At 35.2% G+C, this 115,343-nt stretch carries 109 protein-coding genes, 1 pseudogene and 2 riboswitches; of the genes and pseudogenes, 88 read left to right on the top strand and 22 right to left on the bottom strand.

The window, feature by feature from the left end:
• Nucleotides 1-31: 31 nt before the first annotated feature.
• Nucleotides 32-838, top strand: a complete 807-nt coding sequence (gene speD, locus HUW50_RS24710; RefSeq protein ID WP_066327189.1) for an adenosylmethionine decarboxylase — start codon at nt 32-34, stop codon at nt 836-838.
• Nucleotides 839-893: 55 nt separating this feature from the next.
• Here the strand turns inward: speD and HUW50_RS24705 are convergent, their stop codons facing one another.
• Entirely contained in the window at nt 894-1,427 is a 534-nt protein-coding gene (locus tag HUW50_RS24705) for a YceI family protein (RefSeq protein ID WP_066327187.1), read from the bottom strand.
• Nucleotides 1,428-1,799: 372 nt separating this feature from the next.
• Between HUW50_RS24705 and HUW50_RS24700 the strand changes: the two genes are divergently transcribed.
• Nucleotides 1,800-2,318, top strand: coding sequence for a DoxX family protein (locus HUW50_RS24700; protein ID WP_066327186.1), 519 nt, complete (start codon nt 1,800-1,802; stop codon nt 2,316-2,318).
• A 178-nt stretch (nt 2,319-2,496) separates the two neighbouring features.
• Here HUW50_RS24700 and HUW50_RS24695 read toward each other — a convergent pair whose 3' ends face one another.
• From HUW50_RS24695 to fdhD, 3 genes are all read right to left on the bottom strand, one after another.
• The gene (locus tag HUW50_RS24695) at nt 2,497-2,730 is read right to left on the bottom strand and encodes a 50S ribosomal protein L7ae (protein ID WP_185653449.1); all 234 of its coding nucleotides are present in this window, start codon (nt 2,728-2,730) and stop codon (nt 2,497-2,499) included.
• A gap of 9 nt (nt 2,731-2,739) precedes the next feature.
• Nucleotides 2,740-3,789 carry a GTP 3',8-cyclase MoaA gene (gene moaA / locus HUW50_RS24690; protein WP_083964461.1) on the bottom strand — a complete coding sequence of 350 codons (1,050 nt, stop codon included), beginning with the start codon at nt 3,787-3,789 and terminating at the stop codon, nt 2,740-2,742.
• Nucleotides 3,790-3,969: 180 nt separating this feature from the next.
• Nucleotides 3,970-4,761 carry a formate dehydrogenase accessory sulfurtransferase FdhD gene (fdhD, locus tag HUW50_RS24685; RefSeq protein WP_066327164.1) on the bottom strand — a complete coding sequence of 264 codons (792 nt, stop codon included), beginning with the start codon at nt 4,759-4,761 and terminating at the stop codon, nt 3,970-3,972.
• 648 nt (nt 4,762-5,409) lie between these two features.
• On the opposite strand from fdhD, the gene HUW50_RS24680 reads away from it, so the two are divergent.
• From HUW50_RS24680 to HUW50_RS24670, 3 genes are all read left to right on the top strand, one after another.
• Nucleotides 5,410-6,681 (top strand): L-lactate MFS transporter, encoded by a 1,272-nt coding sequence (locus tag HUW50_RS24680; RefSeq protein WP_066327157.1) that lies wholly within the window; start codon nt 5,410-5,412, stop codon nt 6,679-6,681.
• 80 nt (nt 6,682-6,761) lie between these two features.
• Nucleotides 6,762-7,121, top strand: coding sequence for a Na-translocating system protein MpsC family protein (locus HUW50_RS24675; protein WP_066327155.1), 360 nt, complete (start codon nt 6,762-6,764; stop codon nt 7,119-7,121).
• Nucleotides 7,122-7,383: 262 nt separating this feature from the next.
• Nucleotides 7,384-9,744: an FdhF/YdeP family oxidoreductase gene (locus HUW50_RS24670; protein WP_066327152.1), complete on the top strand. Its 2,361-nt coding sequence runs from the start codon at nt 7,384-7,386 to the stop codon at nt 9,742-9,744.
• 743 nt (nt 9,745-10,487) lie between these two features.
• Here HUW50_RS24670 and HUW50_RS24665 read toward each other — a convergent pair.
• Nucleotides 10,488-11,816 carry a YncE family protein gene (locus HUW50_RS24665; protein ID WP_185653448.1) on the bottom strand — a complete coding sequence of 443 codons (1,329 nt, stop codon included), beginning with the start codon at nt 11,814-11,816 and terminating at the stop codon, nt 10,488-10,490.
• 615 nt (nt 11,817-12,431) lie between these two features.
• On the opposite strand from HUW50_RS24665, the gene HUW50_RS24660 reads away from it, so the two are divergent.
• The 7 genes from HUW50_RS24660 (at nt 12,432) to fabF (ending at nt 19,592) form a co-directional block, all read left to right on the top strand.
• The gene (locus HUW50_RS24660) at nt 12,432-13,142 is read left to right on the top strand and encodes a response regulator transcription factor (protein ID WP_066327141.1); all 711 of its coding nucleotides are present in this window, start codon (nt 12,432-12,434) and stop codon (nt 13,140-13,142) included.
• Nucleotides 13,139-14,605 carry a HAMP domain-containing sensor histidine kinase gene (locus HUW50_RS24655; protein WP_066327138.1) on the top strand — a complete coding sequence of 489 codons (1,467 nt, stop codon included), beginning with the start codon at nt 13,139-13,141 and terminating at the stop codon, nt 14,603-14,605. The genes HUW50_RS24660 and HUW50_RS24655 overlap by 4 nt, the downstream gene beginning before the upstream one ends.
• Before the next feature lie 4 nt (nt 14,606-14,609).
• The gene (locus HUW50_RS24650) at nt 14,610-15,701 is read left to right on the top strand and encodes a LolA family protein (protein WP_066327129.1); all 1,092 of its coding nucleotides are present in this window, start codon (nt 14,610-14,612) and stop codon (nt 15,699-15,701) included.
• Nucleotides 15,702-15,722: 21 nt separating this feature from the next.
• Nucleotides 15,723-17,432: a M56 family metallopeptidase gene (locus tag HUW50_RS24645; protein WP_185653447.1), complete on the top strand. Its 1,710-nt coding sequence runs from the start codon at nt 15,723-15,725 to the stop codon at nt 17,430-17,432.
• Between the two features lie 24 nt (nt 17,433-17,456).
• On the top strand, nt 17,457-17,603 hold the full coding sequence (locus HUW50_RS24640; RefSeq protein ID WP_157094297.1) for a hypothetical protein: 147 nt from the start codon (nt 17,457-17,459) through the stop codon (nt 17,601-17,603).
• Nucleotides 17,604-17,719: 116 nt separating this feature from the next.
• Nucleotides 17,720-18,157 carry a DUF6376 family protein gene (locus HUW50_RS24635; RefSeq protein ID WP_157094296.1) on the top strand — a complete coding sequence of 146 codons (438 nt, stop codon included), beginning with the start codon at nt 17,720-17,722 and terminating at the stop codon, nt 18,155-18,157.
• Nucleotides 18,158-18,356: 199 nt separating this feature from the next.
• The gene (gene fabF / locus HUW50_RS24630) at nt 18,357-19,592 is read left to right on the top strand and encodes a beta-ketoacyl-ACP synthase II (protein ID WP_066327126.1); all 1,236 of its coding nucleotides are present in this window, start codon (nt 18,357-18,359) and stop codon (nt 19,590-19,592) included.
• Between the two features lie 99 nt (nt 19,593-19,691).
• Here the strand turns inward: fabF and HUW50_RS24625 are convergent, their stop codons facing one another.
• Both HUW50_RS24625 and HUW50_RS24620 read right to left on the bottom strand, forming a co-directional pair.
• Nucleotides 19,692-20,114 (bottom strand): VOC family protein, encoded by a 423-nt coding sequence (locus tag HUW50_RS24625; protein ID WP_066327125.1) that lies wholly within the window; start codon nt 20,112-20,114, stop codon nt 19,692-19,694.
• A gap of 14 nt (nt 20,115-20,128) precedes the next feature.
• Entirely contained in the window at nt 20,129-20,431 is a 303-nt protein-coding gene (locus tag HUW50_RS24620) for a hypothetical protein (RefSeq protein ID WP_185653446.1), read from the bottom strand.
• A 168-nt stretch (nt 20,432-20,599) separates the two neighbouring features.
• Here HUW50_RS24620 and HUW50_RS24615 point away from each other — a divergent pair, with 168 nt between their 5' ends.
• Nucleotides 20,600-21,700, top strand: a complete 1,101-nt coding sequence (locus HUW50_RS24615) for a PRK06851 family protein (RefSeq protein ID WP_066327621.1) — start codon at nt 20,600-20,602, stop codon at nt 21,698-21,700.
• A gap of 326 nt (nt 21,701-22,026) precedes the next feature.
• Entirely contained in the window at nt 22,027-23,001 is a 975-nt protein-coding gene (locus tag HUW50_RS24610) for an aldo/keto reductase family protein (protein ID WP_066327110.1), read from the top strand.
• Between the two features lie 48 nt (nt 23,002-23,049).
• On the opposite strand, the gene HUW50_RS24605 is transcribed toward HUW50_RS24610, so the two are convergent.
• A complete protein-coding gene (locus HUW50_RS24605; RefSeq protein ID WP_066327108.1) occupies nt 23,050-23,736 on the bottom strand; it encodes an SIMPL domain-containing protein in 687 nt (228 codons plus the stop codon).
• Nucleotides 23,737-24,160: 424 nt separating this feature from the next.
• Here HUW50_RS24605 and HUW50_RS24600 point away from each other — a divergent pair, with 424 nt between their 5' ends.
• The 5 genes from HUW50_RS24600 (at nt 24,161) to HUW50_RS24580 (ending at nt 28,947) form a co-directional block, all read left to right on the top strand.
• Entirely contained in the window at nt 24,161-24,739 is a 579-nt protein-coding gene (locus HUW50_RS24600; RefSeq protein WP_066327106.1) for a TetR/AcrR family transcriptional regulator, read from the top strand.
• Nucleotides 24,740-25,193: 454 nt separating this feature from the next.
• On the top strand, nt 25,194-25,892 hold the full coding sequence (locus HUW50_RS24595; protein ID WP_066327105.1) for an SDR family oxidoreductase: 699 nt from the start codon (nt 25,194-25,196) through the stop codon (nt 25,890-25,892).
• A 98-nt stretch (nt 25,893-25,990) separates the two neighbouring features.
• The gene (locus HUW50_RS24590; RefSeq protein ID WP_066327102.1) at nt 25,991-27,073 is read left to right on the top strand and encodes an alkene reductase; all 1,083 of its coding nucleotides are present in this window, start codon (nt 25,991-25,993) and stop codon (nt 27,071-27,073) included.
• Between the two features lie 83 nt (nt 27,074-27,156).
• The gene (locus tag HUW50_RS24585; RefSeq protein WP_066327098.1) at nt 27,157-28,155 is read left to right on the top strand and encodes an NADP-dependent oxidoreductase; all 999 of its coding nucleotides are present in this window, start codon (nt 27,157-27,159) and stop codon (nt 28,153-28,155) included.
• A gap of 522 nt (nt 28,156-28,677) precedes the next feature.
• A complete protein-coding gene (locus tag HUW50_RS24580) occupies nt 28,678-28,947 on the top strand; it encodes a DUF1292 domain-containing protein (RefSeq protein ID WP_066327095.1) in 270 nt (89 codons plus the stop codon).
• Nucleotides 28,948-28,996: 49 nt separating this feature from the next.
• Here the strand turns inward: HUW50_RS24580 and HUW50_RS24575 are convergent, their stop codons facing one another.
• A complete protein-coding gene (locus HUW50_RS24575) occupies nt 28,997-29,887 on the bottom strand; it encodes an MBL fold metallo-hydrolase (RefSeq protein WP_066327088.1) in 891 nt (296 codons plus the stop codon).
• A 319-nt stretch (nt 29,888-30,206) separates the two neighbouring features.
• Between HUW50_RS24575 and HUW50_RS24570 the strand changes: the two genes are divergently transcribed.
• From HUW50_RS24570 to HUW50_RS24540, 7 genes are all read left to right on the top strand, one after another.
• Nucleotides 30,207-31,241 carry a LacI family DNA-binding transcriptional regulator gene (locus HUW50_RS24570; RefSeq protein ID WP_066327085.1) on the top strand — a complete coding sequence of 345 codons (1,035 nt, stop codon included), beginning with the start codon at nt 30,207-30,209 and terminating at the stop codon, nt 31,239-31,241.
• Nucleotides 31,242-31,468: 227 nt separating this feature from the next.
• Nucleotides 31,469-32,482: a Gfo/Idh/MocA family protein gene (locus HUW50_RS24565; protein ID WP_066327077.1), complete on the top strand. Its 1,014-nt coding sequence runs from the start codon at nt 31,469-31,471 to the stop codon at nt 32,480-32,482.
• Between the two features lie 11 nt (nt 32,483-32,493).
• Entirely contained in the window at nt 32,494-33,762 is a 1,269-nt protein-coding gene (locus HUW50_RS24560) for an ABC transporter substrate-binding protein (protein WP_066327075.1), read from the top strand.
• Nucleotides 33,763-33,816: 54 nt separating this feature from the next.
• On the top strand, nt 33,817-34,758 hold the full coding sequence (locus tag HUW50_RS24555; protein WP_232328969.1) for a carbohydrate ABC transporter permease: 942 nt from the start codon (nt 33,817-33,819) through the stop codon (nt 34,756-34,758).
• Nucleotides 34,758-35,585, top strand: a complete 828-nt coding sequence (locus HUW50_RS24550; protein WP_185654116.1) for a carbohydrate ABC transporter permease — start codon at nt 34,758-34,760, stop codon at nt 35,583-35,585. Before HUW50_RS24555 ends, HUW50_RS24550 begins: the two co-directional genes overlap by 1 nt.
• A gap of 72 nt (nt 35,586-35,657) precedes the next feature.
• Nucleotides 35,658-36,626, top strand: a complete 969-nt coding sequence (locus HUW50_RS24545; protein ID WP_066327066.1) for a sugar phosphate isomerase/epimerase family protein — start codon at nt 35,658-35,660, stop codon at nt 36,624-36,626.
• 168 nt (nt 36,627-36,794) lie between these two features.
• Nucleotides 36,795-37,724 carry a DUF1835 domain-containing protein gene (locus HUW50_RS24540; RefSeq protein WP_066327064.1) on the top strand — a complete coding sequence of 310 codons (930 nt, stop codon included), beginning with the start codon at nt 36,795-36,797 and terminating at the stop codon, nt 37,722-37,724.
• A gap of 66 nt (nt 37,725-37,790) precedes the next feature.
• On the opposite strand, the gene HUW50_RS24535 is transcribed toward HUW50_RS24540, so the two are convergent.
• From HUW50_RS24535 to HUW50_RS24520, 4 genes are all read right to left on the bottom strand, one after another.
• Nucleotides 37,791-38,891: an ABC transporter permease gene (locus HUW50_RS24535; RefSeq protein ID WP_185653445.1), complete on the bottom strand. Its 1,101-nt coding sequence runs from the start codon at nt 38,889-38,891 to the stop codon at nt 37,791-37,793.
• Nucleotides 38,888-39,796, bottom strand: a complete 909-nt coding sequence (locus HUW50_RS24530) for an ABC transporter ATP-binding protein (RefSeq protein ID WP_066327059.1) — start codon at nt 39,794-39,796, stop codon at nt 38,888-38,890. The genes HUW50_RS24535 and HUW50_RS24530 overlap by 4 nt, the downstream gene beginning before the upstream one ends.
• Before the next feature lie 95 nt (nt 39,797-39,891).
• The gene (locus tag HUW50_RS24525) at nt 39,892-40,323 is read right to left on the bottom strand and encodes a DUF6526 family protein (protein WP_066327056.1); all 432 of its coding nucleotides are present in this window, start codon (nt 40,321-40,323) and stop codon (nt 39,892-39,894) included.
• A gap of 122 nt (nt 40,324-40,445) precedes the next feature.
• Nucleotides 40,446-41,135: an MgtC/SapB family protein gene (locus HUW50_RS24520; protein WP_066327048.1), complete on the bottom strand. Its 690-nt coding sequence runs from the start codon at nt 41,133-41,135 to the stop codon at nt 40,446-40,448.
• 259 nt (nt 41,136-41,394) lie between these two features.
• Here HUW50_RS24520 and HUW50_RS24515 point away from each other — a divergent pair, with 259 nt between their 5' ends.
• Nucleotides 41,395-42,150 carry an exodeoxyribonuclease III gene (locus HUW50_RS24515; RefSeq protein ID WP_066327040.1) on the top strand — a complete coding sequence of 252 codons (756 nt, stop codon included), beginning with the start codon at nt 41,395-41,397 and terminating at the stop codon, nt 42,148-42,150.
• A gap of 116 nt (nt 42,151-42,266) precedes the next feature.
• The gene (locus tag HUW50_RS24510; protein WP_066327034.1) at nt 42,267-42,908 is read left to right on the top strand and encodes a branched-chain amino acid aminotransferase; all 642 of its coding nucleotides are present in this window, start codon (nt 42,267-42,269) and stop codon (nt 42,906-42,908) included.
• A 104-nt stretch (nt 42,909-43,012) separates the two neighbouring features.
• Here the strand turns inward: HUW50_RS24510 and ppnP are convergent, their stop codons facing one another.
• Entirely contained in the window at nt 43,013-43,327 is a 315-nt protein-coding gene (gene ppnP / locus HUW50_RS24505; RefSeq protein ID WP_185653444.1) for a pyrimidine/purine nucleoside phosphorylase, read from the bottom strand.
• Between the two features lie 166 nt (nt 43,328-43,493).
• On the opposite strand from ppnP, the gene HUW50_RS24500 reads away from it, so the two are divergent.
• The 13 genes from HUW50_RS24500 to HUW50_RS24440 all read left to right on the top strand — a co-directional run bounded on the left by HUW50_RS24500 (nt 43,494) and on the right by HUW50_RS24440 (nt 57,526).
• On the top strand, nt 43,494-43,787 hold the full coding sequence (locus HUW50_RS24500) for a Dabb family protein (protein WP_066327026.1): 294 nt from the start codon (nt 43,494-43,496) through the stop codon (nt 43,785-43,787).
• A 222-nt stretch (nt 43,788-44,009) separates the two neighbouring features.
• Nucleotides 44,010-44,921: an AEC family transporter gene (locus tag HUW50_RS24495; RefSeq protein ID WP_185653443.1), complete on the top strand. Its 912-nt coding sequence runs from the start codon at nt 44,010-44,012 to the stop codon at nt 44,919-44,921.
• 166 nt (nt 44,922-45,087) lie between these two features.
• On the top strand, nt 45,088-46,224 hold the full coding sequence (locus HUW50_RS24490; RefSeq protein WP_185653442.1) for a M20 family metallopeptidase: 1,137 nt from the start codon (nt 45,088-45,090) through the stop codon (nt 46,222-46,224).
• A 230-nt stretch (nt 46,225-46,454) separates the two neighbouring features.
• Nucleotides 46,455-47,471 carry a Gfo/Idh/MocA family protein gene (locus tag HUW50_RS24485; RefSeq protein ID WP_066327003.1) on the top strand — a complete coding sequence of 339 codons (1,017 nt, stop codon included), beginning with the start codon at nt 46,455-46,457 and terminating at the stop codon, nt 47,469-47,471.
• 189 nt (nt 47,472-47,660) lie between these two features.
• Nucleotides 47,661-48,035 (top strand): nucleotide excision repair endonuclease, encoded by a 375-nt coding sequence (locus HUW50_RS24480; RefSeq protein WP_185653441.1) that lies wholly within the window; start codon nt 47,661-47,663, stop codon nt 48,033-48,035.
• Between the two features lie 208 nt (nt 48,036-48,243).
• On the top strand, nt 48,244-49,419 hold the full coding sequence (locus HUW50_RS24475) for a GntR family transcriptional regulator (RefSeq protein ID WP_066326987.1): 1,176 nt from the start codon (nt 48,244-48,246) through the stop codon (nt 49,417-49,419).
• 579 nt (nt 49,420-49,998) lie between these two features.
• Nucleotides 49,999-51,315 (top strand): ABC transporter substrate-binding protein, encoded by a 1,317-nt coding sequence (locus HUW50_RS24470; protein ID WP_232328968.1) that lies wholly within the window; start codon nt 49,999-50,001, stop codon nt 51,313-51,315.
• An 85-nt stretch (nt 51,316-51,400) separates the two neighbouring features.
• Entirely contained in the window at nt 51,401-52,342 is a 942-nt protein-coding gene (locus HUW50_RS24465; RefSeq protein WP_066326977.1) for a carbohydrate ABC transporter permease, read from the top strand.
• Nucleotides 52,343-52,358: 16 nt separating this feature from the next.
• Entirely contained in the window at nt 52,359-53,192 is an 834-nt protein-coding gene (locus HUW50_RS24460) for a carbohydrate ABC transporter permease (RefSeq protein WP_066326969.1), read from the top strand.
• A 36-nt stretch (nt 53,193-53,228) separates the two neighbouring features.
• The gene (locus tag HUW50_RS24455) at nt 53,229-54,107 is read left to right on the top strand and encodes a sugar phosphate isomerase/epimerase family protein (protein WP_066326963.1); all 879 of its coding nucleotides are present in this window, start codon (nt 53,229-53,231) and stop codon (nt 54,105-54,107) included.
• A gap of 105 nt (nt 54,108-54,212) precedes the next feature.
• Nucleotides 54,213-55,322 (top strand): Gfo/Idh/MocA family protein, encoded by a 1,110-nt coding sequence (locus HUW50_RS24450; RefSeq protein ID WP_066326957.1) that lies wholly within the window; start codon nt 54,213-54,215, stop codon nt 55,320-55,322.
• 62 nt (nt 55,323-55,384) lie between these two features.
• Nucleotides 55,385-56,359: a Gfo/Idh/MocA family protein gene (locus HUW50_RS24445; protein ID WP_066326950.1), complete on the top strand. Its 975-nt coding sequence runs from the start codon at nt 55,385-55,387 to the stop codon at nt 56,357-56,359.
• A gap of 69 nt (nt 56,360-56,428) precedes the next feature.
• Nucleotides 56,429-57,526, top strand: coding sequence for a Gfo/Idh/MocA family protein (locus HUW50_RS24440; protein ID WP_066326948.1), 1,098 nt, complete (start codon nt 56,429-56,431; stop codon nt 57,524-57,526).
• Between the two features lie 111 nt (nt 57,527-57,637).
• On the opposite strand, the gene HUW50_RS24435 is transcribed toward HUW50_RS24440, so the two are convergent.
• Nucleotides 57,638-58,800, bottom strand: a protein-coding gene (locus HUW50_RS24435) for an IS3 family transposase (RefSeq protein WP_396652560.1) whose coding sequence is annotated in 2 segments (ribosomal slippage) — nt 57,638-58,524 and nt 58,524-58,800 — 1,164 coding nt in all. Because the reading frame shifts where the segments join, the coding sequence is not laid out codon by codon here.
• 134 nt (nt 58,801-58,934) lie between these two features.
• Nucleotides 58,935-59,462 (bottom strand): CBO0543 family protein, encoded by a 528-nt coding sequence (locus HUW50_RS24430; RefSeq protein ID WP_066339617.1) that lies wholly within the window; start codon nt 59,460-59,462, stop codon nt 58,935-58,937.
• Between the two features lie 454 nt (nt 59,463-59,916).
• Here HUW50_RS24430 and HUW50_RS24425 point away from each other — a divergent pair, with 454 nt between their 5' ends.
• The gene (locus HUW50_RS24425; RefSeq protein WP_066339614.1) at nt 59,917-60,681 is read left to right on the top strand and encodes a carbon-nitrogen hydrolase family protein; all 765 of its coding nucleotides are present in this window, start codon (nt 59,917-59,919) and stop codon (nt 60,679-60,681) included.
• An 18-nt stretch (nt 60,682-60,699) separates the two neighbouring features.
• Nucleotides 60,700-61,494: an aminoglycoside phosphotransferase/kinase family protein gene (locus HUW50_RS24420; RefSeq protein ID WP_066339604.1), complete on the top strand. Its 795-nt coding sequence runs from the start codon at nt 60,700-60,702 to the stop codon at nt 61,492-61,494.
• Between the two features lie 345 nt (nt 61,495-61,839).
• Here the strand turns inward: HUW50_RS24420 and HUW50_RS24415 are convergent, their stop codons facing one another.
• Nucleotides 61,840-62,151, bottom strand: coding sequence for a Dabb family protein (locus HUW50_RS24415; protein ID WP_066339602.1), 312 nt, complete (start codon nt 62,149-62,151; stop codon nt 61,840-61,842).
• A gap of 336 nt (nt 62,152-62,487) precedes the next feature.
• On the opposite strand from HUW50_RS24415, the gene HUW50_RS24410 reads away from it, so the two are divergent.
• Nucleotides 62,488-63,843: an arsenic transporter gene (locus HUW50_RS24410; RefSeq protein ID WP_066339600.1), complete on the top strand. Its 1,356-nt coding sequence runs from the start codon at nt 62,488-62,490 to the stop codon at nt 63,841-63,843.
• 240 nt (nt 63,844-64,083) lie between these two features.
• Nucleotides 64,084-64,950, top strand: coding sequence for a gamma-glutamylcyclotransferase family protein (locus HUW50_RS24405; protein ID WP_066339598.1), 867 nt, complete (start codon nt 64,084-64,086; stop codon nt 64,948-64,950).
• A gap of 13 nt (nt 64,951-64,963) precedes the next feature.
• Here the strand turns inward: HUW50_RS24405 and HUW50_RS24400 are convergent, their stop codons facing one another.
• Entirely contained in the window at nt 64,964-66,151 is a 1,188-nt protein-coding gene (locus HUW50_RS24400) for a hypothetical protein (RefSeq protein ID WP_066339597.1), read from the bottom strand.
• Nucleotides 66,152-66,415: 264 nt separating this feature from the next.
• Between HUW50_RS24400 and HUW50_RS24395 the strand changes: the two genes are divergently transcribed.
• The 32 genes from HUW50_RS24395 to HUW50_RS27460 all read left to right on the top strand — a co-directional run bounded on the left by HUW50_RS24395 (nt 66,416) and on the right by HUW50_RS27460 (nt 99,517).
• A complete protein-coding gene (locus HUW50_RS24395) occupies nt 66,416-67,771 on the top strand; it encodes an MATE family efflux transporter (protein ID WP_066339595.1) in 1,356 nt (451 codons plus the stop codon).
• 245 nt (nt 67,772-68,016) lie between these two features.
• On the top strand, nt 68,017-68,670 hold the full coding sequence (locus HUW50_RS24390) for a C40 family peptidase (RefSeq protein ID WP_185653439.1): 654 nt from the start codon (nt 68,017-68,019) through the stop codon (nt 68,668-68,670).
• A gap of 224 nt (nt 68,671-68,894) precedes the next feature.
• Nucleotides 68,895-69,512, top strand: a complete 618-nt coding sequence (locus HUW50_RS24385) for a YitT family protein (protein WP_185653438.1) — start codon at nt 68,895-68,897, stop codon at nt 69,510-69,512.
• 56 nt (nt 69,513-69,568) lie between these two features.
• Nucleotides 69,569-70,009, top strand: a complete 441-nt coding sequence (locus HUW50_RS24380) for a YueI family protein (protein ID WP_066339588.1) — start codon at nt 69,569-69,571, stop codon at nt 70,007-70,009.
• A 477-nt stretch (nt 70,010-70,486) separates the two neighbouring features.
• Nucleotides 70,487-70,699 (top strand): acetyl-CoA carboxylase biotin carboxyl carrier protein subunit, encoded by a 213-nt coding sequence (locus HUW50_RS24375; protein WP_066339583.1) that lies wholly within the window; start codon nt 70,487-70,489, stop codon nt 70,697-70,699.
• A 29-nt stretch (nt 70,700-70,728) separates the two neighbouring features.
• Nucleotides 70,729-71,637 (top strand): hydroxymethylglutaryl-CoA lyase, encoded by a 909-nt coding sequence (locus tag HUW50_RS24370; RefSeq protein WP_185653437.1) that lies wholly within the window; start codon nt 70,729-70,731, stop codon nt 71,635-71,637.
• A 40-nt stretch (nt 71,638-71,677) separates the two neighbouring features.
• A complete protein-coding gene (locus HUW50_RS24365) occupies nt 71,678-73,207 on the top strand; it encodes an acyl-CoA carboxylase subunit beta (RefSeq protein ID WP_066339576.1) in 1,530 nt (509 codons plus the stop codon).
• A 35-nt stretch (nt 73,208-73,242) separates the two neighbouring features.
• Nucleotides 73,243-73,932 carry a CoA transferase subunit A gene (locus HUW50_RS24360; RefSeq protein ID WP_066339573.1) on the top strand — a complete coding sequence of 230 codons (690 nt, stop codon included), beginning with the start codon at nt 73,243-73,245 and terminating at the stop codon, nt 73,930-73,932.
• A gap of 32 nt (nt 73,933-73,964) precedes the next feature.
• Nucleotides 73,965-74,624: a CoA transferase subunit B gene (locus HUW50_RS24355; RefSeq protein ID WP_066339571.1), complete on the top strand. Its 660-nt coding sequence runs from the start codon at nt 73,965-73,967 to the stop codon at nt 74,622-74,624.
• 61 nt (nt 74,625-74,685) lie between these two features.
• Nucleotides 74,686-75,825, top strand: coding sequence for an acyl-CoA dehydrogenase (locus HUW50_RS24350; protein WP_066339568.1), 1,140 nt, complete (start codon nt 74,686-74,688; stop codon nt 75,823-75,825).
• Between the two features lie 18 nt (nt 75,826-75,843).
• Nucleotides 75,844-77,187, top strand: a complete 1,344-nt coding sequence (locus tag HUW50_RS24345; RefSeq protein ID WP_066339566.1) for an acetyl-CoA carboxylase biotin carboxylase subunit — start codon at nt 75,844-75,846, stop codon at nt 77,185-77,187.
• A gap of 16 nt (nt 77,188-77,203) precedes the next feature.
• On the top strand, nt 77,204-77,986 hold the full coding sequence (locus tag HUW50_RS24340; protein WP_066339563.1) for an enoyl-CoA hydratase: 783 nt from the start codon (nt 77,204-77,206) through the stop codon (nt 77,984-77,986).
• 161 nt (nt 77,987-78,147) lie between these two features.
• Nucleotides 78,148-79,962 carry a LysM peptidoglycan-binding domain-containing protein gene (locus tag HUW50_RS24335; RefSeq protein WP_066339560.1) on the top strand — a complete coding sequence of 605 codons (1,815 nt, stop codon included), beginning with the start codon at nt 78,148-78,150 and terminating at the stop codon, nt 79,960-79,962.
• A gap of 231 nt (nt 79,963-80,193) precedes the next feature.
• Nucleotides 80,194-81,351, top strand: a complete 1,158-nt coding sequence (purT, locus tag HUW50_RS24330) for a phosphoribosylglycinamide formyltransferase 2 (RefSeq protein ID WP_185653436.1) — start codon at nt 80,194-80,196, stop codon at nt 81,349-81,351.
• A gap of 285 nt (nt 81,352-81,636) precedes the next feature.
• The gene (locus HUW50_RS24325; RefSeq protein WP_157094517.1) at nt 81,637-81,813 is read left to right on the top strand and encodes a hypothetical protein; all 177 of its coding nucleotides are present in this window, start codon (nt 81,637-81,639) and stop codon (nt 81,811-81,813) included.
• Between the two features lie 362 nt (nt 81,814-82,175).
• Entirely contained in the window at nt 82,176-83,681 is a 1,506-nt protein-coding gene (gene zwf / locus HUW50_RS24320) for a glucose-6-phosphate dehydrogenase (RefSeq protein ID WP_185653435.1), read from the top strand.
• A gap of 76 nt (nt 83,682-83,757) precedes the next feature.
• Nucleotides 83,758-84,651: a phosphogluconate dehydrogenase (NAD(+)-dependent, decarboxylating) gene (gene gnd, locus HUW50_RS24315; protein WP_066339551.1), complete on the top strand. Its 894-nt coding sequence runs from the start codon at nt 83,758-83,760 to the stop codon at nt 84,649-84,651.
• Nucleotides 84,652-84,791: 140 nt separating this feature from the next.
• Complete coding sequence (locus tag HUW50_RS24310) at nt 84,792-85,250, top strand: DUF3052 domain-containing protein (protein WP_066339681.1); 459 nt, start codon at nt 84,792-84,794, stop codon at nt 85,248-85,250.
• Nucleotides 85,251-85,450: 200 nt separating this feature from the next.
• Nucleotides 85,451-85,662: riboswitch (cobalamin riboswitch) on the top strand.
• A gap of 145 nt (nt 85,663-85,807) precedes the next feature.
• On the top strand, nt 85,808-86,350 hold the full coding sequence (locus HUW50_RS24305) for a cob(I)yrinic acid a,c-diamide adenosyltransferase (RefSeq protein ID WP_066339547.1): 543 nt from the start codon (nt 85,808-85,810) through the stop codon (nt 86,348-86,350).
• Between the two features lie 22 nt (nt 86,351-86,372).
• Nucleotides 86,373-87,752 carry a cobyrinic acid a,c-diamide synthase CobB gene (locus tag HUW50_RS24300; RefSeq protein ID WP_066339544.1) on the top strand — a complete coding sequence of 460 codons (1,380 nt, stop codon included), beginning with the start codon at nt 86,373-86,375 and terminating at the stop codon, nt 87,750-87,752.
• Nucleotides 87,739-89,262, top strand: coding sequence for a cobyric acid synthase (locus HUW50_RS24295; protein WP_066339542.1), 1,524 nt, complete (start codon nt 87,739-87,741; stop codon nt 89,260-89,262). Before HUW50_RS24300 ends, HUW50_RS24295 begins: the two co-directional genes overlap by 14 nt.
• The gene (gene cobT, locus HUW50_RS24290) at nt 89,259-90,335 is read left to right on the top strand and encodes a nicotinate-nucleotide--dimethylbenzimidazole phosphoribosyltransferase (protein ID WP_066339540.1); all 1,077 of its coding nucleotides are present in this window, start codon (nt 89,259-89,261) and stop codon (nt 90,333-90,335) included. The genes HUW50_RS24295 and cobT overlap by 4 nt, the downstream gene beginning before the upstream one ends.
• A gap of 56 nt (nt 90,336-90,391) precedes the next feature.
• Nucleotides 90,392-90,588: riboswitch (cobalamin riboswitch) on the top strand.
• Between the two features lie 153 nt (nt 90,589-90,741).
• On the top strand, nt 90,742-91,725 hold the full coding sequence (locus tag HUW50_RS24285; RefSeq protein WP_396652658.1) for an ABC transporter substrate-binding protein: 984 nt from the start codon (nt 90,742-90,744) through the stop codon (nt 91,723-91,725).
• A complete protein-coding gene (locus HUW50_RS24280; protein WP_185653434.1) occupies nt 91,688-92,752 on the top strand; it encodes a FecCD family ABC transporter permease in 1,065 nt (354 codons plus the stop codon). The genes HUW50_RS24285 and HUW50_RS24280 overlap by 38 nt, the downstream gene beginning before the upstream one ends.
• A 2-nt stretch (nt 92,753-92,754) precedes the next feature.
• On the top strand, nt 92,755-94,221 hold the full coding sequence (locus tag HUW50_RS24275) for an adenosylcobinamide amidohydrolase (protein ID WP_066339535.1): 1,467 nt from the start codon (nt 92,755-92,757) through the stop codon (nt 94,219-94,221).
• Nucleotides 94,218-95,171 (top strand): adenosylcobinamide-phosphate synthase CbiB, encoded by a 954-nt coding sequence (cbiB, locus tag HUW50_RS24270; RefSeq protein ID WP_185653433.1) that lies wholly within the window; start codon nt 94,218-94,220, stop codon nt 95,169-95,171. The genes HUW50_RS24275 and cbiB overlap by 4 nt, the downstream gene beginning before the upstream one ends.
• Before the next feature lie 20 nt (nt 95,172-95,191).
• Nucleotides 95,192-96,280, top strand: coding sequence for a pyridoxal phosphate-dependent aminotransferase (locus tag HUW50_RS24265; protein WP_185653432.1), 1,089 nt, complete (start codon nt 95,192-95,194; stop codon nt 96,278-96,280).
• A complete protein-coding gene (locus HUW50_RS24260) occupies nt 96,274-96,807 on the top strand; it encodes a bifunctional adenosylcobinamide kinase/adenosylcobinamide-phosphate guanylyltransferase (protein ID WP_185653431.1) in 534 nt (177 codons plus the stop codon). The genes HUW50_RS24265 and HUW50_RS24260 overlap by 7 nt, the downstream gene beginning before the upstream one ends.
• Nucleotides 96,795-97,580: an adenosylcobinamide-GDP ribazoletransferase gene (gene cobS, locus HUW50_RS24255; protein WP_083964798.1), complete on the top strand. Its 786-nt coding sequence runs from the start codon at nt 96,795-96,797 to the stop codon at nt 97,578-97,580. The genes HUW50_RS24260 and cobS overlap by 13 nt, the downstream gene beginning before the upstream one ends.
• Nucleotides 97,532-98,155 carry a histidine phosphatase family protein gene (locus tag HUW50_RS24250; RefSeq protein WP_066339526.1) on the top strand — a complete coding sequence of 208 codons (624 nt, stop codon included), beginning with the start codon at nt 97,532-97,534 and terminating at the stop codon, nt 98,153-98,155. The genes cobS and HUW50_RS24250 overlap by 49 nt, the downstream gene beginning before the upstream one ends.
• A complete protein-coding gene (locus tag HUW50_RS24245) occupies nt 98,110-98,538 on the top strand; it encodes a bifunctional adenosylcobinamide kinase/adenosylcobinamide-phosphate guanylyltransferase (RefSeq protein ID WP_185653430.1) in 429 nt (142 codons plus the stop codon). Before HUW50_RS24250 ends, HUW50_RS24245 begins: the two co-directional genes overlap by 46 nt.
• 184 nt (nt 98,539-98,722) lie before the next feature.
• Nucleotides 98,723-99,517, top strand: a complete 795-nt coding sequence (locus HUW50_RS27460) for a peptidoglycan-binding protein (RefSeq protein ID WP_269749057.1) — start codon at nt 98,723-98,725, stop codon at nt 99,515-99,517.
• 219 nt (nt 99,518-99,736) lie between these two features.
• On the opposite strand, the gene HUW50_RS24235 is transcribed toward HUW50_RS27460, so the two are convergent.
• Nucleotides 99,737-100,441 (bottom strand): DUF421 domain-containing protein, encoded by a 705-nt coding sequence (locus tag HUW50_RS24235; RefSeq protein ID WP_185653429.1) that lies wholly within the window; start codon nt 100,439-100,441, stop codon nt 99,737-99,739.
• A gap of 158 nt (nt 100,442-100,599) precedes the next feature.
• Between HUW50_RS24235 and HUW50_RS24230 the strand changes: the two genes are divergently transcribed.
• Together HUW50_RS24230 and HUW50_RS24225 are read left to right on the top strand one after the other, a co-directional pair.
• Nucleotides 100,600-101,853, top strand: coding sequence for a SpoIID/LytB domain-containing protein (locus HUW50_RS24230; protein WP_185653428.1), 1,254 nt, complete (start codon nt 100,600-100,602; stop codon nt 101,851-101,853).
• Nucleotides 101,854-101,866: 13 nt separating this feature from the next.
• Nucleotides 101,867-102,004, top strand: coding sequence for a hypothetical protein (locus HUW50_RS24225; RefSeq protein ID WP_157094516.1), 138 nt, complete (start codon nt 101,867-101,869; stop codon nt 102,002-102,004).
• Nucleotides 102,005-102,075: 71 nt separating this feature from the next.
• Here the strand turns inward: HUW50_RS24225 and HUW50_RS24220 are convergent, their stop codons facing one another.
• On the bottom strand, nt 102,076-102,297 hold the full coding sequence (locus HUW50_RS24220) for a hypothetical protein (protein ID WP_066339515.1): 222 nt from the start codon (nt 102,295-102,297) through the stop codon (nt 102,076-102,078).
• Between the two features lie 222 nt (nt 102,298-102,519).
• Complete coding sequence (locus HUW50_RS24215; RefSeq protein WP_066339513.1) at nt 102,520-103,374, bottom strand: MurR/RpiR family transcriptional regulator; 855 nt, start codon at nt 103,372-103,374, stop codon at nt 102,520-102,522.
• A gap of 414 nt (nt 103,375-103,788) precedes the next feature.
• Here HUW50_RS24215 and HUW50_RS27680 point away from each other — a divergent pair.
• The 7 genes and pseudogenes from HUW50_RS27680 to HUW50_RS24185 all read left to right on the top strand — a co-directional run.
• Nucleotides 103,789-104,041, top strand: a pseudogene (locus HUW50_RS27680) (phosphogluconate dehydrogenase (NAD(+)-dependent, decarboxylating)); the annotation flags it as partial.
• Nucleotides 104,042-104,157: 116 nt separating this feature from the next.
• A complete protein-coding gene (locus tag HUW50_RS24210; RefSeq protein WP_185653427.1) occupies nt 104,158-105,501 on the top strand; it encodes a GntP family permease in 1,344 nt (447 codons plus the stop codon).
• 298 nt (nt 105,502-105,799) lie between these two features.
• Nucleotides 105,800-106,651 carry a sugar phosphate isomerase/epimerase family protein gene (locus HUW50_RS24205; RefSeq protein ID WP_185653426.1) on the top strand — a complete coding sequence of 284 codons (852 nt, stop codon included), beginning with the start codon at nt 105,800-105,802 and terminating at the stop codon, nt 106,649-106,651.
• A gap of 432 nt (nt 106,652-107,083) precedes the next feature.
• Entirely contained in the window at nt 107,084-107,329 is a 246-nt protein-coding gene (locus HUW50_RS24200) for an HPr family phosphocarrier protein (protein WP_066339493.1), read from the top strand.
• Nucleotides 107,330-107,472: 143 nt separating this feature from the next.
• The gene (locus tag HUW50_RS24195) at nt 107,473-107,874 is read left to right on the top strand and encodes a hypothetical protein (protein ID WP_066339489.1); all 402 of its coding nucleotides are present in this window, start codon (nt 107,473-107,475) and stop codon (nt 107,872-107,874) included.
• A gap of 200 nt (nt 107,875-108,074) precedes the next feature.
• Entirely contained in the window at nt 108,075-108,305 is a 231-nt protein-coding gene (locus HUW50_RS24190) for a hypothetical protein (RefSeq protein WP_066339488.1), read from the top strand.
• 61 nt (nt 108,306-108,366) lie between these two features.
• On the top strand, nt 108,367-110,496 hold the full coding sequence (locus tag HUW50_RS24185; RefSeq protein ID WP_066339487.1) for a transglycosylase domain-containing protein: 2,130 nt from the start codon (nt 108,367-108,369) through the stop codon (nt 110,494-110,496).
• Nucleotides 110,497-110,722: 226 nt separating this feature from the next.
• Here the strand turns inward: HUW50_RS24185 and HUW50_RS24180 are convergent, their stop codons facing one another.
• Nucleotides 110,723-112,084, bottom strand: a complete 1,362-nt coding sequence (locus tag HUW50_RS24180; RefSeq protein ID WP_066339479.1) for an MATE family efflux transporter — start codon at nt 112,082-112,084, stop codon at nt 110,723-110,725.
• A gap of 239 nt (nt 112,085-112,323) precedes the next feature.
• On the opposite strand from HUW50_RS24180, the gene HUW50_RS24175 reads away from it, so the two are divergent.
• Both HUW50_RS24175 and HUW50_RS24170 read left to right on the top strand, forming a co-directional pair.
• Nucleotides 112,324-113,442 carry a GNAT family N-acetyltransferase gene (locus HUW50_RS24175; RefSeq protein WP_066339474.1) on the top strand — a complete coding sequence of 373 codons (1,119 nt, stop codon included), beginning with the start codon at nt 112,324-112,326 and terminating at the stop codon, nt 113,440-113,442.
• A 382-nt stretch (nt 113,443-113,824) separates the two neighbouring features.
• Nucleotides 113,825-115,204: a sulfatase family protein gene (locus HUW50_RS24170; protein WP_066339471.1), complete on the top strand. Its 1,380-nt coding sequence runs from the start codon at nt 113,825-113,827 to the stop codon at nt 115,202-115,204.
• The last annotated feature ends 139 nt before the right edge of the window (nt 115,205-115,343 follow it).

Here is a 115,343-nt window from a genome sequence, read left to right as displayed (position 1 = left end):
TCGGTGATAAAATATAAAAGGGGGAAGATAGATGAAACTAACTCCAGAACAACGTATTCAGTTACATGGTTTTAATAATTTAACTAAATCATTAAGTTTCAACATGTATGATATTTGTTATACGAAAACAAGAGAGGAACGCGAAGCTTATATCGAATACATCGATGAACAATACAATGCTGATCGGTTAACAAATATTTTAAAATCTGTAACTGAAATTATTGGTGCACATGTATTAAATATTGCAAAACAAGATTATGTCCCGCAAGGAGCAAGTGTAACAATTCTAGTTTCAGAAGGACCAGTAGTAGAAGTACCAACTGAATCATATGATGAATCCCCAGGTCCACTACCCGAAGCAATTGTGATGGGACTAGACAAAAGCCATATTACCGTTCATACATACCCAGAATATCATCCAAACGAAGGAATAAGTACCTTTAGAGCCGATATCGATGTATCAACATGTGGAGAAATCTCACCATTAAAAGCATTGAATTATTTGATTCATTCATTCGATACTGATATTATGACAATGGATTACAGAGTGCGTGGCTTTACTAGAGATATTAATGGAGAAAAATTATTTATCGACCATGAAATTAGTTCCATACAAAATTATATCCCAGATGAAGTGAAAAATCAGTTTGATATGATTGATGTAAATATATATCAAGAAAATATTTTTCACACAAAGTGTAAGCTAAAAAAGTTCGATTTAAATAATTATTTATTTGGTTATTCAAAGGATAAGTTAAGTGAAAATGAACAAATAGAAATAACTGACCGTTTAACAAAAGAGATGGATGAAATTTTTTATGGGAAAAATATTAATTAATTATTTATGACTATAAAAAAGGGGTGAGATACTTAATCTCATCCCCTGTATATTATTAAGCTTCTTTAGCTGCTTGAATTTGAAGAGAAATCTTAATTTGATCGCCTACTAAAACGCCACCAGCTTCTAATGGAGCGTTCCATGTTAAGCCGTAATCACTACGTTTGATTTTTCCTTCTGCCCCAAAACCGGCTTTTTCATTTCCCCATGGATCAATTCCTGTACCTTCAAAAGTAACTGCAAATGTTTCTTGTTTCGTCACACCGTGAAGAGTTAAATCACCAGTAACGTTATATTCATTTTCGTCTGTTTTTTCAATGGTATTCGACTTGAATGTCATGGTTGGGTTATTTTCAACATCAAAAAAGTCTGCAGAGCGTAAATGATTATCACGATCCTCGTTACGAGTATCAACACTTGCTAAATCTACAGAAAATGCAATATCAGCAGTAGTTAAGTCTGTTGGATCAGCTTCGATTTCTGCATTAAAGCTTTGGAAACCGCCTTTTACTGTAGCAAACATCATATGTTTTACAGAAAAATCAACCCCACTATGTGTTACATCAAGATTCCATTTTGTTTTAGCCATTTTTTTCTCCTCCAATAATTAACTTTGTTTAAAATATCTCAGTTTAAAGATTTATTACTCTGAGATGAATTATATTACCTCATGAAGATATTGTCAATTAAAAAATTCAAAAGCGTATTATGTAGAAATTCCAGCCAACTAACAAGGAATATCTCCAAAATATCTGTGATAAAAATCATATTTTTTACAATTTATTTTAAATTTCAAACACTGTGTGAAGTGTATTGAATTCGCTGTAAAAAGAGAGTACAGTAAGGCTATAGAAAGTTAGTGAAAACAATCACAAACTTTCTACTAAATAAGCTAGCTAGCTTCCAATTTTTTTAGAATGAATTGTGAAAACATTCACAAAATATAAGGAGATGGTTTTCGATGAAATGGTTAAGAGGACCGAGAATGGCAATGATTTGGACTGTATTACGTATTTGGTTAGGTATTCAGTGGTTAGAAGCAGGGGTCCATAAAGTAACCGGAGGATTTGATGCAACTGGTTTTGTACACGGGGCTATTGGTAAAGCGGGAGGAGATCATCCTGTCGTACAAGGATGGTATGCAAACTTCCTTGAAGCATTTGCTCTTCCTAATATCGGCCTGTTTAACATATTAATTCCTTTCGGAGAAGTCCTAGTTGGTGTAGGATTAATCATAGGAGCTGCAACAATTCCAGCTTTAGTTGCAGGAGCATTTATGAATTTAAACTTCTTACTAGCAGGTACAACAAGCACGAACCCTGTGCTTTATACAGTAGCCATCTTATTAATGGTAGCAAATACTGCAGCATACTACTACGGGGCAGATAGAATTTTAGTTCCATATTTGAAACAAAGAATGATTAATCGTCGTCACAAGCATAAAAATACTAGAAAGCCAGAACACATTCCTGCTCATTAATTACAAATCGTTAATAAAATAAATTAAAAATCCCCTTACAGGAAGATCAAGTGAACATGACAAAATGTTCCTAACAATCATCTTGAAAGGGGATATTTTTAATCGTTAATTTTAAAAATGATCGTTATTCAAATAATAAAAAGGATAGTCCTCTATCCTTTTTATTATTTCCGAATATTTATTTTTGAAAAAAAACATTAAGTTTTTGATTGCGAATTTCTCTTTCTTCATCAGAAGCTAAATCATACTTTTTTAATAAATGGAACAATTCATTTAGGTTCTTTTGGCTTTGAGTAGCTGTAAGGTACTGTGAACATTTTTCCGCAGTAGTGGGTAATAAAAAAGGTCTTTGATCCGCAAGTTTTTTCTTTACATCATCTAGTGTATGATCTAAATTACATGAATTCACCATTATTCCTCCTTAGCCCCCAATATGAGACATTTCAATTTTGGTCCGTTTAGTAGTAGACTCACTTCGTTCAACAGAATAGCGATCTTTTCTACCATGCCAAATGGTTTGAAGATACTCTGCTAATTGTTCATCTGATAACTTGGACCTTAAAGGGTCACGTAAATCATGTCCCTTTGAAGCAAATAGACATGTATACAATGTTCCATTTGCAGAAAGGCGAGCACGGTTGCAAGTGGAACAAAAGGCATCTGACACAGATGATATAACACCAATTTCAGCATCAGATCCGATATAGCGATAGCGAGAAGCTACTTCGCCTGTATAGTTCGGATCGATTGCTTCAACAGGCATTATTTGATCGATATCTTCAATAATTTGTCTTTTGGGGTATACATCTTTTAGATTCCATTTATTTGTGTTGCCAACATCCATATATTCAATAAATCGTAGAATATGGCCTTTTTCACGAAAATATTTCGCCATTGGAATAATTTCATGATCATTCATTCCGCGCTTTACTACCATATTAATTTTCACTTTTAAACCGACTTCAGCTGCTGCTTCAATTCCATCCATGACAGCTTTTACAGTAACACCACGGCCATTTATTTTGCCAAATACTTCGTCATTCAACGAATCAAGGCTAATTGATACTCGACTTAGACCAGCTTCTTTTAAAGCTTGAGCATGTTTTGGTAGTAGAGAGCCATTTGTTGTCATGGCAATATCACAAACACCATTTATTTGTTTTATCTTATTAATGAGGTTAGGTAAGTCCTTCCTCATTAGTGGTTCGCCACCTGTAATTCTGATTTTCTGAACTCCTAGAGAATGAACGAAAATTTTTGTGAGGCGCTCTATTTCTTCATAGGATAATAGTTCGTTTCTTTTTAAAAAAGGATAATCAGGTCCAAATATCTCTGCTGGCATACAATAAGTACAGCGGAAATTACATTTATCTGTAACGGAAATTCGTAGGTCACGAAGGGGGCGGTTAAAGTAATCATTGATTGTGTTAGTTGTTTTCAATACAAAATCCCTCCCTCTATAGTTTATCATCTAGTATTACTTAAGTGTGTGAAGTTTCTCACATTTTTGCATTTGATTTGCTCTAAAGCTTTATAAACCGATTCTCCCAAGAGCAATAAAGAGTTCGTTATATGTAGATTTGGCAAACACTTTGCTGCAAGTGTTTGCCAAATCTAGTGTTACCGCTAAAGAAATTTATAGTTAAACGGCTTAAATATTTACAATTCTATCTTTATGAGAATAGACATTAAATGACTGATCACGAATAAATCCGACAGCTGTAATATTTAAGTCTTCAGCTAGTTTGATCGCCAGGTCTGTTGGCGCAGATTTAGACAACACAATTCCTACTCCAATTTTAGCTGCCTTAACCAAAACTTCTGACGAGATTCTCCCACTAAAAACAATGATCTTTTCTCTTGTTGGCATTTGATTTAATATACTATATCCAAATAATTTATCTAAGGCGTTATGACGACCAATGTCAGTTCGACTAACAATCAATTTATCGGATGTACAAAGGGCAGCGTTATGGACGCCACCAGTTTCTTGAAAAACAATACTACTTGTTTGCATTTCATTCATCAAGTTTATGCATTGGGAAGGAGAAATAGTTAGTTTAGAAGTTGAAGTTTTAGCAGTTCGAACATCATTATGAAAATAAAATTGTCTGCTTTTACCACAGCAAGAACCAATAAACCGTTTCGAATAATACTGTTGACTTGTTGTTACATCAACATGTAATTTAACATGTGCATATCCAGCATCCTCATCAATATTTAATGAGTCTATATCTTTATGAAACCGGATTACACCTTCAGAAGCTAAAAAACCGATCACCATTTCTTCAAAATGAGTAGGGGTACAGACTATCGTAGCAAATTCTTGATCATTCACAAAGATTGTTAAGGGGAATTCAGTTACAATATCATCCACAGTTTCTACTAATTGGCCATTTGTATACTTTATGATTCTTTGATTTACACTAATATTTTTTATCATAAACTTCACCCGTTTTGTAAGATTACTAAAGTATAAACATATAATAATTTATTAAACAAGTATAAAAGGTTACCTAATTTATACTAAAAATATTTCTTTTTTTAAAATAAGGATCTGTAAAACTGGTTGTTGATTTCCGCTGCAGGTGTTCGAATACAATCAACAAAGTAAAAAAAACTATAGTTAGCATTAACAGAGCCCAAAAGAATTGTAAAAACAATAAAATTAGCTTGCTTAACAAATGTTAACATGGTAGTATTTTTTTACAATGTTCAAGAATTTGTAACATTTTGTTTCGGGATAGCGATCCTGTCTGCGGCTCAAACTGTTACAAATATGTAAGCGATTAATTGTTGGTCCGATAGTAGCGAATCCTGCTTGAAACTAACCGTCAATCACCTTTATGATATGCATATTTAATTTGCATATTTTATCGGAGATTGACGGTTTTCTTTAGTGTTATGATACTATTAAATTCTGAATCTTTTGCTTATGTTTGGTAAACACTAATGAGCTCGTAGTAGAAGTGAGTTTTTGATGGTGACACAGTGAGAGGAACCTAATCAGTAATGTGGGGAACACGGGACTAAAGTTGATATTGTAAGCTTAGAAATTAGCAACACCATGTTTAATTAAGGGGATGTATATGTGAAAAAGACAAAAAATCGTTGGCTTATCGCTGCTTCTGCCGTTGGAATCCATATTTCAATTGGATCAGTGTATGCTTGGAGTAATTTTACAAATCCATTAATGAATGAATTTGGATGGACCGCACAACAAGTGCAATTAACATTTAGTTTAGCAATATTATTTCTTGGGTTGTCTGCAGCGTTTCTAGGTCACTTTGTAGAAAAATATGGCCCTAAGGCTGCTGGTTTACTTGCTGCTGGCTTCTTTGGAATTGGAGTAATTGGATCTGGCTTAGCTGTAAATTTAGGTTCACTACCATTACTTTATGTTACTTATGGTGTGCTTGGAGGAATTGGACTTGGAGTAGGATACATCGCACCTGTTTCTACATTAATCAAATGGTTTCCTGATCGACGTGGGCTTGCGACAGGACTTGCAATCATGGGCTTTGGTTTTGCAGCAGCCATTAGTAGTCCAATTATGGATTCATTAATCAAAACTGTTGGAACTGCTAATACATTTTATATTTTAGGAGCGGCCTATTTTGTCATTATGACTTTATCATCCTTATATTTAGAAAAACCACCAGTTGATTGGGTTCCCGAAGGCTTCAAAGAAAAGGTTCAATCAGGAAAATCAAGAATTAAAGAAGATCTTTCTCAATTAACAGCAAATGAAGCGATTAAAACAACAAGGTTCTATTATTTATGGATAATGTTGTTTATAAATGTTACATGTGGAATTGCAATTCTTTCAGCTGCAAAACCACTTGCTCAAGAAAGTATTGGACTTTCAACAGTAGAAGCTGCTGCCCTTGTTGGGGTAATGGGGATCTTTAATGGTCTAGGGCGAATCGGCTGGGCATCAATTTCTGATTACATTGGAAGGCCGAATACATATACAACCTTCTTTGTTCTGCAAATTGTTTTATTTGCTTTATTACCTCATACAAGTGAAGCAATTCTTTTTCAAGTAATGTTGGCCGTTGTTTATACTTGTTATGGCGGTGGATTCTCTGCAATTCCAGCTTATATTGGTGACTTATTTGGAACAAAGCAGCTTGGTGCAATTCATGGTTATATTTTAACTGCTTGGGCAGCGGCAGGTTTAGCAGGTCCAATGTTTGCAGCATGGATGAAGGATACAACAGGAAGCTATGCTACAAGCTTAACGTTTTTTTCAGGATTGTTTATCATAGCACTACTTGTTTCAATACTAATTCGTCTTGATATTCAAAAGCTTAGACAAAAAAATGCATCAAAAAGCTCAAGAAATACAATCGCTGGATAATTTATGTTCCATCTTAAGTAGAAATGTGGTAAAATACCTCATGCTATTACCCCTAGTAGGTAGGAGGGTATCATGGTATCATGAATAAGTACGAAGCAGAATTTAGTAATATTGTTCGTTCATTCAGAAAGAAGCATATGGGCAAGGGCCCTAGTAAGATTACAACGACTTTTTGTAAAAACTGGGCCATCTGTGAAATGGAAGGGAATTTATCTCCTGTTGAAAAATTTATTGCTAGTGCAGATGAAGGAAAACAAGCGCTGCGATCAGCTAGAACCGAAATGGTAAAACAAATGTACAGAAAGAATCCTCCAGTTGAGATGGAAGAATTCTTAGGTTGTAAGTTTGTAGACCTTTTTGTAGATATAGATATTGACAGAGATTTCGGAATGTCAATATTCGTTTTTGATGAAGATCTTCATCAAAAATATTCTAAATAAACAGGTATGGCACTTGGTAGCGACCCTGCAAAAGACTAACCACCGTGAATCCCAACATAAAAATGTTGGGATACGGTGGTTTTTTCATTGTTTAGGGATCATTTATTAAGAGTATTAGCAACAAGGAGTATTCCTAAATGAAAAAGAAGCCTATTAAGCAAGTTATTCTCATATTTATTAAAGATTAGTATAAATGATCTCTAGTTACGACTTGTAAAAAAGATTCTCTTTCCATCTTTTTAATAGATAAGGAGTGATTCAATTGGGAGAGACGAAGCATCAAGGACCAATAAACGCGACAAAAACACCACAACCTAAACACTGGGTTAGTCCAATACCGTTTGGTCTAGGAAAAGTTAAACCACAGCATTTTCGCGATACAATGAAAATTGCTTGGGATAATAAAGATAACATTGGTTATGCAACACGAATATTAACAAAAGGTGTTTGTGATGGTTGTGCTTTAGGAGTTTCTGGACTTTTTGACCAGACATTAAAAGGACCACATCTATGTACAACAAGAATGAACGTGCTCCGTTTAAATACAATGCCAGCACTAAAAGAAGAGATCATTCATGCTGACATTGATCAATTGCGCCAATATAGCAGTACCGATTTAAGAAAGTTGGGACGTATTCCATATCCACTTATACGTCGCAGAGGAGAAAGGAAATTCTCACGTATTTCTTGGGATGAAGCGATGGATGTCATTGCAACTAAGATGAAGCAATTAGACCCAAAACAATATGCGTTTTATCTAACATCAAGAGGGATTACCAACGAGTCTTATTATGTAGCTGGAAAGGTAGCTCGATTTTTAGGAACAAATAATATTGATAACGCCTCACGTATTTGTCATTCGCCAAGTAAAACCGCCTTAAAGCGTTCCATTGGTGTAGGTGCATCAACTGCAAATTATCAAGATTGGTTTGGAACAGATGTCCTCTTGTTCTGGGGAAGTGTTGCTTCAAACAGCTCACCTGTTTCAACGAAATATATGTTAGAAGCAAAGAAGAGAGGGACAAAAATAATTGTCGTTAATCCATATAGTGAACCTGCAATGGACAAATATTGGATCCCTTCAAATCTTGAGTCTGCATTGTTTGGAACGAAAATTGCAGATGACTTCTATCAAGTCAATATTGGGGGAGATATTGCTTTAATGCACGGAATTATGAAGCATTGGTTTGAGATGGAAAAGCAGAATCATGGTTCTGCGATAAACCATACATTTGTTCAAGAACATGTTAATGGTTATGAAGAGCTAAAGATTAAAGTTGAAGAGCAATCATGGGAAGATATCATAAAATCATCGGGTGTGACACAAGAAAGAATTATTGAATTATCTGAGCTGTTGGCAAAAAGTAAAAACGCCGTTTTTGCTTGGTCATTAGGATTAACAATGCATTCCTTTGCAACTGATAATATTTCACAAGTTGCTAATCTTGCGCTTTTGCGTGGGTTCTTAGGACGCAAAAATAACGGTTTAATGCCATTTCGTGGTCATTCTTCTGTCCAGGGCTCAGGGGAAATGGGGGCAGATCCATTTGTTTTACCTGGTAGTGGTTTTGATGCTCAAAACATTAACAGAATGGAGCAAATTTGGGGATTTGAAATACCTAAATGGCAAGGTGATATTGTTGGGGTTACACTTGAAAATATCGTCCTTCCAGACATTCACGAGCGAAAAATAAAGTTATATTATTTATCTGGAGGGAATTTCTTAGAAACAATGCCTGACCCTGATTTTGTCGAAAAGGCGTTATCTGAGCTAGATATACGCGTTCACCAGGACATTATACTAAATACTTCTACCTTAGTTGATGCAAAGGAAGCAGTCATTGTCCTTCCCGCCAAAACTCGCTATGAACAAGAAGGTGGAGGTACATCAACATCGACAGAACGTATGGTTTACTTCTCACCAGAGATTGAAGGGAACAAAAACCTGATTGCAGAGGCACGTGCTGAGTGGAAGATTTATATTGATTTAGCAAAACGAGTAAAACCCGATACTGCCCACCTTGTTGAGTTCAAATCAGGTCAAGAAATTCGCGATGAAATTGCAAAAGCGAATAAGGATTATGAAGGAATTCAGCATCTAAAGAAACAAGGTGATGTTTTCCAATGGGGTGGAGCGTGGCTATGTGAAGGCGGAATCTGTCCAACACCAGATGGAAGAGGAAAGTTAATCTCAATTGATATACCTGATTTAGGGAAAAAAGAAGGTCAATTTATTGTCACTTCACGTCGTGGAAAGCAATTTAATTCAATGGTTTATAAAGAAACAGACCCATTTAATGGTGCAAGTAGGTATGATGTTCTTATGAATGCAAAAGATGCTAGTCATTTGAGTATTGCTGAAGGTGAAGGTATTGTTGTTTATAATGGCTTTGGCGTTTTCCAAGGCAAAGCGAAATTTGTGAATATCGCAAGAGGTAACTTGGAAGTTCACTTTCCTGAAGGGAATTTCTTATTACCAAGAGGTAGGTATGAAAAGTATGCTGGTATCCCAGATTATAATATAACCGTAACCGTCGAAAAGGCGGATCGCTATAATGCCAGAAAGGACGTTCAATATATAGAGAAACGTATTGAAGATTTAGAAGTTGATATACCTCAATAAGAGATATAGGGCTGACTTAATGAGCGGTAAGTGTCAGCCCCTTTATCTACTTATTCTTCATCATTTATTTCTCCATCACCTATTTCATCTTCACCTGGTGCATCGTCACATGCAACGACAGATGTAGCAAGAAGTGCTGCCAATAATATAGCAAGAAGCTTCTTCATAATAAAGTCACCACCTTTTAGAAAGTCTATACTGTATTTAGGTTACCTATATTTTGACTTATATATGTGGTTAAAGTGACAATATTTTTCAAGCTTGTATATAAGGAAAAGGCCATGTTAAATTTAGTTGTTCATTTATGCTGGAGAAAAATAAAAACTAATATAAGTATCCCTGTTCAAATATTTTAAATTTTATGATTCCACATTTCTAAAAACATGGTAAAATTAAAATGCTTACAAAATCATTGGGGGTACATAATGGACGATAAGGCTAAACGGTATATTGAATTATATATTCATTTTTCAGAAGACTTGGGGAGATTCTTAACCAAATCTGAACAGGACTTTTTGAAATGGTTAGTAATAAAAGAGTAAAACAATTATACATATTGCAATCCTAAACAGAGTACTTCACTTTACGTGATGTGCTTTTTTATTTTATTTTTTCAAACGTTTGTCGTTTTTAAAGTTAGGTTTCTAGATTTTTATCGAACTATGTTACCAATTAATATAAAAATTTCTTTTAAGACGATTAAGCCAGAAATCTCCTCACTTAATTGCACAGTAGGAGGAAATTCATATGGTAATGCTTATAGGTGATGCACCAACTGGTATCACTGCAATTAATGTAAAATCTACAGCACTTAGGACAGTGACTGTATTTTGTTCTTGCTGTGAAATGTAGATAAAATCTCCGTCAGGTGTAAATGCTGCACTTCCTGGATTATCAATAGAAAAGCTTCCTATTACCTCATGCTGGCTTGTATCAATAATATAGATTTCATCGCTTTTTTGAGCTCCTAAAATAGCAATAGATTGATTAGGTGAAAAAGAAAGGAACGAATCGAGATGATTACTAAATAATGCCGCATCAATAAAGGTGATTGATGACAAATCAAAAATCTTGATCGTGGAGCCACCTAAAGGAACTTCTCCTAAAATATAAGCAAAACTACCAAACGGATCTATTTCAATTAAATAAGGATAATCGGAAGTGGATGGTTGAACCACTACAATTTCCGCTAAATTTAAATCAACAATTAGTATACTCCATGCTAAAGAATTTACGATATAAGCGAATTGTCCGTTTGGATCAATGGCAATACTCGAAAAACCTGATCCAGTGAGTGATATTGTATTTAAAATCACTTGAGTCTCCATGTCAATAACAGTAATTGTACCCGACACACCGCTAAGGATATAAACAGTTTGGCTGTTAGGGGAGAAGCCAATATCATTTGCTCTGTCTATAGAGAAAACAGTGATAACGGAGAGTGTATCATTACTAATCATTGTGACAGCATTGTCATTTGAATGTAATACAAAAGTGTATGCTTTATCTGGAGTAATTGCTATTTTATCTGGGGGATAAGAAAGGGATATTGGCTGTAGGAGTATCATTCTAGATGTATCGATGACTGATAATGTGTTGTCATTTTGATTTGCTGTAAATGCATAAACATCAAGATCCGAATGTTCCTGCATAAGTGAGAGGACACCGTTAATGATGAGTGTATTCTCATTTAGTGATTCGGTTACTGTCATACTTTCAACAGTAATCTGGTTGAAATCATAGTAGATTGTTTGGGTTGATGTGTAATAAATAATTTGATTAATTGGTATGGTATGAAATTTTGAAATAGCAGCAGTTCCTTGCCCATACTGATTGTGAACAGGAGAAAAACTAGCTAACATCGAAAGTTTTCCTTGCAATCGAACACCATAGACTGGATATGATTCATCCTGTTCCTGTAATTCACAAGGTTTGGCTACACATATTAACTGATCTGTATTTAATGTCACATCAGCATTTAACTCATATTCACTCAGTGCGTATCCATCCGGAATCTTAATTGAAAACTCAAAGTCTTTCGTATGTTCATTTGTACCTTGACAAGGTACCATGAATACCACCCCTTTACATCATGAAAGTTCTTGCATTTTAATCTTCCAAGAAATTGTTATTTTAATAGGCTGTTTTCGCAAACTTTGTTGCTTTTAAAATAGTTTTGGGTTGGTTGATTGCAGCGAGAGGATGCTCGCTTTCCGTGGGGCGGGCGTTGAGCCTCCTCAGCGCGAAGCGCCTGCGGGGTCTCATCTGTCCCGCTACTCCCACAGGAGTCTCGCATATCCGTTCCAATCAACCTAATCAGTTTTGTTCAAAAACAACAATCTTTTAGAAAAGAGCCTTTTAATAACACGAAACTCACCTTCTTTGTATATTCATTGCAAGCATCATACTTTATATTATGCTAGCGGTACGCCATTGCTTGTTCATATATATGAAGGGCATTGGTTGTTTTTTGATTGAATGAAAAATATAAAAACCTATTCTTCAATAAAGATTAACAATTGTTTTTTTACCTCAAAAGTCACCACCCAATGAACCAGAACCACTCGATTGTTATATTTATCCTTTACTCTTATCATTCCTTTCATGATAATTATTAAGTAATTATAAAGAATCTAAAGTAGGCATTTTATTTTGTATATAATGGGATTTGAAAGAGGGATACATTTATGAAAAATCTTGGTTCGATATTATTAGTCGAGGATGATAAAGAAATTGCCAGAATTGTTTGTGATCATTTAAGAAAAGTAGGGTATCACATTACTTGGGCTTCTACTGGTAAGGAAGGATGGGAGGATTTTAAACAGGATAGTTATGATCTTATTTTGGTAGATCTAATGTTGCCAGAAATGGATGGCTTTACGCTTTGCAAAACAATTCGCCTTGAAAGTGATATACCTTTATTAATTGTAAGTGCAAGACATGAAGATGAAAGCAAAATTCGCGGACTAGAGTTAGGTGCGGATGATTATTTAACAAAACCGTTTAGTCTGGAGGAGCTTAGTGCAAGAATTAGCTCTCATTTGAGAAGATATCACCGGTATTTAAATAGACCGGAGGAAGAAAAAAGTACGAAATATGAACATGGTCTTAGAATTGATTTTTCAAAACAAATTTGTTACTTAAATGATGAACCTCTTTTGCTCACATCAAAGGAATTGGATTTGCTATTATTGCTAGCGAAAAATCCTTTTCAAACCTTTTCAAAATCAGAGCTTTACGAGCATATTTGGCAACAAGAAGATGTTGATGGGAACAATACTGTGACAGTGCACATAAAAAGTGTAAGATCAAAATTAAATGATGGATCTCGCTCTGCAAAGTTTATTCAAACAGTATGGGGAGTTGGCTATCGATTTATAGGTGAAGTACTAATATGAAAATTAAATATTGGCTAATAATTAGCTTTTTACTTGTTATGCTTCTTCCTGTAATTGCTCTTTATTTTCTATACGTTAGTATTTCTAGCTATGATGAAAAACATGATTTACTCGAATATATAAATGTTTCAAATCGACTTATTGAAATGCAACCAATATTAGAAGATGGGCTTTTATATAAAATTCAGCCAAATGAAAACTACGATAAAATAGGTAAGTTTGCAAATGAAAACGTCAAAATTACACTATATCGACCAGACGGAATTATTCTTTACTCATCAATAGAGGATCCTTCAATAAATCGTCTTTATCAGAGAAGTAATGTTGAAACTCTTTATAAAAGTTTAAATGAAATCCAAAAGAAGCATCGATCGTATTCATTGAAAAAAGCAGTTTTTCAAGATGGGAAAATCATTGGTTTATACGAAGTAACAATTGCCAGGAAAGAATGGGTTAATGGAGTAAATGATCGTTCTATAACTCTCTTAGTTTTAATGAGCTGCTTTTTCATTATTTTATATACACTAGTAGTTTTTCTATTAAATCGAAAATTAAATAAACCATTAACAATCCTGCAAAAGGAAATGACGGCTTTTGCTAATGGGCAAACAGTTACCAATCCTAACAAAAAAACAAATGATGAAATAGGAGAGCTATTTTCTCATTTTCATAGGATGCGCAGACAAATTGAACAAACTCGAGAAGAACTTGCGATTCAACAAAAAGAAAAAGAATTTATCGTTGCAGCTTTATCCCATGATTTAAAAACGCCTTTAACAGTTATTCAAGCTTATACTGAAGCATTGCAAGATGAAACGCGATTAACGGAAAAAGAACAGTATGAATATAAAACGATTTTATTTGAAAAATTACATTATATGAAACAAATGCTGGACGATTTAACAATTTATACTGCTCTCCAGTCAGCACCAGAAAAAATCGATTTAGTTGAGGTGGATGGCCAAGAATTTTTTGACATGCTCCTATCTGGATATGAAGAACCATGCGCTAAGAAACATATTCACTTACACATCGAGCAAAATACCAACGGTCAATATGATGTAAATGTGAAGCAAATGATGCGCATTGTTGATAATTTAATGGGAAATGCGATTAGGCATACAGAATCAGATCATTTGATTTGGTTAGCTGCAATATCTTATCGTGCACCACTTCCCAATTGGGTCTTTTCCCCATTTATCAATGAGCTAAATGAGTGGCGCCAAGGCGGTACGATCATTCTTATACAAAATCAAGGCAATGAAATACCTGGAAACTTACAAAAACAAGTATTTCAGCCATTTTTGCAAGTAGAGGGTGCCCGAGGTCTAGGTGGTAGCTCTGGTTTAGGATTAAGTATATCGAAAATGCTTATCGAAAAACACGAAGGTAAAATAAACTTATTTTCAAAAGAAGGTTACGGGACACTAGTAGCCTGCTGGATAAAAGAAAGGAAAGCTTAAAATTATGAGAATCATTAACTTCTTAATTGGTACGACACTTACGATTGGGTTATTATCAGGTTGCACAAATGAAGCAGCAGCATCTTCAGAAGAAATTGTTTCAAATGTACTTGAAGCAGGGAAAAAAATTGATGACTATTATGGTAAAGCGACTTTAAAGATTTTTACAGATGAAAAAGAAACAGAATATTCCACTATGGAAGAATATGTAGGAAAGAATGGCGAACGGAAAACGGTAACAACTGATCATAAGAGGAATGATCAGAAGGCATTTGCTTATAATGATGGGAAGACGTTTATTACATATGATGAAGAGAGTAAAAAAGCATTATCAGCAGATATCACAGCAGATGATCTACCAACATCAATGACACAGAAGGAGCAATTAACTAGTTTCCTAGAGCATATAAAAGATACCCATAAGCATGAGGTTGTGGGTGAGGAAAAAGTGCTTGGTTTGGATACATACCATCTTAAGATTACCCCTAATTCAAAGGATTCTTTATTTGGCGAGATGGAGGTTTGGGTTGATAAAAAAACATGGTTTATAGTGAAGGTTATATCCAACTCAGGTGATATTCGGACTGAAATCGAATATTCAGAAGTCGATTTTACACCGCAATTTACCGATAAAACGTTTGAAGTGAACTTACCAGAAGATGTAGAGGTATCTCCAATTGAAACAGAGTTTCCAACGAACTCAGGTACAATTGAAGAAGCTGAACAAGCTTTAGGACAACCATTTTTACTTTTAAGTGATGACAATCAAGAAATTCACCATATTGAGTGGAATGTATTAGAAGGTGAACTAAATCGAACAGAGGTAGCTATTCTCTATACGAAAGATAAAGTATCATCATTGAGCTTATCAATTTTTCCAACTCCGGTGGGTAAAGACATGGAGATCGAAGAAAGTAAATGGAAGGTACGCGGTCACATTGCTGATTATATGGAAATTGAAGATCTCAGAATACTTAGCTGGGATGAAGATGGCTTACGATATTCTATTATGATCGAGGATCCATCCCTCAAGATCGAAGAGGTTATTGAGATGGCAGAAAGCATGCAGTATAAGTCAGAAAAGGACATTTCATAAAGTTAAGAAGTGGGTGAGAAAGTGTTTCCTAGCTTAAGCTGGATTTTATTATCAATTTTTATGGGATGTATGATTCAATCAGCTGGTATTATTTCAGGAAAGCGCAACAAGAAATTCGGGTATATTGTTGAAATAACATCAGGTATCCTTGCAATCGGATATGTATTCTATGAACATTCTTTTATTAACGGTTTTATTTATATTGCCTTTATATCAAGTAGTTATTTTTCAATGGTAACTCTTACATCAGGACATGTCAGATATGAAAAAATTCAGGAAGAATTACAAGTTCATAGTGTGGAAGAAATCGAGTTGCATAGAGAGATAAAACGGATCTTCTTAGATATAAGTATGACATTAATCATTTTTATCTTTGCCATTCTTTTTCTCATATTTGGTCCTGAAGCGAGCCCATTAAAATATATCATTTCTTTTGGATTACTAACAGCCATAACCGAATTATTAAAAAGAATTCTTGTCTATAAAAATGTAAGAATTTATTATTGCAAAGATACAGAAATGGTTTATATTGTTTCAAAGTATGACTTACGAAAGTTTTCAATCCATGATTGTAAATTGGTTCAGATTGAGTCAGCAGTCGATATGTTAAAACTTCATCCATTACTAACACTTTTCATGTCAAACACTGACTTTACGACAAGCTCGCAAAGTGTATTAAAACTATCTTTACCAGGTGAGACAGTCTATATGACGTTGAAAGATGTGGATAAATGGAAGCGTGTGTTTGGAGCAGGAGGGTTAAAAGACAGCGTAGATGAGCAGATTATGGTGTTACCCTTTTATCATAAAAGGAATATGAAACGATTACTTGGAAAGTTTTATTTTGCAGCAACTGTAAAGGGTGTATCTGCTTATACAGGACTGCTCCTATTATTATATTTTTTAAATATTCCTAATTGGTTAATGGTAACGATTGCAATAATTTATTGGGGATTCAATCTATATATTTCTGATCTGGTGTTAAAGGTTGCAATGGATGCGAAAGAAACAACGAATCAAGAACTAATAAATATAGCCCAACATATTTTTGAAAAAGCAGGTATTCCACAAACCCGGATTTATGAAACAGAGTCTTCAGAATATAACGGACTTGCAACTGGAATGAATATTGGAAAAGGTATGATTACATTGACAACAGCTACTTTAAAGCTGCCGATTGAGGTTATTGAGGGGATTCTTGCTCATGAGGCGATCCATATTAAGAAAAGAGATATTATGTGGGGCCAGATCTGGCGCGCAGTTTATATCATTTTAATTCTCTTTGTCATTCTTTTCATTCAAGAAAATATCCATGATATAGATGCTTATAGGATCCCTTTGTTTCTTCTCATTTGGTCCATTATGTTCATTTTCCCAATTTATCAATCATTTGTTTCACAGTGGATGGAAGTGAGGGCGGATCATTTAGGTGCTTCATTACTAAAGGGTGGACGTAATCAAATGGCTGACAGTTTCCGAATTCTCACAAAAGCACAGGATGAAGAAATCCATAAATCGTTAACATATAGTATGTCTGAAGATAAAACAAAAAAAGATAAATCCTCCTTAGAAAGAGCAACTTGGATTTGGAGAATGATAGAATTTCAATTCATGCCTCATCCACCTATGTATTGGCGAGTTAGCTCGTTGGCAACAAATCAGAATGGTTGGGGGAAAGGTATTCTAAAGCGATGGGCTACTGAACGACTGAAAGAATCTATTTCGAAATAATAATTTAACACTGAGGTGAAGAAATTGAAGTCGGCTAAAGGGTTGTTTATTCTGGGAGCACTTATTTTCCCGATAGGTATTTACCTCGCTTCTTACACATCAATTGGGGTGTTACTTGGTATTATTGGTGGAATGTTAATCTTTTTTAGTGCTCCTTCATTAACATTATAAATATAGTAAGGAATTGGCTAATTACAACAAGTAATAAAAAAGGTGAAACTTTTTACAAAGTTAATCGTATGAATAAAGAGCAACAAAATTCATACGAAAGTTGAGAGGAGAAAACATTGAAAAAGGTAGTTTCTGTAATTCTTATTCTAGCAACAATGATGCTGAGCGCCTGTTCTTTATTAGATGAGGTTAATAATTCTTTGGATTATGTAAATGAAGCTAAGAGTTATATAAATTCATTAAGTGATTTTGCAGAGGAAGCTCCACAGCTAATTCAAGATGCTGCAGTTGATCCAGAAGTTAAGCAAGATCTTGAAAATCAATTGAATACACTGGTTGAAGATATTAATGAGTTTAATACTATAGAAGCTCCTGCTATTGCAGAAGATATTCATCAAGATTTAGTAACCAAGAATGAAGCACTAATTGATGAGATAAATACAGCTATGGAAAATGGAGAACTAGCTCTTGAAAAACTAGAGAATTCTGAAATCATAAATACAGTGAATGATGTAACATCACTGTTAGACTCTATTGAAAAGTTAGAACTATAAAGTTCTCACAGTATGTGAGGCTTTTTTTTTATTAAAAGTTATTATAGAATATATATGTGTTATTATGACCTAGTCATAATTTATCAAGTATACGTAAACTGTGTTAGTATGGGTATCAACATCTTTTATTTTAATAAAAACAATGCTAGTATTCACAAACAATCAAAGATTATGATAGATGCATAAGGGGAGAAGCAATATGAAAAAGCGAGTTGTCATTACAGGTATTGGAGCAGTTACTCCATTAGGAAATGATGCGTTTACAACATGGGAAAATATTAAAAATGGTGTCTCAGGAATAGCGCCTTTAACGAGAGTTGATTCAGACCAATTTAATGTGAAAGTTGCTGGTGAGGTTAAAAACTTCTCACCAGAAGAATTTATCGATTTTAAAGAAGTTAGAAGAATGGCGAGATTTACACATCTAGCCATAGCAGCAAGTAAGATGGCTGTAAATGACGCAGGTATTCAAATCGGCGAACATGTTGATCCAGAACGAGTAGGAGTATGGATTGGTTCTGGAATTGGTGGACTTGACGAGTTCGAAGATCAACATAAACGATTTCTAGCGAAAGGACCAAAACGTGTTAGTCCATTTATTATTCCAATGTTTATTCCAGATATGGCTTCAGGACGTGTTTCGATTGAGCTTGGTGCCAAAGGAATTAACAATTGTTCAGTTACAGCATGTGCTTCTGGTGCAAACTCAATTGGAGATGCGTTTCGCGTCATCCAAAATGGGGATGTTGATATGATGATTACAGGTGGTGCTGAGGCTGCAATTACAGACATGACAATTGCAGGATTTGCTAATATGACTGCTCTATCAACGAATCCAGATCCAAAAACAGCAAGTCGCCCGTTCGATAAAAATCGTGATGGCTTCGTCATCGCGGAAGGTTCAGGTATTGTAATTTTAGAAGAACTTGAGCATGCGTTAGCTCGAAATGCTAAGATATATGGAGAAATCGTTGGATATGGAGCAACAGGTGACGCTTATCATATTACAACACCCGCACCTGAAGGAGAAGGTGGGCAACGTGCCATGAAGTTAGCTTTAAGTGATGCTAATCTAAGCCCAGAAGATATTGATTATATCAATGCACATGGTACTAGCACACATTATAATGACCTATATGAAACAAAGGCTATTAAAGAAGTTTTTGGTGAACATGCCTATAAACTCTCTATCAGTTCAACTAAATCTATGACAGGGCATATGCTTGGAGCTGCTGGAGCAGTTGAAGCGATTATCTCGTTATTATCTATTAAAGATGGAATTAAACCTCCAACTATAAATTACACAACACCAGATGAAGAACTTGATCTAGATTATGTACCGAATGTTGCCCAAAAGGCAGAAGTGAATGTAGTCTTATCTAACTCTTTAGGGTTTGGTGGCCATAATGCAACATTAGTATTTAAAAGATACTAATGAAAGTAAACACAAAAAATGATCTGTAGCAACAGATCATTTTTTGTGTTTAGAAATTGGATTGTATTGGGGTATCATTTTTTAAAGCTATTTTTTTATTCAAAGTGTTTCGTCTGGATAATCACAATATTCAATGATCGTTCCTTCAGTGTCAGCGGGATTTAAGTAAATTAATCTTCTACCGTGTTTATTTTTTCGTAAAGAACCCTCTAATATACGTATGCCGTTAACTTCAAGTTCTTTGATTGCTTCATCCAAATTCTCGACTTGATAGGCGATGTGGTGGACACCTTTGCCCTTTTGCTTAATAAAACGCGCAATCGGGGATGTTGAATTATTTGTTGGTGATAATAATTCAATTCGATCACCATTCACTTCCATTATAGCAATCTCACTCTCAACACCAACTGCATCACTTTGATAACGATCGATTAATATTCCACCTAGAACATTTTCATAGATAGATATACTATTGTCTAAGTCCCTAACAGCAATGCCAATATGATCAATTTTTTTCTTCATAATTACTCCTATTGTTACTTCTTTTTTATTTTATCTATTTCCTCTGATACGATAAACGCTAGATCCTCATTTCCAAAGAGGGATAAAACATTAAATAAGGTCGTATTAGGAATTTCGCTTGATTCTTCCTTAGGTACTGTTAACTCAATCGCTTGTTGAAGCGCAGCATTATTCACTTGTTCTGGATATGCTCGTAAATAAATTTCTTTTGGATCTAGATCATTGTTAACACACCATTGTGCAAACACTAGGATCATCATATGCTCATCTCGTTGATAGTTTGCGATGATTTGTTTTTCCATTTCTTTTGAATTCAATCGGATTACCCCTTTAAATTGATATATAATTCATTATATCGAAAATGTAGCTTAATCGGCAATAAACACAGGTAGTGCTGCAAAATCTTACATTTTATAAGAAATAGGCATTCACCCTTGTAAGATAATCTACATATGTTAGGAGAAAAGGTGTGGAAGGGTGATACAATGAGTGCAAAGATTCGTCATTATTATGCTGGAGGTAACACGGCTAAAGGGTTTTTTAGCCTTTATGACTCAGTATTAGAGGATTTAGATCGATTGTTTATTTTAAAAGGTGGTCCTGGTACTGGGAAATCCACATTGATGAAAAAGATTGGCGAGATATATGAGGGTAAAGGATTTGATATTGACTATTTGCATTGTGCTTCTGATAACAATTCAATAGATGGAGTTATTCTCCCTACCTGTAAGATAGGGATCGTTGATGGAACAGCACCACATATAATTGAACCTAAAGCACCCGGTGTTATCGAAGAGTATGTAAATTTAGGAGTGGCCTGGGATTCTGAAAAACTATCTGCAAATAAAGCGGCAATCCTTGGACTTAATGAGATGATATCAATTAAGTTTAAGACAGCGTATGAAACATTTGCTGAAGCTTTATGTGCTCATGATGACATAGAAGATATTTATATTTCAAATATGGATTTTTCAGAAGCAAATAAACTCACAGAGGAATTGATCAATCTCTTTTATGGTGAGAATGCTTTAGCGAAATCTCCAAAGATAAAGCATCGGTTTTTAGGTGCAGCAACTCCTCTTGGAGCTGTTGATTTTATTCAAAATTTAACTGAAGATATTGAAAAACGGTACTTTATAAAAGGAAGAGCTGGGTCTGGCAAATCGACCATGCTGAAGAAGATCGTTGCTGCCGGTGAGGAAAAGGGCTTTGATGTAGAAGTATACCATTGTGGCTTTGATCCAAATAGTCTTGATATGGTTATACTACGAGAAAAGGGGATTGCTATATTCGATAGTACGGCACCACACGAGTATTTCCCTGATAGAGATTCAGATGAAGTTATTGATATGTATGAAAGATGTATAACTCCTGGAACGGATGAAGAATTTGCAAGTGACATTGCAAGAACAACAAAAGCATACAAAGATAAAATGAAGGAAGCAATTTCTTACCTAGCGGAGGCAAAAGAATTAAGGGATGAATTAGAGGGTTATTATGTTGATGCAATGGATTTTATGAAGGTAGAGGAGATTCAACAAAGCCTAATAAGTGAAGTTGAGTTATATATTACAAAGTTATGTTAATAATGAAAAAGGACGGATGTTTAAAATTCGTCCTTTTTACATTGAGGGATGTTGTTAAACTTTAATAGTTTAGGAAATTTGCAAGAAAGATACTGTATATTAATAATAAAATCCAGCATATAAAGAGTAAAAGTTAAGCTTAGGCAGAAAATATATAGGAGGGACAATACCCTTAAAGATTTTTATTAAACGAAAATTAATTATTTAACATGCAAATATTAAAGGGATAAGTCGTCAAATCGCGAATTTTATATAGTGCTATAGTCAAAATAATACTTACTAGTTTAATAGAAGTAAAATCTTTTAAAGGGTTAGGGGACAGATAAATGAAATATAGGCGTGTAGGAAATAGCGGATTAAAGGTGAGTGAGATTGGTCTGGGTAGTTGGCTTACATATGGAACGGCAGCAGAACAAGAAGCAGCTGATGCTTGTATCAGAAAAGCATTTGAGTGCGGCATTAATTTTTTTGATACAGCAAATGCCTATAACCGAGGTGCTGGAGAAGAAGCAATGGGTGCCGCACTAAAGCCTTACAGTCGGTCAAATTACGTGTTATCAACAAAGGTATTCTTTCCAATGGGAGAAGGACCAAATGATCGCGGATTATCTAGAAAACATATAATGGAACAATGTGAAGCGAGCTTAAAACGTCTCGGTATGGATTATATCGATATCTACTATTGCCATCGATATGATGATCAAACACCTACAGATGAAACACTAAGGGCCATTGATGACTTAATTACCCAAGGGAAAATAATTTATGGTGGTGTTAGTGAATGGAGTGCAGCACAAATTAAGGAGGCTGCTGGAATTAGTAAAAGATTGAATCTTCATCCACTTGTATCAAATCAACCAATTTATAATATGTTTGAGCGTTACATAGAAGACGAGGTACTAAAAGTTAGTGAAGAAGAGGGAATTGGGCAAATTGTATTTTCTCCACTTGCACAAGGCATTTTAACAGGAAAATACAAGCCGAGAACACAAATTCCACAAGAAAGCAGAGCAGCAAACGATAACGTTAATGGTGTTATCAATAGTTATCTGAAAGAAAATGTGTTGGAATGTGTTCAGGATCTAGAGGGAATAGCTCAGGAGCTTGATATTTCATTAGCTCAGCTTTCATTAGCATGGGTACTTCGAAAACAAGGAATCAGTTCTGCATTAATTGGAGCAAGTAGACCGGAACAGATTGAAGAAAATGTAAAGGCTGTTCAAGTCAACCTTCAAGCTGATGTACTAGAAAAGATCGAGAAAACATTAAAGAAAGTGGAAGGTTTTGCTCCATTAAGATGATCAAAAGAAGGGCGGACCAATGAATTAGGTACCGTCCTTTGCCAAATATTAATATTGAAAAACAGCAGAAAGTTTTGCTTCGATTTCTATTTCTCGCTTTTGGATTGGAGGAGGAGCTTGTAAGCTTGTTTCTGTAGCAAAGGACATTGATAATTCTTTCGGTGCGAAAGCAACAGGTTCTTCTGTAATTTTTGTAGGTGGAAGTTGAATTGTTACCCCTATTTGTTGCCCTAGTTTCATTGCCTTTTCAGTGGCATTTTTCATTGCCAATTGTAAAGCCTCTTGATAATATCCTTCCTTATTGGACACTTCAAAACGCAGACTTCCTGCCATATTAGCGCCAGCAGATACTGCTGCTTCATAAGCCTCTCCTGCTTTCTGAAGGTCACGTACTGTGACTTCGAAAACATGTTGCACTTGATAACCCTTTAAAATAGACTTACCTTCAACAAAATCATAAATGGGTTGAATCGTATAAGATAATGTTTGGATATCATGAGATGAGATTCCTACTTGTTGAAGTGATTCAATAACCTGGTTTGATAGTTTGGAATTTTCATTTTGAGCGATTTCTACATTGCTATTTTCAGTCATAACACCGATGTTCATTATTGCTTGGTCAGGCATAACCGTTATACGACCATTACCTTCAATTATCATTTTACCTTGAACCTGCCTAACTGTCCTGGAGTAACTATTGTTATTGTAAGGAAAAGGTGTTTGAAAATAACTCATTATGTTTCTCCTTTCTTCTTTTCAATATAAACATTTGGATAAGTAAATGGTGATGTTCTCCATTTAAGGTATGATGTAAATTTTGCAATAAATACATATTATACAAAACTAAACCTTAAAAAATGAAACGTCTTAAATCTTTGATATTATTGGGTTATTGATTATGTTTTTGTAAGCCTTCAGTTTTTTTATTCCACAAAAGTATGTTCTCCTAAAAATCAGCCTTTGGTACGATTTTTAGGAGAACATATCAAGGGATTTAGGTTAAGCTGATAGCTAAAATGTAGAAGAGATTTTGGAGTTTCCTTACTTGTACTATAGGTAGTTTCACTAAATTTGATATTATGTTGAATAAATATTGAGCTTATTTTCTTTACCGATCGTTCTCAAAATGTTATATTGACTATGGGAGGAGGAAAATAGAATGGCAAGAAGCAAAGAATTCGAAGAGAACGTAGTATTAGACAAGGCGATGAAGCTCTTTTGGGCACAAGGTTATGAGAAGACATCCTTGACCGATCTGGTCGAGCATATGGGAATCCATCGCAGAAGTTTGTATGACACATTTGGTGACAAACATACGCTGTTTTTGAAAGCTATGGATCGATTTCACGATAAAGTCAGTTCAGAGCTTACGGCAGAAGTTAAACGTTCCAAGACTGCAGCGGAGGCTCTTCAGTTTATTTTTAGTTTCATGATATACGGTGAAGAAAACTCGCCTTCAGGCTGTTTAATGGTGAATTCGGCGGTGGAATTGGCAATGCGCGATGCCGATGTGGATTCAAAGTCCACTGAATCGTTTACACTATCAGAGCAGTTACTCAAGGATATTATTCTGTGGGGGCAGGAGGAGGGAGAATTTACCTCAGATTACGATGCCGGAGAACTTGCGGAACATCTGCATACTGTATGTGTTGGGTTAAGGGTAATGACAAGAACCTCCATTCCCAAAGAAAAACTACACCGTATAGCCAATTTATCAATAAAACTTTTAGATAAATAATTATTTTAATCTAGAATTATAGTTCCTATATGAGTAAGTCTGAGCTGTAGTAAAGCTTACTCATAAGAAGATATCATTGCTTATCCATTTTTTAGAATGATCGTTCTCGTATATGAGACTTTCCTTGCTAATCTCTCTCCATGAAGGGATCATTCTTTTGTGTTTTTTTAGAATGATCGTTCTCGTAAATGAGACTTGTATTGCTTAATCTCTCTCCATGAAGGGATCATCTCTTGTGTTTTTTAGAATGATCGTTCTCGTAAATGAGACTTGCCTTATTTAAATCTCTCTCCATGAAGGGATCATTCTATTGTGCTTTTTAGAATGACCATTCCCGTATAGTGAGACTTGCCTATGTCCACAACTTTTCCTTAAGAAAATCATTACTTGCGTAGTTTTGAGGAGGAAGCCATTTTGTTGTACCAAAATTAATTAATAAAAGGAGCACATAAAAATGAAAATTTCTGAACAAGTCGCATTTGTCACCGGCGCGAACCGAGGTTTTGGACGCCATTTAGCACTTGAACTTCTAACCAGAGGGGCTAAGGTTTATGCTGGTGCAAGAAATCCTGAGTCCATTAACATTCCCGGCGTAATTCCTGTAAAGCTTGATATTACCAACCCTCAAGAGGTAGCTGCAGCCGCTATGGTCGCTAAGGATGTTACGCTTTTGATCAACAATGCAGGATCGTCTACAGGTGCTTCTTTGATTGACGGTGATCTCGATAAAATACAATTGGAGTTTAATACGCATTTCTTTGGCACACTTTCCATGGTTCGTACTTTTGCACCGATTCTAGTAAATAATGGGGGAGGATCGATTCTGAATATTCTTTCTGCATTATCTTGGGTTAGTTCGGGAACTGTTGGCGCTTATACGGCTGCAAAGGCTGCAGAGTGGGCATTGACGAACGACCTACGTTTAAATCTCTATCCTCAAAATGTGAGAGTAGCTGGATTACATGTAGGCTTCATGGAGACAGACATGACGTCGAGCTTAGAAGTTCCCAAATCCAACCCTGAGGATATCGCAAAAATTGCTATTGATGGATTAGAATCCGACAGCTTTGAAATTGTTGCTGATGACGTGAGCCGAAAGGTCCAAAGAGATTTTGCAGGTGGTGTATCTGCGATATACCCACATCTCTCTTAATACATAGTACTAATACAGTGATTTGTCCAATTTCAAATAAAAGGTAAAAGGACACACGTATACAACGGGTAACATAATTTGAAGAGGAGTGTACAAAAATGGATAAATTGTGGAGCAAAACGACAATTGGAAATTTGGAATTACCTCATCGTTTAGCGATGGCACCAATGACACGTAGTAGAGCGCAAGAAGATGGTACACCTGGAGAACTAAGTTCCCTTTATTATTCTCAAAGAGCATCTACGGGATTAATTATTAGTGAAGGTACACAACCTTCTGATGATGGACAAGGTTACTTATGGTCACCTGGCATCTATACTGAAAAGCATATTGAAGGGTGGAAAAAGGTTACGGATGCGGTGCATGAAGCAGGTGGATTTATGTATATCCAATTAATGCATGTTGGTCGTATGTCGCACCCTGCTAATACACTACATCATCGTCAAGCAGTTGCACCTTCTGCTATCGCACCCAGTGTAGAAATGTTTACTGCTAAAGGGATGCAGGAAATACCCGTTCCACGTGAGTTAAGTGAAGAAGATATTCAAACGACAATTGCAGACTTCCGAAAAGCAGCATCTGCAGCTATTGAAGCAGGAGCTGATGGCGTTGAAATTCATGGAGCAAATGGTTATCTAATTCATCAATTTATCGGAGTGAATTCTAATAAACGAACGGATAAATACGGTGGATCAATAGAGAATCGTGCTCGCTTTGCTATCGAAATAACGAAAGCAATCGTTGCAGAAATTGGAGCAGAAAGAACAGGCTTTCGGATTTCACCAGGGACACCTCTTGGTGGGATTGAAGAAGGTGAACAAGGTCCTGAAGTTTATCTCCATCTTGTAAAAGAATTGGCTCAATTCAATTTAGCTTACCTTCATGTTATGCATTTAGGAAACGAAACACTGCTCCATGAAATTCGTTCAATTTGGTCAAATCCATTATTAGTCAATCGAGCTGGTCGAGCTCTAAAAGATATTAGTGTAGATATTGATAATGGCGTTGCTGATATGGTACCAGTCGGTGTATGGTCATTAGCTAATCCGGATTTAGTAGAACGTCTCAAAAAAGGGTTTCCTTTGAATGAAGCAGACCGTACAACATTCTTTGGTGGTAACGGAAGCATGGGTTATACGGATTATCCTACGATGAAAGAATTAAAATCTCAAGAGGTGTAAGTATAGCTTTTAGGGTGAAGAATGGCGTACAACTGAAAAATTGTACGCCATACCAAAGTATTGTAAAGGAAGAGGATGAAAAAATGAGAGCTGCTCAAATGCAGAAATATTCAAAAGAAGTTCAAGTGGAATTGAATGATGTTAAAATACCAGAAATTAATAGCCGTGAGGTACTCGTTAAAGTAAAAGCAGCAGGTGTTAATCCATTAGATATCCTTATTTTAAATGGAAGTATTCGAATGATTTCTGATTATGATTTACCATTAACTTTAGGAAATGAACTATCTGGCGTTATTGAGGCTGTTGGAAAAGATGTTGAGAATTTCCACGTTGGTGACCACATTTATACGAGGTTGCCAGTTAATCAAATTGGAGCTTTTGCTGAATATGCGGTCATCAATGAAGATGCGATATCCATAATGCCTAAAAATCTATCCTTTATTGAAGCAGCCGCTGTTCCACTCACTGCTTTGACTGCTTATCAAGCATTAAATGACGTACTCAATGCTCAGCCTAACAAAAAGATATTTATCCCTGGAGGAACCGGTGGCTTTGGTGCTATGGCAATCCCCATCGCCAAATCAATGGGGTTATATGTTATAACAAGCGGCAGTGAGAGGGGTAGATCACGTACACTGTCGATTGGTGCTGATAGATTCATAAATTATCATGAGGAAAACTATGCCAACATTTTATCTGATATAGATTATGTTATTGACACCTTGGGAGCAAAAGAGATAAAAGCAGAACTTGGTATCTTAAAACCTCAAGGAAAGTTAGTATCATTAAAAGCCGTACCTAATTATCGCTTTGCGGTTGACAATAATTTTCCAATGTGGAAACAATTATTGTTTGGTTTGGTGGGTGCTCGTGTAGATTTTTTAGCACGTAAACATAAAAATGAATATCACTTTTTATTCGTACACGCCAATGGCAGTCAATTACAAAGAATCACTAATCTTGTTGAAAAAGAAAATATCACGCCATCTATTGATTCAATTTATAATTTTAATGACATTAACAAAGCCTTAATAAAAGTTTCTACTGGACACTCACAAGGCAAAGTTATTGTAACCTTCTAATCTAAAATTTAAGTACGTGGCGTGGAAGAACTCTTGTTAAACTATTAGGTGCTTTCCTTTTATAGATCTAGCTACCAATAGGGTAGCTTTTTATTTATGTCGCAGAGGGGGAAGGTTAGTTAAAAAAGGAAAAACCACTATTTTTCTGTCATCTTATTTTATGATTATTATATAGAAAAATTGTAACTTTTTGATAGATAAATCGTAAGTAATAAAGACTTTTAGGGGGAGATAATTTTTAACCATGCTTGAAAAGAACAGTATGACGGATTGATGTGAGAGGAATAATTCAAGAATTAACTTCGTGTTAAATACATATTTAAGCATTATTTATGAACATCCCTAACATAGTTAAGTTTTAATTTTCATTTGTTTGGAAATATAATAGTATTAGTGTTACTATTTGTTGGAAGGGAAAGTGGACATACCCTTATAGATTGGCTCTTATTGGAGTACTAGTTTTTTTAAGGGTAGCGTTATTTTCCAATAATTTTTGTATGTTGATAAAAAGGAGTTTTTAAAATGGATAAAATTGAAGTAGGCGAAGTATTTACAATTACTGATGAAAATGATCAGGAAAATGAAGTTGAAGTGTTGGCTGCAATTACATTAGAAGGAACAGATTATGTAGCTGTTGGGTTTGTTGAAGATATTCAAGATGATTCAGAAGAGGATATCGATGTGTTCTTTTTAAAGCTAGATGATGAAGGTGATTTCTCTGCAATCGAGAATGATGAGGAGTTCGATAAAGTATCATCTGCATTTGAAGAATTAATGGACGAGGAAGAATAGGAGAGGGGAGACCCTCTCTTTCATTATATAAACTTTTAAAAGATAACGGTTATTTTGCACATAGCAGCTTGATTGTAGCATTCTCAACCGTGTAGCCAAGTCGATGGAGATGTTTTCGTACACCACCTCGTTCCCATGTCTTTAAAAGCTTATGTTCTAAAGCTTTTCGAGGATAAAAAATCCCAATACTCGTAAGCTCTTCAAAATTCATACCTTGTTGAACATATTGTTGAATGATTTCATCTCGCATATCAATAATCGATAAAAAATTCATCATTGCATCCTTAAATTCTGCTTTTGAAAATACTCCCTTTTGGTGACCTGTAATAAATATGTCTGCATCAATGTTTAGCAGGCGCTGGCCTGATTTAATAAAGTCATCTATACTTCCATCAGTGCCGTTATACCATGGTCCAAAAGAAGTCATATCATAATCCCCAGTATAGACAATACCTAATTTAGGAAAGTAAGGGCACGAAAATCCTTTAGTATGACCTGGTGTATGCAAAAAAATGACATCTACACCACCAAATGAATACTCCTTTTCATAAGCATATGTTCCATCGATTTCTGAAAGACTTTGAATCCACTCTTTTGGAATATTTTCTTGCCATAACTTTGCACCTTCTGAACCCCACTCCTGATAAATCCCATTATTTTTTGCTACTCCATCAATTGTAAGTGAAGTGTAATATTCAATTGGATTTATCCATTTTTTAGCATGCTTGAACAAATGATTATGTTGAGTATGATCTGGATGATAGTGTGTGTTAATAATTAAATTTACTCCATATTGCTCGTTTATTTTCATTAATTCTTGAGGTTCAGCACCAGTATCAATTAACACCTTCTCAGAACAATTTATGTATAAACTACGTGAATAAGGAACCTTACTATTATTTGGTCCTTCAACAATTAGAATAGGGCCAAGTTTTTTCATCTAGATCACCTCGTTAAATATTGATCAACCTTCACAATAACAAGTGAATGAATACTCATTCATTATATCAGAAAACATTCCAATATGAAATCGATTTGAAATGAATGATTAACTTGTAAGGAATCATAATGGAAGTGAACTATTTGGTATATAGCAACAAAGTTTGGCGAGTCAGACTTTATAAAAACCCAAAAAGATTTACGTACGTCAATAATCAAAAAATTCAAATAATAAGTTGACATCGACTTTTCCTATATGATATAACTCAAATTAGCAAGTTAATCGTTACATAAGATTTTTGGATAAGTGGTGATATGACATGAAAATTACAGCTAAAACGATTGCTGAACAGCTAGGTTTATCTATTGCTACTGTCGATCGAGCATTGAATAACAGAAGTGGTGTAAGTCCTAAAACATTAAAAAAGGTTTTAGAAAAGGCAAAGGAATTAAATTACAAACCAAATATGTCCGCGAGTTTACTTTCTCGAAAAAAGCAAATTCTCGTTGCGTTTGTTTTTCCTATTTATCCAGAATATTTCTGGAAAGAAATTGAAATGGGAATTATGAAGGCATATAAAGATTTATGTGATTATGGATTTGAAATAGACATCATTCGAACGTCGAAATTTGAAGTCGAAGAGCAAGTGCGAGTTGTTCAGGATATTATTCAATCAACAAAATATGACGGACTTGTCCTTTCAGCTAATGATGCAACCCCATTTATACATGTAATCAATACAGGAATTGAAAACGGCTTTCCGATTTATACGTTTAACAGCGACTCTCCTACAAGCAAAAGACTATCCTACGTTGGTGCAGATTATCAAGATTCTGGGCGATTAGCTGGAGAGCTTTTGTATCATTTTACACATACTTCTAAAAAATTCGCATTAATTACAGATAAAATGAATACGTTTCAAATGCAGCAAAAAGTTCTCGGTTTTATAGAATATACGGCACAGTCAAATAAAATGGAGCTTATACGCCCATTGAAAATTAGTAACACAGATCTCTCAAACTCTATTATGGAATTAGAAGACGAGTTAAAACTGGTCGATGGAATTTATGTTGCCACTGGAGCACTTGCCGATGTGGCAAGAGGAATAGAAGAAATGAAATTAAATAAGAATCCAATCCTAATTGGTCACGATATGAATAATGAAATTCATCACTTTCTTAAGAAGAATGTCATAACTGCAACGATCTGTCAGGATCCAGTTTACCAAGGTTCACTTGCAGTAAGAAAAGTATTTGATCATCTTATGCTAGGGGATCCTATACAGGTTGTAAAGGACATTGTAAAACTGGAAATTGTAACAAAGGGCAATGTGAAATATTATGTACACGAATAATTGACTATCGTACGTCAGTTGAATTCTCCTAAATTGAAACGGGTAAATTGTACAAAATGTTTAGTATTTTAGCAATTTAGCATTTTACCTGTTTCAATTCTTATAATTAAAAATGATGTACGATAATCAATTTATATATTCTTCAGTTCTCGAAAGGATGTGGTACAGCGATTATTTATTGAGAAAGTTGTTCTTTTAAAAATATTAAGTAGGAGAGTGATCTTTTAATGAGTCGGTTAAAAGTAATCCAAATAGGTGTTGGAGGATTTGGTCAATCTTGGTTAACAATTTTACGAGATTTTAATGAAATTGAATTAGTTGCTGTTGTTGATGTGGATGAGAATAACATAGTGGATGCAAAGAAATTATTGAAGGATGACTCAATTCAGTTTTTCCAAAATCATTTAGAAGCATTTGAACAAGTTGAAGCAGATATAGCAATCATCATTACACCACCGCAAACACATAAACGCCTAGCACTAGACGCACTACGAGCAGGATTATATGTCTTCATGGAAAAACCAATTACTCATACATTCGAAGAAGCTACTGAATTATATAATGAAGCGAAGAAATACGAGAAATTTATTATGATTAGTCAAAATTATCGATGGAGACCAGAGATTTCAGCGATAAAGAATTGTATTCAACAAGGTATCATTGGAACTGTTGAATATGGAGAATGGAATTTTAGAAGAGCAACAAAATTTGGTGGTTGGCGAGATCAATATAGTGAGATTTTAATAGAAGATATGAGCATACACCACTTTGATTTATTAAGACATATTTTAGGGAAAGATGCGACATCCATTTATTCAAAAAGTATGAAACCATCTTGGAGTTGGTTTGGTGGGAATGGAGTTGCAAGCGCAATCATTAAATTTGATGAAACCTTAATCAACTATTTTGGGAGTTGGGTAACACGTGGGAAAGAAACATCTTGGAATGGAGAGGTTCGTTTAGTAGGGAGCAAAGGAATTATTGAATTAATTGATGATGTTCCACTTTTGACTTATGAAGATGGAAAAACACATGAGTTAGAGCTTCCCAAAATGCCTTATACTGATCGTGAATTTTCGATTTTTGAAATGGTTCAAGCCATAAAAGAAAATCGAAAGCCAATCACTCATCTCGAGGATAATTTAAAAAGCTTTGCAATAGTGGGTGGTGCCCTACAATCTATTAAACATGGTGAAGAAGTAACCATTGTAGGGAGTAAAAGTATAGAAGCAATTAATTAAAGGGGGAATTTATGATGAAATCACACTTGAAATTAATATGTGGTCTTTTATTTTTAATGCTAATCGGACTTGTTGGATGTAGTAGTGATGGGGCTAGTAATGATCAACAAGGAGATGGCAAAAATAAAACTGATGAAGTCGTAACATTAAAGGTTTGGGATTATTTAAATCCAGATTCACCTCCAGAAAAAGAACAATTAGAATTGCTTCGTAAGTATGAAGAAAGTAACCCGAATATTAAGTTCGAGCGAACGTATTTTCCTTTTGCGGATTTAAAAACGAAACTACTACAAGGCATTGCGGGGAACGAATTGCCGGATATCGTCATAATCGATAATCCTGATCATCAATCATTCGCAGCTGCAGGGGTATTTGCTGATATTACAAAGGAAGTAGAAGCATGGGGAGAAGCAGATAAATATTTTGAAGGTCCAAAAGATTCAACGATTTTAGATGGTAAGTACTACGGTATTCCAAATAATAGTAATGCGCTTGCACTTTATTACAATAAAGACATGTTTGAAGAAGCCGGTATTACTGAACCACCAAAAACTTGGGAAGACCTAAAAGAAGCAGCAAAAAAATTAACAACAAATGATCGCAAAGGTTTAGCAATTGCTGCAACTAAAAGTGAAGAGGGTACATTCCAATTTTTACCTTACTTATGGCAATCTGGTGCTGATTTAGACTCCTTTGGTAGTCCAGAAGCTATTTCTGCAATGACATTTATCCAAGATTTGGTGAAAGAAGGCTCGATGTCGGAAAATATTATTAATTGGGATCAGCAAGATGTTCTTGTTCAATTCCAAACAGGAAAAGCAGCTATGATGGTAAATGGACCGTGGCAGCTTCCTACACTTAGAGAAGAATCTAAGGATATGAATTGGGATGTTGTACTTATGCCAGAAGATGAACAAGCTGCTTCAATACTTGGCGGAGAAAACTGGGCTATTACAGCAACAACAGAACATAAACAGGAAGCATTTGATTTTATAACCTGGACTCAACAGCCTGATGTATTGGGACCAATGCATGAACTTGGAGGTCGATTACCTAACCGTGAAGATGTTGCTAGCGATGAGAATTATGAATGGAACAAAGACCCACAATTACAAGTGTTTGTCCAACAGATAAAAACATCTAAACCTCGTGCTTACGGAACAAAATATCCGGAAATATCAACAATCGTCCAAGAAGCCCTTCAACGATCAATTACTGGTGAAGATGTTGAAAAAGTAATGAAAGAATCTGCAGAAAAAATAGAACCTTTATTACCATAATAAAAGCGACTGAGTTTGAAATACGCTCAAACTGATTCAGAAGGGGGCTAAACTTTGGAAGCGGATACAAGAGTTGAATCTAATAGGAAGGTAAGTGTTGGTTTGCAATTTGGTCCATTTTTGAAGAAATCTCTGCCAAAATATTTATTTATCATACCTGCCTTTCTTTTTGTTGTAATTTTTATGCTATATCCAATTTTTTATAATATTTTTATTAGTTTTCAAGATGTTACTATCATGAATTTAAAAGGTGATAAGTCATTTATCGGGGTTGAAAATTATCGTCAAATTTTTCAAGATGAAAGATTTCTTCTATCCTTAAAGAACACTGTGATTTACACTGTTTCCTGTATTGTTTTTCAGCTTTCAATTGGTTTTTTGTTAGCGTTATTTTTTAATCAACAATTTCCGATGCGCAACTTCTTTCGCTCAATTTTGCTTTTAGCGTGGATGACACCGCTTGTTATAACGGGAACACTATTTAAATGGTTATATGATGTGGATTATGGTGTACTCAATTATCTCCTTATCCAAATTGGATTAATAAGTGAACCAATAAACTGGTTAGGCCAACAAAGCACTGCATTAATGGCCATAATCGTGACAAATATTTGGATTGGAATTCCGTTCAATATGATTCTCTTATTATCAGCTTTACAAGCACTGCCGAGTGATGTCTATGAAGCTGCAAAAATAGATGGCGCATCAAGAATACAGTCATTTTTTAAAATTACACTACCACTAATGAAGCCAGCAACTTTAGTCGTCTTAGTTCTCGGGATTATCTACACGTTTAAAGTATTTGATATTATTCTGATCATGACGGGAGGAGGGCCAGTTAATGCAACTCAAGTTCTTCCGTTTTTCGGTTACGAGCTTGCTTTTGTAAACTTTAAATTTAGTCTTAGTGGTGCTGTAGCCACAATTATTCTAGTAATCTTAACAGTCATCTCTCTAATTTACCTATATTTGATCAGGAAGGAGGAGTCAATGTGATGAAATATACTATAAGACAATATGGAATGTTTGTCATTGCACTTTTAATAACAGCAGTGTTTCTATTTCCCATCTATTGGATGATCACGACGTCTGTTAAGCCAATTCAAGATGTGTTCGCAACTCCTCCGATGATTTTTCCAGAAACGATTCAGTTTAAGGCGTACATCAAAAATATAGTAGAAGATCAGAGTATTTTATTGTACCTAAAAAATTCGTTAATCATTGCGATCGGAACATCATTATTAACACTTTTATTAGCTTTGCCTGCAGCATATGCAATGGCTCGTTTTCGCTTAAAGGGTAGTGGAATCTTCCTACTAATCTTACTTGTCACGCAAATGGTACCTGGAATTATGACAGCTATGCCACTATTTATCTTATTTAGTCATTTTAACCTACTAAATAGTTATGTAGCTTTAATAATCGGAAATACAACACTCGCTTTACCATTTGCTATATTAATAATGCGTCCGTTTTTTCTTTCAATTCCAAGAGGTTTAGAGGATGCAGCAGTTATTGATGGCTGTAATCGTTTCACTGCATTTGTTAAAGTTGTTCTTCCCTTGACAAAACCTACATTGTTAACAGTTGGTACGTTCAGTTTTTTATTCGCTTGGGGAGATTTAATTTTTGCCTTAACGTTAGCTACAGATGAAAAAATTCGACCATTAACAATGGGACTAACAAAATTTATTGGTCAATATGGAACACAGTGGGATGGACTAATGGCAGTGTCTACGATAGCTGCTGCCCCAATTATTATCATGTTTATCTTATTACAAAAGTATATTGTAAGCGGAATCACAGCAGGATCTGAAAAATAAAGGAAGAATACTAATTTACTAGAAGTCATTTTTAATAAAACATATTCAACTAATTTTATGGGGGAGATTTAGATGAAGCTAGGAGTTTTTGCTGTACTATTTTCGGAGAAATCTTTAGATGAAGCATTGGATTACATTAAGGATTCTGGTCTTGATACTGTAGAGATTGGTACTGGTGGATATGTAGGGAATGCACATTGCAATCCTGCTGAACTGTTGGCAGATCAAGCAAAATTTAATGCGTTTTATGAGGCATTTCAAACTAGAGGTATCCAAATTAGCGCATTAAGCTGTCATGGTAACCCTTTACATCCAAATAAAGATATTGCTTCAGAGCATCATCAAGTATTTCAAAATACTGTCAGACTTGCTTCTAAGCTAGGGATTGAAAATGTTGTAACATTCTCAGGTTGTCCTGGTGAATCTGATTATTCTTTACATCCAGTTTGGATTACTTGCCCATGGCCAAATGACTTTTCAGAGGTTGTTGATTGGCAGTGGCGTGAAAAGGTGATTCCTTATTGGCAGGAACAAAATCAATTTTTAAAAGAGCATAATGTACGTGTTGCTGTTGAACCACACCCAGGATTTGTTGTTTATAATACCGAAACATTACTGCGTTTAAGAGAAAAGTGTGGTGATCAAATCGGAGCTAACTTTGATCCAAGTCATTATTTTTGGCAAGGAATGGATCCAGTAGCATGTATAAAAGCATTAGGAAAAGAAAATGCATTATTTCATTTCCATGCAAAAGATACAAGAATCGATCAACAAAACAATCCATTAAATGGTGTGTTAGATACAAAGAGCTATAAGGATATTGCAAACCGTTCATGGGTTTTCCGTACAGTTGGGTATGGTCATGGTGAAGATACCTGGAGAGAGATTATAAGCAGTCTTCAAACAATTGGTTACGAAGGTGCTATAAGTATAGAACATGAAGACGGTTTAATGAGTATAGAGGAAGGGTTCACAAAAGCTGTTGAATTTTTGCAGGATAAATTAATTAAGCAAGGAGCGAAGGAATTGTGGTGGGCTTAAGAAACAAGTAAGTATTGGTTACTTAAAAACCTCTTTGTTAGTACAAAGAGGTTTTATTTTGCACAAATTCTTGCAATCTATGATAATAGAATGGATGGAAGGTGATTATAACAATATATCTTAAATAATAGATAGTTATCAATCCCAGTAATAATTGAGGTGTCTAATATGATTCATATTGTAAACGGCGATGTTCTCGGTAACAAAATTAAGGGACTTAATGGGAATATAATTGTTTGGAGAGAAATGTATGATTTTGGTCCACTAAATTCCAATTGGTCAAATGACGAATTAATAAATAATAGGGCCATCTTTTTTGAGGAAAAACTTAATATACCTTCAACTTTATTTCTGCAGAATTGTAATAATCAATTAAACCAACTTAATAAAATTTCGCGAGAAGAAGAGGTGGTACTTTGGTTCGAACATGACCGCTATGATCAAACGATGCTAATGTACATACTAACACAATTATCGATTCAGAAAATCGTAAATCTATCGATGGTCAGTGTGAACTCATATCCTACCATTTCTCCTTTTTATGGGTTAGGTCAATTGAATTTTGAGCAACTGACTAAGCTCTTTAATCAACGAGTGAAAATCACTAGCAACCAAGTAAAAGAGGCGGTAACAGGCTGGAATGCTTATACCTCATCTACCCTGGAGGAAGTAAAAAAATGGATAACTGATGAGCAACATGAATTACCTTTTCTACTAGAAATGTTTAAACGACAGGATAGGTATTTCCCATCAGCTCTAACAGGATTAAATGAAATTGAATTGTTGGCACTTAACACAATTGCAAAAAAGACTTGTTCTTTTAGAGATCTTTACAAAAGTATATCTCCGTCATTAATAAACGATGGTTTAAGTGATTTACATATTGCTTCATTATTAAATGAGTTAATCAAAGGTGAAAATGCTCTACTTGAAATTGATGGACCATTGCCAGCTTTTGAATATTATCATTTAGATCCCAGCCTAACTATTAGCCCTAATGGTGAGAATGTTTTAAAGGGAAAAGCGAATCGTATTGATTTAATTGGGATTGATTGGTGGGTTGGAGGTGTACATTTGAATAAAACAGTGTGCTACTAAGGTAGATAAGTAGCACACATTATTTCTAAATAGCGGATACTACTTCGGACAAATCACTGGGCAAACTTATTCCCATTTAAACGCCTTACTTGCAACAAAGAATGAAACAATAAGCCATCCGCCTAAAGTCAAAGTCTCAACCCAAAGTTCTGTAATAGGAGTACCTACATTCATTGTCTCACGTAAAGCAGTTGTTAAATGAGCTATAGGTAAAATATTTACAAATGGCTGTAGAAATTCAGGCATATTACTAATTGGGAAAAAGACACCACCTAAAAATAACATTGGAAACGTTACAAAGGCTGCAATTGGCCCAGCACTCTCTGGATTTTTTGCAACACCGGCAATGATAAATCCAAGTGCCATAAAGGCTAAAGTTCCTAAAATTACAAATCCGATTAATACTAGCCAGGATCCATTTACATTAAGGTCAAATACTACCTCTCCAACAAGCAGGACAAGCAATGCTTGTAACCCATTTAAAAATAGTCGTGCAGTAATTTGGGCTGAAATGAAGGTTGAAGCTTTAAGGCGAGTACCTTGCATTCTCCGCAAGATTCCACGTTCTCTCCACGCTGAAATTTGCCCTGCGACACCATTCATATTGTTACTCATAATCATCATTGCAACGATCCCAGGAACAAGGAAATCAATGTACTGAATATCTAGTGCACGGACACCCTTTGATTCAATTTCAACAACTGGAGAATAGTTAACGATATCCTTGCTAATTTCATCAACAGTTGCATTCACAATGGAAAGGGCGAGTTGAGACTCAGATAAATTTGTTTCATTATAATATACAGGTAAAGTAAAACGATCTTCATTTGTGCCAAGGTCCTTATAATATGTATGATATCCTTCAGGTATCTCCATTACAAGCTGATTCTCTCCATCTTTCAAAAGCTTTAAAGCTTCATCAACATCGTCAACTAGTTCAAGTTTAAATGCGTCATTTTCTTTAAAAGGAGAAATAAGCTGCTTAGAGGCCTGTGATTGGTCATTGTCTACAATTGCGATTGATAGAGAAATTCCATTACCGTTCCCAACAAATGTACCAAGAGCGAGCATTAGAATAATTGGGAAAAGAAGTGTAAAGAACAAAACTTGGCGATTTCTAGAAAAGATTCGGAGCTGAGCTAATGTTAGCTGTAGGTAAGCTTTCATTCTCGTAGACTCCTTCCGGTCATATGAATAAATACATCTTCTAAAGTAGCTGTTCTTGTTTGCAGATCTTGAAGGTTTATGCTTTTACTTGAGGTGTGTTGGATTAAATCTGTTAAGGTGGATTGTAGGGAATCTGTATAAAGTACATATTTATCATGTCTTTTCGTTACTTGCTTCACGCCTTGAAGTTCTTTGAGAAACAAGGAATCTTGTTTGGACTGTAGTGAAAACTCGACTGCACTATCAGATTGTAGCTGTTTTACTAACGATGTAGGTGTATTTAAAGCTATTAATGATCCTTTATCCATTATACCGATACGATCACATAGCACATGTGCTTCATCCATATAATGAGTGGAGAGGACAATTGTTTTTCCTGCTTCCTTTAAATTATCAATGATATTCCATAAGGTTCTCCGTGCTTGTGGGTCTAAACCTGTAGTTGGTTCATCAAGAAAAACAATTTTAGGATCATGAATTATCGCTAAGGCGATTGCTAATCTTTGCTTTTGTCCTCCAGATAAGCTTTTTATTCGATCTTTTTTCTTCTCTGAAAGTAACATGTCGTTAATAAGGTCAGGTATACTGACATGGCTTGGATAAAAGCTTGCATACATTTTCATAATCTCTTCAACAGTTAATAATTCAAACAAAGAAGTAGATTGCAGTTGAACACCTATTACTTCTTTCACCTTTCCTATTTCTTTTCGAATATCATAACCTGCTAAGTAAGCGGTCCCTTGATCAGGCTTTCTAAGACCTACGAGCATTTCAATTGTTGTTGTTTTTCCAGCTCCATTTGGTCCTAATAATCCAAAAACCTCACCTGTGTTTACTGTGAATTTAACATCATTTACTGCAGTGAAGTCACCATATTTTTTAACTAACCCATCTACTTCAATCATAATTTTTGTTCACTCCTTTCCATCATTTATTGCAAATAAAGAAACCTCTACATGTGCAGAGGATGATACAATTACTGCCAACTATTATTATAGTATTAAACTCGATGAAAGTCTGCTTTCCACTTTTGAACTTCCAGCTTAATTTGTTTAGCTGATAAATTTTCAATTACCGTTTTTTCTACTAATAAAGAATATTCTTCATCACTAGCAAATCGTAAAGCGATTAATTGTTTTAGTGTAAGTCGTGGATCTAAACGTCTCCCTGTTAGGATGTAATAGCGGAGACTTTCCTCGGTGCGAATAAGGCGATCTTGAAGTTTTAGGGCATATAGACGAACTTTTACGACGATAAAAAATAAAGCAAATCCTGAAAATAAAAGGATATATGCACTTAATGTAAAGCTATTATTAATAAGTGCCTGAATAAATTGAATAACTCCTAGAATAACGATAACTAGAGATAGAGGTGCTAAAACATAATGAAAAAGCGGGTCAATTTTTGTATGCTTTGTATATGATTGTTCCAATTTACACACTCCTTTAGTTTATTGTACCTTTTATAGTATAAGGAAGTTATGCATTATATTCCTGTTTAAAAAAGTATGAAAGATTTGTACTAAAAAAATTATGAAAAAAAGAAGAATCTCCATTATAGAGATTCCATTTCAACATTTATCACGTGATCAATTTGTTTCAAAGAATAATAAACATCTGTAACATACAAATTTTCATTTACTAACAAGATTAACTCCAACTGTTGGAGTTCACCATTTTGTATATCCTTAACTCTCACTTTTCTTGCTTTCATTTTTTTTAGCTTAAGCTCTTTAAGTATATCTGTCAGTTTTTCCTCTTCATCGACAATAATCTTTACTTTTAATTCTCTTTCTCTTAAAGATTTCGGACCAATGAATTTAAAGATAAAGGGAATGAGCTCTACACTAACAATTAATAGAAGTGTAGCAATGATTGCTTCAAACCAAAATCCAGCTCCACAGGCAATTCCTATGCCTCCAGCACCCCATACCATTGCTGCTGTGGTTAGGCCAGAAATCATATCGTTGTTCCGCCTTAATATGACACCCGCGCCTAAAAATCCTATTCCTGATACAATCTGTGCAGCCAATCTCAATGGGTCCATTGGTCTAACATACTGTTCAGCAAATTTTTCAGATGCTTCAATTGAAACAGTTGTCAATAAACAGCTAACAATTCCGATTACTAAACAAGTTTTTAAACCCAAAGGCTTCTTTTTCAATTGACGTTCTAATCCAATAATAATCGATAAAATGGTTGCAACACCTAGGTTGAAAATAAATGTATTTGGTTGAATGATCATAACATATCTCCTAATGTATTTTTATCCCAGTATTAACGCAGGGCAGTAAAAACTTAGTTTTATTTTTCCATAAGATGAAACTAATATTTATATTATACGCATTTGACAATAGTTTTTTTGTAGTAGATATTTATTTTGATTCTACAACAAAAAAGTCCATGTAAGTATTAAAACATATGCAAAGTATATTATAATAGAATTTTCTTAAGTGAATTAGAATAGTAGAACAATAATTAAATAGGGAGCAGATTTAATTTATATGAAAATTGTATCATGGAATGTAAATGGAATAAGAGCGTGTGTGCGAAAAGGTTTTTTAGATTATTTTAATGAAATCAATGCTGATATCTTTTGTATCCAGGAATCAAAATTACAAGAAGGCCAAATCTCATTGGAACTAGAAGGGTATCACCAATATTGGAATTATGCTCTAAAAAAAGGGTATTCAGGTACAGCGATTTTTACAAAACATAAACCAATTTCTGTTTCTTATGGTGTCGGTCAAGCAGATGATGAACCTGAAGGTAGGATTATTACCTTAGAATTCGAAGAATTTTACTTAATCAATGTATATACACCAAATTCAAAAAGGGATTTGGAAAGACTTGATTATCGCTTACAATGGGAGGATGAGATACGTCATTATCTTATCGAATTGGAGCAAATAAAACCAGTTATACTTTGTGGTGACCTAAATGTAGCCCATGAGGAAATTGATTTGAAAAATCCAAAGTCAAATAAAGGGAACTCTGGATTTACTTTGGAAGAACGTGGTAAAATGACGAATTTACTTGCTGAAGGTTTTGTCGACAGCTTTCGATATTTCTATCCAGAAAAGCAGGATGTGTATACCTGGTGGTCTTATATGAGCAAAGTACGCGAACGCAATATTGGGTGGAGAATTGATTATTTTATTGTTTCAAAAAGGATTGCTGAACAATTAATAGACTCTCAGGTCCATTCAGACATATTGGGAAGTGATCATTGTCCTGTATGTATTGAGATGAGTTTTTAAACAACGTTAAATTTGTAAGTATTATATGTAGATTGTACACTGAATGTAGTTTGGACATAATGAAAAGAGAGTATCAGAAACCAAAACAAAAATAGCTGGATGGAGGAAATATCAGGTTGTTAAAAAATCAAATGAAACAATTTATCATAACAATTATTGAAAAACAGCAAGCATTGAAGCAAACGGAAGCAGACATCGCAATATTCAAAGAAGAAATAGACTACATAAAGAAGCATGAATTACACTCTGATGAATTAAAAGGGACTATAAAGTTCGAAGAAAATAATCCGAACACACGCTTTGAAGATGCGTACATTGAACGAGGTCATAAGGAAACAGAAGAAGTCATTGCAATTGAAACTTTTTCTTTTTTAGATCACTCTGTTAACTATCTTAAAGAGCATATGGAAGAATTCATTTACTTGGAGTCGAAATGGCTGGAGTTAATTGGGGTTGATGCAATTTCCTTAGAAGTTGATGATGTTTTTAAAACATATGATGTCATGCTAGGCTTGAAGCTACAAAAGAAACATGAAAAAGTTATAAGAGAGTATCTTAATGAAGAATTAAACGGTAAAGCTGAAGCTTTTGATCTCATGTTTAATCAAAATGATGGAATGTGGGATTTGAATTTTACGCTAGACTATATTCGTGAGTTTAATCAAGACATCACCTTGAGTGAAGCGTATAGTCGTATTTATCGGGTTCTATTTAAGTTAGTCGAAACGATAGAAGAGATGAACGATAAGCAATTGTAATCAGAATGAACATGGAAAATTTTATCACAATACGAATATATATGGCTTTTACTAAGTAGAGTCATATATATTCGCTATTATTTATTAGACGAGCTATTTAATAATTATTCACTTATGTAAGAACAGCAATAATCAACAACTGTAACTGCCTTTACTTGAAATTTTTCATTTGCAGGTACATAGAAAACTCCATTCCCTTCAATCACTTTCCATTCTTCGCCATTAAGTTTATATTCCAAATGCCCTGCAACGATTTCCATCTCTTCCTTTACATCTGTTGCAAATTCATATTCACCTGGCTGCATAACACCTAATGTCTTTCTAGTTCCATCCTCAAATAAAATGGTTCTGCTTGTAACCTTACCTTCAAAATAAATATTTGCTTTCTTCTCGATCGTAATATTAGAAAATTTCGACATTTTTCAACATCCTCTCAAAGTAGTATAATTTAATTTATCATAAAATTAAGAATAATAAAATATTAACTAGCAAATTATGAATGATATCAAAACTAAATATTGCAGGTCCCATCAATGTTCGTTAAAATTAACGAGATTGAAAACCAGTAGGAAAAGAGGGTATTATATGATAGATCGTACAGTACTAATTAAATTTTCAGAAACAACAACAAGTGAACAATTAAAAGAAGTGTGTGAGCGGTTTAAGTCGTTAAAAAATCATCTTTCTGGAATAATAGATTTGCAAGCAGGTCTAAATTTCGCTGAAAAGAGTAAGGATTTCCAAGTCGTACTTTCAGTTCGCTTTGAAGATAAGACAGCTCTTGAGGCATATGTGGCAAATCCTGAACACCAAGCTGTAGCAGCGTACATAAGAGAAGTTGGTAGAGTGGATAGTATCGGTGTTGATATAGAAATTTAATAGTTAAGGTGAGAAGGATGACTTAAAAATGGTCAGATCATTTCAAACGTGACTTGTATATAGTATCTATTCATTTATTTGAGACTATATTTAGTGATGTAGAGGTCTGTTCCATGGATTAGTGTCATCCTTTTTAAAATAATCCACTTCTATCATAATCGTATTCATTAATAATATGATTTTAGATTTTTTACAACTTAAGACAGCAAGGAGACATTTATTTTGGCCAGCTTTAACCAGCAATTCCTGTATTGTGTGCTAATCATTGGCTTGGGATATATTTTAAGAAGATCCAATATCTTGAAAGAGAGAGATGGAGAGGGTTTATCAAGAATTATCTTCAATCTTACTCTTCCGGCACTAATTATTGTAACCTTTAGTGAGATAAAAGTAGAATCCTCGCTATTTCTCCTTATTTTTATTTCCTTTATTTATGGGATTTTTTCAGGCTTTCTAACTCTATTTGTGTTAAGGAAAGAAAACCGATCTGTCAAAGGTATGATAGGGATGATGGTGCCCGGTTTTAATATTGGGTTATTTGCCTATCCGCTTGTTGAGGTCATTTTTGGAAAAGAAGGTATTACATACTTTGGGATGTTTGATGTAGGAAATGCCTTTATTGTATTTGGATTAAGCTACTTAATTGGTAGTTTTTATTCAAAAAAAGAGCAAACCATTGATTTCAAAACGATTGTTAGTAAAATATCAAAATCAATCCCTTTTATGACATATTTAGTCGTCGTCATGATCAATTTATTCGGTTTAAAACTTCCAGATGTAGTATTAAATGTTTCTGGAATTATTTCAGCGGCAAATATGCCATTATCATTACTTTTACTAGGAATTTACTTGAATTTTTCCTTTAGTAAAAGCCATCTAAAACTGATGATGAAATTTTTGGGACTTCGTTATGGTGTTGGATTAGCGATTGGAGTATTGTTATTTTTTTTATTACCTTTTAATGATATGTTCAAATATACGATACTAATTGGTCTTATTTTACCAACGTCTGTATCTGTTTTACCTTACTCCGTTGAGTTTGAATATGATCAAAAATTTGTAGGGACTTTATCGAATGTAACAATTATTCTTAGTTTCGTCCTATTGTGGGGAATAGCGAATATTTTAATGTAATGAAAGTAAATATGTTCGAATTTTGCTGTTTTTCAGGATAGAAATATGAGGAACTAGTCTATATTAAGAAATATTCAAGATAGAACCACTTACTTAAATCTCTTCATTCTGGTAAAATCGATATAACATATCATCAGTAGGAAAAGAAAGTAGGCGCAAAGGCTTCATGGACTCATTTTTACATCAGCATAAGGAAGAAATGCTTCATTATATTGAAGAGCTCGTAAATATTGATAGTGGATCATATGATAAACAAGGTGTCGATACGATAGGGCAACTACTAAAAGAAAGTTACAAAGAGCTTGGATTTAACGTTTTTGTTGAAGAACAAGGGGTGTATGGAAACCATTTAATTATCGAGCATAAAGATGCAATCGATCCAAACATCATCATTCTTGCTCATATGGACACGGTATTTCCTCGAGGGACTGCAGCTGAAAGGTCGTTTCGGATTGAAGGAAATCGTGCATATGGACCAGGTGTTATTGATATGAAAGCGAGCCAAGTATCGGTATTGTATGCTATAAAAGCGTTAGTTAATGAAGGATATGAAGGCTATAAAAGGATTCGAATTGTCCTTAATAGTGACGAAGAAATAGGATCACCATCCTCTCGTGAGATTATTGAAAGAGAAGCAAAAGGTAAAAAGTATGCACTTGTGATGGAGCCGGCGAGAAAAGATGGTTCACTCGTTTCTTCAAGGAGAGGAAAAGGAAATTATACACTAATTATTGAGGGGAAAGCAGCTCATTCTGGTATTGAACCTGAGAAAGGCCGAAGTGCAATCGAAGAATTAGCCCATAAAATCATTCAATTACATGAACTATCCGACCATGAAAATGGAATTAGCGTAAATGTTGGTTTAATCGAAGGTGGATCAAGTGCTAATACTGTTTCAGATCATGCAGAAGCCCAAATCGATGTTCGAATAAAAGAAATAGGTCAGGTCGAACTTCTGGAAGAACGACTTGATGAAATCTGCTCTTCTTCGGATGTAGTTGGCACCAAGATATCATTAGAAGGTGAAATGAATCGCCCGCCAATGGAGAAAAACAAAAAAACACGTGCACTACTACGAATTATTCAAGACGTAGGTGATGAAATAGGTGTAGAAATTGAAGATACCTCTACTGGTGGAGGATCTGATGCTTCATTTACGTCATCTTTAGGTATAGCTACAATTGATGGTTTAGGTCCTATAGGTGGAAATGCTCATAGTGATCAAGAATATTTAGTTATTCCAAGTCTGGTTGAACGAACACTTTTATTAGCAACAATAATTGAACGGTTATCTAAAAAGTGAACTTAAAATACAAAGGTAAGTTGTTTATTAAAAATGACTTGCCTTTTTATTATTTATGTTTGATAAAGGGATGAAGTGAAAAATATAATAGGTCACAAATGCAACTGATTATGTTAGGATTATGAATAAACGATAACTTGTATTCAAGGTAGTGTTCTCAAAAACTTGTTCATTACATATTGATAGGTTGAATACAATGAAAGCGTTTTAAAACGAAGGGATGGATCATTATGATAAATGTAGCTTTATTAAGTAAATGGCATGTCCATGCAGTAGACTATGCTTTACAAGCAGAACAAAATAAAAACATTACAATTAAAGCTGTCTGGGACGAAAATCCAGAACGGGGGAAAAAGTGGGCACAAGAACTAGGTGTCCGATTTGAATTTGATCTTTTAAATGTCTTAAAGGATGCTGAAATCGATGCAGTTATCGTCGACTCACCCACTAATCTACATAAAGAAATCATTTCTCTTGCCGCTAATCATAAAAAACATGTATTTACCGAAAAGGTATTAGCCTTTACAAATCAAGACTGTGAGGAAATTTTTTCGATTATTAAAGAAAATCAAGTAAAGCTAATGGTCTCATTACCTCGATTAACAGAAAGTTATTATCTTTATGCTCAAGATGTGCTCGAAAAAGGGTTGATAGGTAAGCTTACATCTATTAGATGTCGCTGTGCTCATAATGGAGCTGTTTCTTTTGAAGGTAATCCGAATGGATGGTTGCCAAGTCATTTCTTTAATAAGGAGGAGTGTGGAGGAGGAGCGCTAATTGATCTTGGGGCACATCCAATTTATTTAACAAACAGGTTAGCAGGACCTGTTAAGGCTGTTACTGCAAGACTACAACAAACATTGGGGTATGATGTGGACGATAATGCAGTTGTACTTGTTGAATATGAATCAGGTGCTCTTGGGACAATTGAAACTAGTTTTCTATCTAATGGGTCACCTTTCCAACTAGAGTTATACGGTACTGAGGGCACATTGATGATAGAAGATGGGAAGGCGCGCTTAAAAAGTAATCTATTAGATGGTGAATGGAGTATTCCTAATCAATTACCAAAATCTCACCCTATGCCACTCGAACAATGGGTTGCAGCAATTATTGATAATAGTGAGCCTACAATTAATGAAAATGACATTCGAAACTTAACGTTGATCAATCAAGCCGCTTCACTTTCAAACGAAATAGGTCAAAGGGTCGAAATAAGTGACATTAGCAAACTAATAACAAACTAATAAATTGAGTAGGCATTGTTGTTTAAAAAAAGACTTTTTTTAGTGATCTAATATAGACAAGGTGTATTTCAACAAAAATCACGTTACAAGGTTGACTGTTTTTCCTATAACAGTTATTATACGGTAGCCAAGGTAGAGGTTAACATCTAATAATCTACGTGAGTCTTGATAACTTAGGAAGTGAACAGTTTGATAAAAATTGATATGCCATCAACAGATATCGTAATAACGAAAAATCGGCAATTAGGAGAAAAAGGTGAGCCTGTATTAAGTAGTGTTTATGGGTTTACTGACTACATGAAGATACCAAGAGATAAAAGTGGTATCTATATGTTCTTTAATAATAAAGATGAGCTATTATTCGTTGGTAAGGCAAGAAAGCTAAGACAAAGAATTAGAAAAAACTTTGAGGATCAAGTATCAGCCATTAAAAACCATAGAGATGAAGTATATAGTATTGCTGTTTGTTTTGTTGAGGAACCTGTAGATAGAGAAATTTATGAAACCTATATTATTAACAACCTACGTGCTAGGTATAATGTAGATAAGGTTTTTTATAAATAGGCAGTTAAAAAAGCTCGTGATTCGTAAGTGCGAATCACGAGTTTTTTTCGTATTTTGAAAATTATAAGTTAGGTAACTATTTTTTTGAAGTGCTAGGAGCAGGTGCTTGTTAAGGAAAATAATCTATACAGGAAGTTAGAATAGTTGTCAAAAAACGATTTAGTTGTTATATTTAACATATCAACTTAAAGTAAAACAAGGAGTTCCGATGAGCCAATTATATAAGAAAATATACCTTGATCTATTAGAAGATATAAAAAATGGAATTTTGAAAACGGGAGATAAAATCCCATCTGAAAATGAGCTTGCTGAAAAGTTCAATGTAAGTCGTATCACGACAAAAAAAGCGTTAGATATGTTAGCACAAAGAAATATCATCGAACGTTATCGGGGAAAAGGATCTTATGTCTCTGATATAAACAATGCTACAATTAATTCAACTGTAGACAATATAAATAATCCTTTTTTAGTAGATTCAAATTCTAAACAGGACTTAGTGGGATTTATTCTTCCTGGGTTTGGTAATGATTACGGCCCAAAGCTGCTTGATTCAATTGAAAAAAGGTGTTCAAAACTTAATTTTTCTATGGTGATGAAACAAACTTTAGGTATACCTGAATTAGAAGAAAAAGCAATTAGCTCATTAGTAAACCTTGGCGTAAATGGATTAATCATATGTCCTTCACCAGGAAAGCATTATAATAATGCATTACTAAGGCTAGTTATAGAAAATTACCCACTCGTTTTAGTCGATCGCTATTTAACAGGAATACCTTCAAGCTCAGTTTGTATCAATAACAAACAGGCAGCTGTTGAACTAACAAACTATGTGTTAGAGCTTGGGCATGAGCATATTGCTTATCTTTCACCTGCAACAGGAGGTACTTCTTCTCTTGAAGATAGACTAATGGGGTTTCATGTTGCTATAGCAGAAAAAGGTGTAAGAATTAAACCAGATACGATCCTACTGGATATAAAGAGCACACTAAAAAATAGTTCAAATAGTAATTTAAAAAAGCTAAAAATTAATGATAAGGATAGAAATGATATATGTAAGTTAATAGAGGATAACCCAGAGATCACAGCCTTCATAACAAGTGAATATTTGGTAGCTGTTTTACTTTATGAAGTTTTAGAATCATTAGGTAAAAAGGTTCCAGAAGATTATTCTATTGCTTGCTTTGATTCTCCAACAGATTTAATCGATGAACCATTTTTCACACATGTTTTTCAAGATGAAGAAAAAATGGGCTATAATGCTGTTGATATATTAATTAACCACATACAAGAAAATGATATGACACCAATTCATTCTGAAGTTGGATTTAAGATAATAAAAGGTAGATCCACTCAATCCAAAATAAAAAATGCAAAAATAATCTAGAAGTTATGTTCATTTATTGAATATAGCTTCTTATTTTTGCTGTTATCCCAGTATTTAGAATAAAGATGCAATGATAAGTTATGTATTGATTTATTTGCATTTTTTACAATAATCAGTATTATAATTCAGCTTCGCAGAGCGTTAGATTTTCTTCCGTAAGTTAATTGTCTAAATAGTAAAAAATAATGTTGACATGTGTGTTTTTAGATTGTTATAATAACTTTATAAAATATAGTTGTTATAACAATTGATATGTTAATAGTTTAATTTGGGTATATACATACTACATTTATTGATTTATCTCTACTTAGTTAAACTTTGATTCTATTAATTGATGCACGATAATTTGAGTGCGATTATTTCAAAGCTTGAGGCTTCATTCGTAATTTTCTAATTTTTTTTTAAACCTATTTGTAAGCGTATTCATAAAACGGTCAAAACCACTGCTTCTGGATAAGGTCAAACTTTTTATAGTTTGATTTATCATATATAAGTTGTTGTATAAGGGGGATTGTGAACTTTTACCATTTAAGGAAAACCAAAAATGAAAATGAAGAGACTAAAGGGGAGGGAAGTTTTGTGAAAATTCGGGGTAAAAAAATTGGGATTTTCTTCATGACGATTTTTCTTATTTTCAGTTTAGTTTTAGCGGGGTGTTCGTCTAAGGAATCAGGTAGTAATGATGGTGGTGGAGAGACAAAAGGCCAAACTGAAATAACTTTCTGGCATGGCTCTACTGATATTGGTTTACAGGCATTGAAAAAAATGGTTGCAGCCTTTGAAGAAAAACATCCAGAAATTAAAGTGAAAATGGTCTATACCGAAGCTAGTGAAGGAGCAGACCAAAAACTTTTAACTGCTGTAGCTGGTGGCAATCCACCTGACGTTGCGCTATTTGACCGATTTAAGGTCGGTTCATGGGCGGCTCAGGAAGCATTAACAGATATTACTGATATGGCTGAAGCTGACGGAGTATCTGAGGATCTTTATTATCCATATGCTTGGAAGGAAGCGAACTACAAAGATAAATTATATGGACTTCCTTATACAACGGACTCACGCTTGCTTTACTATAATAAAGATCACTTTAAGGAAGCTGGATTAGATCCAGAAAATCCACCTAAAACAACTCAAGAGTTGGAAGCAGCTGCTGAGAAGTTAACGAAAAAAGAAGGAAATCGCTTTAAACAAATTGGTTTTATTCCATGGTATGGCCAAGGTTGGCTTTATGGCTGGGGATGGAGCTTTGGTGGAGAATTTTACAATGAAGAAACTGGTGAAGTAACTGCAAATGACCCTAAAGTTGTTGAAGCGTTAACTTGGATGGCTAGCCTTGCTCAAAAATTCGGTGTAGAGGACATTGCCGGATTTGAAAGTTCTGCTGGATCTGGGGCAATGGACCCGTTCATTTCAGGACAAATCAGTATGAAAGTGGATGGAAACTGGACAATCTCTGCTATTGAGAAATATAAGCCAGACTTGAATTATGGAGTAACACCTATGCCTACTCCTACAGGTACTGACTTCACTACTTGGTCTGGTGGTCACGCTATTGTTATACCAAAAGGATCAAAGAATGTGGAAGCAGCTTGGGAATTCGTAAAGTTCTTCGGTACTGAAGAAGGACAAGAGGTATACTTTGCAGAACTTCCTGGCGATCTTTCTGTAATCCCTGCTGTGAACGAGAAATTAGGCCGTGGAGATAACGAAAAGTTAAAGCAATTTATCGATATCCTACCAAACTCTCATAGCAGACCAGTTATCCCTGAAGGTCAATTGATGTGGAATGAAATCGTAGATGCAAGGGAAAAAACAGTCAGAGGAAATGGTACAGCGCAAGAAAACTTAGATCAAGCTACAGAAACAATTAATAAGGCCCTCGAGAAGTATAAATAAATCTTTAAGAGGGTGACTCAAAACTAAAGAATCGGACACTTTGAGTCACCCTCTATACTTTAAATATTGAAAGGGGGATTTATACATGGCGGAAGTAACTAAAGGTACTGGTGTACAAAAATCAATAGTTGCAAAGAAGAAAAAGAAGTACTCTACAAATTCAAATCTTCACGGATGGCTATTTGCTTCACCTTGGATCATAGGTTTGGTAGTGTTTTTTGCTTTTCCGCTTGTCGCTTCGATTTATTTTAGTTTCACAACCTATAGCATTTTACAACCGGGGGAATTCGTTGGACTTAAAAATTACCAAGAACTTTTTAAAGATGACTTATTCTGGAAATCAATCTACAATACTATTTATTTTACAGTCTTATTTGTTCCATTGAGTATTATATTCGGTGTTGCATTAGCAATGATGCTGAATATGAAAATAAAAGGAATGGCGATTTATCGGACTATTTTCTTTTTACCAACGCTTGTACCACATGTTGCTTTAGCGGTCCTATGGATGTGGCTATTAAATCCAGGATTTGGTCTCGTAAATGGAATGCTAGATATGATTGGAATACAGGGGCCAAACTGGCTTGGGAGTGAAATATGGTCTAAGCCGTCACTTATTTTAATGTCTCTTTGGGGAATTGGTCAATCTGTCATCATTTATCTTGCTGGACTTGGTGATATTCCAGAGGAACTTTATGAAGCAGCAGAAGTTGATGGCGCCAATTGGTGGCAAAAAACCCGCAATGTCACATTGCCGTTACTTACTCCTGTTATTTTCTTTAACCTAGTAATGGGAGCTATTGGAGCATTTCAACAGTTTACATTACCGTACACTATGACCCAAGGTCAGGGAACTCCAGCAAACTCCTTAACGTTTTATGTAATGCACTTATACGATAATGCGTTTAAGTTTTTCCAAATGGGGTACGCTTCAGCGATGGCTTGGATTCTATTTGTCATTGTCATGGCCCTAACTGCTGTAATCTTTGTTACTTCAAATCGTTGGGTTCACTACCAAGGGAAGTAGAGAGGAGTCGTACGACATGGATGCAAAAACTAAACTTAAATTAAAGAAAACCTTATCTCACATATGCTTAATTATTGCATCGTTCTTCTTCATCATTCCATTTATATGGATGGTATCAACATCATTAAAACCTATAACACAAGTATTTTCTTATCCGCCTGAATGGATGCCTAAGCCATTTCAGTGGTCAAATTATCTAGATGCAATGGAGTATATACCGTTCTTTACCTATCTAAATAATACAGTAGTTATTACGCTGTTAAGTACACTTGGAGTAGTGCTTACTTGTCCTCTTGTAGCATACAGTTTTGCAAAATTGGAATGGAAGGGTCGTAATGTTATCTTTTTCATTACCATTGCGGTCATGATGATACCAGGGCAGGTAACAATGATTCCCTTATTTTTAATCTTTAACAAAATAGGTTGGGTTGGAACTAGCTTACCTTTAATTGTACCAGCATTTTTTGGTGTACCATTTTACATCTTCTTATTGCGTCAGTTCTTTTTAGGATTGCCAGATATGCTAAGAGATGCTGCCAAAATAGACGGAGCGAGCGAGTTTCGGATTTATTGGCAAATCATGCTTCCGTTAGCAAAACCGGCAGTACTTGCTGTTGGATTATTCCAGTTCATGGGCAGCTGGACAGATTTTATTGGTCCATTACTCTATTTAACTGACGAAACTCAATATACACTGTCGTTAGGACTTCAGCAATTCCAAACGCAAATGGGTACTGAGTGGGGATTAATGATGGCGGTTTCAACGATGATGACATTACCAATCATCTTATTATTCTTCTTTTTACAAAAAACATTTATTCAAGGTATTACATTTAGTGGAATTAAATAGTTTTATAGAAATATATTATATCTGGAGGTTGTTAATATGAACAAGAAAATAGGTATGAGAATCCCGCCAAAAATTGGTGCAGGAGGCATGGAATCCGTTGCAAGTTGGGCATCTAGTATTGGGATCGATGTGATAGATGTACCATATTATAACGAAGAAGTTAAAGCTATTTTTGAAGCAAATGGACTTGAAGTTGGATCAATTGATGGTGTTGGAGCAGTTGGTCAAACGAAACTATTAAGTAAAGATGAGGAAACTCGGGCAGAAGCTGTAGAAGCGCTTAAAAATCAAATGACAGAAATTTCTCGTCTAGGTGGCAAAGTCATGTTTATGTGCCTTGTCCCAGAAGATATCACTATGTCACGCAAAGAAGCTTTTGAAATTTGGAAGGATACGTTTCCTAGCATAGTAAATCATGCCGAGGAAAATGGTATTTATATAGCATTAGAAGGATGGCCAGGACCAGCACCATATTATCCAACATTAGGCTGTACTCCTGAAATGCTTAGAGCTATGTTCAATGTTATTCCTTCAAAACATTTCGGGATTAACTATGATCCATCCCACTTAGTTCGACTAGGAATTGATCATTTAAGAATGTTGTCTGAATTTGGCGATAGAGTTAATTACTGCCATGGGAAAGATACTGAAATTTTACACGATGAGCAATATGAATGCGGTGTCATTCAAGCTACTTTTGGTTCTAAATATGATTTTTCTGAAGGTCCATGGCGTTATACGATTCCAGGACAAGGGGATGTAAACTGGGGGAAAGTTGCCGTACGTTTAGAAAAGATAGGATACACCGGTCCAATCAGTATTGAATTGGAAGATCATCGTTATTGGGGCTCTTTAGAGGCAGAACAACAAGGTATTCAAAAAGCAAAAGAACATCTTGAAATTTATTTTAAATAATGGCTCTTTTAAAGCTCACTGTTGATTGGAGTGAACGCCTGTAGCGGAAATCAACAACCAAGTTGGCAGTGTCTAAATAATAAAAAAGGTATAGGAGGAAGAATTATGTCTAGTAAAGTAAAAGTAGCAATTATTGGTTGTGGTGGTATTGCAAATGGGAAACATTTACCAAGTTTATCAAAACTAAAAAACGTAGAATTGGTTGCATTTTGTGACGTGTTAATCGAAAGAGCAGAAAAAGCAGCAGCCGAGTACGGAGTTGAAAATGCTAAGGTTTATGAAGATTTTCGAGAGTTACTTCAGAACGAAGAAATTGAAGTTGTGCATGTGCTTACACCAAACGATTCACACGCGGAAATTTCAATTGCAGCACTGGATGCAAGTAAGCATGTTATGTGTGAAAAACCTATGGCAAAGACGTCAGCAGAAGCCCGTCAAATGTTAGAGGCTGCGAAAAGATCTGGTAAGAAATTAACGATTGGCTATAATAATCGTTTCCGTCCAGATAGCCAACATTTACATAAACTATGTGAACGTGGTGACCTTGGAGAGGTTTATTATGCAAAAGCACACGCGATTCGTCGTCGTGCTGTCCCAACATGGGGAGTTTTTCTTGATGAAGAAAAGCAAGGAGGAGGACCATTAATCGATATTGGTACACATGCGCTTGACTTAACATTGTGGATGATGAATAACTATAAGCCAAAATCTGTTTTGGGGACAACTTACCATAAATTAAGTCAGAAGAAGGATGCTGCAAATGCATGGGGACCATGGGATCCTGAAAAATTCACAGTAGAAGATTCTGCATTTGGTTTTATTACGATGGAAAATGGCGCAACAATCGTATTAGAATCAAGCTGGGCATTGAACTCATTGGATGTTGATGAAGCAAAATGTTCACTTAGTGGTACAGAAGGCGGAGCTGATATGAAGGATGGATTAAGAATAAACGGCGAAGACTTTGGAAAACTTTATACGAACAAGGTTGAACTTGGAGCAGGCGGGGTAGCATTTTACGATGGGAAATCAGAATCTGATGCCGATTTAGAAGCCCGTCTATGGATTGATAATATCATTAACGACACAGAACCTGTTGTAAAACCAGAGCAGGCATTTGTCGTTACACAAATCTTAGAAGCAATCTATGAATCTGCAAAAACAGGGAAAGCTGTTTATTTTGAAGAACAATCTAGTCTTGTTTCAAATAAGTAACGCTCTTTACTGAAAAACTATTATTAAAAATCAAGCAACCATTTATGAAAGCAGGGATATAAATGGAAAAGGTTAGAGTTGGTTTAATAGGCACGGGTGGTATTTCACATTTGCATGTAAGTCAATTGGCAGAATTAGAGAATGCTACGATTGTAGCAGTCGCTGATCCAAATTCTATTAACAGAGATACATTAATTAATAGGTATAACCTTGAAAATATCACTAGCTTTGATGATCATCTTGACATGCTAGAAAACATCCCACTGGATGCGGTATTAATTTGTTCACCACATACCCTACATTTTCAACAAGTGGTAGATGCAATTAACCATAATTGTCATGTTTTGATTGAAAAACCGATGGCTTGTTCGCTAGAAGAGGCAGAACAACTAATCGACATGGCAAAAAAAGCGAACAAAGTACTGCAAGTATCTTATCAAAGACATTTTGAACCAGCATTTCTTTACATTCGTGAAGCGATTTCAAACGATGAAATTGGAAATCTTACATCTGTAACTGCTTCTTTATATCAGGATTGGAAACATTTAACCGTTGGAACGTGGAGGCAAAATCCTTCGTTATCTGGGGGCGGTATGCTCATGGATTCTGGGAGTCATATTATTGATGTGCTTTTATGGACCACTGGATTAAAACCAATCGAGGTTGAATCAAAACTGGAGCAGCATCATACCACAGTAGAGCAAGATTCATTTACATCGATTCGTTTTGAAAATAATGTTGTTGCAGGGCTAAATATTGTGGGGAATGCTCCATGTTGGCATGAAACATATGTTTTTTGTGGGGAAAAGGGAGCGATTTTTTATGATAATGGAAAGATGGTTCTTCGTCAGTTAGGAAAAGAACCAATAATCCCTAAACTACCTCAACAAACGACAAATTCAGATAAGAGTTTTATCGATTCAATTCTAGGGGTTCATGATGTAATGGTACCAGGAGATTTCGCAAAAGAAGTGGTAAGGCTAACGGAAAAAATTTATCAAGTTGCCGGATATAAACCAATTACTTCTATTAAATAAACGGCAATGTTCCGTTAAACTTACATTGTCAATATTAAAACGGTATAAACGAGATTTGGAGGTACGAATATGTCCAATACGATTAACATAGGAATTATTGGCAGTGGGGGTATTGCAGCTGCACATGTTAGAGCCTATAAGGAAATGCCTGATGTCAAAATTGTAGCTGTTGCTGATGTGATCCCAGGTAAAGCAGATCAATTTATTGAACAATTGGATTTAAAAGATGCCAAAGGGTTTGATGATCATCTCGAGCTACTTAAAATGGATATAGATGGTGTTAGTGTATGTACACCAAATGTTGCACACCATAACACTAGTATTGATTCTCTATATGCCGGAAAACATGTTCTAGTTGAAAAGCCGATGGCAGTTACTCTTGATCAGGCAATTGAAATGGTAGAAGCCTCTCACAAGACTAGTAAAATACTTTCAGTAGGTTTCCAACCAAGATATGATCCTAATATGCAAGCAGTAAAAGAAATTGTTCAGTCTGGACAATTAGGGAATGTTTATTATGTTCAAACAGGTGGAGGAAGACGACGTGGGATGCCAGGAGGCACTTTTATTAATAAAAGTTTAGCAGGTGCTGGAGCAATGGCGGATATCGGCTGTTATTCTTTAGACTTGGCTCTAAATGCACTTGGCTATCCAAGGCCTTTAACAGTTTCGGCCTATACTTCCAATCATTTTGGAACAAATCCAATCTATCATCGTGAAGCGGATAAATTTGAAGTCGAGGATTTTGGCGTAGCGATGATTCGTTTGGAAGGTGGAATAGTTTTAAACTTTAAAATATCTTGGGCAATGCATATGGATTCTCTAGGACCAACATTGTTCCTCGGTTCTGACGCTGGCTTGAAGCTAACACCTGCTGGAAGTGGACCATGGAGTGGAGTTTGGGATGGTGGAATTGGGTCCATTAACTTATTCCATGACATAAAAGGTCACCATGTGGAAACAAGTATTCCAGTCCAAGAACATAAAATCAATATTTTCTATGAGAAGGTACGTGATTTTGTTGTTTCAATCAAGGAAGGAAAACCTGCACCAATTCCTGGAGATCAAATCGTGATTAATCAAGCGATTATTGATGGGATTTTACGCTCTTCAGAACAAGGCAGTGAAGTGAATATTAGCATTCCTGAGTTTAGTATAAGTTCTTAATAGTTGTAAAATAGAAGACGTGTTAACTGGTACCTTAAAATTGCAATCAATAAAAAACACCTATCAAATTGTAGTGAACTGACCCATCTAAATGAGACTTAGAAAAAACACCTAAGCTACCTGTTCTCCAAACTCTATTGGAGACTGGTAGTTTAGTTTTGCCTGAATTCGTATTTGATTATAAAAATACATGTATTGATTTACGATTTGTACTACTTTAGAATTAGATATAGATGCTCTTCTTAGAGTGTTGAATCCTTCCGACTTTAGCGAGGAGTGAAAGGATTCGATGACGGCATTATCATGGCAGTTTCCTTTGCGGGACATGCTTGTGATAATGCCTTTTTCTTTAGCTAAGTTTTGATATTCGTATGATGTGTATACAGAGCCCTGATCACTGTGTAGAATGACTTCTTGTGGATTCCGTTTTACAATAGCTGACTTCAATGTATCTATTACCAAAGAAACATCCTGGTTAGTACCGATGGTATAAGCTACGATCTCGTTATTATATAGGTCTATAATTGTTGATAGATACAACATAGTTGATCCATACGGTAAATAGGTAATGTCTGTAACCCATTTTTCATTTGGTTTAGTTGCCGTAAACCTTTGCTGGAGGAGATTTTTCACAACGATATTACTCACCCCATTAATATAGTTTTGGCGTTTCACCTTCACTTGGCATTGTAAATCATATTTCTGCATATTCTTTTGGACCGTTTTACGGTTTAAGGTGATATTGAATTTTCTCTTTAAAACAGCTTTAATTTTTCTATGTCCATAACGAAAATAATGAGCCTTACATACTTGTATAATTATCTTTTCGATAGAAGTTGGCTCAGCAGAAGAGTATTTCTTCCTCCAACGGTAATAGGTAGCCTTTGGAACCTCTAATACAGCCAGTATATCAATAATTTTATAGTAAGGAGATAACTCGTTTACCAATTTAATTACGACTCTCGGCTCCAACTCCTCTCGATTTCTTTGTACTTTTTTAAGATTTCTAGCTGCATTTGTAATTGTCTATTATTAATCTGTAGCTTCTCCAACTCACTTAATTCACCTGGACCTTTTCCATATGTGTATTGCTTACCTACTGGTTGAACAAATCGATGTGTTTCCCCATTCTTATACCATCTAACCCATGTTTCTACTTGGGTCTTATTTTTAATACCTAATGTCTCCATTATTTCCTTTGTAGATATTCCTGATTGTTTCATCTCAACAGCTTTCCATTTAATTTCCTCTGGATAAGGAATTCTTGTACCCATAAGAAAAACACCTCCGCTAGAATCATATTGATTAAATACGACTCAGGAGGTGTTTTTTCCTTGTCTCACTTTATGGGGTCACTTCAGTAGAATTTGATAGGTGTTTTTTATTGATTCTACTGCTCAACAAAGATCTATTCAAACTTATTTTGCAGATTCTTTTTTTCTGTAGCAATTGAGGGATTGTGAATATTTTTATCTAAGAAACGAATTCCCTCAATGCATCCTTTAACAAGCAAAAAAGTAAACGAAAGAACAATTAATGTAATATAGCTATTCCAACCCTTATTATATTTCACTAAATTGGTATTCTTTTCAAGCCAATTCTCAAAAAGTGTCATTGGTCCGCTAAAAAGGAAAACACTTACGATAGTTTTTAACGTTTTCATATTATAAGTAAATTGATTATACATGACACATGATAAAGGAAATAATATATATAAAAACACAATGTTTGAGTCGAACAATTTAGGGAGATAGCGATGTGGATATTGCAAATATTTTGTCTTTATTACTGGTCCATCAAATACAGTCGAAACTAAAGTTTTAATAAAATAAATAAGAAACCAGTCCTTTAAGTCGCCTTTTCTTCGTAATAAAAAAATTATACTTGCACCTATTCCAAATGTAGTCAATAAGTTCAATATTGTCCTGTCCTTCATATAAGCACCTCCTATAAATAAGTTATCCTTTTTTAAAAATATTATCAGTAAAACAATTTCTTGATTTATCAATTAGTAGAGATACTGTTTTACTATTTTTAATCTTTTTAGCTCATCTAATGAGCTTGTAGAAGAATAGTTCGATTAATTTTGTTAGAGTTATTATTACTTAGAAAAAGAAACAAAATTAACTAATTTTAATTTTAGGCTCTTTTCTAAAAGATTGTTGTATTTGAACAAAACTGATTAGGTTGATTGGTGCGGAAGGTGCGAGACTCCTGTGGGAGTAGCGGGACAGATGAGACCCCGCAGGCGCTTTGCGCTGAGGAGGCTCATCGCCCGCCCCACGGAAAGCGAGCATCCTGGAGCGCCAATCAACCAATCCAATACTATTTTAAAAGCAACAAAGTTTGCGAAAACAGCCTAATTTTAAAATCTAAGAGGGGGATTTAATTTGAGTAAATTAAAAGTAGCTTTATTACACTTGCTACCAATCGCAGGTGAAATAAAAAAGAATCAAAGTCTTATTGAAAAAGCAGTTAAACGAGCGGCTGATCAAAATGTAGATTGGATTATAACTCCCGAATTAGCAGTTAGTGGCTTGCAATTCTCTCAAAAGATAGGAACTAAGTGGATAATGCAGCAACCCGATGAATGGATGTTAAACTTTGTAGCGTTGGTTCAGTCATTGAATACTAATGTATTTCTTGGTTGTCCTGAAAAGTCAGAGAGTGGAGAACTTTATAATTCAGTATTTGTAATAGACCGAGGTGGTAATATAATAGGAAAACAAAGGAAAATCACAAGTATTATAGATGATTGGTCTACCTCTGGTGCTTTCATTGAACCAATAGATATGGGGAATGTTAAAATTGGTGTTTTAATATGTGCAGATGCCTACACTAAAAATATTGCAGACAAATTCTTAGCCAAAGGAGCAGAGATCCTAATTGCCCCGTCAGCCTGGGGTCCAGGGCTACACGGACCAAACGGTGAGTGGGAACAAAGATCGATAGATACTGGACTTTGTTTATTTGTTTGTAATCGTACTGGAGAAGACGAGTCAGTTACCTTTTGGGAAGCTGAAAGTCTGATTATTAAGAATGGTAAACGTCTCCTTTCGCATAAATCAAAACAATCTTCTATTTTAACTTTTTATTGGGATTTAGAAAAAATGGATTTAATTTCACCTGACTTTGAAGTTGAATATATATGTTAGGTTAGTAGGTGAAATATCATGTTGTCTGAAGAGTTAGGTTATTCATTTAATCTAAGTGGCAAAATTGTACCATTATTTGGTGGACAGAACACATCGGTAAGAGTGAATAATGAAGCTGTATTAAAACCAGTTGATGACGTGCAGCATTATGAATGGCTGTTAACTATTATCGATATGATAAATCCTCATGGTTACAGGCTATCAAAGCCTATTAGAAGCACTAAAGGTACATTTGTTAGTGAAGGTTGGGTATGTACTAAGTTTGAACGTGGTCAGGATGTAAACGGTCTTATAAAAGAGAAACTTCATGTATCTAGATTATTTCACCATGATTTATCTAATATCAACTTTAAAGACTTCCCTCAAGGTGATAATCCATGGGTAGAGGGTCATCGAATAGCATGGCAAAAAGGAGAATTACCTATGGAAGTAAATATTGAAATAAGGAAAATAATTAATAAGCTACTTCTAAAAGTAAATCTAAAAGAACAATATAATTCACAAATTGTTCATGCCGATTTGGCAGGAAACATTCTTTTTGATGATGTTTTGCCACCGTTAATTATTGATTTCTCCCCTACCGTTGCCCCAGTTGAATATGCTGAAGCTATTTTAGTATGTGATTGTATCGCATGGCAAGGAAGTAGAGTTTCTAATATTGATTTGCTTATAAACAATAAATACAACAAAGAAATGATTGTACGAGCTGTAGTGTTCAGATTGGCGGTTGAAGCAATCTTCTCAGGTAAAGACTTTAATAGATTTATCGAACAATATTACTTATTTAAACCTATTATTGATTTTATAGAATAGGATTCTTGTTAAACTAATAGGTTCAATGGGGGCTTTACCTTACAAAGGATAAGCGCTTTGACATCCAGTTTAAGAGTCCAGCTCCTATTGAACTTTACACTCCTTATTCGCTAGTCACAATCGAATGCTTGTTGCACTTCGTGTTTCTTTTGTAGCTCCTTAACTTGCAGTAAATGACAACCGTCCGTAAAAGTATGAGAAGTATCTCTTTTATCTATCATAGGGGAGGATGAAGACCCCCTATGATAGAAGTCTTACTTTATCTGATACGTAGAGATCTTTTTTTCTACGTTACGTCAATAAACGAACGCCCTGAAATTTTTGTTTATCTTATATGGAACAAATCTAAAAATCTTGCTTCATAAAGTCTATTTCTTGGAATCTCTCTACTTCTTTTTTCCACCTTTCTTCAACAAATGCTTTGTGATTCGGATGGAGATTGTATGTATCATAAGCTTCTTGGTTCGTAAACTCCATTGAAAAGCCAAAATCAAAGTCAGTTTTTGAACTAACTTGACGTAAAACCTCAAAATTCTCTACTACTGGTATTGCACTTAAAATATGCGCTCCATCAGCCAAGAAATTCTCTGCTTCAGTTGAATCAACTGGATATTTTAATGTGAAGACAGCAATATGTCTAATTCTACCAGATACCATTTCCATCTCTCCTTTACTAACTAACTATTTTCCATTTCTCTTATATTATTAACTTTCACGTAAGCGATTGCAATTGATTTAAAAGTGCTTTAACAAAAATCACTTCATAAAAATAATTTTCTTCTTTTCTTCATCTGGAACTTTGTTTACTAGTTGAATGTACACAATCAGCTAGTATCTCTACAGGGTGTTTCTACCATAAAGCCATTCGTACATTTATAGAAATCTACTTTAATATCTAATCCATTTGACATAGGTTTGAATATAAATATAGGGATTAAGACATGAAGAAAGCAACGATGATATTCTCTATATAAAAAGAAAGGAGCATCGTAAATGACTTTTGAAATTGGAGTGACTGTATTTGTTTTTGTGATGACAATGCTAGTCATATTTTGGAGGCCGAATGGGCTAAATGAAGCATGGCCTGCAACAATCGGTGCTGCGATTATTATACTGACAGGCATTGTATCTCATGTAGACATTTTAGATATTTTGAATAAAATTGGTGGAGCATCGATTACAATTATTGCAACAATCGTGATGGCTGTTATTTTAGAAAGTTTCGGTTTTTTTCATTGGGCAGCCGCACGACTTGTTCGATTAGCGGAGGGGTCTAGTTATCGTCTTTACTGGTATATTCAACTATTATGCTTCTTAATGACGCTTTTATTTAATAATGATGGAAGTATATTAATTACAACTCCAATTTTGATATTACTCCTAAAAAATCTTCGCTTAAAACCACATGAGCAAATTCCCTACCTTTTAAGTGGTGCATTGATTGCGACCGCATCTAGTGCGCCAATCGGAGTAAGTAATATTGTCAATTTAATTGCTTTAAAGATTGTTCATATGTCACTTTATATGCATACAGCAATGATGTTTGTTCCAGCAACTTTAGGTTTGCTATTTATGTCGTGGTTAATGTATATCGTGGTAAAAAAGAAATTACCAAAAAAATTGCCAGAAGTTTCTTATGACATCGAAGAACTATTTTTCACGAAACATTTTCATCCATTAAAAGGAACGATATCTGTTGAGACAAAAAATAAACGTACAAAATTTATGTTAGCTGTTCTATTGTTTGTCTTTGTGATTCGTTGCCTCCTTTTTGTCGCCTCTTATTTTGCTATACCAATTGAAATTGTTGCTGTATTAGGTTCAGTCGTTTTACTTATATGGAGATGGTATCACTTACGTACAAATCCAGTAGATATTTTAAAGAAAACACCTTGGAAAATTTTTCTATTTGCTTTTTCGATGTATGTCATAATTTATGGACTCCATAATGTAGGTTTAACGGCAATGCTTGTAAAATTATGTGAACCTATTGTAAACCAGGGACTGTTCCAAGCAAGCTTTATTATGGGTGGATTGGTTTCCATATTATCTAATATCTTTAATAATCATCCTGCTTTAATGATTGGCACGATAACTTTAACCGAAATGGGGTTGGATCCTATTACCTTAAAGACTATTTATCTTGCAAATATCATTGGAAGTGACATGGGTTCCTTACTATTACCAATTGGAACACTCGCATCACTAATTTGGATGCATATATTAAGGGAAAATAAAATTAAAGTAAAATGGAAGGATTATTTACAGGTGTCAATTTTAGTTATTCCACTAACAACTGTTGTAACATTGTTTCTCCTTTATTATTGGGTACAAATGGTCTTCGCCTAAGAAAATGTGGTGTTTACAAGGGTGGAATGACAACGTTATATTCCTTTATTTGGATAGCGTTTACAAGGTTATGAACATGGTATGACTAGATATCGTAGAAAGCCTCTTGCTTAATTTTGATTACAAGGGTTTACGATTATCTAGTCATCTTTGTCATAATCGGAGTCTGACTAAAATATGTATTTCATGAATGAAGGAAGAAGCAAGCTGAACTGTGAGCATTGTTTAGGAGGCAAAAGTATGAATCGGAAAATTCTTGTCTTTGTGTATGGAACTCTCCGCCAGTATGAACAAAATGAACATTTATTGAGGGGAGCAAAATGTTTAGCTAGACATTGCTGGACACCTGGGATACTATACGACACAGGAAAAGGTTATCCTGCAATGTGTTGTGATCCTTTGCAACGTGTTTATGGTGAATTATATGAAATATCATACGAACAACTTCAAACACTAGATGTGTTGGAAGGATATAGAGGTGAAAACAAAAGCAATCTCTATGACAGAATTATTCAATCAGTCTTCACTGATCTTATTCGTTATGACAATGTTTTTGTTTATATATATAAGAACACACAGGAGAAAATGACTCATATTCCTTTCGGAGATTGGAAGTGTCATAGATATTTGAATAATGATAATCTCTTATATTTTGCATACGGGTCATGTATGGATGACGAACGATTTAGAAAATCAAAAGTGGATCATTTATTTAAACTTGTAAAAGGATGTGGAAAGGCACACGGCTTTTCTTTAGCTTATACCCGTAAGTCAAGCGATGGTGGAAGAGCAGATATTATTGAAGCTAAAAACACTGTTGAAGGGAAGGTTTATAAAATAACAAAAGAATGCTTGAGCTATTTGTATCGTCGTGAAGGTGTTCAAGCAAAAATATACCGCCCTGCTTTTATAGATATTGAAATGAATGGGAAGACTTACACCAACGTTTTAACTTTCCTTGTTATTGATAAAAATGAAGAAACAGCTCCACCAGAGCACTATGCAAGGGAGATATTACGTGGAGCAAAGGGTTTTGTTAGTGATCAATATTTTGAGAAGCTTAAAGATGAATTATATAAAAAATTCAAAATGATTGTATCGATTTAAGATGCTTGAAAACTTATGCAATTGCCTTTTTAGTTTTCATTGACTTGTTTTTATTTGGGAATACAGATGGAATACTAAAGCCACAAATTACTACAAACGTCATGAGAATGTAAAAGAGTGGTCCAGAAAGATCTACAAATAAAAGAGTACCTATGACAAGGAATCGGGAAATGAAAAACATCCACTCTCTCCAAAACAGGAAACTAACCTTTTTGGATATATTTTCGTTTTGGAGTACTGATAATTGACCAGAAAATATAATCGTATTAACATAAAATAAACCGAAAGTAGTACAAATGTTGGATATAATAAGTAAAATCGATCCTCCAATTATTGCACAAATAAATCCAATTGATATTAGTGTCATACCAATCCTCAACCAGGTTTTATAGGAAATTGTTTGTATTTGATTAAATAATTTTAATGCGATGATCGATGAGAATGTATACACAATATTTAATAATGCAATAAGCCATTCATTTTCTGTAATTTGAAATGTAAAGATAAGCACAAAAAGATTTTGAAACATCATAACAACACCATGAAAAAAAGTTGTTTTTAACATTAGTTTCATTCGTTTTGTAGCAACATTTCTAAACGAAAATACTTTTCTAAAGGAAATTCGTTCATCTACATTTTTTAAAGTGAAGTTTGGAATACGAAATGACATAATAAACATGAGTGATACAAAAATTAGCATGAGTAAAAAGCTACCAATAAAACCCACTAGCTCGATGATTGCGGCAGAGAGAAGAGGAATGCTAATTGAGATTATCTGGCCAACGATTGCAAATACGGAGAAAAAAATAACAAATTCTTTTCCTTTTCCATAAACCGACAGCATGATATTCATACCACCCCAATAAGAACCCATCATCGCTCCGATTGGTAACGCATACATTACAATTCCAACTAGCTCATTTTCAGGATGAAAGCCTGATAATAATAAAAACGAAATAGCACCAAAAAAAGCACTTAATCGGACTAATGTTTTGATGGAATGATTGATTAATTGCTTTGTTGCATATGAATAACAGAATGCTGACGAAAAGACCATCCAAATATTATACCAAGCAACATCAAATAAATCATGATTACGTTCCCAAATATACAAATTGACAAAGATTCCAATATAGACAAATATAATCATAGCACTTGCACACATCATTAGTAATTGTTTCATCTCGCCGGTTAACTTCATAGAATTTACTCCTTTTTTAATCATGTTTATTAACATTGATTTTCGTGATAATGTCTTTCAAATCCTTCTTGAATACATATGTATAAAAAATATATTTAACTTAATATATTAGTGTAAACCCTCTTATTTTAATTTATTAATAATAAAAATAAAAAATAATCATATTATTATAGAATGCGCTTTCACACTTTGGTAAAATCAGATAATAGAAGCATTAAGTTATAAAAGTAAAAAAAGATTGACATTTTTAATTAAACAAGGGAGATGGGAAATATTATTGATCATGATGAACAAGGGCTATCGACCAAAAAGATCCTATGGTTCTTTATCCCTTTAGGATTATCAGCTAGCTTAGTTACGTTTTCTCACATGATTATTAATGGGACTTTAACAAGAGGTGAGAACGCTGAGGTTATTATTGCTAGTTATGTAATTGCTATGAGCTTATTTGGAATAACAGAACGTCTAGGTGTTTTATTACGGAACGCCTGCTCAGCGCTAGTTCGTGACAAAGTATCATTTAAAGTGATGTCGACGGTAGCTGCCTATGTTTTAACAGGTTTAATGATGGTGGCAGGTATCCTAGCCTATACTCCGGTAGGTAAGTGGATTTTTTCTACCTTTTTTGGTGCTGATACGGAAATGACTGCACATATTGTTGATGTCTATCAAATTCTAATCATTGTAACCTTTTTTTCAGCTATTCGGTGTCTATTCCAAGGGGTTATTATTTTAAATAGGCAAACGAAATGGCTAACCATTGGTATGGTCGTTAGGTTAGTTGTTATGTATATATTATCCATCGTATTTATTAACACTGGCAATATAAATGCAAAAACAGGAGCATATATTTTTTTAGCCGGAATGGTGATAGAAAGTTTAGTTAGTTTTATAGAGGGGCGAATATTAGTCAAAAAGATGGTTAAGGATGATGTAAATCATAATATTACAAAAAAGTCCCAAATATTTAATTTTTACAATCCTTTGATTCTCTCATCTTTAATTATCGTCATGGTTGGACCAATAATAAATGCTTTTTTAGGTAAAACACATGAAATTGAATTAGCAATAGCGTCATATGCAATTGCTCTAAGTATTACACAATTATTCTTAAGTTTTTTCACCTATACACATCAAATTGTTCTAACTTTTTATAAAGAACATCCTCAAAAGGTTCAAAAATTCACTTTAATGATGGGGTTCATTCCTACTGGGATATTAGCATTGTTTTGCTACTCTCCTTTAGGGGCATTTTTTATTGAGCATCTTTTAGGTGCAAATGAACGCTTAGTTAACGCAAGTTTGGATAGTTTAAAAGTTTTTATCTTAATGACACTAGTCTTTCCTTTTATCGACTTTTGTAATGGTTTATTAATGGTTAGAAAGCGCACAAAGGTTATGGTTCTATCACAATCAACCAATTTAATCTTTACATTTTTAGTTTTAGTTATAACCTCTAGTCTTTTTCCTTATTGGAACGGAAAGATAGGTGCTTTGGCACAATCAATTGGGATGCTAACAGAATTATGCGTGTTGTTTTTAATTATTTATAAAATGGAGAAAAAGTTGAATCATAGTAATGGATTGAAACATCGGGAAAATAAATATGTAAATGGATAAGAAAAAAGCTACCTTGCTAGGTGGCTTTTTTTGTTGTAAAAAGCAGACAAGGTCTGATAAGTAATATACTGCTTAAGTCTTAGTAGCAATTAAACCTCTAGCTTGTTATTCACTATTTAATAACTCGTTATCATATAGAAAGAAGGGAATTTAGAGCAAAAAGCAAACATATAGCTCTTTGTTCAACGCGGTATATGATGAGTGTTATTAAACGTATCCCTTCAATCATTTTTGGAGGGTCTTTTATGAAAAACAAACAAGTGTATATATTTCTAACAGATACAGGTACGTTATTTACAAGGATGATCAAGCTTTACACAAAGAGTACTTTAAATCACGCATCGATTGCTTTTGACGAGGAACTTAATGAGATGTATAGTTTTGGTCGAAAGAATGTAAGGAATCCATTTATTGGGGGATTTGTGAGAGAAGATATTCATACAGAGTTATTTAAGGAGGCAAAATGTGCAATATATAGTTGTACTGTTACGGAATTTGAATATTACCAACTAAAAAGAAATATAAAAAAAATTGAACTTAGTGAGCGGGACTATAAATATAACCTAATTGGATTATTAGGGGTTGTTTTAAATATTGATTTAGAAAGGAAAAATGCATTTTTTTGCTCTCAATTTGTTGCGACACTATTAAGTAATAATGGAATTTCCCTTGTTGATAAGCCGCTATCCCTTGTTACTCCACAGGATTTAAGTGAAGCGAAGCAGCTTAAATTAATATATGAAGGTGATTTAGACTCATATCCTGCGGTTAAATTAAGGGAGGGTAACAGCACTCCGCACTCATATATTGACAATACGGTTAACTACTTAATAACTAAGAAATCCCGAACAAAAGCTACTTTTCTATCTGCATATCATAAAGTTAGAGCTTTTATGTAGGTGGAAATAAAGTACTAATAATGACTAAAAAATGGGATAGAAAATTAAACTTCCTGTTACTATTTTTTAACAGTTTCTTTAGCAATTACAACATCATCATATTCTCATCCTGTTATGTTAAAATAATTTGTATAGATGAATCTTTGTTTAAAAATATAACATGAACAAATTTGACCCATTTTGTTCTCTTACTTAACAATTATCAAAATAAAGGAGATCTTTTGATGAACATCCTTAAGAAAAGCATAATCTTCGGAATTGCTGCCACAATACAAGGTGTTGCAATGGCGACCTTTTTATTCCCACACTTTATCCCTTCAGGTGGTGCTGCAAGTTTAGGTGTAGTGTTAAATTACTTATTTCATTTACCGTTTGCGTTTACACTTTGGATCTTAAATGCGAGTTTATTAGTTGCTGCAGTAAAATGGCTAGGAAAAAGTAGTGTAATTTGGACCATGTATTGTGTGACAGTTACTTCTGCTACAATCAATTTCATTTCCCCTTTAATTGAACAGCCCATTTCAAATGTTATACAGGATCTAATTATAGGTTCATTGATCTTTGGTGTAGGAATAGGAATATTATTTCGAATGGGTGCATCTTCAGGTGGGATGGACATTTTGGCTTTAATTCTGTCAAAAACGAAAGGACTACCACCGGGGAAGACGTTATTTTGGATTAACGGAAGTTTATTAGTTTTAACAGGAGTAGTTGTTGACTGGACAATAATCTTGTATGCAGTAGTTTGTCAATTTATTGGAACGAGGATCATAGATATTATCTACAAGTTACCACTTAAATCGAGGGAATTAGAAGTGGTAAATGGATATGAATCGATTTGAAATGAATATTTATTATAAATAAATACAATTCTAGAAAAGAATCTAAATGGGGGGCAATGATCTTGAGTGAAAACATTGATGACTATATCCAACAAGGGATACACGGTGTACGAGAAATAAAACCAGATGAAAGACGGAGATTTTTAGGCACTTTAAGAGAACGTGTTTTGGTTGTTTTGACAAAACAACAAGTAAGGGAAAAAGGTACATATATTGAAGTTGAAGAATTAATGAAGAAAAATAAAGAAGCAACGTTGTTTTTGAACGGAACAATGAATTACACCTACTTGTCAGATTATATTAAGCTAGCTAATCAAATCGGAACGAAATTTTTAATTTCTACAAACAAAGAATATGATTCTGAACTAGGTCTAGTTTTGGCATATGATTATGCAATAAACAAAGAAGATATTTACATAGAGAAACAAAAAGATGTGTTTGAGGAAGAACCAGAAGATGATCATCACTTAATTCATTTTTTCAAAAAATTATTTTAATATTTTTGTACAAACGAAATAAATGCCTACAATTTAAATGTCATCCCATCATTAAATAAAGAGAAAGGATAATACAGATAGGGATGGATGGATATGGCCAAAAGGTATCGGGGGAAAAGCTTATATAAATTACCTTCAAATGGACGAGGTAAATGTCCATTATGTGGAAAGACTGGAATTAAGTTATTATATCCACATAGAACGGAAACAAATCAACTTATAAATGTTTGCAAAAACTGCCGCCATAAAGAATAAGCTGGTTTGAAAACATCATAGGTTGAGAATATTAGTCAACGCGATTTCGTGTTGGCTTTTTTTTGTTCCCTTTAAAAATCATACAAAGGATAAATTTCTTAATTTTGATATAAAGTCTAAATAATGCAAAAATTCAATGTTGATTATAAGTAGCTTTTAGATGGAATAGTATATAAATAGGTATATATTTTTTCTTATTGATATATTTAAGGAGGCAAGAGAATGAACACGATAGTGACGAATATGACAGGTAGTGTCTGGAGATTATTGGTTCAGGCTGGAGATGAAGTAGAAAAAGGTCAAGATGTTGTAATCTTAGAATCAATGAAAATGGAAATTCCAATTGCAGCAGAAGTAAGTGGTAAAGTAAAAAAAATAAAAATAAATGAAGGTGACTTTGTAAGCGATGGTGATGTGTTAATTGAGTTAGAGTAAAATAGTCAAAAAAACCGGAGGGGTATGGCATGAATTGGCCAGAAACGGTAACGATTAAGGAGGTTGGACCACGTGATGGGTTGCAAAATGAGAAAATATTTATTACGACAAGCGATAAAATCAGCTGGATCAATCAATTATCACATACAGGATTAACGTATATTGAAATTACCTCTTTTGTTCACCCAAAATGGATTCCAACATTAGCGGATGCTATGGAGGTGGCGAAAAAAATAAAACGTGTAGATGGTGTAACATATGCTGCACTTGTTCCAAATTTAAAAGGTCTTGAAAAGGCGATTGAAGCAGATATTGATGAAGTTTCAGTGTTTATGTCTGCCAGTGAAACTCATAATAAAAAAAATATTAATAAATCCATAGAAGAAACATTCCCTGTATTGGAAAAAGTCGTAAAGAAAGCACATGAATCAGGAAAGTCAGTTCGGGGCTATATATCTACCGTGTTCGGTTGTCCGTATGAGGGCGATGTATCGATTCATTCGATTGGAGATATCTCAGAGAAATTGTTTGATATGGGAATTTGTGAATTATCACTTGGAGATACAATTGGGGTAGCGAATCCTAGACAAGTCCAAGAAGTATTAACTGTATTACTAAAAAAATTTCCTGCAAAGTCCTTAGCTATGCACTTTCATAATACACGAGGAACAGCGCTTGCGAATGTAATCGCTTCCTTTGAGATGGGCGTAACGACAATAGATAGCTCTATCGGTGGACTCGGAGGCTGTCCTTATGCACCAGGAGCATCTGGTAATCTTGCAACAGACGATCTTCTTTACATGCTCGACGGGATGGGGGTATTAACTGGTGTTAACAAACAAAAGCTTGATAAAGCGGCATTATATATCCAAGAAAAAATTGGTCGGCCATTGTTAAGTCATAACATTCAAGCTAACCAAGGGAAAATTAAAATCTAGCAATCTATATGCAAAAGGAACATATAGGGGGGAAACTACGTTGTCTTTCGATAAAACATTACAAGAGCGAGTAGAGAAAATTAAAAAAGGCGGTGCTTCAAAATACCATGAAAAAAATACAACGAAAGGAAAGCTTTTTGTCCGTGAGCGGTTAGAATCCCTTTTTGATGATGGTTTACAAGTGGAGGATGCTCTATTTGCAAATTGCATGGAGGAGAATTTGCCTGCAGACGGTGTAGTCACAGGCATGGGGAAAGTAAATGGTCAAACCGTTTGTATAATGGCTAACGACTCGACAATTAAAGCAGGCTCCTGGGGCGCAAGAACAGTAGAAAAAATTATCCGAATACAAGAGACGGCAGAAAAACTTAGCATACCACTCATCTATCTCGTTGATTCTGCGGGTGCACGGATAACTGATCAAATTGAGATGTTTCCAGGTCGGCGAGGAGCTGGAAGGATTTTCTATAATCAAGTCAAACTTTCCGGAAAAATCCCACAAGTTTGCATTTTATTTGGACCTTCTGCAGCAGGCGGAGCGTATATCCCTGCTTTCTGTGATGTTGTAATTATGGTTAATGGAAATGCGTCTATGTACTTAGGATCTCCACGAATGGCTGAAATGGTGATAGGTGAAAAAGTTTCCCTCGAAGAAATGGGTGGAGCAAAGATGCATTGCTCCGTATCAGGTTGTGGTGATGTATTAGCTGATTCTGAGGAAGATGCAATAAAGCTTGCCCGTAAATACCTATCATATTTTCCTGCCAACTTTTCAGAAAAGCCACCAATGAAAGAAGCTGTAGCCCCTAACAATTTTGAAAAAACACTAGAAGAAATCATCCCGAAAAATCAAAATGCCCCATTTAATATGATGGATTTAATCGAACGTATTATTGATAAAGATTCATTTTTTGAAATTAAAAAATTATTTGCTCCTGAATTAATTACGGGGTTTTGTAGAATGAATGGGCAGTCAATCGGTATAGTAGCCAATCAGCCGCGAATGAAAGGTGGCGTTCTTTTCCATGATTCTGCAGATAAGGCGGCAAAATTTATTACATTATGTGATGCATTTAATATCCCATTGTTATTTCTAGCAGATATTCCAGGATTTATGATCGGAACAAAGGTGGAGAGAGCTGGGATTATACGTCATGGGGCAAAAATGATTTCTGCTATGTCAGAAGCAACTGTGCCCAAGATATCAATTATAGTTCGAAAGGCATATGGTGCTGGACTTTATGCGATGGCAGGTCCAGCATTTGAACCAGATTGTTGCCTTGCTTTACCTAGTGCCTCAATTGCAGTTATGGGTCCTGAAGCTGCCGTTAATGCGGTTTATGCAAATAAAATTGCTGAATTACCTGAGGGAGAACGATCTGCATTCATCGAACAAAAACGAGAAGAGTACCGCAAAGATATCGATATTTATCGATTAGCATCAGAAATGATCATTGACGGTGTCATCCCAGCAAATTCGCTTCGAAACGAACTACTCACACGTTTCGATACTTATATGTCTAAGTATGTATTATTTACACATCGAAAGCACCCTGTTTATCCAGTTTAATCCAAAGTTTATGATTAGGAAGGAGTATCCATGGTATGAAGTCAATTTTAGCGTCATTTGAAGAAGCAGTAAGAGAAATAAAAGATGGTGCAACAATAATGGTTGGCGGTTTCGGACTTGTTGGAATTCCTGAAAATTTAATTAAAGCTCTTTGTAATTCCGGTGTAAAAAATCTCACAGTGATCTCAAACAACTGTGGTGTTGATGATTGGGGATTAGGTTTATTATTGAAAAATAAACAAATTAAAAAAATGATTTCTTCTTATGTAGGTGAGAATAAGGAGTTTGAGCGTCAAGTATTAAACGGTGAACTCGAGGTTGAACTAATTCCACAAGGAACATTGGCTGAAAAAATTCGTGCAGGTGGTGCTGGGATTCCTGCCTTTTTTACTCCAGCTGGAGTTGGAACACCGATTTGCCAGGACCGAGAAACCCGTGTCTTTAATAACAAGGAATATTTACTAGAAGAATCTCTTACTGCTGATTTTAGTATAATCCGCGCCTGGAAGGCTGATAAATTCGGAAATCTTATTTACAACAAAACTGCACAAAACTTTAACCCAATGATGGCCACTGCTGGAAAGATAACGATTGCTGAGGTCGAATTACTGGAAGATGTTGGTGAGTTACCTCCCAATCAAATTCATACACCAGGTATCTATGTTCAGAAACTAGTCGTTGGAAAACAAGAAAAACGAATTGAACGGATAACTGTTCGTAATTAAGAGCATGAAACTATGTGAATAGGAGGTCTAGTATGTCTTCGAATAGTAGAGAAAAGATTGCTATAAAAGCAGAATGTGAGATTCGTGATGGAGATTATGTGAATTTAGGAATTGGGATGCCGACACTTGTAGCAAACTATATTTCTGAAGAAAAACAGGTTGTCCTTCAATCAGAGAATGGATTGTTAGGCATTGGACCTTACCCTACAAAAACTGAAGTGGATCCTGATTTGATAAATGCTGGAAAAGAAACGGTCACTGCTGCAAGAGGTGCTAGTTATTTTAATAGTACAGAATCCTTTGCCATGATCCGTGGTGGGCATATTGATGTTGCGATTTTGGGTGGAATGGAAGTTTCAGAGACCGGTGATCTTGCCAATTGGATGATTCCAGGGAAAATGATAAAGGGAATGGGCGGTGCAATGGACCTTGTTCATGGTGCAAAACGAATCATTGTGATCATGGAACATACAAACAAAAAGGGTCAAGCAAAAATAGTAAAACAATGTTCGCTACCTTTAACTGGAAAAGGTGTAGTAGATCGAATTATTACAGATCGAGCTGTTATAGATGTTACAAATTCAGGCCTGAAGCTGATCGAAGTGGCAAAAGGGTTTACTGTTGAAGATATTCAAGCAATGACTGAGCCCGATTTGATCATAGATGAACATGTAAAATTAAATGCTTTTTAAAGACAAACATTGTCAACTGATTTAATCTTTTCATTGCGATTAAGGAAAGGATTGATAAAGGATGAATTTCGATTTGACAAATGAACAAGAAATGATTCGTAAGTTGATCCATGATTTTGCTGAAGAAGAAGTTGCTCCCGAGGCAGACGCTAGAGATCGAACAGCTAAATTTCCAGAGGAGATCTTTGAAAAATTAGCAGAGCTTGGGATTATGGGTTTGCCTTTTCCAGAACAATATGGTGGCAGTGCAGCAGATACAATCAGTTTTGCAATCGTAGTAGAAGAGCTAAGTCGTGTGTGTGCTTCTACTGGTATCACCTATTCTGCTCATATTTCATTAGGAGCAGCACCGATACATTTATTTGGTACAGAAAAACAAAAACAGAAATATTTAACACCACTTTGTACGGGGGAGTATTTAGGTGCCTTTGGTCTAACAGAGCCAAATGCAGGGTCAGATGCTGGAGGGACTCAAACTACTGCATCACTACATGGTGACCAGTGGGTAATAACAGGTTCAAAATGCTTTATTACAAATGCAAGTTATGCAAAATATCTTGCAATTACAGCTGTAACCGATCGTTCAAAGGGAACTAATGGCATTAGCGCCTTCCTTGTACCTACAAATGCACATGGATTTACTGTTAATGATCGCTATGAAAAAATGGGTCTTCATTCTTCAAATACAGCTGAACTAGTTTTGGAAAATGTTAGCATTCCCAAAGAAAATCTTCTTGGTGTAGAAGGAAATGGATATAAACAGTTTTTAGCTACGTTAGATGGCGGAAGAATTGGAATCGGAGCAATGGCTGTTGGGATTGCTCAAGGAGCCTATGAAAAATCGCTCCAATATGCAAAAGAGAGAAAACAATTTGGAAAAAGCTTGTCAGCATTTCAGGCGATACAATTTAAATTAGCTGATATGGCTATGAATATTGAATTAGCTCGAAATATGGTTTATAAAGCAGCGTGGTTAAAGGATCAAGGAAAAGGATTTAAAAAGGAAGCAGCTATTGCAAAATTATTTGCATCAGAAATGTGTATGAAGGTATGTGATCAAGCGATACAGATTCATGGCGGTTATGGTTATATGAAGGAATATCAGGTGGAGAGATTCTTCCGGGATGCAAAACTATTGGAGATCGGTGAAGGGACATCAGAGGTACAACGAATGGTTATTGCACGCCAAATAGGCTGTTAACTTGGAGGGAGTAAAGCTATGTTCAAAAGAGTTCTTATCGCTAATCGTGGAGAAATTGCAGTGCGCATTATGCGGACGTGCAAGTCTTTGGGGATTTTTACGATTGGGATTTACTCACAAGCAGATAAAGATGCACCTCATGTCAAAATCGCGGATGAGGCTTGTTTACTAGGTGGTCCGAGAGTAGCTGAGAGCTATTTAAACATCGATAAAATTCTCGAAGTGGCTCTACTAAGTGAGGCAGAGGCTATTCACCCAGGCTATGGCCTCCTTTCTGAAAATGCTGATTTTGCTCGACGTTGTGAAGCATTGGGAATTGTGTTTATTGGTCCATCTCCTGATGTTATTGCTCAGATGGGCAGTAAAATTGAAGCACGCAAAGCAATGAAGGAAGCTGGTGTACCAGTTGTTGAAGGAATCTCCTATCCATTAGCAAATGCGGAAGAAGCGGTGAAGGTAGCGGAAAGTATTGGTTACCCTGTCATGCTCAAGGCTTCAGCTGGTGGTGGTGGAATTGGGATGCAAATTGTTAGGAATGCATCGGAAATCCTCAAAATGTATGAAGGAAATCAAAAACGGGCAAACGATTTTTTTGGTGACGGAGCAATGTACGTGGAAAAATATATAGAAAATCCAAGACATATTGAAATTCAAATCCTTGCAGATCAATTTGGAAATACTGTTTATTTATGGGAACGTGAATGCTCAATACAGCGACGCCATCAGAAAGTCGTCGAGGAAGCACCATCACCGTTTCTTGATGAGGTTACTCGTGTAAAAATGGGTGAGACATCGGTCAGAGCTGCCAAATCAATTGACTATAAAAACGCTGGAACATTTGAGTTTTTAGTTGATGAGAATAAAAACTTCTTTTTTCTAGAAATGAATACACGTCTCCAAGTAGAACATCCTGTTACAGAAGAAATTACTGGATTAGATTTAGTTGCTGAGCAGCTAAAAATTGCTGCAGGCTGTTCATTGGATTTTTCACAGAAAGATATAAAACGAGAAGGTCATGCGATCGAAGTGAGAATTTATGCTGAGGATCCTAAAACCTTTTATCCATCACCTGGAAAAATAAATAAAATAGACTTACCAAAGGGACCAGGTATTCGCCATGAACTGGGTATCCATGACCAATCAGTTGTTACACCTTTTTATGATCCGATGATTGCAAAGCTAGTTGTAAGTGGAAAGCAACGCGATGATGTGATTGATATTCTTCAAAAAGCACTAGTAAACTACCATATTCAAGGAATTAAAACAAATATCCCAATGCTTAAAGAAGTTGTAGCTCATCCTGCTTTCCTTTCTGGTCAAGCAACTACAAGTTTTGTTGATAAGTTCATAAATAAACATTGAACTTGGAGGGGAAGGGATGAGTAAACCAGTATTAATCTCTACAGTGATGAATGGAATTGCTATTATGACTTTAAATCGTCCAGAAGTAGCAAATTCATTATCACTTCACTTGTTAGAAGAATTACAAGAAGCAATATTTTCATATAAATTCGATAAGTCTGTTCGTTGTATCATAATCACCGGGACTGGTGAAAAAGCATTTTGCGCAGGGGCAGACTTAAAAGAAAGAGCAGAAATGGACATGACTCAAGTGCGAAGGACAGTTGAGAAGATACGAAGAACAATTAATGAACTAGAAGCATTACCACAACCGGTCATTGCAGCCGTGAATGGTGGCGCATTTGGTGGTGGGCTAGAATTAGCATTGGCCTGTGATATCCGAATTGCATCAGAAAAGGCGAAGTTTGGTTTGACAGAGACTTCGCTCGGTATTATTCCAGGTGCCGGTGGAACACAAAGGTTACCAAGATTAATTGGAAAAGGGAAAGCAAAAGAATTAATCTATACAGCTAAAAGAATTGATGCGAAAGAGGCAAAGGAAGTTAGATTAGTAGAATATGTGGTTCCGGCTGAAGCTTTGTTAAATAAGGCAATAGAATTAGCCAATCTAATTGTTAGGAATGCTCCAATTGCAGTAGAACAAGCAAAATTATCGATTGATAAAGGGTACGAAGTAGATATTAATACTGGTCTTTCTATTGAGAAAAGTTCATATGAATTAACAATTCCAACGAAAGATCGCTTAGAAGGTCTCCAAGCATTTAAGGAAAAACGGTCGCCTAATTTTGTTGGAGAATAATAAAAATGGAATAATCATGATTGGAAAATGTATATACTTTAAAGATATAGAGATTATTCTTACTTACTTGTCACAGAAAAAATCGTTTCTAAGATATCCCCAAAATCTATAATCAACCTAACTACAAAAAGTATTAGATTGATTGTTTAGGAGGGATTAACATGCAAGTATTTTACACCGTGCGCTCTGGTGACACGCTGTATCAAATTGCGACAAGATGGGAGCTACCGGTCGATTCCCTTATTGCTGCAAATCATTTACTCCCACCTTATACAATTTATATCGGTCAACAGCTCTCGATTCCACCTGGTGTCAATGTTACTCAGATTAAAAAAGGTGATACAATTTTTCAATTATCTCAATTTTATGGTGTTCCACAAACTGTTATTGTGGAAGAAAACGCGCTTCAGCCTCCCTATATGATTCATCCAGGCCAGTTACTTAAGATACCACCTGGCGTTCCATACTATATTGTTTATCCAGGAGATACGCTTTATCAAATTGCAAAACGTTTTAATGTTGTAGTTGGAGGAACCATCAATCCTGAACCAATACGGTTAGTTAACCAGCTCAAAAGCGATGTCATTTACCCTGGAATGAAGCTGAAAATCCCGTACTCTCCACCTCTTGTAAGTGGTTTGATTGCTTATACTTCAAATCGAGGGGGTCATGATGATATTTGGTTATATAACCCTAGTAGTGGAAAGAGTGATCAGCTTACAAATGGTATAGGTGATCGTTTTTCTGTTCCTGTTTGGTCATTGGATACTAAAAACATCGCTTTTGTTGGAAAGAACGCTATTCTTTATGTGATTAATATAGATAGCGGGGATATTGCTAAAATTGATCAGTTTGAGAAAGGAGAAGGTATCCATCTAGACTGGTCACCAAATAATCACCAGCTTGCTTATATTAATAATGCGAATATTGTTTTGTATGATATCAGTACACATCAAGTAGAGAGAATAAATGCACCTGCTGCAACTGATGTTGAGTGGTTTCCTAGCGGTGAGGAATTATTATTTCAAGCACCTGATTCCTCTGGCACTAGTCAACTTTTCCGAATTCGTAAAAACGGAAACGATATGCGGGTAGTTACGAGGAACACAGAAGGACGGCTAAATAATGTTCGTCTATCCCCTAATGGAGCATATGCTCTTTATACAACACCAGGAGCGAGTATTTCAATCGTTCATACTGTTGACATTTCAACTGGAATAACAAGTGAAGTAAAAGGAGGGCCACTCGCGAAAAATTACTTTCCTGAATGGTCACCAGATTCGAAAAATATTGCATATAGTGCAACAGCATTTGAAGATAGGGGATATTTTTCCTTAATTAGGTCCTCCGAAAGAAAAGGAGAAAATGATCGGACATGGGCTATATCAGATTGCTATGCAACACCGATCACTTGGTCGCCTGATGGAAGAAAAATTGGTTACCTTTCTGCTTGTAATGAACAAGGAATTGCCAGTGAAATGTGGGTGGTAGATATTAAGCATCCAGCTCCGATTCGCTTAGTTGAAGGTGTTCAGATCACTTCCTTACAATGGTCTCCTAAACAAAATAGCGAACAGTGGAAGACCTTTATAAGCGACGTATATAAGGTTCGCTTAACCTATCCAGCAAGCTGGAAACAAGTTGGAGATGAAAGATTTGAAGGACTAGACGGCTTTTTCCAAATTTCTGCTATTTCCAGTAGTTCAAATATTGATGAGGTATGTCGTAATGAAGCATTCCATCAATTGATGCCATATGGGTCTCAACCAACAATAAATAAAAGCAATATTCAATCACAAGATGCATGTTTTATCTACCCTTCTCAGGATCAGCCACAGGAAATGAAGGGGCAGGCTGCATTAATTGTTAAATACCCAGAACCTATTCAAATCCAGGGTACAATTTATCAATTCTTTATTTTATGGGCTGATATGGATCATATAAATAAGATAGGATCTACACTCAATTTTATCTGAAAACTAATCTAGACAGACACGGTGTTCGAAAGTACCTGTCTGTTTTTTGTTTTTTAATACAATTCTTGAACTTTGGATTAATAACCAACCGAAGGACGGTTAATCGATATATTTCAAATGAAAATTCATATATAATTGTGATATGAAGGTTTAAAATACGAATGAAATTGCTTTTGATTTATTGATTGTTCGTTTATAATATCGGTAAATGGATAGAGGAGGATATGAAGCATGTATAATTCAAAGAAGATTTTATTGCTAGGGTCAGGTGAATTAGGAAAAGAGGTTATGATAGAAGCTCAACGTCTTGGTGTTGAGACGGTTGCTGTTGATAGATACGAAGGTGCACCTGCAATGCAAGTGGCACATCGAAGCTATGTTATCGATATGCTTGATCCGAAGGAAGTAAGGGATATTGTTGAAAAGGAAAAACCTGACTTAATTGTTCCAGAAATTGAAGCAATTGCAACTTCTGAACTTATCAAATTAGAAGAAGAAGGCTTTCAAGTGATCCCCACTGCACGGGCGGCAAAACTAACGATGGATCGTGAGGGGATTAGAAGACTTGCTGCAGAGACATTACAGCTACCAACAGCAAAATATGAATTTGCTGATACATATGAAGAATTTGAGCAAGCTACAAGAAACATTGGTTTTCCGTGCGTAATTAAGCCACTTATGAGTTCATCAGGCAAAGGACAAAGTGTTTGCCACTCAAAAGAAGAGATTGAGGAATGTTGGAAAATAGCAATGGAGGGTGGAAGAGTGCAAAACGGAAGAGTCATTATCGAAGAATTCATTCGATTTGATTCGGAAATCACACTGTTAACCGTTCGTGCGGTTAATGGAACAAAGTTTTGTGCACCAATTGGTCATATCCAAAAAGATGGAGATTATATTGAATCTTGGCAGCCACATCAAGTGACTGAGGGACAAATTCAAGAGGCAAAAAAAATTGCTCAGGTGATTACAGATGAGCTAGGTGGTTATGGATTATTTGGTGTAGAGCTATTCCTTGCTCAAGATAAGGTTTATTTTAGCGAAGTCTCCCCACGTCCGCATGATACAGGATTAGTTACTCTAGTGACACAAAATTTATCTGAGTTTGCTCTCCATATTCGAGCTATATTGGGCTTTCCAATTCCTGAGATAACGCTTGTAACACCTGGCGCAAGTCGCCCATTAAAAGCAATCGAAGAAATGAATGAATATCGAGTCGAAGGATTAGAACAAGCTCTAGCTGTAACAAATACGCAGGTGCGAGTATTTGGAAAACCTGTAACAAAAGTTGGTCGTAGAATTGCAGTTACCTTATCTACAGCAGAAACCGTTGAAATTGCAAAAAAACAGGCTAAAAATGCTCTGGATTATTTAACGATTAAACAATAACAATTACATTTAATTTCCCAGGGAAGCGCAGGTTTAGACACCGTTATCGATTTTTTGTGTTTTTTATGTCATATTACAGAACTCCGAAAGAGAAAGTCCATTCCTTTAGGTGTGGGAGTATCAATTGTAATAAATATATAATTTGTTTGTAACTTGGTAAAATCATAAGATGCCTTAGGGATAAATATACTTATATGGGAGCATAAATCCAAAAGAATTCAGATCTGAAACTACACTTTTTAGTTAAATACTGCTCCTTAATTAGAAGAAGCAGGAGGGAACCACATGACGTGTAAAAGCTGTGATGGTAGTAGATTAATAAACTGTCAGAACTGTTCTGGAGAAGGTTTTGATTTCGGTAATCACAAGTGTGATTCATGTTCTGGTGAGGGTGTCATTGCATGTTCAACATGTGAAGGAAAAGGATCGATTGGATTTTTTAAATGGTTAAAGTCTAGTTAATAATATCTAAATGAAATCAAGTTAACTAAAAGCTCTACTAATATTACATTTAAAATGTGGTGGAAATAAATCAAGAAGAGCCTAACGCTTAGATGATTGTAAATAAAATCATTTGTGATTAGGCTCTTTTTTTATGAGTTTTTCGAGTGATATCGAAAGTTATCTTTAATTAGTTTACATAACTATATTATAGTTAATTGAATTTTTAGGTTTATTCAACATCATTATGTTCTGCATTCCTATTATATTCATTCCAAGTTGATTTCCCAATGTTGTGGTAGATGTTGAAAATAATAAACGCTCGATTGGACACATTAAAATAAAAAGGAAAGAATCTGATCTCGACAACTGGAGGAATCTAAATGGATGCTATGACCTTTGTCTTATTTGGAGCAACAGGGGATTTAGCTAAACGAAAAATTATCCCCGCACTATACAGTCTATATGTTGATCAGAAATTGCCTCCTTCATTTTCTTTCATTGGAGTAAGTTTAATTGAATTATCAGATGAGGAGTTTCACGAGAATGTTGAACAATCTGTACATACATTTTCTGAAGGTGGATCAAATGATTATTCGAAATTAAAAGATTTTCTTCCATCCATTCGTTATTGTAAATTAGATGTGACAAATGAAGGTGAGTATAAAAAATTACTTAATCTTATTCAACTACGTGAAGAGGAATTGAATATTCCTGAGAATCGGATGTTTTATATGTCTGTTGCTCCAACATTTTTTGATGTCATTGCCTTGAACATTAAAAAAAGTGGGTTGGGATCGACTAGAGGATGGAAACGTCTTATTATTGAAAAACCATTTGGACATGACTTAAAATCAGCTCAAGAATTAAACGAGAAATTGAGCACTACCTTTCAAGAAGAGGAAATTTATCGGATAGATCATTATCTAGGTAAACCGATGGTGCAAAACTTGGAGGCATTAGAATTTGCAAATCCGATATTTCAAACTCTGTGGAACAATCAACACATTGCCAATATTCAAATTACTGCAAGTGAAACAGTTGGAGTCGAAAAAAGAGCAAGCTATTATGATAAAGCTGGCGCAATTCGCGATATGTTTCAAAATCATATGATGCAATTGTTAATGATGACAAGCATGCATTTACCAAAACGAATTACTGCAGAAGATATTCGAAATGAAAAAAAGAAAATCATTGAATCTGTTCGTCCATTGAAAAAAGAAAATGTTCGTTCAGATGTTATTCGAGGTCAATATGGTTCAGGTGAAATTGATGGAAAATCAGTTATCGGGTATATAGAAGAACCTGGAATTACACCATCTTCTAAAAATGATACATTTGTTGCCGTTCGATTGTGGATAGATGACCCTTTTTGGCAGGGAGTACCATTTTATATTCGAACCGGCAAACGAATGAAGAAGAAGTCCACACGTATAGTCATTGAATTCAAAAATCCTTTAAAAGAGTTATATGTTAATCAAAACGAGGACCCAACACCAAACTTATTAATCATCGGGATTAACCCAAACGAAGGAGTATCTTTACAATTAAATAGTAAAAATCCATTAAAGGATGGAAAAATCGAGCCAATAAACATCGAATTTTCAGCTGACCAAGACGATGTTCCAAAAGCTTATGAGCTCTTACTATTAGATGCTTTTGAAGGAGACGCTACTTTCTTTGCTCATTGGAAGGAGGTTGAACTATCTTGGAAATGGGTTCAACCTATTCTAGAAGCATTTGAAGAAAATCTTGTTCCTCTTCATATTTACCCATCAGGATCCTATGGACCGGATGCTTCTCATCGATTACTTGAAGATGATGGATTTGGCTGGTGGTTAGACAAAAAATCTCTTGAATCATCAAAGGTTGCTCCTCAAGAAAGCTAATGATTAAAAAGAACAACTTTTTTGTAACATTTTTAGTGTGATTAAATTCGAATAACTTTGCTAGGAGGTAGAGAATGTGAAGGTAGGAGTCATTGGTCTAGGGAAAATGGGATTAAACATTAGCAAGAATCTTCTTGACCACAATCACGAAGTTGTTGCGTTCGATATAAATTCAAGTGCGATCGAGGAAATTAAAGAGTATGGTGCCAAAGGTACTTTAAGTTTAAAAGAACTTGTTCAATCGTTGGAAAAGCCAAGAGTATTGTGGATTATGGTCCCACATTCAGTTGTAGATTCATTAATTAACGATGTGACCCCATTCTTAACAGCCGGAGATATTGTCATTGAGGCTGGTAATTCACATTATAAAGAATCAATTCGCCGTTCTGAAGAATTCAAAAAAATTGGGGTAAGCTTTCTTGATGCAGGTACATCAGGTGGCATGGAAGGTGCTCGTAATGGTGCAAATTATATGGTAGGCGGAGATCCAGAGGCTTGGAGGATTGTAGAACCAATTTTCCGAGATACCGCAGTTGAAAAAGGCTATTTATATACTGGGAAATCTGGTAGTGGTCACTTTTTGAAAATGGTTCATAATGGAATTGAATATGGCATGATGGCAGCGATCGGTGAAGGATTTGAAGTTTTAGAAAAGAGTGAATTTGAATATGACTATGAAAAAGTAGCTAGAGTTTGGAGTAACGGTTCAGTTATCCGTTCATGGCTTATGGAGTTAACTGAAAGTGCATTTTCAAAAGATGGAAAATTGGAAGATATTAAAGGAGTCATGCACTCATCAGGTGAAGGGAAATGGACAGTTGAAACTGCATTAGATTTACAAGCAGCTACTCCTGTAATCGCCCTGTCACTCTTAATGCGTTATCGATCCTTGGAGAATGATACATTTACTGGAAAAGTTGTAGCAGCATTACGAAATGAATTTGGTGGACATGCTGTTGAGAAAAAGTGAAATATAGATATCATAAGAGAGTCTTTTGACTCTCTTATATTTTTGTTTTCTTAATGTTGATTAAAGAATTATGTGATGATATAAATAGGGAGATTATATTGATTCAGATCGTAAGAGCAAAAGAAAGGAATGAAATAAAAATGTCAGATATTCATCCGGTTATTAAGAAGCTACAATTTAAAGACCAAGGACAACATATATTAATTATAAATGCACCAAAAGCATATGAAGAGGTTATGACTGGGTTTGAAGGTGAAATACATATTAATGCTGAGGATGAAGGATATGATTTTGTACAAGTTTTCGGTACATCTAATGTGGAGTTGCAAACTTTTGCTCGTAGCGCTGAAGCCTATGTAAAAGAAGATGCTCTCTTTTGGCTTTGCTATCCTAAGAAATCATCAAAACTTTACAAAGGGTCAGATTGCAGTCGTGAAAGTGTAACTAAAATGCTTACCAATGAAGGCTACGAGCCTGTTCGACAAATTGCTATCGACGAGGATTGGTCAGCTCTGCGTTTTCGCAAGGTAGAAAATATTAAGTCGATGACACGAAAGTTTGCTGTTACGGAAAAAGGAAAAATACGTACAGATCAGTAAGGAAAACAAAAAACTTCCTTCTCGCATATATTCACTCAAATCTAGATAAAAGGATTTTTGTCATCACTAATTATTCACTTAACTTTGCACCTAATAAAAAGAGATGAGATAAAGTACTTAAGAGGATACCTACACAAGAGTTTGACCGGTGTCCGTTTACAATCATTATCAATTCTCTTATAATTACGTAGACTCAATAAAACGAATAGTAGCAAATAGGTTCTTACCATTGTTAAAAATAACATCTAACTATGGTAAGAATAATAGGGAAGTTGGTGTAAATCCAACGCGGTCCCGCCACTGTAATCACGGAGTGAAACAACCTAAACCCACTGTAACACATGTTATGGGAAGGGGGTTGTAAAAGCAATGATGTGTAAGCCAGGAGACCTGCCTATTTGTCCAAATCAAGTAACCTTCGAGGAAAAGGGAATTGAAAGAATAAGAGGAGAAATTAATTAGAGGACACTCGAATTAACTACTATTCTTTTAAACTCTCGCCTTTCCGTATTGGATAGGCGTTTTTTTGTTCAATAAATTGGTAGGGGGAATATCAGGTGGAAGAAAAACAAAAAGGATTAACACTCATTTTCACAGGCAATGGTAAAGGTAAAACAACAGCCGCAATCGGTCTTACAGTACGAGCAGTTGGTCAGGGAATGTCAGTAAAGATTTTACAATTTATAAAATCAAAAGGAAGATCGTATGGAGAAAAAGTATCGCTAGAAAAGTTAGGAGTTGAAATGATTCAGCTGGGTGAGGGCTTTACATGGACAAAAACTCCAGAGGTTCATAGAAATGCATTAGAGTCAGCATGGAGGATTGCAAAAGAGACCGTTATGTCTGGAAAATATGATGTAGTAATTTTAGATGAACTAAATAACGCACTTGCGATCGATTCATTTCCAATTGATGACGTTCTCCCAATCAATGAGGTAAAAGAGCTTATTCAAACGAAGCCACCACATGTTCATCTTGTCATTACAGGTAGGAATGCAAAGGAAGAAATAAAAGAATTGGCAGACCTAGTTTCAGTCGTAGATGTAGAAAAGCATTATTATGACGAAGGTATACCAGCAGTAAAAGGAATCGAATTCTAATTTTCGAATAGGAGGGAGAGCTATGTCACAACGTTTAGTTATTGCAGGAGTATCAAGTGGAGTTGGCAAAACTACGTTTACAATCGGTTTAATGGCTGCACTAAAAAAAAGAGGTCTCAATGTTCAAGGCTTTAAATGTGGTCCAGATTACATAGACACAAGCTTTCATACCGCGGTTACGGAACGGCCATCTCGTAATGTAGACAGTTGGATGTTTTCTAAAGATGTGTTGAAAGAAGTATTTATACAGGGTAGTAATGGTGCTGACATTTCAATTATCGAAGGTGTAATGGGATTTTATGATGGTAAATCAGCTGACTCAAATCAAGGCTCGACAGCTGAGATTAGTATGTTGCTAGATTGTCCTACATTATTAGTTGTTGACTGCAGTAAGATGGCTAGAAGTGCTGCAGCTATTGTTAAAGGGTATCAATTATTTGAACCACATGTAAATATTGTTGGCGTTATTGCAAACAAGGTCGGAAGTATTGGCCATTACAAAATAATAAAAGAAGCTGTTGAACAGGAATGTGGTGTTCCAGTTTGTGGCTACTTATTAAATGATTCTAGCGTAAAGATGCCCCAAAGACATCTTGGTCTTGTGCCTTCAGTAGAGCGTGGTGATTTGAATGAGCTATTTTTAAAGTTAGGTGAATTAGTTGAACAAACAATCGATGTAAATAAATTGTTACAACTTAGTATGAGAAAGCCTTTAGAGAGTAATGTAACGGATTCAATTTTCAAACAACGCTCATCAAAAGGGATCAAGCTAGCAATTGCGAAGGATAGAGCCTTTAGTTTTTATTATCAAGAAAACCTTGAATTACTTGAAGCCTATGGTGCTGAATGTCTTTATTTTTCACCATTAAAAGGTGAGACGATCCCTGAAGAGGCAGACGGACTTTATATAGGAGGCGGCTTTCCAGAGCAATTTGCGAAAGAGCTTTCAGAGCAAAGTGCAGTCAATCAATCGATTAAAAAAAGGATCGAGCAAGGACTACCTACGTTAGCTGAATGTGGTGGCTTTATGTATTTAGCAGAATCAATCGAAACGATTGAAGGCAAACAATATCCTATGGTCGGGGTTATTCCTGGAAAAATAAAAATGGGTGACAAGTTAGCTGCAATTGGTTATCGGGAGATTACAGGTCTACCGGGAAATTTTCTGCTTACACAGAAGCACACCGCTCGGGGACATGAGTACCATTATTCTTCCTACTATTCTAGTAATGCAAGACGAAATGCATACCATACAAAAGGGGTATTTGGTGAAGGTGAAGAGGGCTATTTAACAAAGAATCTAATCGCTGGCTATACCCATATTCATTTTGCATCCTGTCCAGAGCTAGTGGAAAACTTTATTGAAAAATGTGTGGAGATGAAGAAACATGGCTCACGGTAAAGCAATTCCTATCATGATTCAGGGCACACATTCAGATGCTGGTAAAAGTATACTAGTTACAGCATTGTGTAGAATTTTTGCTCAGGATGGCTTTCGAACTGCCCCATTTAAATCGCAAAATATGGCGTTGAATTCCTATATTACTCTTGATGGAAAAGAGATTGGCAGATCACAAGGAATTCAAGCAGAAGCAGCTGAGACCGTTGCAACAACAGAGATGAATCCAATTCTAATTAAGCCAACACGAGATAACGAAGCGCAAATTGTTGTGCATGGGAAACCTCTTAAAAGCATGAAAGCGCAAAACTATCGCAGCGACTATTATGATACAGCGAAAATAATTATTGAAGAATCCTATCAAAATCTCGCTTCGTCGTTTGAACGAATTGTAATAGAGGGGGCAGGAAGTCCTGCGGAAGTAAATCTAAATGATCGCGAGCTAGTTAATATGAGTATTGCTAAAATGGCAGATGCCCCTGTCCTTTTAGTAGGTGATATTGACAAAGGCGGTGTTTTTGCAAGTCTAGTAGGGACATTGCAGTTACTTTCACCGGAAGATCGCAATCGAGTTGTCGGGGTGATTATTAATAAATTCCGTGGTGACCTTTCACTACTTGAACCAGGTTTAACATGGTTTGAAAAATACACAGGAAAACCAATATTAGGTGTGATTCCGTATATTAATGATTTGTTAATTGATGCAGAGGATTCCTTAAGTTTAAGTACGTATAGTAAACAAAAAGATATTGACAAAGAAATAGATATTGCAGTTATTAACTTTCCACGAATATCTAATTTCACGGATATCGATCCATTCCTATCTGAAAAGGATACTCATGTTCGTCTAGTAGAAAATGCACGTCAACTTGAGCAGCCTGATATCATTATCCTACCTGGAAGTAAAAACACAATCGAGGATCTCTTGTTTTTAAGAGCAAAAGGCTTAGAACAAGAAATCATCAGAGCACATCAAAATGGGGCGGTCATCTTTGGAATATGTGGTGGATATCAAATGCTGGGTGACAGAATAGAAGATCCTTTTCAAGTAGAATCAAAAATCAAAAGCATAGCAGGATTGAAAATGCTCCAATTAGAAACGTTATTAACAAACGAGAAGACAACAGTACGTTCAACAGGAACAATACAGCTATTTGGAGTTAATGTTAAAGTAGCAGGATATGAAATTCATATGGGTACCACAACCCATGCCCCTCAAATAGAACCTCTCATTCAATTGAATGATCGAAAGGATGGAAGTAAGAATTCCATGGAAACGTGTATCGGAACTTATTTCCACGGTATTTTTCATAATGACGAATTTAGAGGGGTATTTTTAAACCATATTCGTAAAAAGAAAGGCCTGCAGCCTTTTCTCACAAGAGAATCCTTTGAAGATAGCCAAAATAAAGATTTCAACCGCCTAGCTGATCATGTTCGAAGCGCGCTTGATATAGAACACCTTTATGAAATAATGGAACAATTTCAACAAAGAAAGAGAGAATCCAAATGACTTCAAATATTAAAATACAAGAGACTCTACAATCTATTCAAAATCTTAATGATGAAAAAATGCAAGAAGCAAGAGAGTATGTAAATTCTTTAACGAAACCAATTGGAAGCTTAGGGAAATTAGAAGAACTCGCAATTCAGCTTGCCGGAATAACAAATCAAGTATTTCCTGAGGTTACACCTCCAGGTATTATCGTTTTTGCTGCTGATCATGGGATTAGTGAAATGGGGGTTTCTGCCTATCCAAAAGAAGTAACGACCCAAATGGTATACAACTTCCTAAATGGCGGTGCTGCAATTAATGTATTTGCAAAACAAATAAATGCTTTTCTTAAAATTGTTGATATTGGGGTAGCTGAAGATATTAACCATAACGAGTTAATTAATAAAAAGGTGAAATATGGTACGAATAACTATGCGCATGAAAATGCCATGACAGAGGAAGATGCGAAACAAGCCTTAATTGCGGGAATGGATATGGCCCAACAAATGATCGAAGAAGGTGCTAAGTGCATCATCGTTGGTGAAATGGGAATTGGGAATACGGCAACCGCAAGTGCAATTGTTTCGGTAATAACTGGATGTTCAGTCGAGGAAGTAGTTGGCTTAGGGACAGGAATCTCTGATGAAGCTCGAAATAAAAAAGTATCTATCATTTCTAAAGCATTATCAGAAAGAAAACCTAACCGAAAAGATGCAATTGATATTTTAACAAAAGTTGGAGGTCTAGAGATTGCGGGGATGACAGGAGCTATTATTAAAGCTGCTGAACAAAGGGTTCCAGTGATCCTAGATGGTTTTATTAGTACAGCTGCTGCCCTATTAGCTGTCGTTCTAGAGGAGAAGGTAAACGATTATTTGACAGCGGGCCATATGTCTAAAGAGCAAGGGCATATCCATGCCCTTGCATACCTACATAAATCTCCACTCCTTGAACTTGATTTAAGATTAGGCGAGGGAACAGGCGCTGCACTTGCATTTCCATTACTTGAAACAGCAACAAGAATGATGAAAGAAATGGCGACATTTCAATCAGCAGGCATTACAACTGAAAGTGAATCGTCCAAGATTTAGTAAATATTCATTTACACTTACTATATCTTCTTTTATAATAATGCATGTCACAAAAAAACGAATATTCAACAATAGGTCCTTAAATGACAAGATTTTGAGGATAATAGGGAAGTTTGGTGAAATTCCAACGCGGTCCCGCCACTGTAAACGTTGAATGTAGCTAAAAAAATACCCACTGTATAAATGATATGGGAAGGGTTAGCTATAATGATGATGCGTTAGCCAGGAGACCTGCCTATTGTTATGTAAAAGTATCCTTCGAGGAAAAGGATGGCTTTATAATGCTGGTGTCTTTTGATGTTTACATTGTAAATCACCATTTCCTTAATGCATTTATCGCCTTTTCCACGTGAATAGGCGTTTTTTTGTGGAAAAATGAATAGGAGTGGTAAGAATGACAACAGTATTGAAGAAATGGCTTTTACTAAGCATCATGGTTATGCTAATCAGCGTTTTCACAATTGCTTGTGGAAATGCAGAAGATAAAGCAACAGATGAGAATGAAACAACTTTGAAATCTGATGAAACAAATGAAGGGGAAACCAAAGCTGCCTTTCCAGTAACAGTTACCGACGGAACTGGTGAAGAAGTAACAATTGAATCAGAACCTAAAACAATTGTATCTGTCATCCCAAGTAATACAGAAATAACATTTGCTTTAGGGCAAGGTGATAAGCTTATTGGAGTAGATAATTACAGTAATTACCCTCCAGATGTTGAAAAGATTGAAAAAATAGGTGATCAACAATTAGATGTCGAAAAAATATTGGCTCTACAACCTGATCTTGCATTAGTAACTGATTTCCAACATGAAAACAATCCCGATATTTTAAAGCAATTTAAAGAGGCTGGTATTGATGTCATTGTTATAGGAAGTGCGGAATCATTTGAAAATGTATACAATACGATTACTTTAATTGGCCAAGTTACGGGTGCGACAAAAGAGGCTGACACGATAGTAAAAGAAATGAAGGGGAGATTAGCTGAAATAAAAGAGCAGGCAAAAGCTGTAACTGAAAAGAAAGCTGTCTGGGTAGAAGTTTCACCTGCCCCAGACATTTTTACAACAGGTCAAGATACATTTATGCATGAGATGTTAGAAGTTATCAATGCAACAAATACTGCCGGTGAACAAAAAGGTTGGGTCAAAATGACCGAGGAAGAAATTGTTACATTAAACCCTGATGTTATCATTACTACATACGGATATTATGTTGAAAATCCTGCAGAAGGCGTATTAAACCGTGCTGGCTGGGAAGAGGTGCCTGCTATTAAAGATAAACAAGTTTTTGATGTAAATAATGATACGGTTACTAGACCAGGACCACGATTAATTGATGGGGTTGAGACGCTTGCAAAGCTTATTTATCCAGAAATTTTTGACAAATAAATTCGTTTGGATGTATCTAATATGTGGAGTGTTTGTGCTAATTGCAGCACTCCTTGGTTTATTTATTAGTAGTGTTCATTATCCAATTACAGTAATTATGGATGTATTAGCTACAAAAATTGCCGGAATAAAGATATTTAGTGAGGAAATTCCCAAAACAGTAGAGTCGATCATATGGGAAATTCGATTTCCTCGTGTTTTATTGGCGTTTTTTGTAGGTGCTGCACTATCATTAGCTGGGGCAGCCTTTCAAGGGTTATTACGAAATCCACTCGCAGATCCGTACACAATCGGTGTATCTTCAGGTGCTTCTTTAGGTGCAGTTATCGTTCTATATTTTCAAATTACCATCACCTTTCTAGGTAGCTATACATTACCAGTTATCGCTATATTAGGTGGATTATGCACTATGTTTATTGTTTTTGCTGTGACCCATCTATCCAATCGAAGACTTTCAATTGAGACGATTATCCTTGCTGGTATTATCGTCAGTTCTTTCATTGGAGCTGTCATTTCACTTATCATTGCTTTAAGTTCACGTGAAGATATTCGGCAAATTTTATATTGGTTAATGGGGAATGTTGGGATGAGAGGCTGGAGTCATGTTAAGCTAATGATTCCCTTCTTTCTTATTGGTGCGTTGTTTTTAATAATCCGTTCAAGAGAGTTAAATGCCTTTGCGTTAGGTGAAGAATCAGCTGAACATTTAGGAGTAAACGTTCAGAAGGGAAAGATTTATATTATCATAGGAGCATCCTTACTAACAGGAGCAGCTGTTTCTGTATCTGGATCAATAAGTTTCGTTGGATTAGTTATTCCGCATTTTGTTCGGTTATTAATCGGACCAAACCATAGACATGTCCTACCTTTATCAATGTTGGTTGGTGGGGGATATTTGATCCTTGCCGATCTAATCGCCCGGACAATTATTTCACCAAGTGAACTACCTATTGGAGTGATAACAGCTTTAATTGGTGCACCAGTCTTTGCTCTACTATTAATTAGAGAACGACTAGGAAGGGGATAGATATGATTGACATTAAGCAATTATCTGGAGGGTATGAAAAAACGTCGGTAATAAAGGATGTTACACTTACCATCGAGACCGGTCATTTCTTTGCACTTATTGGTCCGAATGGAAGTGGAAAAACAACTCTTGTAAAATTAATAACAGGTGTGTTGCCAATAAAAAAAGGAACGATTACTATTTTTGAGAAGTCACTTCATAGCTATTCAGCCCTAGAAAGAGCTAGGATCATAGCCGTTTTATCACAGGAACCACAGGTTGAATTCGATTTTCATGTGGAAGAAATTGTTATGCTAGGACGTTACCCACACCAAAAAGGATTATTAAAACATATTTCTAAAAAAGATCGTCAAATAGTTGATGAAGTTATGAAACAAACCGATGTATTTCAGTTTCGAAAACAACCATTTAAGAGTCTAAGTGGTGGAGAGAAGCAGAGAGTCTTATTAGCTAAAGCACTTGCACAAGAGCCAAAGATCCTTTTTTTAGATGAGCCTACAAACCATCTTGATATAAAACATACAGTTAGGATGCTGGATCATTTAAAAGAATATCAAAGGAAGCATCATTTAACGATTGTTGCTATTTTACATGACTTAAATACAGCCGCTCTTTTTGCAGATAAGATAGGCTTACTTAATGGTGGAAAATTAATTGAGACAGGTGAATTGTCTCTCTTACAAAATGAAAATCAGCTAAGTGATGTATATGAAGTAGGGATTAAAACTAATTTTCACCCTGTTATCCCAAAACCACAAATCACGGTTATTCCTAACCAAGTAAAAAAAGAAAACCTAGGGCTAGAATATGAGTTAAAACAAACTGATCAATCTATCCATCTTACATTTAACCATCCTTTAAGAACAATCTCTAACGGTGTTTTAGGAGAAGGCTTGCAGTGGGCCAAAAACTTTTGTAATTTTCATGTCAAAAAAGAATATAACTGCTCAAATCCTAAAGAGGATATTATTAGCTGGTTAAGACAAGCGGAGATCTCTGAGTATGACACAATTGGCATGATGACAGCAGTGAACCTAAAAGATATGAGTATCTTAAAAGAAACGTATGAAGATGTTCAAATAATAGCAGTCATAACCGCGGGTGTTGGTAATGCAATTGATATCACTGACCCTTCCACAGTTAAGCAAGGCTATCAAATCGGAACTGTAAATATTATGGTTTTTATTGATGCTCATTTAACTGATGGTGCTTTAGTAAATGCCGTTCAATCTGTTACAGAAGCAAAGACGAAAGCCTTCAATGACTTACAAATTAAAGATGCTGCTACTTGTACAATTGCAACAGGTACATCAACAGATAGTACACTTATTGCAGCTACTCAAAAGGGTGATCCTACACCATATGCAGGATCTGGAACTGTTATTGGAAAAGGAATTGGTATGTCTGTTTATAAAGCGATGATCAAAGCTGTGCAAAACTATGAAAAACGCAGAGTGCAGCAACTATGAATGTCTTTGCTATGCATTTTTATATGATCATTACGGCGATTATTACCGATTTACTTATCGGTGATCCAAGGTGGCTTCCACATCCTGTAATCATCATGGGAAAAGCGATAAGCTTTCTTGAAAAGATGTGGAATCGGAACAAGTATCGCAAGGCAAAAGGAATGCTTTTAACTTTGACAATTGTTGGCGGGACGTATATCTTTGTTTATTTCTTACTTAAAATTGTGAATTATATCCATCCGTACGCTACGTTTTTAGTGGAAATGTATCTTATTTCTACGACAATTGCAATGAAGGGATTACATAAAGCAGCCAAAGAAGTCGCGATCCCACTGTTACAAGGGGATATATCTTTAGCTCGTAAAAAGTTAAGCTTTATCGTTGGTCGTGACACGGAAGACCTGCCCACAGATGAAGTGGTTCGCGGTACTGTCGAAACCGTTGCTGAAAACACTGTTGATGCAATCATTGCTCCATTATGTTGGGCACTGATTGGTGGTGCACCATTAGCAATGGCTTATCGTGCAACAAATACATTAGATTCAATGGTTGGTTATAAAAATGAAAAATATAAACAATTTGGTTGGGGATCTGCCAGGTTAGATGATGTAATGAATTGGATTCCAGCTCGGTTAACGGCAATCTTAATTTGGCTTTTTTCGTGGTTTGTTCCCAATTCTAAAAAGTGGAATGCTTTTGTTGTAACTGTTCGTGATGCTAAAAAGCACCCAAGTCCGAATAGTGGTTGGCCTGAGGCTATGACTGCAGGGCTTTTAGGGGTTGTGTTAGGAGGAAAGAATTTTTACCAAGGAATTGTTTCCAACAGAGCGGAAATGGGCAACTATACTCGCAGGCTTCAGCCTAAAGATATTCAAAAAACGATTATTTACATGCATGGTGCATGGTTTATGTTTGTGCTTATACTATTCTTCATTTATATGAAGCTATAGAAAAGAAAGGTGTGGTGAAGATGGAATGGCCTGACCATGGTGGGCAACCGAAGAAAATTCTAGAATTAAAAGGAATTAATAAAGATGATCTATATGTTGACTTTAGTGCAAATATTAATCCGTTAGGACCTCCGATGGCATTAAAAGAGAGCTTTATAGAAGCGTTTAACCAATTCGAAAAGTATCCTGATCCCAACTACGAAGAAGCTACAAAGTTAGTTGCTACTCATGAAGGGGTAAGGCAAGAACAGACTCTCTTAACGAATGGAGGCTCTGAAGCGATCTTCCTAGTTGCCCAACAATTTACTGGGGAAAAAGCGTTAATAATCGAACCTACATTCTCTGAATATGAAAGAGCTTGTCACGTATTTCAATTATCTGTAACCCATCTTTCTCTTCAACAAGAGGATCATTTTTCTTTTCCACTTGAAAAGGTTATATCGAAAATGGAAGAAGTAGATGTCGTTTTTTTATGTCGTCCGAATAATCCAACAGGAACTGTAGTCGACATTGAAGATATTAAGGCAGTTCTTGAAAAAGGCATCGAGTGTCAAACAACGATTGTAATCGATGAAGCATTTATTCACTTTTTACCCTCCCATATCACTGACTTAGCGTTCCTTATTGATCATTATGCAAACTTAGTATTACTGAGATCATTAACTAAAATTTTTTCAATTCCTAGTTTGCGACTTGGTTATGTTGTTGCAAGGGAAGAGATGATTTTCCAATTGAAGAGAAGTCAGATTCCTTGGAGTGTAAATGGTATTGTAACCTCCATACTCCCTTGTCTAGTTACTCAGCATGAATTTATTGATGAAACAAAAGCTTGGTTACAAGGACAGCTAAAACTTTTAACCACCGAGCTTTCAAGATTAGGCTTCTATTATTCACCTACTCTTGTAAATTTTTATTTGTTAAGAGATCTTGATCGACAAGCAGATACTGAACAATTATTTCTTTATTTACTAGAGAATAACATTATTCCACGACATACTCATACTTTTAAGGGTCTTGATGGAAACTATTTACGTTTAGCGGTTCGTACTGAGGCTGAAAACAACTTTTTCCTACAAACGTTACGCAGATGGAGAGACAGGCAATGTTAACGTTTATTTCTGGTGGTGCTCGTTCAGGGAAAAGTTCTTTTGCAGAAAATTATACCCTTGAATTATTCGAAAAATCTGGTCGAAATGAGACATTATTATATATAGCTACTGCAGAAAGAACTGATCGTGAAATGGAAAATCGAATAGCTCGACATATTGTTGAAAGAGAATCAATTTGGGATACAATTGAAGCACCTTTGGAGGTAACACGAGTATTACAAACAGTAAAGGAACAGGAAGTCATTTTATTGGATTGCTTAACGGTTTGGATAAATAACATGCTGTATAAAGGAAAGACAGATATAGGGATGATTTTGGAAGAAGTTTCAAAATGGATTAAACTAGCTGAGGAGAAGCAACTGCAATTAATCATTGTCTCAAATGATGTTAATGAAGGAATCCAAAGTGACAATTTGTTTATTCACGAATACATCTATAAGCTTCAAAAAGTTCACAGTTTAGTTACTTCTAAAGCAGAATCAGTTTATCAAATCGTTGCAGGAATACCGATTAAATGGAAAGGCTGATCATGATGAAGCATTACATTTTAGGATTTATTTTAGCTATGCAATTTTTAACTCGTATCCCGATTCCTATTGAGTGTCCTTGGGAAAAAAAATCAATAAGAGGAGCACTTGCTTCCTTTGGAATCGTTGGGTTAATCATTGGAGGTATTTTAGCTATAGCCATTACAATCACAGACTCGGTATTACCAGGATGGATGATCGCTCTATTGATCGTGACGATATGGGTGTTTTTAACTGGAGGATTACATTTAGATGGCTTAATGGATGTGGCCGATGCGGTGGGTTCAAATGCTCCTTTTTCGAAAAAGCTTGAAATCATGAAAGATCCTCAAGTTGGAAGCTTTGCTGTCCTTACCGCCATCTTTCATCTCACTTGGAAAATTACATTCGTTTATGGGGTTATTCAGACAGATCAACTGAAACCCTTACTGTTCTTTCTTATACTGATTCCAGCATTCAGTCGATTAATCCCGCTTTACTTATTATATTACCTTCCAGTAATGAAGCAGGAAGGACTTGCCTATCAATGGAAGAAGCATCTAACTGGCCGCGAGGTTATTATTGGCACTACTATCGTTTTCCTTTTTACACTAGTTTTCCCATACACACTATTGCTCTTCTTTTCATACTTCGTATTCTACTTTTTCCTTCGTATTTGGATCTTAAAAAACTTTAAAGGCATCAATGGGGATCTTCTTGGTGCATCAATCGAAGGAGGGGAATTATGGGGTCTTTTCATACTATCGATGTATATTTGGTTCGTCATGGGGTGACAAGTTGGAATATTGAAAAAAGATATTTAGGCCATACAGATGAACCATTAGTAGAGCATGAGCTTTATAAATTAAATCCATTGCGAAGCTCCCTTAAAGAAATTCCTTTTGATCGTTATTATTCTAGTGATCTTAAACGATGTACAGAAACATTTCGATATTTAATAGGAGATAAACTCGTTTGTTTAGATTCTAGGATAAGGGAGCTTGATTTTGGAAAATGGGAAGGTATGACTTATGAGATGCTAAAAGGTGATGTAAGCTATCAAGATTGGTTAAACAATTGGGAGCATATTGCTCCACCGGGCGGAGAAACTCTAGCCCAGTTAAACGCTAGAATAAATGCCTTTCTGGCAGATCTACTTATTCAAAATAAAGATCATAATAGTAACGTGCTTATCCTTACCCATGGGGGCGTCATCCGAGCTATCTTGAAAAACTTTGAGCAAACGAAGTCTTTCTGGGAATTAATGATACAGCATGGAAAAGCATATCACTTGTCATTTCAACAGCAAAAGGGGGAATGGGTTTGCAACTCGTTGTCGGTGGTGCCTATTCAGGAAAAAGAAAACTAATTCGTGAGCAATATCAGGATATAACCTGGCACAGTGCGTATAATGATCATTTGTTGAGAAATTGGAAAAATTCCTATCATTCAAAAGCAGTCCTTGTTTTAGAAGGTTGGGAAATATGGATTAAGGAAGCATTATCATCCCAACTGAGTCTTGATGAAGCAAGGGATTACTTTTTTGAACTGATTGATGAAATATTTGAATGTGAGAAGCTTAATGGTAATCCTATCATCTTTATTATGTTAGAAATGGGACGAGGTATTGTACCTATGACTGCAGAGGAGAGAAATATCCGGGACGTAGCTGGGTGGGTGCTACAGCATGCTGCTTCTAAAGCTAAAACAGTACAATATTGCTGGCATGGTTTAGTAAAAACAATTAAATAAATCAAGATTCTAAAAAGAAGTTTACAATTCGGTGAAAGGGTTCTTAAGGTAAAGGTCATTAATAGTTTCCATTATTTTCAAAAAGGTAGACTTTATAGGTCTATATTAGGAAAAATAGCGTAACACCTAAGAAATTTAAGCGCTTCTTCGTATTGTTTGAATGATAAAGAAGGAGGAGCTTTTGATGAAAATGAAATGGGGTTTTACAATACTTGTACTTACGAGTATTGGATTGTTCTTTCCCTCAAAAGGTGAAGCAGCATTGGGTGATCGAACTTTATCGGAAGGTATGGTACATAATGATGTTATCGAATTACAAGAATACTTAATAGCTAAAGGAGAATTTCCCTATCATACCGCAACAGGTTATTACGGAGTAATTACAAAGGAAGCAGTTAGAGAATATCAAGATGAACAAAATTTAAAAGTTGATGGTATCGCTGGTCCTCAAACGATTAACAAAATAAAAGTACTACGATCGGGAGATATGGGGAGGCCGGTTGTTAAACTCCAACGACTTTTAAAGGCTTGGAATCTATATAGTGGCACCACTGATGGAATATACGGAAGTGGTACAAAAAATGCTGTTATTCAATTCCAGCAAAAAAACGGACTAACTACAGATGGCTTAGCTGGTCCACAAACGTTTAAGAAATTAAACCAAAAAGCAACAGAAGTAGATAATCAAATCAAGGAATTAACTGTAGAAAGCACAGCTTATACTGCAAGTTGCAATGGGTGTTCAGGTACCACAAAATTAGGAATAGATTTAAAAAAATATCCTGATGGACATGTAATTGCTGTAGATCCAAATGTAATCCCATTAGGTTCAACTGTTGAAGTTGATGGATACGGTACAGCTATTGCAGCAGACATTGGCGGGGGTATTAATGGAAATGAAATTGATGTGTTTTTTGCAACGGAAAATACCGCACTAAAATGGGGAAGAAAAGCTGTAAAGGTGAGAGTAATTAAGTAGCAACATAGTTTGAATAGTAAGATAGTAAAAAGCGATTCTATTGTTAGAATCGTTTTCAATAATTTAACGAGAAGTGTGAAGTACACTTCTTATTTTGAGCAGGAGCAGGATGAATCAGCTGTATCCAATTTAATCATTTTATGGTATTTCAGGAAAAGGCACATTTGCTAATAAATAAAGCAAGTGTGCTTTTTCAGGTATTTTAATATTATCAATCGATTACTTATACAAGAATACCTTTAGATTTTCACTAGAATCAAAAGTCGCCAGTAATACATCCTTTACATGTATATTGTGGGTTGTTTTAAGTTTATTCAATATCCATTTTTCATCTTTACCAAGATGTTGTAACTCATTGTAATCAATCTTTCGCTCTTTAATGATTGTCCTAGGAAAATCAAAAGGCTTTATTTCAAGTGTTAAATCAGTAGGTGTAATTGGCTGATACTGAGGATATAAAAATATCGATATCGTTCCTCCAGGTTCCCAAAATGCAAGTACTACTTTTTGAATATCATCTGTTTTTTCTTTTCGTAATTCAGATAGAAGAATATCAACTGTAATCCTTGCCTTATTTAAATTTTTGAAATTAATTTGTCCGTTTTCAATTAGAGGGATAGGTTGTGGATCAAATATATTTCGTAACCCATTCCATTTTAAGCTTAAATATATTCCAGAAACATATAAAAATACTAAAACTGTCATCGTTATCATTGAACTTTTTAACTCTAATTTTTCATCTGATAAAGGATGGGCAATAATATTCCCTATTACTAACGCAATAACAAAGTCAAGGAATCGCAACTGTGAAATCGAACGCTGTCCCATTATTTTTGCTATTACTACTAAAAAGAAAAACGCTACAACTGCTCGTAAAACCCACTCCATAGCTGTAAGTGATTCTTGACTACTAAAAAAATCCATTAAAATTCACTTCCTATTTCCCAAACGCCTATATTCTTTACTAATTGCTTATTCTTTCCATTCGAAAAGTTGATATGTATGTAATGAGAGAAAAATTGTCAAACTCCTCTGAATTGGGACGATGAATAATTCCTTTACCAACTCGGAATTATAGACTTATGAGATACTTTATTCTAATATTCGTCATTCTATTTACAACTTTATTTCCAAAACAATTTGAAGCAGAAGAAATGATAAAAGTAAAGTTAGTTAATTATATAGGAGATACCGACAAATTAAATATTGTTCTAGAAGGAGGCTATCAAACACTTGACCCTACTCTTTCCTTGAAAGAAGGGGTAGATTATCATGTAACAGTGAAGAATGATTCATTGTACTTGCAGGGAGAAGGTAAGGAACAAAAGATAAATGGTCCTCTTGTTATTATTCCTGAAACCTATGATCATGATCATGCTATTTATGTTAACAATCGACCATATTTAGGTGCAATGGAATTTAGAATTGAAGAAAACGTAATTCGACCAATTAATCAATTACCAATAGAAGATTATTTAAAAGGTGTAGTGCCTTTTGAAGTCTTTCCATCTTGGCATCAAGAAGCATTAAAAGCACAATCATTAGCTGCACGTACGTATGCTTATTCACATACTAAGGACGAAATGGATGATACGATTCATTTTCAAGTATACGGTGGATATAACTGGAATGAAAACACTACGAAAGCAGTTGAAGAAACTAATAGTGAGGTTATAACATTTGATAATCACTTAATAGACGCTTTTTATTCTGCTAGTAATGGTGGTGTAACTGAGAATAATACACATGTATGGGGTGGGAAGACGATGTCTTATTTTCCGATAAAAAAGGATCCTTTTGACCCGACACACCCTTGGGAATTTACAATTCATCGAACACAAATTTCGATGAATGACATCAATTGGGACAATTCAAATTGGTGGGATGATGTAAAGGAAAAGGATGAAGAAATCACTTTATCTATGAAGAAGTGGCTTCAAAATAACGGTTATCCAGGTGACATAAAAATAGTATCAATTCCTAGATTAGAGTTATCAGAACAACAGCTTAATTCAAAACGGACGGATAAAGGTTCAATTACTGTAGAGTTTTTACACCGATTAATAGATGGTACTGTATTATTCGAACAGTTCACACTTGATGATGTTAAACTAAATCAGATTCGTCCGATGATAGGAGGAAATCAGTTTAAAAGTTACTTGATAAGCTCCCTCGAATGTAACGAAGATACTTATACAATGAAAGGAAAAGGTTACGGTCATGGTGTTGGGATGAGCCAATGGGGAGCAAATTTCATGGGAGAATCGGGTAAAACATATAAAGAGATTATCCAGTTTTATTATCCTGGAACATTAATAACTACATTTACAAAGTAGCGGAGGTATTTGAATGGAAGTTTATGAAGAGAAATACTGTGAAAACTGTGCTCAAGAAACAAAACATCAAGTGACAGAAGATATATTATCTATTTATTACCAATGTTTGAATTGTGAAAATACCTCTGAAATGGTCAAAAACTTCTTCTAAAGCATAATAATAAAAAACACCATTCATTTATTGAACGGTGTTTTTTTTTGGTCCTTATTTAATTCATATGATTATTCTAGTATTATTCCCGTTTGGTAGCTGTGCATGAAATTTTCAACAACCTCTTCAATCGAATCATTTGCATCTGGAACTTGGACAAGAACTTCGTTTCGCACCGTTACTGCTTTAACATGTACTTGATTAACACGATTTATTTCCAATTGTAAACGTAGATCTTCTGCCACACTATCTGCTTCATATTCTCTACTTATTAAATATCTAAAATTTTTCAATACCCTTACCTCCCAACATTTTTAACAGACCTTACTATACTTTGATAAAAATCATAGGAATATTACTTCACATTCTTATTTTGTGAAAAAATAGCCGCTTAATAATAAGTGGTGTTATTCTAAAAGCGGCCAGACCCAAGGATGAGATAGGAGATAAAATGTCGTGCGGTTAACCATAATGTAAAAATTTTAAACATTATTAAGATTCTTTAGTTTCACTATTCAGATCCGTTTGACAGTGATCGCTTCACGCATTTTTTTGAGGGCATCTTGACCTTCACTTCCTCGTTTCATCAAGATATTCACGTAAAGTACGTCAATAAGGGTTAACTGTGCAATCCGTGATGATAACGCCTCAGAGCGGTATTCTGTTTCCTCTGAAACTGTATAAAGAGGAATATCTACAGCTGCGCTTAATGGTGATTTTGCATAGTTTGTGATCGCAATTGTCTTTGCACCTGTTGACTTCACCACATTTAAGATATGAAGAATGTCCTTGGATGATCCTGAATGCGATATTAATACCGCACAATCATTTTTAGACATCTGTGAAGCTGCCATTAGTTGAAAGTGAGTATCAATGACCGCATTTACTTTTAAGCCAGTGCGCACTAATTTATGAAAGGCATCAAGAGCGATAATACTTGAGCCACCACTACCAAAAAAATGAATCGAATCAGAAGCAACGATTCCATCAACGGCTAATTGCAATTGTTCTTCATTAAAAATCGATAAAGAATCTTCGATCGTTTTAATATTAGTACGAAATACTTTTGTAGCAATCGTCTCTACTGAATCTCCTGCATCAACTTTTTCGTGAATATCCTGTAATGGTGATACAACTTCAGATGCAAGGGCAATTTTCATAGCTTGGTACCCCTTATAACCGATCCTTTTACAAAAACGAAAAACAGTTGAGTCCGCGACATCTAAATCTTCTGCTAACTGGTTAATTGATGAATGAATGATTTTATTTGGATTTTTTAGGATATAGTCGGCAATCTTTCTTTCCGTAATACTGAATTTAGGATACATTTTGCGAACAGTGACTAAACACGGTTGTTCTTGTTTTCTCATGTGTATCTCTCCTGATAAGGCTTTCTTTTTATTATACTAAAATTCAAGCGGAAGAAAAAATATTTTTCTGAAATCGCTTGCAAAAAGAAATTTTTTTCTTATAATTAAGATATCAAGAAAATTTATTTCGCAATAGGTTAGGATGAATCGAAATGCTAATAAGGATGATAGGGTTAGGGAAAATGGTATATCAGCTATCTCTTAATCTATTACATAAGGAATATGATGTCATTCTTATGATGTAAACTAAGATTTTATGAAAAAAGGGGTGTTGATGGCTCTCGAAATGGTGCTTGTACGATGATTGGTGAAGATAAAGAGGTCTTTTCTGAGATTGAAAAAAATTTTTCGAAATATTACTGTTGCAAACTTGTTACCTGTATTCAGGTGAAATTGAAGTGGTCATTTCCTGAAAATGGTTCTGTTATTCGTTCATGGTTAATGGAACTAACGGAAAAGATATCTCGAAGGATCTTAAAGTTGAAGAAGGGGGTATGCATTCATCTGGAGAAGGAAAGTGGACAGTTGAAACAGCACTTAATATAAAAACTGCTGCTCCAGTTATCACACTAGAATTGATGATGTGTATCTTTTCTTAGCATTTACAGTTAAAGGTTTGGAAGCGCTTAGAAATGCATTTGGTGGTCATGAGCTTGTGAAAAAATAACTAGTTAATTTTACTTTTAATTTGAAATATTAATACTACATCATCTGCTATAGGACTAATTCATTTGTAACAAATTTTATTTATTTTAAAAACAACAAGAAAGGTAGTGAAACAATATGTCAGATCAAATGTTAATTCTCGTAGCTTTAGCAGGAATTTTTCTTCTTTTATTTTTAGTAATTCGTACAAAATTACACGCATTTGTTGCTTTATTATTAGTGAGTTTAATTGTTGGTATTTTGGCAGGTATGCCTTTAAATGAAGTTGTCACTTCGATGCAAAATGGGATGGGGGGGACCCTCGGATTTGTTGCAGTTGTAGTTGGTCTTGGGGCTATGTTCGGTCAAATGCTTGAAGTTTCTGGTGGTGCTGAGCGTTTAGCACAAACTCTTGTAAAAAAATTCGGTGAAGATAAATCACAATGGGCACTTGGAATTACAGGTTTCTTAGTAGCAATTCCAGTATTCTTTGATGTTGGCTTTATCATATTAGTTCCAATTGTATATGGATTAGCAAAAAAAACTGGCAAGTCTCTTCTCTATTATGGTATACCATTATTAGCAGGTTTAGCTGTAACACATAGTTTCATTCCACCAACACCAGGTCCGATAGCTGTTGCTGACTTAATTGGTGCTGATCTAGGTTGGGTAATTCTTTTCGGTACAATTGCTGGTATTCCGGCAATGATTATTGCAGGTCCAATTTTTGCTAAATATATTTCAAAAAAACTACATGTAATTGTACCAGATTATATGAATTTAGAGGATATTGAGTATGACAAAGAATTACCGAGCTATAAATTAATTGCATCCTTAATCATGATTCCGTTAGTGTTAATTCTCCTGAATACGGTTTCAGGTGTACTTTTGGAAGAAGGGAATATCGTACGTCAAATATTCACATTCCTTGGTCACCCATTTGTCGCATTAACGATTGCAACATTACTTACTTTCACATTACTTGGTACAAAACGAGGGTATTCACGCCAAGAAGTTCAAGACATTGCAACAAAAGCATTAGAACCAGCTGGAATTATAATTCTAGTAACAGGTGCAGGTGGAGTTTTTAAACAAGTTTTGATTGATTCAGGTGTTGGTGAAGTACTAGGAGATATGATGGCAGGTTCAGCTTTACCACCAATTGCGCTTGCATTTTTAATTGCAGCAGTTGTACGTGTAGCACAAGGATCAGCAACAGTATCGATGGTTACAGCTGCAGGATTGATGGCTCCCCTAATTTCAATTTTAGATTTAGAAGGTCCTGTACTTGGATTATTAGTTATCGCCATTGCTTCAGGTGCCACGGTGTTATCACATGTAAATGATTCTGGCTTCTGGTTAGTAGGACGATACTTCGGATTAAGTGTGAAAGACACACTTAAATCATGGACGGTCATGGAAACAATTATTGGTCTAGTAGGTTTTGGTGTAGTATTTATACTTGGGTTTTTTATTGGATAATTGGTACACCGACGCGAGTGCAAGCGACAGGAGGTTTTGCCCGCTCAGTTCGGAGACAAATGCTTGCTGATGTCTTTGATCAAGAAGTGACAATTTCTGAAAGCTATTTTAGGCGCTGGAGCTGGATGTCATAGCACTTATCCACAGTCCTAGAATTTTTAGTTTCCTAAGCTAGTACAAATCTAAAGATATGAAAAAACGTGGAACTTCAAATAGTTCTCACGTTTTTTTATTAGAAAGAAGGAACAAAAAGCTTTCTCGTTGAACTTACATATAACGTATAAAGGAGGTTTAGTAAATGCCATATTTATCATTAACTACTTGGAGTCTTCACCGAGAGCTTGGACCATTAAATTGGACTTACTGGGATGAAGCCCAAAAAAGTCAACAAACAAGGGTAGAAGAACAACCAGAAAATATCACTTTATTAGAATTACCATTTGAATTAGCTAGACAAAACTTTCGTTCATTAGAAGTCTGTCACTTTCATTTTCCGAGCACTGAGCCTGAATATTTACATCAACTTAAGGAAGCTTTTGAATTGTCAGGTATCACATTTCATTGTCTTTTAGTTGATTATGGTGATATTAGCAATGAAGACTCTTACAGAAGAAACTCTGACATCGAATTTATCAAGAAATGGATCGATGTTGCAGCAATTGTGGGTGCGAAAAGCGTTCGTGTGATTGCAGGTGAAGCTAATCCAGGGAACAAAACAGCTTTAGAATTAGCAAAACAGGGTTTTAGACAATTAGGAGAATATGCACAGCCAAAAGGGGTAAGAGTAGTAACGGAAAACTTTAAACAACTTGCTTCCACAAAAGAAAACTGCTTGGAATTACTGAATTTCTCTAAAGGTGAAATTGGCTTAACTGTTGACTTTGGAAACTTCCTTCCTGAACATAAGTATCATTCAATTGAAACCCTTATGTCTTATGCAGAATCAGTGCATGCAAAAGCGAATTATGACAAAGAGGGTTATATCGATTCGGAGGAATATAAAAGATCATTAGACCTCGTAGGTAATAGTGATTATAATGGTCCGATTACGTTAGTGTATGATGGACCAGGGAATCTGTGGGATGGAATCAATCGAATTAAAACGGTTGTTGAACAATACTGTAATAAAGAAATTAGAACAAAATTGTAGAGACAGGTTATCTTTTTAATCAATAAGATTAGTGAAACTGTAAAGATAAATAGTTGTTAAAAGAAAGCAACGTCGTTAAATAGGCGTTGTATTTTTTTATTGAATTTTCTACATTAACCCTGTATATGTAACTATTTCTTACGAAAAAATAGCTAACTTAAAAATTGTGTGTTATATAACTTTACATATCAGTAGTAACTTAAAATAACAAGGTGTATTCTAAGAATACGAAGAATTCTCATTGCTCATATGGAGCCAAAACTAATTAGGTGATTCTATTACTTGCCCTTTCTTATAAACCATCTTCCTTTTAAATCAAATTTGTTTCTGAAAAGTTGATTATAAATTATTACTCACTTGCTGACATTAGGAAACCTAAATAATCCATATGGATATGACTTGCAAATTTGTTTATGAGGGAGGGAGAATCAAATGAATTTTTCTGTGAACTGTTTACTTAGAAAGAAAATAGACCATAAAAAAATCATCAGTTTAGTTTCAAAAGCAAACCAATTTGAAAGCTATATCTTAATTGAGTTTGGTAAAAAGTCATTAAATGCTAAAAGCTATTTAAGCACAAGTGAGCTTCATGACTTTTTAGGAAATATTAGATTGTATGCAAAAGGGCATGATTCTAAATTAGCAATAGAAGCTCTCCAATCAACATTGGGAGAATAATAGATTGATGATATAAAAGCACAACTGCAATCTAAGCAGCTGTGCTTTTACTTTTAAATTGTACAGAAAAATATGCTCATTAAGTTTAAAAAGATGCTTTATCGAGAAAAATGGAAAGAAGCTAAAATAATTGAGGTGAAAGTATGGCAATCGTTTATTCGGTTGAGGTTGGTGATCCGATTAATCAAGTAGTAATGGGAAATCCCAAAACTTATTTTGATTCAATTTTTGATGCACTTTCAGATGGGCTATATATTGTAGAAGGCTTAGAGAAGAGATATGGGAAGGAAATTGTTTTTTTAGAAAAGGAACCAATTATTAAAGGTTCGAAAGAGAATTCCTTACATATTTGGAGAGGTTTTTTAGAAGGTGTAGCAGAACCTTTATATGTCCAATTGAATATAGAGGAGTTGGATAAAGAAAAAGAACTTGCTATACCAAATACCCCTAACACAAAGTTAAATGATGACCAGATGTTATTTATTACTGAATTGGAAACCTTATTAAATCGAGCAGACGAAGATGATGGTTTGTTTTATCATTAGCAAAAATAAAAAGGATATGAAAAAAATCAATTCACAATAGAGTTGATTTTTTTTGTATCAATTTTATTTAAAAACTTTCTGATTAACCCCCTTAATTGAGCGATTTTTATCGAAATTTAATTAAGTATATAAAATGTGTGTAGTTCAATCGTAAACAGAGAAGCGATTGATTCAGATAAACAAAGTAGGGGGCATTCAATGTGTTAAAAGAATTCAGTATTTGTTATACTCTCGAAGCAGATGTGAAGTGGGAGAAAATAACAGGACAATCAGATACGAACGCTAATGATATTCTACAACAAGTATTGCAAAGAGTTGCTAATAGTACTACTTATACAGTGAAAAGTAATGAAGAATATGAAACTATTCATACTTCTTCCATCCGATATGTACGTATTTTTGAAAATCATACGTATGAAATAGCTTATTAACTAGAATAAACATAAAAATATAGATTAAATAGATTTTATCTAAGGTGGTACGTAACAAAAAATGGGAAGATTCGAGAATAGACAGCAACGAACACTCTTAAAGAGGATATGGAACTGCGAATATCCCAAAAACTTTCTATTAAAGATTATTTTATTTGCATTTGTATTTTGTTTAATTGGTTTATTTATTTTGAATATCTTCATTTGGACTAGTGATGTAAGTAAATTAGATGAGCCTCTTCCACAACCAACGTTTATCTATGACCAAAAGGGTGAGGTAGCAAGTAAGATATCGAATTCTACTATCGACGGTGTAAAGATAAAGAGAATTCCGAGCAATGCAATAAATGCTTTTGTAGCAACTGAGGACCAGCGATTCTATCATCATCATGGGATAAATTATGTGGGGATTGCTCGGGCGATGGTTATGAATGTCACGAGTGGAGGAATTGTTGCTGGAGGAAGTACGATTACACAACAATTAGCTAAAAATGCTTTTCTAACACAAGAGCGTACGTATACAAGAAAGTTTAAAGAGCTAATTTTAACTAAAAAAATTGAACGCACGTATACAAAGGATGAGATTATAGAACGGTACTTAAATCAAATCTATTTTGGAGAAGGTGCATGGGGAATTCAGCGGGCATCCCAAACATATTTTGCGAAAGATGTAAATCAACTAACTTTAAGTGAATCAGCATTACTTGCAGGTTTGGTCAAAGCACCATCTAATCTGAACCCTATTAATAATTATGAAAAAGCAATTGAACGAAGAAATCTTGTGTTGTCACTGATGAAAAGTGAAGGGTATATTAGCCAAAGTGATTTTGAAGAAGCAATAAATCAAGAGGTCAAGTTAGCAACGAATGAAGTAAAAGAATACAAAGGAAAGTATCCTCATTATGTAGATCATATTATTGATGAGGCAATAAATAAATATCATCTAACACCAAATGAAGTACTTTCTGGTGGGCTTCATATCTATACCGGACTCAATCCTTCCATACAGAATGCAGTTGATGAAGTTTATAAAGATGATCAAGTATTTCCAGAGAGCAAAGAAGGTCAGTTGATTCAGAGTGGAGCGATATTTATCAACCCTTCTACTGGAGAAATCAATGCACTTGTAGGTGGACGAGGTGAGCATACCTTCCGTCAATTCAACCGTGCGACACAATTAAAAAGACAGCCGGGATCGATCATGAAGCCTTTGTCAGTTTATACTCCTGCTTTGGAACAAGGTTATGATATGTATGATAGGTTAGAAGATAAACCAATTAATATTGAGGGGTATCAGCCTCAAAATTATGATAAACAATTCCGTGGCGATGTGTCTATGTATGACGCTGTTATTCACTCCTATAATCTTCCTGCAGTTTGGTTGCTGCAAAAAATTGGTATAGAAGTTGGAGCCAATGCAGTAGAACGTTTTGGCATACCTTTAGAACAAAAGGATCATATACCTGGTTTGGCTTTAGGTGGGATGAATGAAGGAACCTCTCCCTTAAAAATGGCACAAGCATTTACTACTTTCCCAAATAATGGAGTAATGGTAGAGGCTCATTCGATCCAACGAATTGAAAACGCCGATGGCGAAATACTTGGAGAGTGGGAAAGAAAGGAACAAAAAGTAACAGAACCTTTAATCGCACAAAAAATGACATTTATGCTCAAAGGTGTGGTAAACGAAGGAACCGGATCAAAAGCACAGATTACTGGTAGAGAAATTGCTGGAAAAACGGGCACTACCCAACTTCCCTTTCCGTCAGAAAATGGTGCAAAAGATCATTGGTTTGTAGGATACACCCCTCAAGTTGTAGGAGCAATATGGTTAGGGTATGACAAAACTGATCAAAATCATTATCTCTCATCGTCCAGTAGTGGAACGGCGACAGTAATTTTTAAAGAGATTCTAGCTAAAGCTGAGAATGAAATGTCAAAAAAAGAATTTGATTTAGCATTACTTGGAAATAAATACAAGCAAAACAAAAAAAGGAAGAAACAAGACGAAAAAGATAATAACAATCAACATGAAAAAGAAGATACTAAAAAAGAGAAAATGAAAGCACAGAAAGAGAGAGAAAAAGAAAATAAGAAGATTGAAAAGGAAAGGGAAAAGGAGAATAAAAAGAGAGAAAAGGAAAGAGAAAAAGATAAGAAGGAAAAGGAAAAAAAAGATAAAAATGAATAAATTAGATCTTCATTCAATTACCTGGCTCCACTAAAAAGTTGTTGCTTTAATAAACGATAACTATTTCTTAAGAATTTTACTAAATAGCGAAAAGAGTACGAATTCAGGTTAAGTCCTTGAAGTAGAAATATGCAATTAAAAAATACAGCCATTAACTAAAACAAGCCAAGTTTCTAAGTGACTTGGCTTGTTTGTTAAATCGAAACATTTGCTGACACAAATGATTTTAACCAATGTTTTCTTTGATTTCTGTTGGGACTGTTTTTAACTTTATTAGACTCCAATCAGTGCGATAAAACCGAACCATAACACTAACACCAAAAACAGCTAAATACGTGTATAAAGAAATCCAAGCACCAACACTTGATAGCTCAAGAACAAACGTCAAAACGTAGCTTAAAGGAATAAACAATAACCAACCTAAAATGAGCGATGTTTTTAAAAGGAACGAAGTATCTCCAATTCCTCTAAGTCCACCAGCATAGAAGTTTAATAGTCCATCGAAAAGCTGTAAAAACGCTGAAATCATGATTAATCTTGAGGCAAGCTGGTAAACCATGATATCATCCGTATAAATTTTAGCAATAGGCTCAGCGAGAAAAAATTGGATAATCCCGAGAATAAATAGGAATATTGATCCTAATATAGCTGTATTTGTACCTGCCTTTCTTCCTTCTAATGCACTACCTTTACCAATTTCCTGACCAACTAGTATGGTTGCAGTTGATCCAAAGGCAAACGCCGGCATAAAACCAAGACTCATGACGCTTAAGGCTACTTCATTTGCAGCCAAAGCATTTGTACCTAATCTCGTCACAAACGCAGTAAAAACAAACATCGCCATACTCATTGAAAACTCTTGAATCCCTAGTTTAGAACTTTCTCCAAAAATGAGTTTTGATTCAGCACGATTAAAGGCTACAATTGTGCGCGTTTCAAACTTAGAATGAAGACGGATGAAATAAACATAAGCACAAATCAGAAAGGTAACAACCTCGCCAATAAACAAAGCGATCCCAGCGCCATATAGACCTATCTCTGGAAGCCCGAAATTTCCGTACGTTAAACCATAAGTTAAAAAAATCATAATCAAATTTCCAATGATGGAGCTAATCATTGGTGTTTTTGTGTCTCCAATTCCTCGGAAAAAGCCATGAAAAACAAAGGTGAAGATTGAAAAAATCATCGCAAAAAATCGGATTTGTAAATAATCTTTTCCTTGATCAATCATATCGCTTGAGCTTCCCATTACTTTAAATATATCAGCCGGAAAAAATAAACCGACAAGAAAAACGATTATACATGCAATTGTACATAAATAAAAGGCAATATATGTGCGCTCAACACCTTTTTTCATCGTATTTGACCCAAAGTTTTGAGCAACTAAATAGTTGACTGTATGACCTATACCCGAAAAGATCGCCCAAGCATTATACATTATAATATTTGAAACTCCGACAATCGCTATTGCAAGTGCACCGAGTTGTCCGACCAAAATCAGATTTATTGTTCCTGTGAGAGTCATAGATGCAAATGATGCGATTGAAGGAATTGCAAGCAATAATATCTTTTTCCAGTCTTTTAACATGTGTATATCCCCTAATCAATGTTATAGAAATTTATGAAACATTTAAAACCACCTTCAGATAGCTATTGATTGAAATAAAGGTTATTTATATTTTCATAGTAATAATTATTTTAATAACAAAATTGTTTCTTGTCTATCAAAATTTGTAAACGTTATCAAAAAAAGGTTGAATTATAGTAATATAAAGAAGAAGCGAGTTTTTTTAGTAACTCTAGAAAACTAGATAAGGGGATGTTAGGATGGAAATTCGTCAATTGGAAGAACATGAAAGACAAGTTGCGATTGAGCTATCAGATAAAACATTTCGAAATCATCAACAAAAGTCGATGGGAGAGGCGTTTCCATTTATATTTTCACAAAGTACGATTGGACAATCGTTTGGTGCATTTCATAATGGAGAGTTAGTTTCTTTTATGGGGTTAGTACCATCTGTAATAAAAATAGGTGAAGCGAGGTTAAATGTATTTTCATTAGGTTCTGTTTGTACAGCAGAGGATTTCCGCAAAAAAGGGATTGCTAGTCAAATTTTAGAAAGAGTATTCGAATATATAGATTCTTCAGATGCTTCCTTGCTTCTTGTATCAGGGGATCGATCGTTATACACACGTGTAAACTGTTGCCATTTCGGTAGTGTATCAAAATTTAATGTTCAATTTGAAAATATTCATGAAAAAAGTGATAGTCAAATTAGAGAATTGCAAAAAGAAGATTTATTCCAAATGAATCAAATTGCTCAACAAAGACTAATTTCATATGATCAAAGTGTGACAGATCTACAAACTATGATCCATGCTGAAGCTTTTGCTAGTTGTTTGAATTTAACACATAAAACGTTAATCCTAGATAAGGATAATAAGGTAAGTAGCTTCTTAGTCCTAGGGGTACCAGATCGACAAAGACGAGAACAAAAGGGAAAGATGATTGAGTGGGCAGGTAACCCAAACGAGATTAAAGACTTACTATCCTATGCAATCAAGGCATATGATTTGGAAGAAATAGAAGTTGCAGTCCCATGGCATGAACAGTTATTAGAAAATGAATTGAAAGGTTCAGGTTCAACTTTTACTCTTGAAAAAAATGAAGGGACCATTTATATCATTAATCCTGAACGATTTTTAAAACAACTAAATCCTTATCTAAAATCCAAACACTTCGAGCCCATTGAGTGTAAATATACGGATCGTGAACATATTCAAGTATCCTCTACAAACATGACCACAACGATACATAGTAAGGATTTTGTTTCGTTCGTTTTTGATTCACAACCAAATAACCCTGAAATTTTGGAACTTCAAAATGATTTTAGGGATATACTCCCAATTCCGTTTCCATATACAGCTGGTTTGAATTTTATATAATCGCTGTTTTCGCAAGCTTTTTGCAATTTACAAATTAGCTCGGTGTAGTTGATTGCTGCGAGAGATACTTGCTTTCCACGGGGCGGAGAGGTGAGACTCCTTGGCGTAAACGCCTGCATGAGTCATACCTGTTCCGCTCAGACTTTGAATCTCCTTTTAAAACTTTTAAATGCTGATTTGACCTTTCTACTATCTATATCTACTTATTTCCTTCATTTACCCATCGTTTACACCTTTCCTACCAACTATTGAACACATATGGCTGAATCCACCAATAACATGTCCTTAACGACCATGAATTTGTTAATGCTAAAAAGTATGATACATATAGGGGAATAGAAGTTTCACATTCTTTTAGAAAACATAAAAAAGGGGGATAATAGTGAAAATAATTTTTATCTCACTAGACACACTTAGGGCTAAGCGACTAGGATGCTATGGATATCAGCTTCCAACTAGTCCGTATATTGATAAAATCGCAAAACAGGGGGTTATTTTTGAAAACGCTTACGCATCTGATGTTCCAACAGAAGTTGCCCATACGAGTATTTTTACAGGGAAAGTCGGCTTAACAACAGGAGTTGTGTCCCATGGATCGCCATCAACATACTTACCAAAAGAAAACGAATGGCTTCCTACAACACTTAGAAAAGCAGGTTATACTACTGCTGCAGTCGATAATTTATATCATTTAAAGGAATGGTTTGCTAGAGGATATCAATACTACATGAACACAATTGGAAAAACAAGATGGATTGATGGTCAATCAATTAATGATCTTGCAAAGCCATGGATAAAAGAGCATAAAGATGAGGATTTCTTTCTTTTTCTTCACTATTGGGACCCACATACACCTTATTTACCACCTAAAGAATATATCCCTCAGTTTTATCAGTCCGGTCAGGACCCCTACGATCCGACTAATAAAAGTATGGAATCTGCATTTAATCATCCGGCTTATCCGTTTTTTAAGCATCATCACTATGATTTGCTAGGTAATATTACTGATTCGAATTATGTAAACGCTTTATACGATGCTGAGATTAGATATTTAGACGATATGCTTAAAGATTTAGATGAATTTCTTATGCAACAAGGTATTAAAGATGACACCATGCTAGTCTTATTTGGAGATCATGGTGAAAGTTTAACAGAGCATGATATTTACTGGGATCATTGTGGCTTATATGAGGCAACTGTCCATATACCAATGATTATCAGGTGGCCAGGAATGATTCCAGAAGGGGTAAGAATTAATAAGTTAGTACAACATGCAGATTTGATGCCAACTATTTTAGAATCAATAGGTCTAGAAATCCCAGACGAACTTGATGGGAAAAGTCTATGGCCATACATTCAAGGAAAAAATGATCCTATTCATTCAGAAATTTATTTAAGTGAATGTGCATGGCAAGCTTCTAGAGGTATTCGCACCGAACGTTATAAGTACATTGAAACGTATGACTCTGGTCCTTTTACTAGATCTCCTTCTGAACTGTATGATTTACTAATCGATCCAAATGAAGAAACAAATCTTGCTGATCTTCTACCTGATCATGTGGAAAAATACAAAAATATGTTAAATAAATGGGTAGAATCGAAGCTTGGAGATCGAGAGGATCCAATGAAAGTAGTGCTTAGGGAAGAAGGCTTACCTTTTCGAAAAAGGATTGAAAAAGTTCTCTCTGATTACGGTTTGACTTGGGATGAATGGAAAGCAAATCCACGGCGAGAAAAAATTGATTTACATGTAAGAAATTAATCTTTATTACAAATGCTTCCTAGAATTCAAGGAAGTACGAATTTATATTTCTGAATATTCTGTACTATTTGGTAGGAATATATCACCCTTGAGCTTTAACAAGTTTTATTAATTATTTTTTGCACTTATTTTAATAGGT

The sequence above is a fragment of the Metabacillus sp. KUDC1714 genome (assembly GCF_014217835.1).
Taxonomy (GTDB): domain Bacteria; phylum Bacillota; class Bacilli; order Bacillales; family Bacillaceae; genus Metabacillus; species Metabacillus rhizosphaerae.
This window is presented reverse-complemented; position numbering and strand designations above follow the sequence as displayed.

Bases quoted from the DNA above. Each gene is read 5' to 3' on its own strand.
- HUW50_RS24585 (WP_066327098.1), top strand. From the start codon at position 27,157: ATGAGAGCTGCTCAAATGCAGAAATATTCAAAAGAAGTTCAAGTGGAA.
- HUW50_RS24500 (WP_066327026.1), top strand. From the start codon at position 43,494: ATGATAGATCGTACAGTACTAATTAAATTTTCAGAAACAACAACAAGT.
- HUW50_RS24455 (WP_066326963.1), top strand. From the start codon at position 53,229: ATGAACAAGAAAATAGGTATGAGAATCCCGCCAAAAATTGGTGCAGGA.
- HUW50_RS24405 (WP_066339598.1), top strand. From the start codon at position 64,084: ATGAATCGGAAAATTCTTGTCTTTGTGTATGGAACTCTCCGCCAGTAT.
- HUW50_RS24210 (WP_185653427.1), top strand. From the start codon at position 104,158: ATGTCAGATCAAATGTTAATTCTCGTAGCTTTAGCAGGAATTTTTCTT.
- HUW50_RS24530 (WP_066327059.1), bottom strand. From the start codon at position 39,796: ATGATTGAAGTAGATGGGTTAGTTAAAAAATATGGTGACTTCACTGCA.
- HUW50_RS24550 (WP_185654116.1), top strand. From the start codon at position 34,758: ATGAAATATACTATAAGACAATATGGAATGTTTGTCATTGCACTTTTA.
- HUW50_RS24660 (WP_066327141.1), top strand. From the start codon at position 12,432: ATGAAAAATCTTGGTTCGATATTATTAGTCGAGGATGATAAAGAAATT.
- HUW50_RS24360 (WP_066339573.1), top strand. From the start codon at position 73,243: ATGAAGTCAATTTTAGCGTCATTTGAAGAAGCAGTAAGAGAAATAAAA.
- HUW50_RS24415 (WP_066339602.1), bottom strand. From the start codon at position 62,151: ATGGTATCTGGTAGAATTAGACATATTGCTGTCTTCACATTAAAATAT.
- HUW50_RS24420 (WP_066339604.1), top strand. From the start codon at position 60,700: ATGTTGTCTGAAGAGTTAGGTTATTCATTTAATCTAAGTGGCAAAATT.
- HUW50_RS24300 (WP_066339544.1), top strand. From the start codon at position 86,373: ATGTCACAACGTTTAGTTATTGCAGGAGTATCAAGTGGAGTTGGCAAA.
- HUW50_RS24665 (WP_185653448.1), bottom strand. From the start codon at position 11,816: ATGGTACCTTGTCAAGGTACAAATGAACATACGAAAGACTTTGAGTTT.
- HUW50_RS24515 (WP_066327040.1), top strand. From the start codon at position 41,395: ATGAAAATTGTATCATGGAATGTAAATGGAATAAGAGCGTGTGTGCGA.
- HUW50_RS24440 (WP_066326948.1), top strand. From the start codon at position 56,429: ATGTCCAATACGATTAACATAGGAATTATTGGCAGTGGGGGTATTGCA.
- HUW50_RS24575 (WP_066327088.1), bottom strand. From the start codon at position 29,887: ATGAAAAAACTTGGCCCTATTCTAATTGTTGAAGGACCAAATAATAGT.
- HUW50_RS24350 (WP_066339568.1), top strand. From the start codon at position 74,686: ATGAATTTCGATTTGACAAATGAACAAGAAATGATTCGTAAGTTGATC.
- HUW50_RS24560 (WP_066327075.1), top strand. From the start codon at position 32,494: ATGATGAAATCACACTTGAAATTAATATGTGGTCTTTTATTTTTAATG.
- cbiB (WP_185653433.1), top strand. From the start codon at position 94,218: ATGAATGTCTTTGCTATGCATTTTTATATGATCATTACGGCGATTATT.
- HUW50_RS24335 (WP_066339560.1), top strand. From the start codon at position 78,148: ATGCAAGTATTTTACACCGTGCGCTCTGGTGACACGCTGTATCAAATT.
- HUW50_RS24215 (WP_066339513.1), bottom strand. From the start codon at position 103,374: ATGAGAAAACAAGAACAACCGTGTTTAGTCACTGTTCGCAAAATGTAT.
- HUW50_RS24295 (WP_066339542.1), top strand. From the start codon at position 87,739: ATGGCTCACGGTAAAGCAATTCCTATCATGATTCAGGGCACACATTCA.
- HUW50_RS24370 (WP_185653437.1), top strand. From the start codon at position 70,729: ATGAATTGGCCAGAAACGGTAACGATTAAGGAGGTTGGACCACGTGAT.
- HUW50_RS24250 (WP_066339526.1), top strand. From the start codon at position 97,532: ATGGGGTCTTTTCATACTATCGATGTATATTTGGTTCGTCATGGGGTG.
- HUW50_RS24485 (WP_066327003.1), top strand. From the start codon at position 46,455: ATGATAAATGTAGCTTTATTAAGTAAATGGCATGTCCATGCAGTAGAC.
- moaA (WP_083964461.1), bottom strand. From the start codon at position 3,789: ATGATAAACTATAGAGGGAGGGATTTTGTATTGAAAACAACTAACACA.
- HUW50_RS24465 (WP_066326977.1), top strand. From the start codon at position 51,401: ATGGCGGAAGTAACTAAAGGTACTGGTGTACAAAAATCAATAGTTGCA.
- HUW50_RS24345 (WP_066339566.1), top strand. From the start codon at position 75,844: ATGTTCAAAAGAGTTCTTATCGCTAATCGTGGAGAAATTGCAGTGCGC.
- HUW50_RS24390 (WP_185653439.1), top strand. From the start codon at position 68,017: ATGAAAAACAAACAAGTGTATATATTTCTAACAGATACAGGTACGTTA.
- HUW50_RS24565 (WP_066327077.1), top strand. From the start codon at position 31,469: ATGAGTCGGTTAAAAGTAATCCAAATAGGTGTTGGAGGATTTGGTCAA.
- HUW50_RS24230 (WP_185653428.1), top strand. From the start codon at position 100,600: ATGAGATACTTTATTCTAATATTCGTCATTCTATTTACAACTTTATTT.
- speD (WP_066327189.1), top strand. From the start codon at position 32: ATGAAACTAACTCCAGAACAACGTATTCAGTTACATGGTTTTAATAAT.
- HUW50_RS24650 (WP_066327129.1), top strand. From the start codon at position 14,610: ATGAGAATCATTAACTTCTTAATTGGTACGACACTTACGATTGGGTTA.
- HUW50_RS24605 (WP_066327108.1), bottom strand. From the start codon at position 23,736: ATGAGTTATTTTCAAACACCTTTTCCTTACAATAACAATAGTTACTCC.
- HUW50_RS27460 (WP_269749057.1), top strand. From the start codon at position 98,723: ATGAAAATGAAATGGGGTTTTACAATACTTGTACTTACGAGTATTGGA.
- HUW50_RS24200 (WP_066339493.1), top strand. From the start codon at position 107,084: ATGAATTTTTCTGTGAACTGTTTACTTAGAAAGAAAATAGACCATAAA.
- HUW50_RS24595 (WP_066327105.1), top strand. From the start codon at position 25,194: ATGAAAATTTCTGAACAAGTCGCATTTGTCACCGGCGCGAACCGAGGT.
- HUW50_RS24580 (WP_066327095.1), top strand. From the start codon at position 28,678: ATGGATAAAATTGAAGTAGGCGAAGTATTTACAATTACTGATGAAAAT.
- HUW50_RS24695 (WP_185653449.1), bottom strand. From the start codon at position 2,730: ATGGTGAATTCATGTAATTTAGATCATACACTAGATGATGTAAAGAAA.
- HUW50_RS24340 (WP_066339563.1), top strand. From the start codon at position 77,204: ATGAGTAAACCAGTATTAATCTCTACAGTGATGAATGGAATTGCTATT.
- HUW50_RS24195 (WP_066339489.1), top strand. From the start codon at position 107,473: ATGGCAATCGTTTATTCGGTTGAGGTTGGTGATCCGATTAATCAAGTA.
- HUW50_RS24185 (WP_066339487.1), top strand. From the start codon at position 108,367: ATGGGAAGATTCGAGAATAGACAGCAACGAACACTCTTAAAGAGGATA.
- HUW50_RS24225 (WP_157094516.1), top strand. From the start codon at position 101,867: ATGGAAGTTTATGAAGAGAAATACTGTGAAAACTGTGCTCAAGAAACA.
- HUW50_RS24395 (WP_066339595.1), top strand. From the start codon at position 66,416: ATGGGAAATATTATTGATCATGATGAACAAGGGCTATCGACCAAAAAG.
- zwf (WP_185653435.1), top strand. From the start codon at position 82,176: ATGGATGCTATGACCTTTGTCTTATTTGGAGCAACAGGGGATTTAGCT.
- HUW50_RS24430 (WP_066339617.1), bottom strand. From the start codon at position 59,462: ATGAAGGACAGGACAATATTGAACTTATTGACTACATTTGGAATAGGT.
- HUW50_RS24375 (WP_066339583.1), top strand. From the start codon at position 70,487: ATGAACACGATAGTGACGAATATGACAGGTAGTGTCTGGAGATTATTG.
- HUW50_RS24615 (WP_066327621.1), top strand. From the start codon at position 20,600: ATGAGTGCAAAGATTCGTCATTATTATGCTGGAGGTAACACGGCTAAA.
- HUW50_RS24570 (WP_066327085.1), top strand. From the start codon at position 30,207: ATGAAAATTACAGCTAAAACGATTGCTGAACAGCTAGGTTTATCTATT.
- fdhD (WP_066327164.1), bottom strand. From the start codon at position 4,761: ATGATAAAAAATATTAGTGTAAATCAAAGAATCATAAAGTATACAAAT.
- HUW50_RS24600 (WP_066327106.1), top strand. From the start codon at position 24,161: ATGGCAAGAAGCAAAGAATTCGAAGAGAACGTAGTATTAGACAAGGCG.
- HUW50_RS24260 (WP_185653431.1), top strand. From the start codon at position 96,274: ATGTTAACGTTTATTTCTGGTGGTGCTCGTTCAGGGAAAAGTTCTTTT.
- HUW50_RS24520 (WP_066327048.1), bottom strand. From the start codon at position 41,135: ATGATCATTCAACCAAATACATTTATTTTCAACCTAGGTGTTGCAACC.
- cobT (WP_066339540.1), top strand. From the start codon at position 89,259: ATGACTTCAAATATTAAAATACAAGAGACTCTACAATCTATTCAAAAT.
- HUW50_RS24540 (WP_066327064.1), top strand. From the start codon at position 36,795: ATGATTCATATTGTAAACGGCGATGTTCTCGGTAACAAAATTAAGGGA.
- cobS (WP_083964798.1), top strand. From the start codon at position 96,795: ATGGAAAGGCTGATCATGATGAAGCATTACATTTTAGGATTTATTTTA.
- HUW50_RS24445 (WP_066326950.1), top strand. From the start codon at position 55,385: ATGGAAAAGGTTAGAGTTGGTTTAATAGGCACGGGTGGTATTTCACAT.
- HUW50_RS24460 (WP_066326969.1), top strand. From the start codon at position 52,359: ATGGATGCAAAAACTAAACTTAAATTAAAGAAAACCTTATCTCACATA.
- HUW50_RS24175 (WP_066339474.1), top strand. From the start codon at position 112,324: ATGGAAATTCGTCAATTGGAAGAACATGAAAGACAAGTTGCGATTGAG.
- HUW50_RS24535 (WP_185653445.1), bottom strand. From the start codon at position 38,891: ATGAAAGCTTACCTACAGCTAACATTAGCTCAGCTCCGAATCTTTTCT.
- HUW50_RS24675 (WP_066327155.1), top strand. From the start codon at position 6,762: ATGAATAAGTACGAAGCAGAATTTAGTAATATTGTTCGTTCATTCAGA.
- HUW50_RS24625 (WP_066327125.1), bottom strand. From the start codon at position 20,114: ATGAAGAAAAAAATTGATCATATTGGCATTGCTGTTAGGGACTTAGAC.
- fabF (WP_066327126.1), top strand. From the start codon at position 18,357: ATGAAAAAGCGAGTTGTCATTACAGGTATTGGAGCAGTTACTCCATTA.
- HUW50_RS24410 (WP_066339600.1), top strand. From the start codon at position 62,488: ATGACTTTTGAAATTGGAGTGACTGTATTTGTTTTTGTGATGACAATG.
- HUW50_RS24355 (WP_066339571.1), top strand. From the start codon at position 73,965: ATGTCTTCGAATAGTAGAGAAAAGATTGCTATAAAAGCAGAATGTGAG.
- HUW50_RS24655 (WP_066327138.1), top strand. From the start codon at position 13,139: ATGAAAATTAAATATTGGCTAATAATTAGCTTTTTACTTGTTATGCTT.
- purT (WP_185653436.1), top strand. From the start codon at position 80,194: ATGTATAATTCAAAGAAGATTTTATTGCTAGGGTCAGGTGAATTAGGA.
- HUW50_RS24265 (WP_185653432.1), top strand. From the start codon at position 95,192: ATGGAATGGCCTGACCATGGTGGGCAACCGAAGAAAATTCTAGAATTA.
- HUW50_RS24400 (WP_066339597.1), bottom strand. From the start codon at position 66,151: ATGAAGTTAACCGGCGAGATGAAACAATTACTAATGATGTGTGCAAGT.
- HUW50_RS24385 (WP_185653438.1), top strand. From the start codon at position 68,895: ATGAACATCCTTAAGAAAAGCATAATCTTCGGAATTGCTGCCACAATA.
- HUW50_RS24180 (WP_066339479.1), bottom strand. From the start codon at position 112,084: ATGTTAAAAGACTGGAAAAAGATATTATTGCTTGCAATTCCTTCAATC.
- HUW50_RS24705 (WP_066327187.1), bottom strand. From the start codon at position 1,427: ATGGCTAAAACAAAATGGAATCTTGATGTAACACATAGTGGGGTTGAT.
- HUW50_RS24205 (WP_185653426.1), top strand. From the start codon at position 105,800: ATGCCATATTTATCATTAACTACTTGGAGTCTTCACCGAGAGCTTGGA.
- ppnP (WP_185653444.1), bottom strand. From the start codon at position 43,327: ATGTCGAAATTTTCTAATATTACGATCGAGAAGAAAGCAAATATTTAT.
- HUW50_RS24380 (WP_066339588.1), top strand. From the start codon at position 69,569: ATGATCTTGAGTGAAAACATTGATGACTATATCCAACAAGGGATACAC.
- HUW50_RS24310 (WP_066339681.1), top strand. From the start codon at position 84,792: ATGTCAGATATTCATCCGGTTATTAAGAAGCTACAATTTAAAGACCAA.
- HUW50_RS24545 (WP_066327066.1), top strand. From the start codon at position 35,658: ATGAAGCTAGGAGTTTTTGCTGTACTATTTTCGGAGAAATCTTTAGAT.
- HUW50_RS24275 (WP_066339535.1), top strand. From the start codon at position 92,755: ATGATTGACATTAAGCAATTATCTGGAGGGTATGAAAAAACGTCGGTA.
- HUW50_RS24610 (WP_066327110.1), top strand. From the start codon at position 22,027: ATGAAATATAGGCGTGTAGGAAATAGCGGATTAAAGGTGAGTGAGATT.
- HUW50_RS24325 (WP_157094517.1), top strand. From the start codon at position 81,637: ATGACGTGTAAAAGCTGTGATGGTAGTAGATTAATAAACTGTCAGAAC.
- HUW50_RS24475 (WP_066326987.1), top strand. From the start codon at position 48,244: ATGAGCCAATTATATAAGAAAATATACCTTGATCTATTAGAAGATATA.
- HUW50_RS24235 (WP_185653429.1), bottom strand. From the start codon at position 100,441: ATGGATTTTTTTAGTAGTCAAGAATCACTTACAGCTATGGAGTGGGTT.
- HUW50_RS24700 (WP_066327186.1), top strand. From the start codon at position 1,800: ATGAAATGGTTAAGAGGACCGAGAATGGCAATGATTTGGACTGTATTA.
- HUW50_RS24590 (WP_066327102.1), top strand. From the start codon at position 25,991: ATGGATAAATTGTGGAGCAAAACGACAATTGGAAATTTGGAATTACCT.
- HUW50_RS24490 (WP_185653442.1), top strand. From the start codon at position 45,088: ATGGACTCATTTTTACATCAGCATAAGGAAGAAATGCTTCATTATATT.
- HUW50_RS24450 (WP_066326957.1), top strand. From the start codon at position 54,213: ATGTCTAGTAAAGTAAAAGTAGCAATTATTGGTTGTGGTGGTATTGCA.